At 58.0% G+C, this 115,343-nt stretch carries 85 protein-coding genes and 1 pseudogene (2 of these 86 only partly in view); 37 read left to right on the plus strand and 49 right to left on the minus strand.

The window, feature by feature from the left end; genetic code table 11:
* The 4 genes from IEX75_RS15920 to IEX75_RS15935 form a co-directional block, all read right to left on the minus strand.
* Positions 1 to 263, minus strand: partial view of a GH92 family glycosyl hydrolase gene (locus IEX75_RS15920; protein ID WP_188795368.1) — the beginning only. 2,137 nt of this gene lie to the left of the window's left edge; the window shows 263 of its 2,400 coding nt (coding positions 1-263); its start codon is at positions 261 to 263; its stop codon lies beyond the left edge, outside the window.
* Positions 264 to 559: 296 nt separating this feature from the next.
* Positions 560 to 3,751 (minus strand): TonB-dependent receptor, encoded by a 3,192-nt coding sequence (locus IEX75_RS15925; protein WP_188795370.1) that lies wholly within the window; start codon positions 3,749 to 3,751, stop codon positions 560 to 562.
* Between the two features lie 175 nt (positions 3,752 to 3,926).
* Entirely contained in the window at positions 3,927 to 4,088 is a 162-nt protein-coding gene (locus IEX75_RS15930) for a hypothetical protein (RefSeq protein ID WP_188795372.1), read from the minus strand.
* 762 nt (positions 4,089 to 4,850) lie between these two features.
* Entirely contained in the window at positions 4,851 to 5,582 is a 732-nt protein-coding gene (locus IEX75_RS15935; RefSeq protein WP_188795374.1) for a YdcF family protein, read from the minus strand.
* A gap of 256 nt (positions 5,583 to 5,838) precedes the next feature.
* Here IEX75_RS15935 and IEX75_RS15940 point away from each other — a divergent pair, with 256 nt between their 5' ends.
* From IEX75_RS15940 to IEX75_RS15985, 10 genes are all read left to right on the plus strand, one after another.
* A complete protein-coding gene (locus tag IEX75_RS15940) occupies positions 5,839 to 6,462 on the plus strand; it encodes an XrtA/PEP-CTERM system exopolysaccharide export protein (protein WP_188795376.1) in 624 nt (207 codons plus the stop codon).
* A 56-nt stretch (positions 6,463 to 6,518) separates the two neighbouring features.
* Positions 6,519 to 8,063: an XrtA system polysaccharide chain length determinant gene (locus IEX75_RS15945; protein WP_188795378.1), complete on the plus strand. Its 1,545-nt coding sequence runs from the start codon at positions 6,519 to 6,521 to the stop codon at positions 8,061 to 8,063.
* Positions 8,064 to 8,065: 2 nt separating this feature from the next.
* Positions 8,066 to 8,845 carry a P-loop NTPase family protein gene (locus IEX75_RS15950; protein ID WP_229720878.1) on the plus strand — a complete coding sequence of 260 codons (780 nt, stop codon included), beginning with the start codon at positions 8,066 to 8,068 and terminating at the stop codon, positions 8,843 to 8,845.
* Positions 8,846 to 8,908: 63 nt separating this feature from the next.
* Positions 8,909 to 10,279, plus strand: coding sequence for a porin family protein (locus IEX75_RS15955; RefSeq protein WP_188795380.1), 1,371 nt, complete (start codon positions 8,909 to 8,911; stop codon positions 10,277 to 10,279).
* On the plus strand, positions 10,276 to 11,058 hold the full coding sequence (locus IEX75_RS15960) for an alpha/beta fold hydrolase (RefSeq protein WP_188795382.1): 783 nt from the start codon (positions 10,276 to 10,278) through the stop codon (positions 11,056 to 11,058). Before IEX75_RS15955 ends, IEX75_RS15960 begins: the two co-directional genes overlap by 4 nt.
* On the plus strand, positions 11,058 to 11,879 hold the full coding sequence (locus IEX75_RS15965; RefSeq protein ID WP_188795384.1) for an alpha/beta hydrolase family protein: 822 nt from the start codon (positions 11,058 to 11,060) through the stop codon (positions 11,877 to 11,879). Before IEX75_RS15960 ends, IEX75_RS15965 begins: the two co-directional genes overlap by 1 nt.
* Positions 11,876 to 12,880 carry a UDP-glucose 4-epimerase GalE gene (gene galE / locus IEX75_RS15970; RefSeq protein WP_188795386.1) on the plus strand — a complete coding sequence of 335 codons (1,005 nt, stop codon included), beginning with the start codon at positions 11,876 to 11,878 and terminating at the stop codon, positions 12,878 to 12,880. The genes IEX75_RS15965 and galE overlap by 4 nt, the downstream gene beginning before the upstream one ends.
* Before the next feature lie 105 nt (positions 12,881 to 12,985).
* Positions 12,986 to 14,677, plus strand: a complete 1,692-nt coding sequence (locus tag IEX75_RS15975) for an AGE family epimerase/isomerase (protein WP_188795388.1) — start codon at positions 12,986 to 12,988, stop codon at positions 14,675 to 14,677.
* On the plus strand, positions 14,674 to 16,221 hold the full coding sequence (locus IEX75_RS15980; protein WP_188795390.1) for an oligosaccharide flippase family protein: 1,548 nt from the start codon (positions 14,674 to 14,676) through the stop codon (positions 16,219 to 16,221). The genes IEX75_RS15975 and IEX75_RS15980 overlap by 4 nt, the downstream gene beginning before the upstream one ends.
* Before the next feature lie 26 nt (positions 16,222 to 16,247).
* Complete coding sequence (locus tag IEX75_RS15985; protein WP_188795393.1) at positions 16,248 to 17,213, plus strand: hypothetical protein; 966 nt, start codon at positions 16,248 to 16,250, stop codon at positions 17,211 to 17,213.
* A gap of 472 nt (positions 17,214 to 17,685) precedes the next feature.
* On the opposite strand, the gene IEX75_RS15990 is transcribed toward IEX75_RS15985, so the two are convergent.
* Positions 17,686 to 18,318 carry a hypothetical protein gene (locus IEX75_RS15990; protein WP_188795395.1) on the minus strand — a complete coding sequence of 211 codons (633 nt, stop codon included), beginning with the start codon at positions 18,316 to 18,318 and terminating at the stop codon, positions 17,686 to 17,688.
* A gap of 350 nt (positions 18,319 to 18,668) precedes the next feature.
* Here IEX75_RS15990 and IEX75_RS24220 point away from each other — a divergent pair, with 350 nt between their 5' ends.
* Complete coding sequence (locus IEX75_RS24220; protein ID WP_188795396.1) at positions 18,669 to 18,911, plus strand: DUF4158 domain-containing protein; 243 nt, start codon at positions 18,669 to 18,671, stop codon at positions 18,909 to 18,911.
* On the opposite strand, the gene IEX75_RS16000 is transcribed toward IEX75_RS24220, so the two are convergent.
* From IEX75_RS16000 to IEX75_RS16070, 15 genes are all read right to left on the minus strand, one after another.
* Entirely contained in the window at positions 18,870 to 19,190 is a 321-nt protein-coding gene (locus IEX75_RS16000) for a hypothetical protein (protein WP_188795398.1), read from the minus strand. The two genes, IEX75_RS24220 and IEX75_RS16000, sit on opposite strands and share 42 nt — an antisense overlap.
* Positions 19,187 to 20,023: an RHS repeat-associated core domain-containing protein gene (locus IEX75_RS16005; protein ID WP_188795400.1), complete on the minus strand. Its 837-nt coding sequence runs from the start codon at positions 20,021 to 20,023 to the stop codon at positions 19,187 to 19,189. The genes IEX75_RS16000 and IEX75_RS16005 overlap by 4 nt, the downstream gene beginning before the upstream one ends.
* A gap of 476 nt (positions 20,024 to 20,499) precedes the next feature.
* Positions 20,500 to 21,261, minus strand: a complete 762-nt coding sequence (locus tag IEX75_RS16010) for a glycosyltransferase family 2 protein (RefSeq protein ID WP_188795402.1) — start codon at positions 21,259 to 21,261, stop codon at positions 20,500 to 20,502.
* A 9-nt stretch (positions 21,262 to 21,270) separates the two neighbouring features.
* On the minus strand, positions 21,271 to 22,455 hold the full coding sequence (locus IEX75_RS16015) for a hypothetical protein (protein WP_188795405.1): 1,185 nt from the start codon (positions 22,453 to 22,455) through the stop codon (positions 21,271 to 21,273).
* Positions 22,455 to 23,654, minus strand: a complete 1,200-nt coding sequence (locus IEX75_RS16020) for a glycosyltransferase family 4 protein (RefSeq protein ID WP_188795407.1) — start codon at positions 23,652 to 23,654, stop codon at positions 22,455 to 22,457. Before IEX75_RS16020 ends, IEX75_RS16015 begins: the two co-directional genes overlap by 1 nt.
* On the minus strand, positions 23,651 to 24,292 hold the full coding sequence (locus IEX75_RS16025; protein ID WP_188795409.1) for a polysaccharide deacetylase family protein: 642 nt from the start codon (positions 24,290 to 24,292) through the stop codon (positions 23,651 to 23,653). The genes IEX75_RS16020 and IEX75_RS16025 overlap by 4 nt, the downstream gene beginning before the upstream one ends.
* Positions 24,289 to 25,458, minus strand: coding sequence for a glycosyltransferase (locus IEX75_RS16030; protein ID WP_188795411.1), 1,170 nt, complete (start codon positions 25,456 to 25,458; stop codon positions 24,289 to 24,291). Before IEX75_RS16030 ends, IEX75_RS16025 begins: the two co-directional genes overlap by 4 nt.
* Complete coding sequence (locus tag IEX75_RS16035) at positions 25,455 to 26,612, minus strand: glycosyltransferase (protein ID WP_188795413.1); 1,158 nt, start codon at positions 26,610 to 26,612, stop codon at positions 25,455 to 25,457. The genes IEX75_RS16030 and IEX75_RS16035 overlap by 4 nt, the downstream gene beginning before the upstream one ends.
* Positions 26,609 to 27,967, minus strand: a complete 1,359-nt coding sequence (locus tag IEX75_RS16040) for a phenylacetate--CoA ligase family protein (protein WP_188795415.1) — start codon at positions 27,965 to 27,967, stop codon at positions 26,609 to 26,611. Before IEX75_RS16040 ends, IEX75_RS16035 begins: the two co-directional genes overlap by 4 nt.
* Positions 27,964 to 29,229, minus strand: a complete 1,266-nt coding sequence (locus IEX75_RS16045; protein WP_188795417.1) for an O-antigen ligase family protein — start codon at positions 29,227 to 29,229, stop codon at positions 27,964 to 27,966. Before IEX75_RS16045 ends, IEX75_RS16040 begins: the two co-directional genes overlap by 4 nt.
* The gene (locus IEX75_RS16050; RefSeq protein ID WP_188795419.1) at positions 29,229 to 30,329 is read right to left on the minus strand and encodes a polysaccharide deacetylase family protein; all 1,101 of its coding nucleotides are present in this window, start codon (positions 30,327 to 30,329) and stop codon (positions 29,229 to 29,231) included. The genes IEX75_RS16045 and IEX75_RS16050 overlap by 1 nt, the downstream gene beginning before the upstream one ends.
* Positions 30,330 to 30,503: 174 nt before the next feature.
* Positions 30,504 to 36,938: a non-ribosomal peptide synthetase gene (locus IEX75_RS16055; protein WP_188795421.1), complete on the minus strand. Its 6,435-nt coding sequence runs from the start codon at positions 36,936 to 36,938 to the stop codon at positions 30,504 to 30,506.
* A 10-nt stretch (positions 36,939 to 36,948) separates the two neighbouring features.
* A complete protein-coding gene (locus IEX75_RS16060; RefSeq protein WP_229720879.1) occupies positions 36,949 to 44,259 on the minus strand; it encodes a hybrid non-ribosomal peptide synthetase/type I polyketide synthase in 7,311 nt (2,436 codons plus the stop codon).
* 60 nt (positions 44,260 to 44,319) lie between these two features.
* Positions 44,320 to 45,237 carry a cupin-like domain-containing protein gene (locus IEX75_RS16065; protein ID WP_188795424.1) on the minus strand — a complete coding sequence of 306 codons (918 nt, stop codon included), beginning with the start codon at positions 45,235 to 45,237 and terminating at the stop codon, positions 44,320 to 44,322.
* Between the two features lie 221 nt (positions 45,238 to 45,458).
* The gene (locus IEX75_RS16070) at positions 45,459 to 46,142 is read right to left on the minus strand and encodes a hypothetical protein (RefSeq protein WP_188795427.1); all 684 of its coding nucleotides are present in this window, start codon (positions 46,140 to 46,142) and stop codon (positions 45,459 to 45,461) included.
* Between the two features lie 251 nt (positions 46,143 to 46,393).
* On the opposite strand from IEX75_RS16070, the gene IEX75_RS16075 reads away from it, so the two are divergent.
* Complete coding sequence (locus IEX75_RS16075; RefSeq protein ID WP_188795429.1) at positions 46,394 to 47,077, plus strand: J domain-containing protein; 684 nt, start codon at positions 46,394 to 46,396, stop codon at positions 47,075 to 47,077.
* A 42-nt stretch (positions 47,078 to 47,119) separates the two neighbouring features.
* On the opposite strand, the gene IEX75_RS16080 is transcribed toward IEX75_RS16075, so the two are convergent.
* From IEX75_RS16080 to tviB, 4 genes are all read right to left on the minus strand, one after another.
* Positions 47,120 to 48,520, minus strand: coding sequence for a TIGR03013 family XrtA/PEP-CTERM system glycosyltransferase (locus IEX75_RS16080; protein ID WP_188795431.1), 1,401 nt, complete (start codon positions 48,518 to 48,520; stop codon positions 47,120 to 47,122).
* Between the two features lie 529 nt (positions 48,521 to 49,049).
* The gene (locus tag IEX75_RS16085) at positions 49,050 to 50,729 is read right to left on the minus strand and encodes a GMC oxidoreductase (RefSeq protein ID WP_188795433.1); all 1,680 of its coding nucleotides are present in this window, start codon (positions 50,727 to 50,729) and stop codon (positions 49,050 to 49,052) included.
* 53 nt (positions 50,730 to 50,782) lie between these two features.
* Positions 50,783 to 51,793, minus strand: a complete 1,011-nt coding sequence (locus tag IEX75_RS16090) for an NAD-dependent epimerase (protein WP_188795435.1) — start codon at positions 51,791 to 51,793, stop codon at positions 50,783 to 50,785.
* Between the two features lie 14 nt (positions 51,794 to 51,807).
* Positions 51,808 to 53,085, minus strand: a complete 1,278-nt coding sequence (gene tviB, locus IEX75_RS16095; protein ID WP_188795437.1) for a Vi polysaccharide biosynthesis UDP-N-acetylglucosamine C-6 dehydrogenase TviB — start codon at positions 53,083 to 53,085, stop codon at positions 51,808 to 51,810.
* Between the two features lie 350 nt (positions 53,086 to 53,435).
* Here tviB and IEX75_RS16100 point away from each other — a divergent pair, with 350 nt between their 5' ends.
* From IEX75_RS16100 to IEX75_RS16115, 4 genes are all read left to right on the plus strand, one after another.
* A complete protein-coding gene (locus IEX75_RS16100; RefSeq protein ID WP_188795439.1) occupies positions 53,436 to 54,110 on the plus strand; it encodes a response regulator in 675 nt (224 codons plus the stop codon).
* Entirely contained in the window at positions 54,107 to 55,957 is a 1,851-nt protein-coding gene (locus IEX75_RS16105; RefSeq protein ID WP_229720880.1) for a sensor histidine kinase, read from the plus strand. The genes IEX75_RS16100 and IEX75_RS16105 overlap by 4 nt, the downstream gene beginning before the upstream one ends.
* Before the next feature lie 461 nt (positions 55,958 to 56,418).
* On the plus strand, positions 56,419 to 64,236 hold the full coding sequence (locus IEX75_RS24380; RefSeq protein WP_188795443.1) for an autotransporter-associated beta strand repeat-containing protein: 7,818 nt from the start codon (positions 56,419 to 56,421) through the stop codon (positions 64,234 to 64,236).
* Between the two features lie 118 nt (positions 64,237 to 64,354).
* Positions 64,355 to 65,173 (plus strand): sulfotransferase family protein, encoded by an 819-nt coding sequence (locus IEX75_RS16115; protein WP_188795445.1) that lies wholly within the window; start codon positions 64,355 to 64,357, stop codon positions 65,171 to 65,173.
* Between the two features lie 24 nt (positions 65,174 to 65,197).
* Here the strand turns inward: IEX75_RS16115 and IEX75_RS16120 are convergent, their stop codons facing one another.
* Positions 65,198 to 66,364 carry a glycoside hydrolase family 76 protein gene (locus tag IEX75_RS16120; RefSeq protein ID WP_229720881.1) on the minus strand — a complete coding sequence of 389 codons (1,167 nt, stop codon included), beginning with the start codon at positions 66,362 to 66,364 and terminating at the stop codon, positions 65,198 to 65,200.
* Between the two features lie 433 nt (positions 66,365 to 66,797).
* Here IEX75_RS16120 and IEX75_RS16125 point away from each other — a divergent pair, with 433 nt between their 5' ends.
* Positions 66,798 to 67,157, plus strand: coding sequence for an HVO_A0114 family putative DNA-binding protein (locus IEX75_RS16125; RefSeq protein WP_229720882.1), 360 nt, complete (start codon positions 66,798 to 66,800; stop codon positions 67,155 to 67,157).
* Between the two features lie 89 nt (positions 67,158 to 67,246).
* Here the strand turns inward: IEX75_RS16125 and IEX75_RS16130 are convergent, their stop codons facing one another.
* Positions 67,247 to 67,591 carry a hypothetical protein gene (locus IEX75_RS16130; protein ID WP_188795447.1) on the minus strand — a complete coding sequence of 115 codons (345 nt, stop codon included), beginning with the start codon at positions 67,589 to 67,591 and terminating at the stop codon, positions 67,247 to 67,249.
* A 116-nt stretch (positions 67,592 to 67,707) separates the two neighbouring features.
* Here IEX75_RS16130 and IEX75_RS16135 point away from each other — a divergent pair, with 116 nt between their 5' ends.
* The 12 genes from IEX75_RS16135 to IEX75_RS16190 all read left to right on the plus strand — a co-directional run bounded on the left by IEX75_RS16135 (position 67,708) and on the right by IEX75_RS16190 (position 84,122).
* Entirely contained in the window at positions 67,708 to 68,025 is a 318-nt protein-coding gene (locus IEX75_RS16135) for a helix-turn-helix domain-containing protein (RefSeq protein ID WP_229720883.1), read from the plus strand.
* A 1,226-nt stretch (positions 68,026 to 69,251) separates the two neighbouring features.
* Positions 69,252 to 71,054, plus strand: a complete 1,803-nt coding sequence (locus IEX75_RS16140; RefSeq protein ID WP_188795452.1) for a Mu transposase C-terminal domain-containing protein — start codon at positions 69,252 to 69,254, stop codon at positions 71,052 to 71,054.
* A complete protein-coding gene (locus IEX75_RS16145) occupies positions 71,051 to 71,929 on the plus strand; it encodes a TniB family NTP-binding protein (protein ID WP_188795454.1) in 879 nt (292 codons plus the stop codon). Before IEX75_RS16140 ends, IEX75_RS16145 begins: the two co-directional genes overlap by 4 nt.
* Complete coding sequence (locus IEX75_RS24490; RefSeq protein WP_188795456.1) at positions 71,926 to 72,996, plus strand: TniQ family protein; 1,071 nt, start codon at positions 71,926 to 71,928, stop codon at positions 72,994 to 72,996. The genes IEX75_RS16145 and IEX75_RS24490 overlap by 4 nt, the downstream gene beginning before the upstream one ends.
* A 295-nt stretch (positions 72,997 to 73,291) precedes the next feature.
* The gene (locus tag IEX75_RS16155; RefSeq protein WP_188795458.1) at positions 73,292 to 74,482 is read left to right on the plus strand and encodes an acyltransferase family protein; all 1,191 of its coding nucleotides are present in this window, start codon (positions 73,292 to 73,294) and stop codon (positions 74,480 to 74,482) included.
* Positions 74,483 to 75,453: 971 nt separating this feature from the next.
* The gene (locus IEX75_RS16160; protein WP_188795460.1) at positions 75,454 to 76,206 is read left to right on the plus strand and encodes a hypothetical protein; all 753 of its coding nucleotides are present in this window, start codon (positions 75,454 to 75,456) and stop codon (positions 76,204 to 76,206) included.
* A gap of 11 nt (positions 76,207 to 76,217) precedes the next feature.
* Positions 76,218 to 76,586 (plus strand): hypothetical protein, encoded by a 369-nt coding sequence (locus tag IEX75_RS16165; protein ID WP_188795462.1) that lies wholly within the window; start codon positions 76,218 to 76,220, stop codon positions 76,584 to 76,586.
* 101 nt (positions 76,587 to 76,687) lie between these two features.
* Positions 76,688 to 77,611 carry a hypothetical protein gene (locus IEX75_RS16170; protein ID WP_188795464.1) on the plus strand — a complete coding sequence of 308 codons (924 nt, stop codon included), beginning with the start codon at positions 76,688 to 76,690 and terminating at the stop codon, positions 77,609 to 77,611.
* A gap of 666 nt (positions 77,612 to 78,277) precedes the next feature.
* Positions 78,278 to 79,510, plus strand: coding sequence for a JmjC domain-containing protein (locus tag IEX75_RS16175; protein ID WP_188795465.1), 1,233 nt, complete (start codon positions 78,278 to 78,280; stop codon positions 79,508 to 79,510).
* Positions 79,497 to 80,492 (plus strand): hypothetical protein, encoded by a 996-nt coding sequence (locus IEX75_RS16180; RefSeq protein ID WP_188795467.1) that lies wholly within the window; start codon positions 79,497 to 79,499, stop codon positions 80,490 to 80,492. Before IEX75_RS16175 ends, IEX75_RS16180 begins: the two co-directional genes overlap by 14 nt.
* Positions 80,493 to 80,671: 179 nt before the next feature.
* The gene (locus tag IEX75_RS16185) at positions 80,672 to 82,606 is read left to right on the plus strand and encodes an ABC transporter ATP-binding protein (RefSeq protein ID WP_188795469.1); all 1,935 of its coding nucleotides are present in this window, start codon (positions 80,672 to 80,674) and stop codon (positions 82,604 to 82,606) included.
* Between the two features lie 313 nt (positions 82,607 to 82,919).
* Complete coding sequence (locus IEX75_RS16190) at positions 82,920 to 84,122, plus strand: DUF418 domain-containing protein (RefSeq protein WP_188795471.1); 1,203 nt, start codon at positions 82,920 to 82,922, stop codon at positions 84,120 to 84,122.
* A 290-nt stretch (positions 84,123 to 84,412) separates the two neighbouring features.
* On the opposite strand, the gene IEX75_RS16195 is transcribed toward IEX75_RS16190, so the two are convergent.
* The 4 genes from IEX75_RS16195 to IEX75_RS16210 all read right to left on the minus strand — a co-directional run bounded on the left by IEX75_RS16195 (position 84,413) and on the right by IEX75_RS16210 (position 88,392).
* Entirely contained in the window at positions 84,413 to 84,889 is a 477-nt protein-coding gene (locus tag IEX75_RS16195) for a hypothetical protein (protein WP_188795474.1), read from the minus strand.
* Between the two features lie 389 nt (positions 84,890 to 85,278).
* A complete protein-coding gene (locus tag IEX75_RS16200; protein WP_188795477.1) occupies positions 85,279 to 86,739 on the minus strand; it encodes an amidase family protein in 1,461 nt (486 codons plus the stop codon).
* A 247-nt stretch (positions 86,740 to 86,986) separates the two neighbouring features.
* The gene (locus tag IEX75_RS16205) at positions 86,987 to 87,877 is read right to left on the minus strand and encodes an alpha/beta fold hydrolase (RefSeq protein ID WP_188795479.1); all 891 of its coding nucleotides are present in this window, start codon (positions 87,875 to 87,877) and stop codon (positions 86,987 to 86,989) included.
* A 50-nt stretch (positions 87,878 to 87,927) separates the two neighbouring features.
* The gene (locus IEX75_RS16210; protein ID WP_188795481.1) at positions 87,928 to 88,392 is read right to left on the minus strand and encodes a MarR family winged helix-turn-helix transcriptional regulator; all 465 of its coding nucleotides are present in this window, start codon (positions 88,390 to 88,392) and stop codon (positions 87,928 to 87,930) included.
* A gap of 319 nt (positions 88,393 to 88,711) precedes the next feature.
* Between IEX75_RS16210 and IEX75_RS16215 the strand changes: the two genes are divergently transcribed.
* A complete protein-coding gene (locus IEX75_RS16215) occupies positions 88,712 to 90,379 on the plus strand; it encodes a hypothetical protein (protein ID WP_188795483.1) in 1,668 nt (555 codons plus the stop codon).
* Positions 90,380 to 90,417: 38 nt separating this feature from the next.
* Here IEX75_RS16215 and IEX75_RS16220 read toward each other — a convergent pair whose 3' ends face one another.
* Genes IEX75_RS16220 through IEX75_RS16240 form a run of 5 tightly spaced genes read right to left on the minus strand, consistent with a single transcriptional unit; the run spans position 90,418 to position 94,785 of the window.
* Positions 90,418 to 90,702 (minus strand): hypothetical protein, encoded by a 285-nt coding sequence (locus tag IEX75_RS16220; RefSeq protein ID WP_188795485.1) that lies wholly within the window; start codon positions 90,700 to 90,702, stop codon positions 90,418 to 90,420.
* 1 nt (position 90,703) lies between these two features.
* Positions 90,704 to 92,254, minus strand: a complete 1,551-nt coding sequence (locus IEX75_RS16225; RefSeq protein ID WP_188795488.1) for an SAVED domain-containing protein — start codon at positions 92,252 to 92,254, stop codon at positions 90,704 to 90,706.
* The gene (locus IEX75_RS16230; RefSeq protein ID WP_188795490.1) at positions 92,251 to 93,201 is read right to left on the minus strand and encodes an AAA family ATPase; all 951 of its coding nucleotides are present in this window, start codon (positions 93,199 to 93,201) and stop codon (positions 92,251 to 92,253) included. The genes IEX75_RS16225 and IEX75_RS16230 overlap by 4 nt, the downstream gene beginning before the upstream one ends.
* Positions 93,198 to 93,716, minus strand: a complete 519-nt coding sequence (locus IEX75_RS16235) for an HORMA-1 domain-containing protein (RefSeq protein WP_188795492.1) — start codon at positions 93,714 to 93,716, stop codon at positions 93,198 to 93,200. The genes IEX75_RS16230 and IEX75_RS16235 overlap by 4 nt, the downstream gene beginning before the upstream one ends.
* A 4-nt stretch (positions 93,717 to 93,720) precedes the next feature.
* Positions 93,721 to 94,785 carry a CBASS oligonucleotide cyclase gene (locus tag IEX75_RS16240; RefSeq protein WP_229720884.1) on the minus strand — a complete coding sequence of 355 codons (1,065 nt, stop codon included), beginning with the start codon at positions 94,783 to 94,785 and terminating at the stop codon, positions 93,721 to 93,723.
* Between the two features lie 53 nt (positions 94,786 to 94,838).
* Between IEX75_RS16240 and IEX75_RS16245 the strand changes: the two genes are divergently transcribed.
* Together IEX75_RS16245 and IEX75_RS16250 are read left to right on the plus strand one after the other, a co-directional pair.
* Positions 94,839 to 95,735, plus strand: a complete 897-nt coding sequence (locus tag IEX75_RS16245; RefSeq protein ID WP_188795494.1) for a helix-turn-helix transcriptional regulator — start codon at positions 94,839 to 94,841, stop codon at positions 95,733 to 95,735.
* Between the two features lie 151 nt (positions 95,736 to 95,886).
* Positions 95,887 to 97,728, plus strand: a complete 1,842-nt coding sequence (locus IEX75_RS16250; RefSeq protein WP_188795496.1) for a DUF4209 domain-containing protein — start codon at positions 95,887 to 95,889, stop codon at positions 97,726 to 97,728.
* A 112-nt stretch (positions 97,729 to 97,840) separates the two neighbouring features.
* On the opposite strand, the gene IEX75_RS16255 is transcribed toward IEX75_RS16250, so the two are convergent.
* Positions 97,841 to 98,920: a site-specific integrase gene (locus IEX75_RS16255; RefSeq protein ID WP_188795498.1), complete on the minus strand. Its 1,080-nt coding sequence runs from the start codon at positions 98,918 to 98,920 to the stop codon at positions 97,841 to 97,843.
* Between the two features lie 104 nt (positions 98,921 to 99,024).
* On the opposite strand from IEX75_RS16255, the gene IEX75_RS16260 reads away from it, so the two are divergent.
* Positions 99,025 to 99,900, plus strand: coding sequence for a DNA-binding protein (locus IEX75_RS16260; protein WP_188795500.1), 876 nt, complete (start codon positions 99,025 to 99,027; stop codon positions 99,898 to 99,900).
* 13 nt (positions 99,901 to 99,913) lie between these two features.
* Here IEX75_RS16260 and IEX75_RS16265 read toward each other — a convergent pair whose 3' ends face one another.
* A complete protein-coding gene (locus IEX75_RS16265; RefSeq protein WP_188795502.1) occupies positions 99,914 to 100,135 on the minus strand; it encodes a hypothetical protein in 222 nt (73 codons plus the stop codon).
* Positions 100,136 to 100,311: 176 nt separating this feature from the next.
* Here IEX75_RS16265 and IEX75_RS16270 point away from each other — a divergent pair, with 176 nt between their 5' ends.
* A complete protein-coding gene (locus tag IEX75_RS16270; RefSeq protein ID WP_188795504.1) occupies positions 100,312 to 101,103 on the plus strand; it encodes a hypothetical protein in 792 nt (263 codons plus the stop codon).
* A gap of 303 nt (positions 101,104 to 101,406) precedes the next feature.
* Here the strand turns inward: IEX75_RS16270 and IEX75_RS16275 are convergent, their stop codons facing one another.
* The 3 genes from IEX75_RS16275 to IEX75_RS16285 form a co-directional block, all read right to left on the minus strand.
* Positions 101,407 to 101,850 carry a hypothetical protein gene (locus tag IEX75_RS16275; protein WP_188795506.1) on the minus strand — a complete coding sequence of 148 codons (444 nt, stop codon included), beginning with the start codon at positions 101,848 to 101,850 and terminating at the stop codon, positions 101,407 to 101,409.
* Between the two features lie 2 nt (positions 101,851 to 101,852).
* On the minus strand, positions 101,853 to 102,038 hold the full coding sequence (locus IEX75_RS16280; protein WP_188795508.1) for a hypothetical protein: 186 nt from the start codon (positions 102,036 to 102,038) through the stop codon (positions 101,853 to 101,855).
* 91 nt (positions 102,039 to 102,129) lie between these two features.
* Positions 102,130 to 102,831 carry a hypothetical protein gene (locus tag IEX75_RS16285; RefSeq protein ID WP_188795510.1) on the minus strand — a complete coding sequence of 234 codons (702 nt, stop codon included), beginning with the start codon at positions 102,829 to 102,831 and terminating at the stop codon, positions 102,130 to 102,132.
* A gap of 79 nt (positions 102,832 to 102,910) precedes the next feature.
* Between IEX75_RS16285 and IEX75_RS16290 the strand changes: the two genes are divergently transcribed.
* Together IEX75_RS16290 and IEX75_RS16295 are read left to right on the plus strand one after the other, a co-directional pair.
* Positions 102,911 to 103,645, plus strand: coding sequence for a hypothetical protein (locus tag IEX75_RS16290; RefSeq protein ID WP_188795512.1), 735 nt, complete (start codon positions 102,911 to 102,913; stop codon positions 103,643 to 103,645).
* A gap of 15 nt (positions 103,646 to 103,660) precedes the next feature.
* Complete coding sequence (locus IEX75_RS16295; RefSeq protein WP_188795514.1) at positions 103,661 to 104,191, plus strand: DUF5615 family PIN-like protein; 531 nt, start codon at positions 103,661 to 103,663, stop codon at positions 104,189 to 104,191.
* 171 nt (positions 104,192 to 104,362) lie between these two features.
* On the opposite strand, the gene IEX75_RS16300 is transcribed toward IEX75_RS16295, so the two are convergent.
* Entirely contained in the window at positions 104,363 to 104,800 is a 438-nt protein-coding gene (locus IEX75_RS16300) for a DNA-binding protein (RefSeq protein ID WP_188795516.1), read from the minus strand.
* 241 nt (positions 104,801 to 105,041) lie between these two features.
* Positions 105,042 to 106,094 carry a hypothetical protein gene (locus IEX75_RS16305; RefSeq protein ID WP_188795518.1) on the minus strand — a complete coding sequence of 351 codons (1,053 nt, stop codon included), beginning with the start codon at positions 106,092 to 106,094 and terminating at the stop codon, positions 105,042 to 105,044.
* A gap of 550 nt (positions 106,095 to 106,644) precedes the next feature.
* On the opposite strand from IEX75_RS16305, the gene IEX75_RS16310 reads away from it, so the two are divergent.
* Positions 106,645 to 107,547, plus strand: a complete 903-nt coding sequence (locus IEX75_RS16310) for a hypothetical protein (protein WP_229720885.1) — start codon at positions 106,645 to 106,647, stop codon at positions 107,545 to 107,547.
* Between the two features lie 536 nt (positions 107,548 to 108,083).
* Here IEX75_RS16310 and IEX75_RS16315 read toward each other — a convergent pair.
* From IEX75_RS16315 to IEX75_RS16345, 7 genes and pseudogenes are all read right to left on the minus strand, one after another.
* Positions 108,084 to 108,173, minus strand: a pseudogene (locus IEX75_RS16315) (transposase); the annotation flags it as partial.
* Positions 108,174 to 108,458: 285 nt separating this feature from the next.
* Entirely contained in the window at positions 108,459 to 109,337 is an 879-nt protein-coding gene (locus tag IEX75_RS16320; protein WP_188795520.1) for a hypothetical protein, read from the minus strand.
* A gap of 116 nt (positions 109,338 to 109,453) precedes the next feature.
* Positions 109,454 to 110,398, minus strand: coding sequence for a Dyp-type peroxidase (locus IEX75_RS16325; protein ID WP_188795522.1), 945 nt, complete (start codon positions 110,396 to 110,398; stop codon positions 109,454 to 109,456).
* A 308-nt stretch (positions 110,399 to 110,706) separates the two neighbouring features.
* Positions 110,707 to 112,212 carry a hypothetical protein gene (locus IEX75_RS16330; protein WP_188795524.1) on the minus strand — a complete coding sequence of 502 codons (1,506 nt, stop codon included), beginning with the start codon at positions 112,210 to 112,212 and terminating at the stop codon, positions 110,707 to 110,709.
* A gap of 279 nt (positions 112,213 to 112,491) precedes the next feature.
* The gene (locus IEX75_RS16335; protein ID WP_229720886.1) at positions 112,492 to 113,214 is read right to left on the minus strand and encodes a hypothetical protein; all 723 of its coding nucleotides are present in this window, start codon (positions 113,212 to 113,214) and stop codon (positions 112,492 to 112,494) included.
* Positions 113,215 to 114,154: 940 nt separating this feature from the next.
* Positions 114,155 to 115,054, minus strand: coding sequence for a hypothetical protein (locus IEX75_RS16340; protein WP_188795528.1), 900 nt, complete (start codon positions 115,052 to 115,054; stop codon positions 114,155 to 114,157).
* A 284-nt stretch (positions 115,055 to 115,338) separates the two neighbouring features.
* Positions 115,339 to 115,343, minus strand: partial view of a RidA family protein gene (locus IEX75_RS16345; protein ID WP_188795530.1) — the final stretch only. 397 nt of this gene lie beyond the right edge of the window; the window shows 5 of its 402 coding nt (coding positions 398-402); its start codon lies beyond the right edge, outside the window; the stop codon is at positions 115,339 to 115,341.

The following is a 115,343-nucleotide window of genomic DNA, read 5'->3' on the forward strand; positions in this document are numbered from 1 at the left end:
GCCGGCGAGGTCATGCCTGGATACAGCAGTTCGCCCGGTGGCGGTGCGTTGCCGATCAGCGCTTGCTTATCCAGCGGTGCGGTGCCGACCAGCGGGTTGGCTTCATCGACGGCCGATAACGCGGGTGGCGTTGCGTGGTTGTTCTGGGCGTGGCCAGTGCCGATGCTTCCGAGTGCGGAGATAGCCAGTGTGATGGTTAGAGCAGCACGTCGGTTGTGGATCGATGGGGTGTGACGGTGAAGGCGTGCGAGAGATGTATGCATAGTTTCCTCTGCTGCGGAGATGGCAAGCAGTGATGTTCCGAACTTATGCTGTGCCTATAGGCATGGTCTTGCCTGACGTCATTCCGGCGAAGGCCGGAATCCATCGCCAGTACGAAGCATGGATTCCGGCCTTCGCCGGAATGACGGTGAGGTACTACGAAACTTCCCCGGACAACGGTGGGCCTTCGCCGGGATGACGAACCCGCTCTGCAATGGCATCGACGCGAGCCTAAAGTTCGTAGCGTTGGCCATGCCCCTCCCCTGCAAGCAGGGGAGGGAATAATGCTCGTCATCTTTCAACCGCCATCTCCAAACTTGTACGTGACACCCAGGTAATACTGGCGCCCTGCATATTCGAGCTGGTACAGCCGCTGCGAGGTATCGCTGCCCAGATACTCGCGAGACGTGGAGCGTGTCAGGTTGATGACCGACGCGGTCACCATCAGGTGCTTGGTGAACTCGTAGTCGCCGTTGAGATCGATCTGGTTGTAAGGCTGCATATATTCGGGCAGACCGGAGACCAGCCCTTCCATGGTCCGGCCCGTCCAGTTGCTCGTGGCGCGCAGCAGGAGCCCGTTTTTTTCATAGAACAACGACACGTTCGCCGCGAACTTGGCGCTGCCGATCAGTTCCGATTTTCCGACCTGCGTGTCGCCGAGCGAAACAGCGGTTTCGTTGGTCTTGTTGAGCGTGTAGTTGGCGATGTAGCCGAAGCCCATGTCGAAGGTGTGCTGCGTGTAGAGCTCCACGCCGCGGGAGACGCCCGAGCGGCCGTTGGCATTGGTGCTGTACGACATGAACGGTGTCGGCGTGCCGTTGACGTCCACAGTGGTGTTGTTGATGGTGACCGGCACCACGAAGTTCTTCACCGTCTTTTGGAACAGATCCACGCCGACCACCGACTCCGGTGCGTAATACCACTCGCCGGCCAGATCGAACTGCGTGGCTGTGAAAGGTTTGAGATTGATATTGGCACCGCTGCCATACCAGCCCGGCAACGCCGCACCGAACTGCTTGCGGTCGTTGTAGTAAGCCTGGGTGTCGTCGGTGAGGCTGCCCAATTCGGCCAGGTCGGTGTAGTTGGCGCGCGCCATCGCCTGCGAGCCGGCGACGCGCAGCACGATGTCATGCGGAAGGGTCCAGGCAAAGTTGAAGCTGGGAAGCGCCTTGTTGTACCGCTTGCGCATGGAGGCATTGGTAAAGGACTCCACCACCGCCTGATCCTGCGGGAGATATTCGAAATCGCCCGGCGCGCACGGCCCGCCCGCAATGTTCACGCCGGTGGTCGGGCAGATCAGGATGGCACCCTGCGGCGAGTGGTAATACACCGCATTGTTGGTGGTGATCAGGTCGGCGACGGTGAGGTTTTGCAGCGTGCTGACAAAGCGCAGGCCGACATTGCCGCGTACCGAACCCGTGTCGATGTTCGCCTGGACGTAGGCCGCCGAGATCTGTTCGCTGATGGCGGATCGATCTTCGGGATGAGGGTAGACCACCCGGTCGTAGGTCTGGTTGAGGTAGTTGTAATAGGCCGGGAAATTGATCGCCGGGAAGATGTTGTCGTTGAACGCCAACGTGTGGCCGTTGAGCAGGTAAGGCTCCAGGAAGTTCGCCGGCAAATTGCCGGCATTCGGATCGCAGGTCTGGAACTGCTGCGTGGTGCCGGGGCAGTACCAGCGGATCTCGTAGTTTTCCTGCTCGGCATGGTTGTCGCGGTACTTCAGGCCGAACTGCAGCGATTGCATCCAGCTGGAATCGAAGGCCCACGTAAAGTCGACCTGGGCGAAGTTCTGCGAGTTTTGCGTATCGATGTAATTGGAGCCGGTGGAACCGAGATCCACCTGGCCCTGGCCGGCCAGCATGTTCTGCAGCGTATTGGGCGAAGCGGTGAGGGTCGGCGTGCCGCTCAAGGTCCACTGGCTTAGCTGGCTGCCGTCCACCCACTGCCCATTGACGAAATTGCGCGGCTTGGCCGCCATGCCCAATTCCACCGACGGACCACCCGTGGCCCAGGTGCGGCCGACGTTGAACGTGGCACTGAGGTTGCCTTCGCCTTCCCACTCGCCTTCGAGGTTGACGGATTGCGAGAGCGCCTTTTCGATGGAGTAGTTGCCCGTTATCCACGGTGTCTGCGAAGAGCAGACATCCACGGCCTGGCGTTGCGCGCCGGTGACGGGGTTCGTCAGCGAGTTGCATCCCTGGCCCGGGTTCGGAAGGACGTAGCGGGCACCGGTAACGATCGTGTGCGACGGATCGAACGTCAGTCCATTGGGCGCGAGCAGATTGCCTTGCTGGTCCGCATAACTGCCGGTAGGCAGGCCCCACTCGGGAATTTCCACCGTATTTTCGATCTGGTCCTGCTGCCGTTGGAAGCGGAAATAGTTGCCGGTCAGCAGGAAATTCTGCGTGGGCTTGAACTGCATGGTGGCCTGGTAGCCCTTGGTCTTCAGATCCAGACTGTTTCTGCTGGTGCTGAATTGCTGCGGCATCCAGTAGCCCGAATAGCTGTTGCCAGCCTGGTCGGTCACTCCGCCACCGGGCCACAGGTTGAGGTTGGGTTCCACGGAACTGCCGAACTGCTGGCCATGCACGTTCACCGGCGGCTGCGTGCAGGTGGCAAAGCTGGTGCAGTTGTTGGACCACCAGTGCCAGTTCGATGCATTGGCAAGGTCGTCGACATCTTTGCGCTCCTGATACGAACCGGCGACCAGTACACCGAAGGTTTGAGCCTTGTTTTTCCATGACCACAAGCCTGAAACCTGCGGCGTGACCTTGCTGTTGCTGTCGGAGCCCGCGCCATTCACGGAAATAAAGCCGTCATTGGCAGCCATTTCCAGCGGGCGGCGCGTGTGCAGATCCACCACGCCGCCGATGCCGCCTTCATCCAGCCGCGCTTCCAGACTCTTGTAGAGCTTGATGTTCGAAAACATGTTGGCCGGGAACAACGTGTAGTTGAACGAGCGCGACAGCCCATCGGAGGTATCGGCCGAGGCCACGTAATTGCCGTTCAATTCGGTCAACGTAAGCTCAGGCGCCAGGCCGCGGATGCTGACGGTCTTTCCTTCGCCGGCATCGCGGCTGATCACCACGCCGGGAACATGTGCGAGGGCGTCGGCGATGTTCTTGGCGGGAAACTGCGCGATGTTCTGCGCGTTGATGACTTCGACGACAGCGTTGGAATCGCGCTTCTCCTGCATGTTCTCGTCGATCGACTGGCGAAAGCTCGAGACGACGACTGTCTGCAGGGTCGTGGGGTTGGTGGCTTTGCCGGTTTTTTCCTCATCGGCCTTTTTCTCGGCCTTCTTCACCTTGGCGCTATCGGATGTTTGTGCCGGCGACGGTGCGGGTGTTGCCGTGGACGAAGGTGAAGATGTTTGCGCGGCAAAGGCGACGGCAGGCATTCCCAGGCCGCCTCCCAACGACAAGGTCGCCAAGGCGAGCGCGGCGTACAACGGCTTGCGTGTAAACACGTGTGACAGGTAAGTCATTCCGTAATTCCCCTTTCTGGTTTGCGCGCTTCTGACATCGGCGCGGTCATCCCCCCGTTGGATCACGTGCTGCGGATGCGTGATTTCTGCTGTGGTTGTCTCCCTCCTTCGTGAACTGGATCGATCTAAAAAATTCGACAGCCGACGACTCCCGACTCGTCGGCGGTGGAATGCTTCAAGGCTTCGGATAGGGCGCCGAAAGCGCCGGAGTCTGGTGTCGCCGGAGTGGATCGCCGCCGCAGCGATCACTGCAGACGGCAACAGCCACCACGAAGGCGGGCGCGCATGCGGCGCGCGGGCGTGCCATCACGGAAATGCGGGCGGCTGCTGATTTCATGCGTGGCTTCCAGCTCCCTCGATCTGTCTGGCGGGAAGCAGCCACACTCACGCAGCGCCCCTAACGCGTGCGTTCATAAGCTTCTTTCCACCCTTGTTCAAAACCATTCAGATCATTCGCCGCTGCGACGTGATCTGAATCATCCTATTATTTGGATCGATCTAATTCTTGTGCGGCAAATTAATGCGCTGTGGACGCGAGATGTCACGCTGCGTCGCAAAATGTGACGATCGAGTGAAGAGGTTTTGGGAGTCCGCATCGGCCAGGTGATCAAAATGTGAACGCAGAAATGGCCGTTTTTACGTCCGTTGTCAGATGCAGGGCTGTGCTGATGGCGATGTTGGACGACGTCGTGAGTACGAAACCCAGAGGGAATGGCGATGATCGAGGAGACAACTGAAGCGCTCAAGTCGCGACGGCCAACTTGTACGCGGATGAGACATCAAACATCAGTGATCGATTTGCAAATTCGCTACTCGATATGAGTGGACATGTCATGGAAAGCTGCCAGCCAAGCCGGAAAAACAAAACAAATTCGTGCCGAATCAGCGCCGCCATATAAACAGTGCGCGCGAGCATAAAACGGCGGGACATCCCGGCTACCCCGTCGGCCCAGCAACTTGTTTGATATGAAGTTGTTGCTTGAGCGCTTGATGGACACCAAGAGCTTGAACACTACATGCGTTCAGCACAAATTGCAGTCACTGGTAAATCGCCGGACCCATTCGTAATGGGCACCATAAGAACAATCATTGAGAGGGCTCAGGCCCAACCACGCAACCGGTACCACCAGAGGCCGGCATATTCGCGCAGGCAGTGGCCGCTCAAGTGCAAGGCGGACCGTTTTGGCCACCAGGGATGCGCTTGCCAGGATGGATAAACGGGGTCATAGGACGGTGCGGGGATCACGTCGAGCCCTTGATTGGCGAAGGCCGCCGCGGCGCGTGGCATGTGAAAGCCGGACGTCACCAGCAAGATGCGTGACCGCTTTGCGCGTTTGAGCATCGCGGCCGAGAACACGGCATTCTCATGCGTATTCGTGCTTGCGCACTCGGTTTGCAAGGCGCCGGCTGGCACGCCCTGCCACAGCAGTCTTCGCGCCATCCGCTGGGCTTGATCACTGCCCGAAAGCAGCACCATGTCGGCACGCGCATCGCGGAACAACTGCAAGCCGAAACCGATTCGCGTGGCAAGGCTATAGGCATCGTCCGTATTCGGGCCCAAGCCATATCGCGGCAACGCCCCGCCGCCCAAAATCACGATGGCATCGGCCCTGGCATAGGTGGATGCGTCTCGCTGCGGATAGTGATGTTCCAGCGATTCGCGCAAGCGCGTGGCCATGGCAGGGGTGGCGCACAGCCATAACCAGCATGCGCCCAGCACCAGTGACACCAGGGCGGGGCGATAGCGTCGGCGGCATAAAAAATACAGGCCGATAGCGGCAAGGATGGCTGCCTGGTAGATGGGATAGAACAGGTACTCAAGCAGATCCATCGAATTTCCTGGTCCTCAACCTCTGAGGCGTCCCTGCCGCCGTTCCCACGTCCTGGCAACGTCATAAGCCATGGACCATGCCCGGCCTTATGGCCTGGCATTGCGCTCCCCGGGCGGTCAAAAAACATGCCAATTCGCCAGTTTTGAAAAAATAAAGCCTATTTTTTGTGAAGGTGATGTATTGATTTACCCGTTTGTCAATAGCATATTATGAGACAGGGGTCACACTTTTTAACCACCATCGGCCGAGATCGCCATGAAGAGCCTCAGTCGTTGTTTTGCACTGTGTCTGCCATTGCTGCTAGCCGCCTGTGCAACGACGGGCGGCTCCAGCGCGCCGCCGAAGCTCGATGCCGATGTGCAGGCTGTCACGACGTACCACATCGGTGTGGACGACCAGTTACAAATCACCGTCTGGCATAACCCGGACCTCAGCGTCAGTGTCCCGGTGCGGCCGGACGGCAGGATTACCGTCCCGCTGATTGGCGACGTGGTCGCTGGCGGGAGAACCCCGGACCAGGTATCCGCCGAGATCAAGGACAAGCTGCAGTCTTATATTCGCGATCCGCAGGTGGCGGTCATTCTGATTGCGCTACGCAGCAACGAGTATCTGTCGCGGGTGCGGGTCACCGGCGCGGTACGCAGCCCGATTTCCATTCCTTATCGCCAGGGGATGACCGTGCTTGACGCGGTACTGGCCGCTGGCGGCATTACCGAATTTGCCGCGCCCGACCGCACCGAGCTGTACCGCAAGGGCGATGGCGGGAGCCCGATCTCGTACTCGGTGCATCTGGAAAAAATTCTGCAGAAAGGCGATCTCGCCAACAACTACCCCGTACAACCGGGGGATGTGATTACGGTGCCGCAACGCGCGTTCTGACCGGCGCGCAGTGTCTTGGAACGTTTGCATTTAGGGATGAAAGGGAAGGGGATGTCATGGGGGGAGAACTTGCACCTTTAGGTGGCATGCTACCTGCGCTGATAACCGAAGCGCGGCGTCGGCGCATGGCCTTGGGCATTGCATTTGCCGTGATTGCGATCGCGGCCCTGGTCGTCGGCATGTTCTGGCCGAAAAAATACGAAGCGTCCACCACCATCCTGGCGCAGGAAAGCAACATCATTACGCCGCTGATGGAAGGTGCGGCCTCGGCAACGGCGAACGCCAACCGGGCAGGTATCGCCCAAAACGTGATTTTCAGCCGGAAAGTGCTCGACCAGATTCTGGTGGCCGGTGGCTGGATGGCGACGCGTCCCACGCCGGTCCAGCGGGATCTGATCATCGAGGGCATTCGTGCCCGCACCAAGGTGCAGACCTCGCACGGCAATTTGATCACGATCAGTTATACCGATTCCGAACCACGGCGGGCGTTCGTGGTGACGCGGGAGTTCGCGCGTCTTTTCATCAGTGAAAGCCTTGCCTCGAAACAGCGCGAAAGCCGCGACGCCTATGAGTTCATCAATAGCCAGGTCGAAACCTATCGGGGCAAGCTGACCGACGCCGAAGACAAACTCAAGGCCTATCGCGAATCCAATATAGATGCGCGGCCTGGCAGTGACGTCGACACCAATTCGCGCATCAGCCAGCTGCGTACGCAAATCGAGAATACGCAGTTGGAACTGACCGAAAAGCGCTCGCAGGCGGCTGCGTTGCAAGCACAGCTGTCGGGCGAATCGGAAGTCAATGCGGTGCACACCACGCAAGGCATCTACGACACTCAGCTCGCCGATTTGCAAAGCCAGCTCGACAAGCTGCTGCTCACCTATACCGACCAATATCCGGACGTGATCCGGCTACGGCACCAGATCCAGGATCTGCGGCAGCAGATGGCCCAGTCGGATCAGCGCAAGCAGGCAGCGCAAGCAGCCGGAACACCGATACCGCTGGACAGCACGGTGCAAATGAATCCGCTTTACCAGCAGCTGAAGATCCAGCTTGCCGCGACCGAGGGCGATGCTGCCGCGGCACAGGCACGCATCAGTGCCAGCGAGTCGATGCTGGCCACGGAGCTGGACCGCAGCAAACGCATCTCCAATTCGGAAAATGTCACCGCCGAGCTGACGCGCGACTACGACGTCAATCGCGACGTCTACCAGGACCTGTTGAAGCGTCGCGAGAACGCGCGGGTGTCGATGAACCTCGACGCCGAACAACGCGGCCTGACGTTCATCGTCCAAAACCCGGCGGTGATGCCGCTGGTGCCGTCCGGCCTGCGTTTTGTGCATTTCGGAGCGGCTGGCCTGGCGTTGTCGCTCGCCATCCCGTTCGGATTGTTGTTCGCGCTGGTGCGTCTTGATCCGCGGGTGCGTTCGGCCGACCAGCTGGAACGTGCGCTCGGTTCCAATGTCCTGGCAACGATTCCGTTCTACCCGACCCCGCGTGATCGCCGACGCGAACGGTTGCATAACACGATGCTGGTGTTGATCGCCGTCGGTGTTGCCGCGTTTTACCTGATTCTGTTCTGGATCCGGCACAAGGGTTGAGTATGAGCAAGCATGACGAAAACGTCTTTACCAATCGCCGCGATCTGAAGGCCGATGCCGGTGTGCGCCAGATCGACGAGACCCCCTCGACAGGTCATTCGATTGCGCTGATGACGGAAGTCGGCCGCGCGCTGGCGCCGGCACAGCTGGAACAGCGGCGGTTGATTCATCGCGAAGATTCAGTGCGTCGCCAGTCCGATGCGTTTCGCGAAATTCGCACGCGCCTGCTCGAGCTTTCGGGCGGCCAGAACTTCATCACCTTGGTCGTGTCGGTCAGTCCGGATTCGGGCGGCAGCTTCGTGGCGCGTAACCTGGCGGCGGCCTTTGCGTTCGACGAAGCGAAGACCAGTTTGCTGATCGATTGCAATTTGCGCTATCCGAACCAGCACAAGGCGTTGGGCGTAGAGCCGGAAAAAGGTGGCTTGATCGATTATCTCGAGCATCCTATCCGCGGCCTGAAATCGATTATTTATCAAACCGGCATTCCGCGCCTTCGCCTGGTGCCGGCGGGTACGTCGCGCGAAAACGGTGGCGAATTCTTTTCATCGTTTCGCATGCGCGCGATGCTGGATTCGCTGCGCTGCCGATACACCGATCGCTATCTGTTTCTTGATGGGCCGGCCATCAAAGGCTCGCCGGACGCACGCATTTTGTCGGATCTGGCCGACTTCGTGGTGGTGGTGGTGGGCTATGGGCGTGATACGCCTGCCGCCGTCAACCAGGCTGTCGCCAATTTTGATACCAGCAAGCTGGCAGGAGTGGTTTTCAATCAGTCGGCCTAGGACGAGAGGCGGCTGGGCTGCAACGCATTCAGCGCAACACCTTTAAGGAAAGGGGGAGGGGACATGCCGGCATTCACCACGCTCGCTCGTGCCATGGCGCTCGTGCTGGTCGTTGCGCCGGGCGCGGCATGGGCCTCGCAGTTCGATTACTCGATCTTCGGCAGTGTCGAACATAGCGACAACATCACCTTGAGCGACAGCAATCCGATCAGCCAGAACGTATTCATTCCGGGCTTCAACTTCAACTACCTGCAGCAAGGTTCGACATTTCAGGCCAATGTAAGCGGCACGTTCCAAGACAACGATTATCTCGGGCATCAATTTGCCAACCAGACGCAAACCGAACTGGCCGGCCAGGCCAATTGGACGGTGCTGCCGAAGCGGTTGGATTTCACCGTCGAGGATTACGCCGGTGTCGAGCCGGTCGACTCCTTGGCCAGCAATGCGCCGGACAACCGGCAGCAGACCAACGTGGTGTCGCTGGGGCCGACCTTGCATCTGCAGTTTGGCAACGTCATGCGCGCGCAAGTCGAGCTTCACTATCTCAATAGCTATGCCTCGAAGGTCAAAGACTTCAATTCGAGCCGTGGCATGGCGGCATTCCGGCTGTATCGCGACCTCAACCCGACCGACACGCTTTCGCTGAACCTCGAATCACAGCGGGTGAAATTCAACGACAGCACTGCCACGACCTTGGTCGACGGCGTCGACGACACCATTGCGACACCCAATTACACGCGCGACGAAGCCTACGCCCGATACACCAGCACGCTCGCGCACTTCAGCGCCGACGTGTTGGCAGGCTGGTCGAAGATTGACTTTGATCATGCGCGCGGCGAGTCCAAGCCGCTGGCGAGAATCACCCTGGATTGGCAAATCACCCCGCACCAGACCTTGTCCGTGACCGGTGCCTACGAGTTTTCCGACGCCGCGCAAGACATGTTTTTGCAGCCGGGGCAGAGCGTCGTCAACATCCTGGACGAGAATCCGACCGACTTCCTCTACAACCCCGGTGGCGGCATCAGCACGGGCAATCTGGTGATCGACTCGGAGGTTTACCTCGAAAGAACCCTGCAGGCGACCTACACCTACCACACCGAGCGCTTGCAGCTGTCGATTGCACCGACGTACGACAAGCTTTCGTATCTGAACAGCGCCACCTTCAATCAGTCCACGCGTGGCGGCACGGTCAGTGCCGATTTCCGCCTTCGCCCCAACACGACGATTACCGGATTCGTCAATGCAGAACGGCTGACGTATACGTCGTTGCAGCGGACCGACAAAACCTATCGCTATGGCGTCGATCTCGGGCACCAATGGGCACCGCATTGGACGTGGCACGTTTCCTATATCCGGCAGGTACGCGGCAGCAACGCGGCTGGCCAGAGTTATCACGAGAACGAAGTGTTTTTCAGCGTGGTGTTCAAGCGATGAACACGCGTGCCGACGCCGACATGCCGTTCTATTTCGGGCCGGACCGCACGCTGTTCGGCCTGTTCCATGCGTGCGGCACGCCGGCGCGAAAGGCCGTGCTGCTATGCCCGCCGCTGGGGCAGGACCTGATACGGTGCCATCGCCTGTACCGGCAGCTGGCGCAGGCGCTGGCGGCCGAAGGCGTGGCCGCCTTGCGTTTCGATTACTACGGCACGGGTGACTCGGCCGGCAACAGCGTGGATATGGATTGGCAACGCTGCCTGGCCGATACCGCGGCCGCGGCCAATGAATTGCGGACGCGTAGCGGCATCGATCGCGTGTTCGCGTTTGGTGCGCGCCTGGGTGGGAGCATTGCGTTGGCGTCGGCTGCGCAGGCACGCTTTGCCGGTGTCGTGGCATGGGATCCCGTGCTCGATGGCCGCGCGTATGTGACGCGGCTCGATGCCATGCAGTCGGCGCTGTGCCTCGATGGGCAGCGTTTCATGGTGCCGCGCAACGCGGCCGACGCGGCTGCGCAATGGCTCGGGTTCGCGATCAGCGACAGCTTCCGCCAGCAGGTCATGGATTTGCATGTCGACCGTCCGACGGTGCCGACGCTTCTGCTCGACTCGCTCTCATCCGACGCACCGCAACCCTGGGGAAGTTTTGTGGCCGATGCCGCTGCGGTGAAGTGCGTGCAGCCTGCCACGCCGTGGAATGATCCACGCCGGCTCGAGGTGGCGATTCTCTCGCACCCGCTGATCCAGGCCGTCACTCGACACGTGCAGGAGGCGGCGTGATGCAGGAGCAGGCTTTCCGTTTTGGACGCGCACGGCATCTGGTGGGCATTGCGGGATTGCCGTCGCCTGCCACGCCGGAAACGGTCGGCGTGATCGTGCTCAACGCAGGGCTGGTGCATCGGATCGGGCCGTTCCGGTTGCACGTCGAGATGACCCGGCGATTGAATGCGTACGGTTATCCCACCTTGCGCTTCGATCTCTCCACGATTGGTGATAGCGCCTCCAGCGGCGAGTCGCAGACCCGCAAGCAGCAGATCTGCGCCGACGTAGGCGACGCGATGAATCTGCTCGGCGAGCAGGCGGCATGCAAGCGCTTCGTATTGATCGGCCTGTGTTCCGGTTCGCAAAGTGCGCACATGGTGGCTTGCAGTGATGCCAAGGTGGCCGGCGCGGTTTTCCTCGACGGCTACGCGTACCGCACGCTCGGTTATCACCTGCGCTATTACCTCCCGCGCATGCTGGATGTGAAACGTTGGCTGGGTGTCCTTTCGCGCCGTCACCAAGCGACAGGCAACGGCGAACCCACCTTCACCGTAGCGCCATTGCCGCAAGCCGTGGTGCGCGCCGATTTCGCTGGCATGCTCGATCGCGGCCTCAAGCTGTGCCTGATCTATAGCGGCGGCATCAGCCGCTATTTCAACCATGCGCGCCAGTTCCGCGAATGCTTTGGCCGGGTCGTCAGCCATCCCGGCGTCTTCACCCGTTTCCTGAAAGAAGCCGATCACACCTACATCCTCACCGGCGATCGCAACCGACTGCTGGACAGCGTCGAGCGCTGGCTCTTCGACAATTTTCCCGTCACGACGGGTGGTTCCCCATGAATACAGTCCTGGTTACCGGTGGCGCCGGCTACATCGGCAGTCATGTCGTCCAGCAATTGGTGGCGCGTGGCGAGCGCGTGGTCGTGATCGACAACCTGAGCACTGGCTTTCGCGAAGCCGTGCGCGGTGCCGAACTGGTGATCGGCAATGTCGGTGATCCGGGCTTGGTGAGCCATGTCATGGCGGCGCACCGCTTCGATGCGGTACTGCACTTTGCCGCGCATACCGTCGTGCCCGAATCCGTATGCGACCCGCTCAAGTATTACGGCAACAACACCTGCAATACGCGCAACCTGCTGGCGTGTTGCGCGGATGCGGGTATCGATAAATTCATCTTTTCATCGACGGCGGCGGTCTACGGCATGACGGACAACGGCATCGCCGATGAAGACACGCCGACCCGGCCGATCAACCCGTACGGGACATCCAAGCTGATGTCCGAAACCATGTTGCGCGATCACAGCGCCGCTGGCGCGATGCGGCATGTGATACTTCGCTACTTCAACGTCGCCGGCTGCGACCCGGCGGGCCGCATCGGCCATTCCACGCCCAATGCGACACTGCTGATCAAGGTGTGCTGCGAGCACGCCGTCGGGATTCGCGACAGCCTGTCGATTTTCGGCACCGACTATGACACGCCGGACGGCACCGGTATTCGCGACTACATCCACGTCGACGACCTGGCCGCGGCGCATCTGGGCGCACTCGACCATTTGCGTGGCGGCGGCCCGTCGCTGACGCTGAATTGCGGTTACGGCCATGGCTACAGCGTGCGCGAGGTCATCAACGCCGTCGCCAGGGTAGGGGGCAAGCCGCTCAACGTGATCGAACTGCCGCGCCGCCCGGGCGACATACCCATGCTGATCGCCTGCAGCAACCGGCTTAAACACGTGATGGACTGGCAGCCGCGCTACGACGATCTGGATTTCATCGTCGCTACCGCATTGCGCTGGGAACAGCAGCTTCTGTACCGACGTTCACCGCTTTCATCGGTGGCTTGAATGGATGCCATTTTGCCGATGCGGATGGTGCCCTGGTTCACCACGTCCGGTTTTGCCCGAATTGCGCGGGGAATGATGCTCGCACCGGTTTGCCGCTGTGTTGCCATGGTTCTGGTAGGCGTGGCGGTCATGCTGGCAAGTGGCACATCGGTCTGCGCGCCTGCGCGCCACACCGTAGCGGCTCCGCCCAGTACATCAGCGCGCGAAGCAGTGCCTGCGGACACCACACCCGATCAGCGCATCGTCGTGCATCGTAACGCCGGCAGAGACGTCGACGTGCTGGTGTCCGTCGGCATTCCGTTTTCGCCTGGTGCGTTACGCGATACGCGCCTGTTGCGCATCCTGGATGAAAGCGGTGCGGAAGTACCCGCCGCCGTCCATACGACCTTGCTGTGGTACGCCAAGGACGGCAGCGTGCGCGCGGCTCGTGCTCAATTTCATGTGCATCTTGCCGGCGACACCCAGACGTTCTATTTCTCGATCGGCAAGCCGCGGCAGCGGGATCTGCCTGGATGGCCTTACGCCAATGGGCTGGTTCCCGACGTGCAGGGTTTGAAGGTGGCCGCCGCCTTGGCCACGCTCAGTCCGGTGTGGCTATGCAACTCGCTGGTTGCCGGCCCGCAGTTTCCGGCGCCGCCGAATGAGGCGTATGCCAATTACGTCGCAACGCAGTTTCAATGGGCCAAGCCGTTGCCGGTGAACGACCCGACGGCATGGCTGTTCGACCGGCCTTCCACGCTGTTCAAGGCATACATCCGCACCGGCCGTTTCGATTACCTGCAAGCGGCCGACCTCAGTTATCACTTTTATATGAAGTACATCCGCCGCGATGGCCTGGCCATGAGCCCCTTTTGCGCCGGTGGGTGGACGTACAACGACAAGCCGTGCGACGTGAAATACGTCTATGTCGAGCCGATCTTGCTTGCGCTGGCGCTTACCGGTGATGACAGCGAGCACGATCTGGTTACGATCGACAAGATGATGACGCTGTGGGAGAACGGTGGCTGGGGTAACCGGCCAGGTCCTTATACCAGTCCGTCGCAGCATTTCACCGAGCGCATGACGGGCCTGGGTTTGCTGGAAACCGTCAGCGCCTACGAATTGACGGGCGATCGCCGCTATCTGGAACGCGTCAATGATCGCATCGGATGGCTATACGACCATCAGCGCGACAACCCGGATGGCCTGGGCAACGACGGCTCCTGGCGCAACAGCTGGAGGCTTCACGAAGACGACTCATGGGATCCGTCGAAGGACGTTCGCGGTACCTCGCCATGGATGACGGAAAACATCGTCGATGGCCTATGGCACGCGTGGCTGGTGACCGGCGATCCCCGCATTCCCGCCATGATCACCGCGTTTGGCCGTTACCTGGAGCAATACGGCTGGATCAAGCCGGATCTGCTGCATTATGAACACGACTGGCGCAATCCCTGTTCGGGTCCGGATGGCCAGATTGCGTGGTACTGGTCGTCGTCGCATGCCGACACGAAAGCGCTTTCGCACATCGAGGATTCGGACGGCTGGTATAGCGATGCGCATACGGTCGAGATCGCCTTGCCGGTGGCCGCGGCCTACTACTTCGAGAAGGATCCGCAACAAAGCGCCGCATTGAAGCATCGGCTCGACGCGCTGACGTCTTCCTACAACATCGATTGCGCAAAATCCGCCGATCCCTTGCGGCGATTCAATTGGAACAATCGCGGCAGCGGTGTCGTCGCGTGGTTGATCCGCCAGCCGCCTGGCAGCGGCGCCGCGGCAGCGCCGGCTGCAGCGGCCACAAGGGTGACGCCATGAAGCAACGCCTGGCGGTATTGCGAAGCGTCACCCTGGTATCCGTTTCCACGTATGTCGAGTACGCATTGGGTCTGGTCGTCAGCATCTGGATCGCGCGCACGCTGGGCCCGGCGGATTTCGGCCGCTACGCTTTTACCGTGTGGCTGTGCAGTTGGCTGATGACTTGCAGCAATCATGCGCTGACGACGTCATCGACGAAGTTCATCGCCGAAGCGGATGGGGCAGGCCGGCCCGATCTGGCGTCGCATATCGCCTATCGGTTGAGCCGCTACCAGAACGTGAGTTCGGCTGTCGTCGTGCTGCTGTTTGTTCTTGCGACGCTGATCATCCGCCCGGTCGAATGGCGGCAATCGCTATGGCCGATCAGCGGACTGGTGATCGTCGCCGTGGTTTCCAAAGCGAACTACGCCATGCTCGTAGCGATAGAGAAAGGGCAGGAGCGCTTCGAGCCGGTATCGTTGGCAACGGTGCTTTCCGGTGTCATCAACGTCGGGCTGATCAGCGCGGCGACCATGGTGCACGCCGGCCTGGTGGCCTTCTTTGCGCTGTTCGCGGTGGCGTGCCTGATGTTGAACCTGATCAACCGGCTCGCCTTTCACCGGTATTGCCGTCCGTTTTCCGCCGGGCCGATTCCGGATGACGTCGGCAAACGGCTTTCGCGGCACCTCCGCCTGACCGCTGCACTGGTATTGCTGATTTCGCTGCGGTCGAGCACGATCGAAGTATTCCTGCTCAACACCTACGCGACGTCGACGGCGGTCGGCTTCTTCGCGATCGCCTCAACCCTGACGCGTGGCGCCGTCGAATTGTTGTCGGTAGGCTTGACCACCACGTTGCTGCCTTACATGGCCAAGTCGTTCGGCAAGAACGGCAGCGCGCAGGCTGCGCGCCTGCTTACGGAAGCGGCGCGGTTTTACTGGGCAGCTGGCCTGGTGATCGCGGGTGTCGGCCTGGTCACCACGCCCGAAATCGTCACCTTGATGTATGGCAACCGTTACGTCGGTGCGATTCCGACGATTGAGGCCATGCTCGTGCTCGCCGGACTGCTCTTGGTCAGCAACAGCATCGGCGCCTTCCAGATTGTGGTCGATCGCCAGGACGACCGTGTGCGCATCTCGGTGCTCGCCTTGACCGTCAACGCCGTGTTCGGCGTCGCCTTGGTGCCGTTCTTCGGGCTGGTCGGAGCCATGATCACGTATGCAGGTACCCGCTTCGCGGAGCTGAGCCTGGCCATTTTCTATTTGCGCAAAACCACCCGCGGCAGCTTGCCGCTGATGCCGATGGCGCGGCTGTTTGCCGCCGCGTTGGTGGCGACGGCCATGGCGTGGCTGAGTGTGGCGGTCATTCCCAGCCGCTTTGGCTTCATCGTCGGCGGCCTGGTATTCGTGGGAATTTTCGTGCCGGCAAGTTTTGTGGTGGGTTATTGGAACGAAGAAGACTATCAAGTGATGACGATGATCACCGACCGCCTTGGTCCGCCCGGCCGCACGCTGATGCGCGGTTTGACCAGCCTGCACGGACCGGCGGCCAAGGCATCTTCCTAGTCGATTCCAGACACGGGAGTCCTGTCATGCATTGGAAGGCCAAAGCGACACTGCAGAACGCGGTTTCCCGACTGCCGCCGGAGTCGTCCTACGCCACTTACTATTGGCTCCAACGCCATTTTGGCGGACTGCGCCATATCAATCCGGTGGCGCGGCTGAGGGCAGGGATCGAAACCTGGCGCCAGATCGAAAAACTGGGCCGTGACCCGTTCAATAAAATATTTCTCGAGGTAGGGACGGGGCGTGTTCCCATGACGCCGCTGGCCTATTGGCTGATGGGTGCCAAGCGTGTCATCACCATGGATCTGAACCCTTATCTGAAGGATGAGCTGACCAGAGAGTGCCTGCAGTACATCGATGATCATGCTGACGACGTGCGGGCCTTGTTCGGTCCGCTGCTGGTTCGAAAACGATTCGAAACATTGCTCGATTTGCGGCGCCAGGACGATCTGGATCTGCAAAACCTGCTCGATCTTTGCCATATCGTCTATATGGCGCCCGGCGATGCCGCGCAGACCGGTCTTGACGCCGCCGCGATCGATTTTCATACATCCTTCAACGTCTTCGAGCACATTCCTCGCGACGTGTTGCTTGCCATTCTTGCCGAGGGCAATCGCATCATCAGCAGCACGGGCTTGTTCGTTCATCGCGTGGACTACTCCGATCACTTTTCACACTCGGACGCGCGGATATCGCCCATCAATTTTCTGCAGTATTCCGATGCACAGTGGGATCGCTATGCGGGAAACCGCTACATGTATATGAATCGGTTGCGCCATGATGATTTTCTGGCGTTGTTCGAATCGGCCCGTCATACCGTTCTTGCGGCTGAGCCGACGATTGACGTTTCATCGCTGCAACTGCTGCGTGATCGCCGATTGACCGTGGACGCACGGTTTGGCGACAAGACGGATGAAGTGTTGGCGACGACGGAAGCGTGGATTGTTTGTGCCAGGTCGGAGCGGGTTTTGGCCCCGGTGGCACTGGCTTAAGCCGAGAAGAAGGTGTTTCAGCCGCCGGGAACTCCCGCTCGTCATTGTGAAACAAGAAACCCCGGCATTGCCGGGGTGGCTGGACCAGTTTGACATTTACAGGAGTATTTCTTCGAACAGCTTCCCAAGTAAGGAAGACCTCGGTTTTTTTTGCTCTTGAATGAGTTGAGAAGAAAGCAAGACTGGCCGAGCAGCGGCTCTTGATTTTCGATTGCGAAAAGGCCCCTTTGAGGGGCCCGCAATCGCTTAAAGCCACCGGCTTTGCCGGTGGATACTTACTCCGGCGAACGCCGGACGGAGCGCAAAGCGCGGAGAACGTCCGAAGGACGGCCCCGTAGGGGTGAGCGAAGCGAATCATCCAGTACAAATATACCGTGCGAAGCACTCAACATAAAAAGGTTAAGAGTGCTTCGCACTATGTATTTAAACTGGATTTCGGCCTTACATGAAAATCAACATACATGGGTTTGGATCAATTCAACTTGAGCCCAATCTTACTCACGAGAACCAAGTTATAGGCGCTCAATAGCTTCCCGGCATCATTCCAATTCTGAATTTTTACCGATGTGACAACACCCGCTGGACTTACGTCATATTGATAAGCCTCAATGAGCTTGTTCACGTCAACATGGGGTGAGCAACCTGTGTTGGTGGCCATTGAACACATTGCAGAGCCGCGCCATCCGCCATTCGCAAGTCGCTGAACGGATATTCTTGGCCCTTCTGTATATTCTGCAGAATGGCTCGCGCCCGTTGGGATAACAAATACCAAGTCACCGCCGATAGATCGGCATTTGAATGTGCGGGACGAACAATTTTCAATTGGTCCATCGACCTGCGGCACATCATTGGCGGGGTTTTTTATGGCGTGGAGTGCGGTGCCTATGATGGCGTTATTTTTTTCTATGCCAAGAAAGTAACCTTGTTCCTTATCTACATACCGTATCGGGCAGGTGAGATCACTAATCGAATAGATGTTATTATCGAAGCACGAAGCGCTAGCAACAGCCAGGATCATTGCCATAACAGTCATTGGCTTGGCCCCAAAAAGGGAACTTGTTGCATCGTTATAAGCGTCTTGATGAGCATCTTGATCGGCGCTCATCTGTAACAACCCGCGCCATCCGAGAGCGCTCCGCTCCTCACGACTTCGATGAATCCCTTCGTGTAAAAAATCAACCTCCTGCGTCCTCTCAACATCTCCAACGACCGTGCGCCCAGACTGTAAGCCAAGCTGTTCAACATGGGTCGTATTGCGTTTGTATACATAGCTCCAGACTCAGAGGGCTCGACGCTTATTATGCGCCCTGCCAAGTTCTGGGCAACCGAAGTACCCGAAATAGAAAATGAATAGACCGTGCCCCGACTCTTAAACGATATATCCGCAGTCTTTCCGAAACTGGCCACCGCGTTGACCGCCTTTGTCAGAGCCTTTTCTAATCCTGCATACGTTTTATGATCCTCTGCGCACGTCAGCCTGACCATCGCTTATCCCTGGCAGTATTGCTAAAGAGCTTTCAGCGCCTCGGTTACTTTCCAACCATGGGCGATATTCCACCAGCAATTATCCGGCATGTCCGCCAAGCGTTGCATTTTCGAGTGCAAGTCAAGCCCGCTGAACTGAAGAAAAATACACCGTATCGCTATCGTCTCTTTCTAAGAGTCTGTTCCATTCGTATTCGAGAGAATCAAAACTAGCTTTCTTGCACGGTCCACATCAAGCTCACCATTGATTTCGGGGGAAGATAGTTCGAACAATACGTCTGGTAGGAGCGCATCAGATTCAAGTTCGACATCCTCATTGACGTCGAAAAAATCAGCCCACTCAGCAACGTTTTGGCTGCTTACAGCTTCTGCGATAAATGCTTGAAGAACTTCTATCACCGCCGAACGATTAAGCACGAAATCCTTTCCGGACACCGTGGCTGCAGAAACGAGCGAGCGCAGTGTTTCAATCGAAAATTTCGAAGCAGTCATTGGCTGAGCTTATCCTTTACATGAACGACCTCACCCTTTGGATCATACGTGGTTTTGGTCGCCGACGTAGTCTTACCGGAGCTATCTACGCTCTTTTCGTAAACTGCTTTCGATCCAGGAACCTTTCCTGGAACTTCATTTTTCATGATTATTGTTCCATCTTTGCCATTGGATACCTGAACATTTCTATTGTTCGCTGAAAACTTCTTTTCGAATCTGGCCAGATTCTTCGCCTGTCCGTCAGTTAGCTTTGGCGCTGAGGAAGAAGAGTCCTGCAAAGCCTTGTTGATAGTGATGGCAGTCCTCACCACAGCGACCACCTCGCCTGCACCCGACGCTATCAGCATCGCCGTAACGCCAGGCACCCCAACGTCACGACCAATCTTGTCGGCTTCTGCCGGATTAGCAGCGGCCCACTTTCCATAGGACTGCACCATCTGATCGCAAGTGACGCCATCAGCACAGCGTCCGTCCGGATCGGTGTGATTGATCGGGTTGTTGTTGACGTAGTCGTACCGATTGAAGCTGAACGCATTTCCCGGCACCGTCGCGATCGGATCTACACTCAGGAAATGGCCGGTAACGGGGTCGTAATAGCGATGCTGCATATAGACCAGATTCGTTTCCGGGTCATTGACGTGCCCCGTGTATCCTGGCCCTTTCGGTGGCGTACCCAACGCCGTCGTTCCGTATGGGGTGTAGTCATACGTGGCGGTAATGTTGCCATTGGCATCCGCTTCCGCCAACGGAGTGCCTTGGGGGTCGGTATATACGTAAGTGACTGCGCCACTTTGCTGCGCGTGGAGCACACCGCTCGCTAAAAATGCCAGCATGCACCAAATGCAAAACGCTGCTCGACTGATAACCATCCGTTGTTCCCCTGTCCGTTACCCGCTCCGACGTGGCAGGCGCGTCGTCATGATGAGAACAATAATGAGAGGGCGCGTCAAGCTGCTACAAGCCAGTCCCACATTCAGATTGAGCTTATTCTAGTGAGTGGTGGAACGTGAGGGTATTTGGGCTCGGTCGGAGACTCCAAAAGACACGCAACTCTTTGCGATATAAATGAAGGTTGACATGATTACGGTCCCTGTGCGCCGTATTATTCGCCTGCTCCTTCTAGAGCAGTTTGGCTCAAATGCTTGCGCGCCCCTTGTTGCATCGACCACTCGCGACGTCATTCCACTAAAGGTCGAAATCTATCGCAAGTATGAAGCATGGATTGACCAGCTTCGCTGTTGTAAAGCTCCTCGGCCTTCGCCGGAATGACGACAAGGCAAGATTGAAGGCTGGGGTGAGAATACGCCTGTCATATGCGAACGTTCCTCCGCTTGATCACCGCATGCTGCACATACCGCGCCATGCAGAACGCCGACTGCATCATCCCCAATTTCGCAACGCTGCGATAAATCTCCCATTGCCATGATGCGGCACGCAGTTTATTGGCCGATAGCGATCGTTCGCGTACCAGGTACCAGGCCAACGGTTCGGGCGATTCCACCCGCATGGCTTGGCCGGCGCGCCGGACCTGTTCCAGCCAGAACACATAGTCCTCATGGCCAATGCGCTGAAACGGTACGTCACCAAGCCGCCGTGCATACATGCCGGTCAGGTTGCCGATGAAGTTGCTGGCGAGCATGTCTTGCCAGTTCACCTGTGGCGGTGGCGTCACCTGGTTCAACACGCGGCTGTCTTCGGCGACGCGCCAATACGAGGCGTAGCTGATCAACGCGCCGCTCTTGCGCATGCTGGCCAGTTGGCGCTCGAGTTTGGCTGGATGCCACCAGTCGTCAGCGTCGAGAAACGAAACGTAGTCGCCACGCGCAGCGGCGATGCCGGCGTTGCGGGCAGCGGCGACGCCACCGTTGGAGGGTTGCCGCAGCACGTGCACGCGCGCGTCGGCTGCTGCATACGTGTCGAGCATGTATGGCGACCGGTCGCTTGAACCATCGTCGACGGCGATCAATTCCAGATGGGCGTGACGTTGTGCGAGTACCGAATCGATCGCCCGCTGCAGCCATGCGTCGGCGTTGTAGACCGGCATGATGACGCTGACCAGATCGCTGCTCATGCCGTTACCTCACGCAGTCTGTGCGTGGGCGGCGACCAGCGCGCCGGGTGGCGGCAGCTCGTAGTCGCGGTAGTCGTGCGGATTGCCGGTCATGCCTGCTTCCGCGGCCTTGATGATGTTGTAGACCTCGCGCGCGGTGACGTAATGCAACACGTAACGTTTGCCGTCGTTGTAAGTGTCTTCCAGATAGCGGTGCATGCGCTCGGTGGCGGCGCCGAGCAGCGTATCCATGTCGCGCTCTTGCGTGCCGTGCGTATGTATCTTGACGAACACCCACTCGGGGCGTCCTTCGACATGCACGCCGGTGTTGACCCATGCATCGACCCGTTCCGGCGTCGGTGGGCAGGCGTGGCGAACGTCGGCATTCTCGATGCGCGGCATGATGCCGAAGCGCCGGCTGCGCCAGTTCAATCCCAGCGGTCCTTGCACGATCAGAAGGTCGCCGCTTGGCTTGCCCCCGACGCGGACATGCTCACCCGTGTCGTGCGACTTGGGCCGCGCGGGATCGTCCGTCGCGTAGTAAATCGCGTTGATCATGCGCGTTTGTGTTTCGCTCGGCGCGGAGGGCAGGGTGAAGTCGGCGTAGCAGCCCAGCTCGCGCAGCAGGATCAGCTCGTTGTTGATGCCGCACCAGCGTCCGTCTGCGCGCGAGTTGTCCAGGCACCAGTTGCCGTGGATAAAGCCGAAGCGCAATCGGCCGGTTTTGGGGTCGCGCGGCAGTGCGTTGTGCCGCTCGTGCAACACCTTGTTGAAACGATCGATGGTGGCGCGGAAATTATCGGGCGTGTCATTGTCGTGATGCAGGTGAACCTCGATTTCGCCATAACCGTCCGCGCACAACGACGCCAGCTTTTGCAGATGTTCCTCGAGGTATTCTTCTTCGGGATAGAAGAAAGTGTGCTGCGGCGGCCGTCCATCGGCGTCGCGATGGGTGCTGGCCAGTTTGCGGTAGTCGCGGCACCAGCGATCCACGCGTGCGCGTTGGGTGGCCAGGTCGGCCTTGCCCCAGGCCGGTTCAAAGTGATCAACAAAGCAGAACATCACATGGACCGGCTTGCCGGTCACGCGCGGCCGTCGGCGCCGGATATAGCTTCCCAGCCAGATTTGCATATGGCGCGCGCGTATCGCCAAGGTGATGGCAACTGCCAGCATCAGCAGCAGGGCAAGTGCGGTCAGTAGCGTGATCGTCCACATCAATGGGCTCCTTCAAGCATGCTTTGCCCGCCCATCACGGCGTGGCCGCCGGGCATGAGAGTAAGCAGTTGCTCGGCGTTGTTGCGCCATTGGCGCTCGTGCTGGATATAGCGGCGCGCGGCATCACCCACGCGCCGGTGTTCGTTCGGTTGCGCGGCCAGGTCCAGCACGCGTTGCACGCATGCGGCGATCTCGCCGCGTGGAAACAGCCAGCCGGTAGCGCCATCGCTGATCACCTCGGCGACCGGCGCGTAATCGGGCGCGACCACCGCGACACCCATGCCCATCAGCTCGAACAGTTTCATCGGCGAGCCGTAGTGATTGGAGTTGGGCAGCACGGCGTAATCCATGCAGGCAATCCAGCTGGCGATCTCATCGTGCGCTACCCGGCCGGGCAGCAGCACGCGGTCGGACAATCCGCGTTCGGCGACGAGTGCACGCACGGCGGGCAAGGTCCGCCCGTCACCGACAAACACCAGCGCCAGTTGCGGTGCTTCATCCATGCGTGCGGCGATGGCTTCGACAAACGCATCGACACCATGCCAATGCGCGAACACGCCGATATGGCCGCAGACCATGCGACCGGCCAACCCGCGTTCGGCGCGCAATGCGGCCGCATCGAAACGCGAAGGATCGAAGCGGGACAGATCGACCGCATTGGGCGAGATGACGGACGGCGCAATCCGGCCATAGGCAGTTTGCGCCTGGTCGCGAAAATAGCTCGATATGAACACGAGTCCCGTGCAGTGACGCAGGCACCATCCCTCGATGCGCCGCGCCAGGCCTTTCAAGCGCAACGGCCGCACGCGCTCGACCAAGGCCGAATCGTTGATCTCCAGCACCAACGGAATGCCGCGCCGCCGGGCCAGCCAGACCGTCGCAAACAGGAACAGTGAATAGCGTTCGTAGATCAACTGCGGCTGTTGCTTGCGGATCGCCGCGCCGACGCGAAAAAGAGTGACGACGTTGTAAGCAAGCTCCAGGCATTCGAACAACACGCCCGGCAATCGAGTGATGGCGGCGGCGATCTGGCTGCGTTTCGAAGCACCTTGCGTGGTCGATTCGTGTTCGGGATCGGCACCGGGAAACGAAAGGACCGACACCTCGTGCCCCAAGGCGCGCAAGGCGTGCACGATGCCGCGAATATGCACGCCTTCGACATGGCGCCCGCGAGTGCGATGGTGATACAGAATTTTCATCGCGCCTCCTGCGGCAACGCGTGAAAGGCGTATCCGTCGGACAGCCATTCTGGCAGCATCACGGTGAGCGCGTCGCGGGCGCGGTCGCTGTCGTCGTGCATCAAGACGATATCGCCGGGGGAGGGTGGGTCTGCGCGCAGCCGGTCGACCATGACATGCGCAGGCCGGTCCTGATAATCGAGACTGTCGTAAGACCAGTAGACAAAGCTGCGCCGGTGCATGGCGAAGTAGCACAGCAGATCCGCGCCGATGTAACCGTGCGGTGGCCGCATGCGATGGTGAGGACGCCCGTCGAAGGCGCTCAGCAAGACATCGGTGCTGTTGATTTCGTCGAGCTTCTTGCGGGTCGTCATGCGTTTGAACGACCAATGGCTATAAGAATGATTGCCCACCATGTGCCCTTCGGCGACGATGCGCTCGACCAGCTTGGGGTGGCGCTCGATCTTTTGTCCCACCAGGAAAAAGCTCGCTTTCACGCCATGCCTGGCCAGCAGATCCAGTAGCGGTGGCGTATAGGTTGGATCGGGGCCGTCATCGAAAGTGAGATAGCGGAGATGGTCGTGACGCGAACCCTTGGTCTGCACCAAGGCATCCGGCAGCAGGCCCAGCCACTGGTGTTTTCTTGGTCTCATGTTCATGCGGACGCACCGGCAGCGGCGGATGATTCGACGGCGTCGTGCAGGATGGCGTCCAGCTGGCGGATGTTGTCCTCCCAGCGAAAACGGCGGGCGTGCGCTGCGATGCGCTTGTGGTTCCAGCGCCGCGCGCTGGCTTCGATCAGTGCGGTGGATAGCGCTTGCCGCACACGGGGCGGCACCAGGATGCCGCCGTAGTAGGGCACCACTTCCGGAATACCGCCGACGTGGCTGGCGACTACCGGTGTGCCGCACGCCATCGCTTCGAGCACGACATTCGGCACGCCCTCGTTATGGCTGGGCAGGCACAGCACATCGGCGGAGCGGAACCAGTCGCCCAATTCGTCATGCGCGACCGCGCCGGCCAATTCGACGTGGTCGAGGCAGCCCAGCGCCTGGGCGCGTTCAAGCAGCGCGGCGCGTGCCGCACCCGTGCCGACGTAGATCAAGCGAGCCAGGGGTTGTACGGCGAGCAACGCCGGGAAGGCTTCGAGCAAGTCGAGGCAACCCTTGGACGCTTTCAAATTGCCGACGAACAACAGCAGCGGCGTATAGGTGGAAAGGCCGAGTTTGGCGCGCGATTCGGCACGCGTTTCGGCATGGAAAATGGATGTGTCGACGCCGTTGTAAAGCACATGCACGTGGGCTGGCTGCGTGCCCAATCCGATGGCTTTGGTCGCCAATGCGCGACTGACCGCGACGACGCCCGCCGCACCCTTCAGTGCCGAGCGAATCTGCGGCCGCTGCAACAGATGATTGGCCTGCACATTGAGATCGCTCCCGTGCACTTTGACCACATAGGGAATGCCCAGCCAGCGCGCCAGCCAGCCTACGGCAGCGCCATCGGGATAGGCCCAGCTGACCAGCATGCAGTCGTAGTGGGCGCGCCGTATCTGGCGGCCACGTTGCCACAGCAACGATAAAAGCCAGCAGATCGCATGCAGCGAACGGCCGATGCGGGGAGGAAACACGAAGACGAAGTGATCGGTGTGCAGATGACGGGCGTTCACCTCGCCGCGGCGGTCGCCGAGCCGTTCGCGGAAGTCGATCGCGGTGATGACGTCCACATGATGCAGCTGTCCCAGGCGCTCGAACTGCTGGCGATTGAACGCGCCGCGCAGCGGATCCCAGGGCGTTGGAAACAAATTGGTCAGGATCAATACTTTCATCGGATTTGGCCGTCCCTAAAGCCTTGGTAAAGTTCGCTGCCTTGGTAACCTTCGGTGCCGTCGTAAAGCTGGGCGTAACGCATCGCCATCGTTTCCAGTGATCCGTAACGTTCCACCCATGCGCGAGCCGCCTGGCCCAGTGCCAGGGCACGTTGCGGTTCCCGCAAAAGCGCCAGCATGGCGTCGGCGAGTGCCGCCGGATTTGCCGCCGGCACCAAGCTGCCGGTGATGCCGTCATGCACGATCTCGCCGTTGCCGCCGACGTCGGTGGCGATGATGGGCAGTGCGACGGCGCTCGCTTCCAGCAAGGCCATCGAATAGCCCTCGCTCAGCGACGAAAGCACGAACATATCCAGGCCCTGCAACCATTCGCGCACATCGCTGCGGTCGCCAAGAAAATGCACGCAATCGGCGACACCTTCGTCGCGCGCGCTTTGTTGCAGGGAGGCGCGAAGTTCGCCGTCGCCGATCAAGACCAGGGCGGTATCGGCTTCGTGTTCGTGCACCTGCTTGAAGGCGCGGATGAGGCCAAGCTGGTCCTTGGTCCAGTTCAAGCGGCCGACGGTGCCGATGATCCGGGTCTGCTCAGGCAGATCCAGCAGGCGTACGACCCGGTTACGCGCCGACGACGATGCGGTCTCGAACGCTTCCACACGAATGCCGTTGGGTACCACGCACGCTTTCGAGGACGGGATGATGCCGCGCCTGATCGCGTCGCTGCGCGCCGCTTCGCACACCGTGACCACCGTGTTGGTGCGTGCCAGCGCACGCCGATACAGCCATTCCCGCCGCCGCGCGCGGCGATTCACGCCCATGCCGTGGCGCGTGTTGATCACCTGTCGCATGGGAAGGCCGCAGGTGGCGAGCACGGCCTGGTAATGCGCGACCGCATTGTGGGTATGCAGCACTTCCGTGGCATGCGTGCTCACCATCCGGCGCGCGCGCGCCAGCGCCGTCAGGTCCAGTCCCTGGCGTTTTTCACACACCTTCACCGCAATGCCCAGCTCGTCCAGCTCATGGGCCAGCGAGCCGGACGAATACAGGCACACGACCTGGCAGCGATGCCCTTGCCGGTGCTGGTATTTGACCAGCTCCAGCACCATGCGCTCGAGGCCGCCGCGATCCAGGCTTTCGACGAAGTGGGTGATGTTCACGGCGTCAGCTCCGATACCGTGACACGCCGTTTTCCGCTATGCGTGAGCGGAATATCGTCGACGAAGTGGCAATGCAGCTGCACACTGTCGCCGAGCACCTTGTCGACCTCGCGACGTATGTATGCCAGCGAGGCATCATCGAAACCGGCGCCACGCACGATGGACAGATCGAGGCGATCAAGCCGGCGCTGCACCAATTGGAAACGCTGCAAGCCAGGGACGTCCTTGAGCATGTGCGGAAAGAATTCGCCCGGCAGCACGTGCCCGCTCGGCGTGCGAATCGCATCGAGGACGCGGCCATCGACACGCGTCAGCAACGGCAAGCCACGCCCACAGGCGCAACGCGCGGTGGACGCTGTCGCCATGTCACCGTTGGCGTAGCGCACGAACGGCATGCCGTAGTTGAAAAGGTCGGTGATGACGACATCGCCGGTCTGGCCGTCTTTGGCGGCACCTTGCGGCGTCTGCAACTCCACCACCAGATGATCGCTGTTGACGTGCAGGCCATGGCGCTGCTCGCACTCGGCGGCGATCAACATGAACTCGCGACAGCCATAGGTGTTGAAGGCGGGCGCCATGAAGGCTTGCTGGATCGCATCGCGCTGGAAGACGTGCATCGCCTCGGCACCGCCGATGATGGCGTGCGGCTGCCAGATTTTGCGGCCGCTGGCGATCAGCCATTGGGCGAGCTGCACCAGGGGTCCGACATAGGCGACGATGATGTCCGGGCGATAGCGGTCGATCGCATCGGCGTATTCGGCCATGTTCGCTTCCGTCATCTTGAAGCTGTTGAGGATGCGGCGTGCGAAGACGGCGTTGTAGAAGCGGTCTTTGAGCTGATGCGCACGCGTGGGGTCACCGACCGGTCCACCCCAAAGGAACAGGGTGCGGCGTCCCATGCGCGAACCGGCCCATTCGTAGCCGCGCCACATCACCGCCGTTCGGCGGTCGTTGCTTTCGCGCGTAAAGCCGAAACGCATCGGTTCACCGGTCGAGCCGCCGGTCGCTTTGTATAACAAGCGATCGCGCCAGGAGTCGGCTTTGAGCTCGTCGAAATGTTCGCGGATATCGGCCTTGCTCAGTGTCGGAAGGTTTGCATAGTCGTCGAGATTGCGAATGTCCCTGGGCGCGATGCCCAGTTCGCGCCACCGCCTGCGGTAGTAGGGCACCTCGCGGTAGCAATGTTCGAGCAGTTGCTGCAACCGTTCCCATTGCAAGGCGGCGATCTGTTCTGGCGCCAGCCACTGATCGCGCCGATAGCCGTCGAGATAGGCCAGGGTGCGGCGGCGTCTCAAGCCCGTCTCGTAGGCTGGAAACAGCACGCGCCGAAAGGCTGCTTCATACAGGCTGTTCATGTGGAGACTCGCAGCAGCACGGCAACCAGCACGAAAAACCCGGCGATGCTGCCAGCCGATGCCGAAAACCAGAGCCAACCGTTGCTTGCCAGCTTGAACAGGCGCAGGCCAGGAAAGCGTTGCCGCGCGCTGACGTAGTAGCCCACCACCATGGCAGCTAAGAGATACATCACCACCGTATAGCTTCGGCTGAGGAAAAAAGCCGCCGAAAACAGGCCGCATAGCGATAGCAGCAAGGTCAGCGCCATGCGCTGTTCGCTCTGCCATGCCTTGGCGCGCGCCGGGTCATCGATGTCGTCGGGCTTGTGGCGCAGCACGGTCAGCATCATCCAGAAGCTGTAGCCGACAAAAGCCAGCCACAGCATGTAGCCGACAAAACCCGTCTCGGCCAGCACCAGCACGAAGGAGTTGTGCGCGGTGAGGTCGTTGTACTCGGTGAAATTACCCGCGCCCACACCGAATACCGGGTGGGACAGAAACATGTGCAGGCCTTCGTACCATGCATTCACGCGGCCGGATGCCGATTCTTCATCCGGGTCCAGATCCTCCATGCGGGACGACAGCAGTTTCATGCATGCCAGGCCGACGACGCCCAAGGTGCCGGCAGTGATGAAACCTCGCCGGTACCAGACATACACGCCCGCCACGACCAGCACGGCGAGGAGCGCGCCGCGCGAGTTGGTGAGATACGTGCCATAGAACAGCAGCGCCGCACACGCCAGCCAGAACAGGCGCAGCATCAACCCACGCAGCGTGCTGAGATAAACCGACATGGGAAGCGCGGTGGCGAACAGCAGGCCCAGGTCGTTGGGATCATTGAAAATGCCGATGTATTGGATCCGTCCGTCTTCCGAAATCGGCACTCCCGTCCAGCCCATGCCGGTTCTGGCTTGTTGTATGCCGTGTATGGCCAAAACCACCGAGCAGAGAACGAATACGGCCATCGCGATCTTCACGCGCTGCTGCGTATTGCACGCCGCGGCGAAAACGAAGAAGGCGATGGCGATGGGGCCGAATTTTTCGAATTGGTCCAACGCGCCGCCGAACCAGCCATTGACGACCACGGAGATCATCAGCACCAGCAGAAAGATGGGCAGGATGACGAATTGTGGCGCCGCGAACGTCTTGGCGTTCGAAGCCAGCCAGCACAGAAAGGCCGCGATCAGCACCACCGGCAGAATCGGTATGCCGACAAAGGCCGCCATGTATTCCTGCGGGCGGATGATGGTCAGCACCAGATAGAGAAGGATCAACGGAAACATCAGGCGTGGACCTGCTCGTGCGTCGATTCGTGGTTGGCGGTGGGATAACTGACCAGGCTCGGCAACGTCAGCATGGCGGCGAACCAGCCGGGACCCATCATGCGTTCGACCGGAAGGCGGCGAAGCGCATAGCGGTTGGATGCGGGCCGCGGATTGGTGCCGCAGATGTAGCAGACGGCCAACTGGAAACCGGCATCGCGCGTGGCGTCCATGACCGCCTTGTCGAAGGCCCGATCGCCACCGACCGGATAGGACATCAAGGTGGCGGGAGCGCCAAGCTCGCGATCCAGCGTCGCTTTGGATTGACGCACTTCGTGCTCCATCCGCCCGCGCTGCAGCTTGGCCAGCATGCGGTGATACACGCCATGCGAGCCGATCTCGAAGCCCGCGGCGTGCATGTCGCGGACCTGGTCCCAGGTCATCGGGCGGCAATCTTCGGGCCGCACGTTGCTTGGCATCTGCCACTCGTTCTCCAGGCGCGCAATCATCGCTTCCTGTTCCATGGCATCGATGCTTTTCATGTTCTTCAACACCGTGCCCGCGAGCGAACGCCGCAGATCGCGATCGCCCGGCATGGGTACATCCATGTCTATTTCCGGAAGTACCAGGCGCGGTGCGCGGGTAAGCAGGATCATGTGCACAAGCCAGTCGTACCCGAATGGCTTGCCGGTATCGATGTGGCCGGTCGAGACGAAGAATGTCGCCGGAATATTCAGTTCGCGCAGGATGGGGTAGGCGATGCGGTAATTGTCGTCGTAGCCATCGTCGAAGGTGATCGCCACGGCATCCGGCGGCAGCGTGGCACCCGTGTTCAATGCGGCGGCGATGTCGCTGAGGCGCAGCGGAACGAAGTGTTGCTTCACGTGCAGCATCTGCGCGCGGAAGCGCTCCGGCGTCGTGCTGATCAATTCCAGATCGAAGTCGAACGTGGCCGCATCGGGAAGCGGCATCACCCGGTGATAGGCCAGGATGCGTAGATCTTTTTGCCACCATGAGCGCACGCGCTGCAAGGGATGCAGTGCGCCGGTGCTGTAGCACAGTTCTGCCATCCGCCCACGGATACCGGATGCCCTGCCATGACCTTCTTCCTGAGCCAACATGGATGGAGTCCTCAGTGGTGAGCGCATCGCGCGGATGCGCGCGCGACGACGGTGAAAAAGACGTGCCCGGCGCAGCGGCGGCTGGGCGTGCACGCGATCGATCGCCATGCACGCGACGGCCCGCCGGCCGTGGCCCGGATCCTCGTATCGGTTCCCCCCGGACCGATGCTCATGTCAGCGGCGCCCGAACCAATGACCCAGGCGTGAGCCGAGCGTTGCGCGCGGCGGCTCCTTGGCCACACTTTCGGATAATCCTGCCGCCAGCGTTCCGAGCGTGCCGTTGGCGATGTCCAGCAGGTTCAGCGACATGCCGGTCTGGCGTTGTACGCGCGCGGCCATGTCGACCGCCATCAGCGAGTGACCGCCGATGTCGAAGAAGTTGTCGCTGGTGCGAACGCGTGCGATGCCAAGCAGTTCTTTCCACAGGCTGGCAAGCAGCTGCTCATTGGCGGTCTTTGGTTGCGTGGCGCTGTCCTCGATGCTGTCGTCGCCCGATGACTCGGCCGGCAATGGCAGCGCGGCGGTGTCCACCTCGCCGTTGGCCATCAAGGGCAAGGCATCGAGGAACATCAGGTGCTGCGGTACTTCGTGCGCAGGTAGCGCGGCAGCCAGGTCAGCCACCAGCCGGTTGGCATCAAGCGCATGCCCGGGGGCGGCAACGACATAGGCATCGATGTGCGCGCCGCCAAGCTGATTCATGCGCGCTACGGCGACGGCACGACTGACCCAGGGCTGGCTGAGCAGTTCGGCTTCGGTGGTCGCCAGGTCGGCCTCCCGGCCGTGAATGCGCTCACGGCGGTCGGTGCGGCCCATTTCCTGGATGTTGCCGCTCACCAGCCACCGTCCGCGGCGGTGCGTGCGTTGCAAGCGCATGTCCGCCGACATGATGGACGCCGTCACGGCGCCATGGTCATGCGCTGTAGCACGCATGCCGAATGGTTGGCTGAGCGATACGCCGCCAACGTGGATTTCGCCGATGGCACCGATCGGGCAAGGCTGCTGCTGGCCATCGAGAATCCAGACGGCGGTATTTGCGAGTGGCCGGCCACTGTGCAGACTTTCTGCCGGCCGTTCGATGCGACCGCAGGACATCGCCAGTGCACCATCGGCGGAGCCCGATACATTCCAGATGCCGGCGCAGCATTCGGCCAGTTTTACCGCCAGCTCGGGCGTGGGCCGGCCATCGATGCAAACAGTCTTCATGGCCATGCGGCCCGTCCAGTTCGTAGAAAGCATCGACTGCCACGCGTCGGGGGCGGCGAACATCAGGCTTGCCTGATGGTTCTGCGTCAATTTGATCAGGGCTTCGCCATCGCGTGCCTCGCGTTGGCCGGCAAGAATCAATTCGGCACCAAGCGCCATCGGCAGCAGGTTTTCGATGATGGCGTCGCTCGTCGCGGGTGAGGCTGTCGCAAGGATGCGGTCGTCTGCCGACAAGGCGAGCGAATCCTGCAACCCGTGCAACGCATTGGCGATCGCACGATGCGTAAATCCCGCGCCGCAGGGCCGGCCGTCAGCATCGGGCACGTAGGCGACGATCGCGACATGGTCGCCGACGTCTTGCATCGCCAACGCGCTGCGATCGCTCGCGGCACCGATGATCTCGACCGTGTCCGCGTCGAACCACAAGGCTTGCGCGCGTGGCCATTGCAGTGCGCTCTCCAGCGCGCTGTCGCCGACCAGCAGACTGATGCGCGCATCGGCAATGATCTCCTTCAGGCGTGCGGCCGGATCGGTGGCATCCAGCAGCACGCAGACGCTGCCGGCCTTGAGGATTCCCAGCATGCCGGCCAATCGGTTAATCCCGGGCTCCGCGCAAAGCCCGATGACCGTGCCGGTGCTTGCGCCGCGTGCACGCAGGCAATGGGCGATACGGTTGGCGCGTTGCTCGATATCCAGGTAGCGCGTCCCCCAGCTGCCGAAGGTCAGCGCCGTTTTTTCCGGTGCTCGGTCGGCTTGCCGTTCGAACATGGCCGGCACGCTGTTCGGCAGATTCACGGCTACGGACGTTGCGTTCCAGGCCTGCTCCTGCGCCAGCTCGGCATCGCCGATGGCGGTGAGCGAGCTGATGCGTTGCCGCGGGTCCCCGCTGACGCGCGCCATCATGGCCAGGTAGCGATCACGCAGCAGGCGAGCTGTTTCGGCTTGCAGAATGTCGGCGTTATAGGTGACGCCACCGACCATGCCCTTGTTGCTCTCCAGGAACCACAGGCCCAGGTCTTCCGTGGCGCCGCTCTGGAACAGCAGGATTTGTTCGTGCGCCAGCCCGCCCCAGTCGACGATGCGTTGCCGCGCATCCTGGAACGAAAACAGCGCCTGGTAGAGCACCGCGCCACTGCCGGCGCCAACGCGCAACTCCCGTTGCAGGTATTCCAGCGGTACATCCGGATGGCCGAAGCTTTCGATCGCCGCGCATTTGACGTAACGAACGAAATCGATAAACGAAAGCGCCGTATCAACATGGATGTGTAACGGCAACAGATTATTGAAATAACCCATCACCGATTCGACTTCGGTCTGGTTGCGCGCACGCACCGGCGTGCCGACCACCAGATCGCTCTCGCCGGCCATGCCGCTGAGCAATACGTAATACAGCGCCAGCAAGGTCATGTTGAGCGTGGCATCGGCGGCGCGCGCGACGTCGTGCATCGCATCGGTCGCCTGCTTGGGCACACGGATCCATTCGGTACGGCCGATGCCGGACATGCCCGGCCGCCTCGGCTGATCGGTGGGCAAGGCGCGAATGTCCGCCATCTTCGCCAGGCGCTCGCGCCAGTACGCAAGCTGTGTCTGGAACTGCGGCCCCTCCAGCCATTGCGTATGCCAGACGGCGAAATCGCCGTAGCTGACAGGCAGCGGCGCCAGCGGCGATGGCGCGCCTTCCGTGAACGCCCGATACAACGACGACAGTTCGGCATACAGAATGTCGAACGACCAGCCATCCCAGATGATGTGGTGGGGCATGAAGAAAAATACGTGGTCGTCGTCGCCCAGGCGGAACATGCGAGCACTGAACAGCGGCGCCTGGGTGAGATCGAACGGCGTATCGGTAAGCGCCTGCAGGCGCTTCATCAGCTCGGATTCCCGCTCGCTCTCCGCCACGCCGGAAAGGTCTTCGGCGGGGAACAGCGGCACGTCGAGGTAGGCGGCGACGATCTGCTCGACGCCATGGCCATCGCGGCGGAACGCCGTGCGCAAGATCGGTTGGCGCTGTATCAAAGCTTGCAGCGCAAGCTGGAATGCCGCCTCGTCGAGATGACCGCGCAAGCGATGCGCGGAGGGTGCGTTATACGTCACGCGACCGGGTTGCAGTTCTTCCAGCGACCACAAGCGGCTCTGCATCAGCGACAGCGGTGCGCGGCTTTGATCCGCGCGCTGGGCGATGGGTTGTGCGGCAGGCGTAGCCCCGCTGGCTACCTGTGCCTGGATCGCCGCGGCAAGCGCGGCAATTGTCGGTGCATCGAACAAGGTGCGGAACGACAAGGTGATGCCGAACTCGCGGTTCAAGCGGGCGGTGAGCTGCGCTGCCAGCAAGGAATGGCCGCCGAGGGCGAAGAAGTCGTCGCGTACGTCGAGATCCGGCAGCGACAAAACACTTTCCATGGCCGCCGCCACGCGGCGCTCGTCGTCGTTGCGTGGTGCGATGCGCGCCGTTTCCGACGCGACCGAATGTATTTGCGGCGCGGGCAATGCCTTGCGATCGGTCTTGCCGTTCGGCAGCAGTGGGATCGCACTGAGCGGGATGATGTGCTGCGGCAGCATGTAGTCCGGCAGGCGCTGCTTGAGCCGGTCACGCAGCGTCGTTTCGTCGAAATCCGCGTCTTCGCGCAGCACGACGTAAGCGACGAGCCGGACGTCGCCCGGACGGTCCTCGCGTGCCATCACGACGGCGCGGTCGACCTCGGGTACATCGGCAAGCACGGCTTCGATTTCGCCCAGTTCGATGCGATAGCCACGCACCTTCACCTGGAAGTCCAGCCGTCCCAGATGTTCGAGCATGCCGTTGGACAGCCAGCGGCCACGGTCGCCGGTGCGATACATGCGTGCGTCGTTCCGTCCTGCGAACGGGTCGGGCAGGAAACGTTCGGCATCGAGCTCGGGGCGATTCAAATAGCCCAGCGTGACGCCGGCGCCGCCAATGTAGATTTCACCCGGCACGCCCAGCGGGCAGGGCGCGCGTCGCTCGTCCAGGATGTGCACCTGGGTATTGGCGATCGGACGGCCGATGAAAATGCCGGAGCGCGGATGGTCGACCCGCCAATACGTCGAATAGACCGTGGTTTCGGTGGGGCCGTAGCCGTTCCAGACGTCGCTGCAGCGCTGCAGCAGCGCTTCGGCAAGATCGACCGCCAGCGGCTCGCCGCCGGATACGGCGCGAAAACGTTCGCGCCCTTGCCAGCCTGCCTCGATCAGGATGCGCCAGCCGGAAGGGGTGGCCTGCATCATGGTTGCGCCGCTTTGCTCCACCAGCTTGCGCAGGGCGGCGCCGTCGCGGACGTCGTCACGATCGGCAATGACGACCTCGGCGCCAACGCTCAACGGCAGCATCAATTCCATGAAGGCGATATCGAACGACAGCGTCGTGACGGCAACCAGCCGATCATCTTCAGCGATGCCCGGCACGCCTTGCATGCTGGTGAGGAAATTCGATGTCGTGCGATGCGGGACGCGCACGCCCTTGGGCCGTCCGGTCGAGCCGGACGTGAAAATGACATAGGCCACGGAGTCGGGCGTTGCTTCCGAGCCGTCGCGCGGCAAGCGCGTGGCGAAAGCCAATTCGATCTCATGTGCATCGCGCTTCAGTGACAGCACACGCGAAGCAGGGAATTCAAAAGCGGGTGGCGCGATGTCATCGACGATGAGCATGGCCAGGGCAGCATCTTCGGCCATGAACGCCAGGCGGTCGGCGGGAAACTGCGGATCGAGCGGCACATAGCCGGCACCGGCCTTGAGCACGGCGAGTACGGCCGCCAGCATGTCCACCTTGCGCGCCAGCGCAATGCCGACCAGTTTGCCGCGACCGACGCCGCGATCGCGCAGGACCCGCGCGAGCTGATTGGCGCGGGCGTCCAACTGGGCATAGCTCAGCTGCCTTGCGCCATGCCGTACCGCGGCGTTGTGCGGGACGCGGTCAACCTGTTGCTCAAAATAGTCGTGTGCGAGCCTTTGCTCCGGATACGGCGTGCTGGCCGGCTGCAGCGTCGCGATGCCGCGCTGCGCAGCTTCTGACAGCAGGTCGAGTTCCTGCACGGCTGCCTCGGGTGTTGCGACGGCACGGCGCAGCAGGGTTTCGTATGCATCGAGCCAGCACTGGATCGTTTCGCCACGGAACAGGTCGCTGTTGTATTGGCATTCCAATCGCAGGCCATCGCCGACTTGCACCGCATTGACGAATAGCTCGAAATTTTCGAATGCACGCGCGTTTCCGGAGAATTCGAAACGCAGGCCGGGGAAGGAGACGGTACGTTCGTCCAGTGCCTGATCCAGGTTGAACAGCACGCTGACCAACGGTAGCCGGCCTGGATCGCGCGGCATCGCCAATCGCGCAAGCAAGCTGCCGAGCGTGTATTGCCGATGTTCGAATGCATCGAGCAGATCGCCACGACATTGGTCGAGCACGGTGGCGAACGAAGCTTGCGCGTCGATCGCGGTGCGCAATGGCAGCACGTTGACGCAATGGCCGACCAGATGCTGCCGCCCGTCGATCGCTTGTCCGGCGCTGGGAATGCCGACGACCACATCGTCCTGGACGGTCAACCGATGCAGCAGGGCGCTGAAGGCGGCCAGCAGCGTCGCATAGAAGCTCGCGCCGCGCTTCGCTCCCATGCGCTTGATGTCGGCGATCAGGGCGGCATCCAGCGTGCGGTCTTCGCGTTGCGAGGCAAAGCTGCGATGACGGCGGCGCGCGCTGTCGGTGGGAAGATCCAGTGACGGCAATGCGCCACTGAATCGGCTCAGCCAGTACTGCTCGTCGTCGTGGCCGCCATCGGTGTGTGCGCGTGCCGTTTCGGCGACGGCGTAGTCCGTGAAGGCGTCCGCCGGCGTGGGGCCTTCGCCTTGACCCAGCTGTTGCGCGTACAACGCGGCGAGATCACGCACGATCACGCCGAACGACCAGCCATCGCAGACGATGTGGTGCGCCGTAAAGATGAGCAAGTGTTCGTGTGCGCCAAGCTTAAGCAGATGGGCGCGCACCAGCGGGCCGTGCTCCAGATCGAACGGCGTACCGACGGCCAGGTTGAGCGCGGCGGACATTTTTCCGTTGCGTGCGGTTTCATCCAGCCCGGACAGATCGTTGACGACGCAGTCCAGCGCCAGGTGGGTGGCGATGCAAAGCTCGTTGCCGTCTGCGCTTAAGGTGGCACGCAGTGCTTCATGCCGATCGACCACGCCTTGCAGCGCTGCCTGCAGGGCGGCAACGTCCAGCTCGCCGGATAGCCGTATCGACACCGATTCGTTATAGGCGAGCGAGGCTTCCTGCTCGAGTTTCGCGGCCAGCCATATCTCGCGCTGCGATGCCGTCGCGGGCACGACACGCGCGAGTGCGGCATCGGCAAACGGATCGTAGTCGACCGCCGTGGAGATCATGCTCACATCGCTGGCATTCATGGCATGCTCCTCATGCGCTCAGTTTCATGTACTTGCCCGGTGCGTCGGGATTGGGCACGAACCAGGTCGGTTTGCCTTCCTCGTCTTTGCCGAGGCGTGCGCCGGCAACGGGTGGGTTGGCGGCATCCAGCGGACGCGCTTCGGCCTTTTTGCGGCGGGGCAGGAACTCGGCTTCCTGCAGTTCGAGTACGGAATCCTTGAACGCCCTGGCGATCGCAACGAAATCCTCTTCGCCATGTGCGGTGGTGAAAAAGCAGGGGAAGTTGTCGAGGATATGGATGCCGCGGCTGCGCATCATCGCGAACAGCAAATCCTGCAGCGGATGGTCTTCCAGGAAGTTGGTTTTCCATACGGACGCAAAATGAGTCACCTTGATTGGTGCACCCGCGTCTGCGCAGAACGTGTTCAGCTCATCGGCCAGCGATGTGGTACGCGCGTTGAGACGCTCCTGCAAAGCGGCACCCGATGTCTTGAGGTGATCGAGCACCGCATGGGCGGCGGCGAGCGCAAGCGGATGGCGCACGAAGGTGCCGGCGAAATAGGTGACGCCGACCGTCGGAATCGATGCATCGCCGAATTGCCAGCCGCCGCCGTCGAGCGCATCCATGTATTTGCGCTTGCCCGCGATGACGCCGATCGGGAAGCCGCCGCCGACGACCTTGCCATAGGAGGCCAGGTCGGCATCGATGCCGAGCACCGCCTGCGCGCCACGTGGGTGCGAGCGGAAGCCGGTGACGACTTCGTCGAAGATCAGCAAGGCACCGGCGTCGCTGGTGATGGCGCGCAATTCCTGCAGGAACTCGCGCGGCTGGAAATCGGGGCGACGACTCTGCACCGGCTCGACCAGCACGGCGGCAATCGATGCGGCGCGCTCGCGGATGATCGCGAGCGATTCGGGCGTACCGTAGTCGAGCACCAGTACATGCTCGGCGGTGTTGCGCAGAATGCCTGGAGCAGCTGGTACCGAGCGCAGTTTTTTCGTGCCGCGCACGATCACTTCGTCGAAGATGCCGTGATACGAGCCGGTAAAGATCACCAGCGTGTCGCGGCCGGTGACGGTGCGCGCCACGCGCACGGTTCCCATCACCGCTTCGGATCCGGTGTTGCATAGCGCGGCGCGGTCGAATCCGGTGAGCTCGCAGACCTGTTTGGCGACGACGCCGGCCAGCGGATGTTGCGGGCCAATTTCATAGCCCAGGTCGAGCTGTTTGCGCACGGCATCCAGCACGAAATCCGGCTGCCAGCCGAACAGATTCATGCCGAAGCCATTCAGCGCATCGACGTATTCATGGCCGTCCAGATCCCACACCTTCGAACCTTTGGAGCGTTCGATCACGATCTGGTAGATGATTTCCTTCAGCAACGGCCGGAACCCGTTGACCACGCGCGGATCGGCCAGGTGCGGACGATGTTCCTGCGTGTACGCCTTCGATCGGCGCGTGCGCTCGATGTAGCGGCGCATGAAGGCATCCAGGCGAGCGCGCTGGCGACCGGTCAGCTCGGTGGAGCCAGAATGGATGCGTGCGATCGCGCCGAACGCCTTTTTGACGTCGTAGGTCGTATGCGCGAGCGCGGCCTCTTCGTCCGGCGGCGTATCGGCGGCCTGCACGGCCGGCCGCGCCTCAACCGATGGTGGCGGCGGTGCAACGGCTGTGGCCACCGGTGCCGTTGCCGGCGCCGGGTTGCCCGCATGTGCGAGCAAGGCCAATTGCTGCTGCATGATCAGCATCTGCTGCTGGATCACGTCTTGGATCAATCCACCATTCGCGGGTAGGGACATGACGGATACCTGACTGGTCGTGGCGGCAGGTGCGGCGGGCGTCGTGGCGACGGCTGCGTCGGCCGCGGTGGCGACTGCTTCGGCTTCGGGCGGCAACAGCCGGTCGATATGCTGGGCAAGGCTTCCGAACGAGGAATGCGATTCCATCAATTCGCGGAAGGTGATCTTCAGCGCAAAGGTTTTCTGCAGCTGCAAGGCCACCTGGGTCAGCGACAGGGAATCGAGGCCGAGTTCGACGAAATGCGTGCTCGGGTCCACACCGTCGAATTCGGTGCCGGCAACGTCTTCGAACAGTGCGCTGAGTTGGGCGATCAGGCGCGTCGCGCGTGTGGATGTAGTCGACGGGGCAGGGGCCATGGTGGCCTCCGGAATGAGGTTGAGAGGTGTGGTAGCCGTCGCGGCGAATTCGGATCGCACGGGAAGCGTGATGACGTTCGATACCACTGCTGCGGGCGGTGCATTGGAAGCGCTTGGTGCATCGATCCAATGGCGCTTGCGCTCGAATGGATACGTCGGCAGCCGCACGCGCTGCTTGCGCTGCCGGTGATCCAGTTGGCCGACCGATATGTCGACACCGTATGACCAGCATTGGCCGACCGCATCGAGCCACGCGGCGCGTTCGTTCGACGGGCTGTCCGCCAACGAGGCCAGCACCACTCTGCCGCGGCTTTGCGAATGCTGGCGTGCCAGCAGGCTGAGGGTGGTGCGTGGCCCCACTTCGAGAAACGCGTATTGCGGTTCGGCCAGCAGGCTTTGCAATGCCGTCGAAAAGCGCACGGTGCCGCGCAGATGCCGTGTCCAGTATTCCGCGGATGTCGCTTCGTCGTCGCTCAGCATGCCGCCGGTCAACGTCGACGCAATCGGTATGCGTGGCGCTGCCAGGGCGATCTTCTCGACTTCCTGCCGGAAGGGCGCCAGCGCAGGGTCCATCATGACGGAATGGAACGCGTGCGACGTGTGCAACAGCCGGCAAGCGACACCGGCTTGTTCGAGTTCCGCCTGGAATGCCTGGATAAGCGGTGCTTCGCCCGACACCACGCAGGCATTGGGTGCATTTTCGGCCGCGAGCGATAACGTGGACGGAAGGCGCGCCGTCAGTTGTGCGGCATCCATGCGAACGGACAGCATCGAGCCGGCCGGCAGCGCCTGCATCAGGCGTCCACGCCGGGCGATCAGGCGTGCGCCATCCGCAAGGCTCATCACGCCGGCGATCACTGCCGCGACGAACTCACCCACGCTGTGGCCGATCATGGCCACGGGCGTCACGCCATAATTCATCCACAGGCGCGCAAGCGCATATTCCATTGCAAAGATGGCCGGCTGGGTGAGGCTGGTTGCACGTAGCGCATCGGCATCATCCGCAAACAGCCGCTCGCGCAAGTCGAAGCCGAGCTCATCGCGAAGGATTGCTGCGCATTCGTCGAGCGCTGCGCCGAAGGCGGGTTCGGTTTCATACAGCCTGCGTCCCATGCCGGCGTATTGCGAGCCCTGGCCGGGGAACGTGAAGACGATGCCTGGCGAGGGATTGAGCGCAGTCTTTGTAGACGATGACGTTGCCGGTTCCTGCAACCGTTTCGCGGCATCGTCAACGCTGTCGGCAACGAGGTGGATGCGATGCGCAAAGACCTTTCGCCCCTTGCATAGGGTCAAGGCGATATCGGCGAGTTGAGCGCCCGGTTGCCGTGAGAGGTGTCCGCCCAGCTGCGCTACCGCATGGCCGAGCGCGACATCGCTGCGCGCGGAAAGCAGCAACAGCTGCGGGCCATCGGCCACATCGGAGGGTTCACGTTGCGGCGGCTCCTCAAGCACCACGTGCGCGTTCGTACCGCCGACGCCAAAGGAACTCACGCCCGCGCGCAGCGGGCCGCCGTCAAACGTCCAGGCGCGCAAGCGGTCATTGACGAAAAATGGCGAGTTGGCGAGATCGAGTTTCGGGTTGCTGGCATGAAAGTGCAGCGACGGCGGCAGGCGCCGTTCGGCCAAAGACAGCGCCGTCTTGATCACGCCGGCCGCGCCGGCCGCCATGACGAGATGGCCTACGTTGCTTTTGACCGAACCGATCGCGCAGACGCCACGCTCGTTCGTGCTTTGGCGAAATACCTGGGTCAATCCCTCGATCTCGATGGGATCGCCCAGCGGCGTGGCGGTGCCGTGGGTTTCCACGTAGGAAATCGAATCAGCCTGCACACCGGCGTTATCCAGCGCCATCGTTATCACGGCGGCTTGTCCTGCACTGCTGGGTGCGGTGAAGCTCGCCTTGGTGCCGCCATCGTTGTTCACTGCGGCACCGCGAATCACGGCATAGATCGGATCGCCGTCCTGCAGCGCGTCGGAGAGCCGTTTCAACAACACGACGGCAGCGCCGTCACTGAATACCGTGCCGCGCGCATCGGCATCGAAGCTGCGCGTATGCCCATCGGGCGACAGCATCGAGCCTTCCTGCGAGACGTAGCCGCTGCGCGGCGGGCATGCGATGGACGAGCCGCCGGCAAGCGCCATGTCGCAGTGGCCGGCGCGCAAGGCGTCGAACGCCTGGCAAAGTGCGACCAGCGAGGTCGAGCATGCGGTATTCATGCTGATCGCCGGACCGGTAAGGTTGAGTTTGTGTGCGATGCGTGTGGCGAGATAATCCTTTTCGTTGGCCAGCATCACCTGGAACGCGCCGAGCTTGTCGACCAGGTCCGGCCGCGTGCTGATGTGGCGCTGGAAATAGCTGGCGTTATGCATGCCGCCGAAGACACCCACCGGCACGTCATGCTCGTCCGGCACGTAGCCGCCGCGTTCCAGGCATTCCCAGCACAGCTCGAGGAAGACCCGCTGCTGCGGATCCATCAGCTCTGCTTCGCGCGGTGACATGCCGAAAAAGGCGGCGTCGAAGTTTTCCACGCCGTCGATGACACCGCGTGCGGCGACGTAGGCCGGGTCTCTACGCTGTTCGGCCGGGATGCTCGGATCGAGTTCGTCCGCACCGAAAAAGGTGATCGACTCGCGGCCGGCGCAGAGATTGTCCCAGAACGTCTCGACGTCGTTCGCGCCGGGGAAGCGGCCTGCCATCGCGATGATGGCGACGGGTTCGGCGGTCGTGGGGGAGCGATGATGGGAAAGACGCGAGGCCAGTGCGGCACGTGCGTCGCCATGGTCGATCATCGCAGCGAGTGCGGCGGGCGTGGGCGCGCCGAAGAAGGCGGCGATGGTGGGCACGCTCGATGCCAGTTCGCCATGCATGTGCGTCACCGTGCGCACGGCCAGCAGCGAATTTCCGCCAAGATCGAAGAAGTGATCGTTGCGGCCGACTTGATCCAGGCCGAGCGCGTCGGCGAACAGTTCGCAAATCCGCTGTTCGGTTTTTCCGATCGCGGGCACGTAGACACCGGCCAGCTCGGGACGGCGATTATCCGGCGCGGGCAGGGCGCGGCGATCGAGTTTTCCATTGGCCGTGACGGGCAGCGCATCCATCGCGATGTAGATGGCAGGCACCATGAAGTCCGGCAGCGTGTGCGCCAATTGATCGCGCAACGCACGGGCGCCCAGCGATGCATCATCGGCAACGTAATAGGCTACCAATCGCTTCTGGCCTGGCCGATCTTCGCGGACCAGCACGGCGCATGCGCGCAGGCCAGGGTGGCGTTGCAGGGCCGCCTCGATTTCGCCGATCTCGATCCGGTAGCCGCGAATTTTGATCTGGCCATCGGCCCTGCCGACGAACTCGACCACGCCATCCGGCAACCAGCGCACGAGATCGCCGGTGCGGTACAGGCGCTCACCGTCGGCGCCAAACGGATGCGCAACGAAGCGCTCGGCGGTCAATTCGGCGCGCGCCAGGTAGCCACGCGCCAGGCCGGCGCCGCCGATATACAACTCGCCGATCACGCCGGTGGGCACCGGTTCGCCGTGGCTGTTCAATACATACAGCGTGGTGTCGGCGATCGGGCGGCCGATCGGAATCGAGCGCTCATGCGTGTCGATGTCGCGTGGAATGCGATACGTTGCTGCAAACGTCGTGCATTCGGTCGGGCCGTAGCCGTTGATGATGGTGATGCCGGGCAATGCGGCATAGGCCTTGCGCACGTGCGCGACCGACAGCGCTTCGCCACCGATCAGCAGTTGCTGGAGGCCGCGCAGTTTCTGCGCATTGTCATCGACGATCGCATTGAACAGCGCCGCCGTCAGCCATGCGATGCGCGCGCCGTGGCGCTCGATCGTATCTTCCAGTCCGCAGCCGGTGGGAATGCGTTCGCCATGCACAATGCAGGTGCCGCCATTGAGCAAGGCACCCCATATTTCCAGCGTCGACGCGTCGAAGCCGAGTGGTGCGGCGTGCAAGAGGCGGGGCTGGCTGCCGAGGTCGATATACGTGACGTCGCGCACCAGACGGATGATGGATCGATGCATGATCTCGACGCCTTTCGGCGTGCCGGTGGAACCGGACGTATACATCACGTAGGCGAGGGCGCTTCCATCAACAGAAGGCGGTTGATACGTCGATGCATCGCGTTCCAATGATTCGAGTTGCACAACCGGCAGCTGGATACCTGGCAATGCCGGAACATCGGCACCGGCAATCATCAGCGCGGCGCGCGCATCGTTGATCACAAAGACGAGGCGCTCCGCCGGATAGCTCGGGTCCAGCGGAAGATAGGCTGCGCCGGCTTTGAGAATGCCCAGGATGGCGATCAGCGCTTCCGGTGAACGTTCGAGCATGAGTGCGACCGGTGCGCCGGGTTGGACGCCTGCGGCCATCAGGCCCGCTGCGACGCGATCGGAGCGCACATCGAGCTCGGCGTAGGAAAGCGTGAGATCAGGCGATTCGATGGCCGGCGACGTGGCGTGCTGACGGGCTTGTTGCTTGAACAAGTCATGCACGGTGTCGGCCGCGCGGCGCGATACGGCGGTGGCGTTCCATTCGATCAGCATGCGATGGCGTTCGTCTGGATCGCAGACGTCGAACGACGACAAATCGGTATCGGCGCTCGCACACAACCATGCAAGGGCACGCATGACGCCGGCAAACAGCAAATCGATCGCGGCAATACTGAGCGGCGCGCGGAACGCCACTTCGATCCGTGCCGTGGATGTTTGCACGCTCCAGTAGCTGTCGGTGGTGCCGGCCGAGGCATCGCATGCATGCGCAGCGTCGGGCGAAGGAAGATCGTCGCTGACAACCCACGTGGTACGGCTGCTGTTCGGCGCGGCCTTGCCGAGCGATAAACAGAATGCTTCCAGCCACGCATCGCGCCCACCGGCGCGCGGCACGTCGACCGACCACTGCCTCGAAACGTCCCCATCGGCATGGCTGGCTGCAACGGCCTGCGCGCCGGTGAGCTTCGATTCGACCAGCGTCAAGGCGGCACAAAGCATGGCCGTGACACGCACGCCGTGTCGCTGCGCGGTGTCTTGGAGTGCGGTGACCAGAGATGCATCGGGCGCGCCTTCGCTGCGCGTCCAGCCGGTTGCGCAAACGCCGGTTTGGGCTGGCAGCACGTCGCATAGCATGCTGCCTTCAGCCGTATCGTCCTGGGGCCTGGCTACGCCTATGTTCATGAGGTTTCCGTCCTCCCCGCAGATATGGGCAACACCCTGTTGCGTTACGTGATCATTCGGTCAATCGGCCAATGCATAGGCGCTCGGATGCGCCAGCGATGGGCACGCTGGTAGACGGCTGCCAGTCCCGTGCGTGGCGACCATCACGGACGCGGCGGCATAGGTCAGCGTGTCGACCAAGGGGCGCTTGCCCACCGGCACCGGTTTGATGCCTTTGCGGTAAAGCAGATCGTTCACGACATGGCGCATGGCGTTCCGCCGTGTCGCTGCCGTGCTGTAAGTGAAGCTGATGGTGATGGACGGCTCGTCGCCCGTTTCAACCATGTGCGGACTGGTGATGGGCATGTAGACACCCATGCCAGGGCCGACGGTGTAGACGTGGGCGCGTTCGCGAAAGGCTTCGCTCCACTTCACCAAACCCAGATCATGCCGGGCATGGAAAACGTCGCGTGCGTGCTCGCTGCATACCTGGGTGTCTTCGGCATCCCACACGTAAACTTTCTTGGTGCCGCGAATCTGCAGCAGGATGCCGTGATTGCGGTCGATATGAAACGGCGTGATGGTGTGCGGTGAGGCTACGAAAATCCATCCGGCGCGGTAATGCATGCCCGGGTCCTTGCGCTCGATCAATGGCTGGATCGGATCCATCGCCAGGTCGACCAGGCTGCGGTAGGTCGGGTCGTCCTGCACGTGACGCAGCAGCATCCAAGCCTTGGCGTCGTTGATGCCTTGCAAGGTGTCAGCAGCGGACTTGCGGTTGGGATATAGACGGCCGACGTCATCGAAATTCGCATCCGCACCGGCTTCGTTGTTGAACGTAAACAGCCGCGTGCTGCCCTGGAAACGCTTGCCCAATGCCACCAGCTGGTCGGGCTGCAACAGGGGATGTTCGGACAAGCGGTGGCGCACGGCCTGGATGCGCTGCGGGTCGAAGGTATCCCAATCAAGATCGATCAGTGCCGTCGCGCCGGTGTTCATGATTGAGCCCCCCTTCATACGAAAAAGTTGGTGCAGGGCGTAAATGTTCTTTGCGCCGACGCATCGCACACGCCGTTCATCACGACGTTCTTACTGACCGCAACAGGCATTTGATGCCAAATACTGACGTGGATACGTCAGTCCCCCACTGCTTCCCCGTTTTGTTGCATGTCCATCAACTTGCCGATGCACCTAAGCTTGTACGGTGCATCGCCCCACATTCATTTGGACTGGAACGCCAACAACCACAAAATGGCGCCTTGTGCCGGGGCGCCTGTCCAGCTGACGTTGTAGCTGCCTGCAGCAGCGACCTGTCTGTAGGCCACCGCGCATTGCACACCGCTGTTATCGGGAAGCTTCAGGTAGCTGTCGATAACCGTGAATCCGTTATTGGGTACGGCGGACATGCGCTTGATGCCGCCATCGCCCCACCATATGGCGATCAGCGTTGCCGGACCGCTGGTGGTGACGTTGCCGCTGGTCATGACCGTGCCGGTGGGCGCGTAATTCTGGCTGACGTCGCGCAGGACACCCGCATCCCTGATCTCGATGAACGGCACGGAGATTTCGCCCACCGCATTGCCGTTCTTGATGAAGCTGACGGTGTGGCCGGGGCCGCCTTTGGCCGCGAGCGCCACATAGGCTTTGACGTTGAAGCGATCGCCGTAGCCGTTGCCGAAGGGAACGTCGTTGCCCAGTTGTTTCCAGCGATTGCCGTAGTTGTCGATCGGATCCAACGCGTTGCTCGAATAACCGCCGTTGAAGACGATCAACGAACTGCCACGTTGCTGTGTTGTGATCGGATCGGTAATGACCGGGCTGGTTCCGAGCCCTTCGGATTGGGTTTGCAGCGTATGGGCACCCAGCGAAGAGGTGGGGGCGCCAGGAGTCCCCTGGGCTGGCATGCAACCTGCTACAGCAACCAAAAGCGCGCCGACCGCGGTGTAGCGGCAACAGGCGGCAACGTAGTCGCGACAGCCTTGCACGGGATCCCCTCCCTAGGGATTGGCTTCGATTTTGAGAACTAGGTCACACTAAGTCAAGCTAAAAATGTGCTTGCGTCGGCGTTCCCGCTGCGCGAGGCTAACCGTGTTCCTTCACAGCCGCCGAGGCGGCCAGACGTGCAGAACCGCCACCATGCGACAGGGGAAATGGCATGGCCAACGAGATCGATTTTCTTGAGTTGTATCGGCAGCTCAGGGTGAGCCCCGATTGCAGCCTGGAGGAATTCAAGCGGGCATATCGCCGCTGCGTATCCACCTTGCATCCTGACCGTAAACCTCCGGGGCATGAGGGGTATAAGAACTCACGCAGCGGGCAACGCCTGCAGCAGCTCAATGTTCAATACGAGGCGGCGATGGAATTCCACCGGCTTCATGGGCGTCTGCCCGGAGCGCCACCGCCCTCGGTTGTCACGCCGCAAAGAGTCAACCCACCGCCGCGCCCGCCACCGCCACCACCGGTAATGACGCAGGCATCTTCGGCGGTGCCGCGACGTCCGCACGTAAAGTGGCTGATTCCGATTGCATTGCTTGCCATCTGCATTCTGTTTTGGGGTGCATCCGCGGTGACGCCCCCATCGGATGGCGGCAACGACAACGCCACCCGCGACAACGATGCCACGCTTGCTGAAGCACCGGCTGCGCCGACGCTGACGTTGGGCATGTCGCCGGAAAACGTGCGCACCATCGAAGGCAATCCTGTCGAAATTCGTGATGATCTGTGGGAATACGGACCATCGTGGATACGCTTCGACCACGGTTCGGTGATCGATTGGTATAGCTCGCCCTTGCATTCGCTGAAAACGGCCCAGGCACGGCCGCCCACGGCGCACAACTGATTCGATGCCGTTCGTTACACCGTGTGGAGGCGAGTGCGGCGCTCAGCGTGCGCCGCGACTGAACAGCACGACCTCCACGGTTTCGACAAGGATCATCATGTCGAACAGCAAATTGTGGTTTTTCACGTAAAAAAGGTCGTATTTGAGCTTTTCAGCGGCATCTTCTTCCGATGCACCATACGGATAGCTCAACTGCGCCCAGCCGGCGAGACCAGGCTTCAAGCAGTGGCGCAAGCTGTAGAAAGGAATTTTCGTGGCCAGGTCGGCAACGAATTGCGGCCGTTCGGGGCGTGGACCGACGATGCTCATCTCACTCTTCAGCACGTTCCACAGTTGCGGCAACTCGTCAAATCGCAACTTGCGGCAAATACGGCCGACGCGAGTCACACGATCGTCGTGCTTGCTGGCCCAGCGCGCCACGCCGTCGCGTTCGGCGTCGGTGCGCATGCTGCGGAATTTGAGCAGCCAAAACGTATGGCCGTTTTTACCGACGCGTTCCTGCCGATACAGTATGGGCAGGCCGGGGCCGGATTCGAGCCGAATGGCCAAGGCTACCGCCAGCATCAATGGCCAGCACAGCAGCAGCAGCACCGCCGCGGCCGCTATGTCGAAACAGCGCTTGGTCAGCTGATGCAGCGGCGTCGCGTGAAAACCACCGGAAAAAACCAGCCAGGACGGTTCGAGCCAAGACAATTGCACGCGCCCGGATTCACGTTCAAAGAAGGTGGTGAGGTCGGTGATCATCACACCAGCCTGCCGGCATTGCAGCAAGCCATCCATCGGAAGCCTGCCGCGGCGATCGTCGACACTGACGACGATCTCGTCGATTTGCTCGCGCTTGACCAGGATGGGCAGCGGACCGTCGAACGTCAGCAGCTTTTCCGCGGGAATCGCGATTTCCTCGCCGGCGCAAGGTACATAACCGACGATGGTAAAACCGCGGCGATCCGAACGCCGGCGCATGCGGTTATGAATCTGCGCGGCACGTTGCCCCGTGCCGAGAATCAATACGCGCGGCTTGAGCGATTCAATATCCACCACCCGCATAAAAAGCAGGCGAAACAGCATGACTGCCAGGAAGCCCATCACCAGCGCGATGCTCAGTACACCGCGGCCGACATACGCCTGCGGCACGATGTAATAGCCGATGATCAGCAACAGGCCGCCAATGACGAAGCCGACGGCCTGGCGCGCCACCGCGCCTTGCCACGTCGTGCGCAGATGCGTTCGGTATTCACCGAGCGCCGCCATGCCAAGCATGATGACCAGGCCGAAGATGAGCGATCGCAGCAGCAAATGATGCGAAAAATCGACCAATTCATCGGCATTGCGGAAATAGCGAAGCTGCATCGCCAGATAAAGAGAAGATGCAAGCAGCAGCAATTCGGCCATGCCGAACAGCAATAACCAACGCACTGTCTGACGTCGCAGAAAGCGAAGCATCTGGCCCCTCAACGCTTGTCCCCATGCTTCGAAATTACGCCATTTTTTTATCGGTGTCGATGCCAATATCGCACGCAATCAAGTTGTTACATGCGCGATACATGGGCGGCGTTACATGGCTGATACATCGGTGCGAAATCACTCGAAGAACGCACGCGCCGGTACAGTTATTAACATTGGGCAAGCGCGGGGCTGAGGTATCCCCACGTTTTTCAACCAAAGATTGCCATTCACTCAAATAGATGGCTTGTGGCGATGTGTGCCGCTTTTTTTGCTCGTCATTCCGGCGAAAGCCGGAATCCAGTGTAAATACGTTGTGCGCAGCACTCCTAACCTTTTTATGTTGTGTGCTTTCGCACAGCATATTTGTACTGGATGATTCGCTTCGCTCACCCCTCCGGGGCCGTCCTTCGGACGTTCTCCGCGCTTTGCGCTCCGTCCGGCCTTCGCCGGAATGACGGTGAGGTACTACGAAACTTCCCCGGACAGCAGTGAGCGAACGCCGGGGAATGACAAACAAAGGCGTAACCTACACCGCTTCCGACATCGCAGAATTACGCATCAGCGCGCGCAGCTGATCGGCAAGGCGCAAGGCGAGGGCGACAACCGTAAAGGTCGGAAACGCCCAGCCGCCAGTCGGAAACACCGAGCTCCCTGCAATATGCAGATTGTCGACGCCATGCACGCGGCAGCGGGTATCGACGACACCGCGCTGTGGATCGTCCGACATGCGTGTGGTGCCCAGGTGATGCGCGGTGGTATGGACTTTGGCAGTTGTGTTGTCGTCGTCGTTCAACCATGCGGCAGGCTGATAGGTGCCACCGCATGCCCGGGCAAGCTCGGTGCCGAACAGTGCCGCGGCGGTCCGGTAGGTATGGCGATCGAGCGCGGTAAGCCGCCAGTCGACGCAGACCTTCGGCAAACCCAAGACGTCGCGCTCGCGTGCGAGCGTGATACGGCTGTCGGGATTGGGAGCCTGTTCGAAATACCCGATCAGTTCGACCCGGTTGCTGCGCACGGTCGATTTTTTTTGCAGTTTATGCAGAAGCGCCTTGACGATATCGGCGGAGCCAAGTCCAACGCGTAGCGCCAACATGGCAAGGTTGGTACTACGCTCGTTGATATCATCATCGCTGGAAGGCGCGTTTTTCAGCGCCGCGCAAAGTCGCGCTTCCAGCAGCGCATTTTCGTCTTGCACGGATGGCCGCAGCGCGGCGCGAAAATCGCGCAAGGACCGAATGCCTTGCGGTACGGATCCTTCGACGGCAAACGGATGCACGCGTCCATTCAAAATACCGCGTGCTTCCTGAAACGCATGCGATAAACCGATTTCGGGAAACGCGGCTGAAGGGCCTTTGCCAAGATTCCGATCGTAAGGGCGGGTGACGCGCTCCGGCATATCGGTAATGACCGTGCCAATGCTGCCGCAGGGATGATCCATGAAATAGCGGCCGACGAGATCGTGTTCATTCCCTAGACCATGCGGCAAAACAGATTGGGACAACAGCAGCATGCGTGCATTTTCGATACCGCCGCAGGCAAGCACATAATGTTGCGCGCGCACGACGCCCTTGCGCCCGTTAATGGCGCCGATGTGCGCGTGGCGGACCGAGGTGCCGCTGGCCGACGCATGGAGTTCGAGCAGGTTGGCATGCAGCAGCACGGTGACATTCGCTGCTTTTTCCAGCTGAGTTCGATACGCCTTGCCGAACAGAATCGGGCTGCGCGCAAATACGGGATTCACCAGCTTGTCGGCGTCGAAGGAAATCGGAGCGTGCGCCACCGGCGTCGAAAACGAGCCGTCGGTGAGATGATGCGCCTCGATCTGGCAGTACTCACGGGCGCGTTCGTAATAAGGCGTCAAATCATCGTAGGCGATGGGCCAACCGCTATGCGGCACCCAGTCGCGTTCGACCAAGTCGCGACTACCCAATGGAATGCAGCCGCCGCCCCATAAATTGCAGCTGCCGCCGAATACGCGCATGCGCGACGTGCCGGCATCAAACGGCAGGGTGCCAATGGACATGCCTTCGTACAAAGCCTGGCTTTGCTCTTCACCGGTGGCGCCGCCGCCTTCGATCAGGCATACGGTGATGGGTGTGCCGATGAAGTGCCGCGCGATCGCAATGCCGGCAGCGCCTGCTCCGATGATGCACAAATCGGCGTCCATGTCGGAGACGGCCGAACCAGCCAGATAGTCGATGATCACTTCGCCCCCAGACGCTCACGGTTTCGTGCGCATGCCACAGCGAGCTGCATAAACTACTCGCGGTAGTAGTCCCGATACCAGCTTACGAAGTTGGCGATGCCTGTGGCTACAGAAATTTTTGGTGCATAACCTACGGACTGTATCAGTTCTGTTACATCCGCTTCGGTATCGGGTACGTCACCAGCCTGCAAGGGAAGCATCTCCATCTTCGCCTTGCGGCCCAGGCATTGCTCAAGCACCTCGATGTAGCGAAGCAATTCAACGGGCTGCTCGTTACCGATGTTGTACAGCCGATAGGGCGCTACGCCGCTGCTGCTGGGATCGGGGGCGGCGCCATTCCAGCCGGCATTTTTATCTGGAACGCTATCCAAGGTGCGAATGACACCTTCGACGATATCGTCTATGTAGGTAAAGCTGCGCTTGTGTTTTCCATGGTTGAAAACCTTGATCGGCTCACCGGCAAGCATGGCTTTGGTGAACAGGAACAGCGCCATGTCAGGACGGCCCCACGGTCCGTATACCGTAAAGAACCGCAGACCGGTGCTGGGGATGTTGTACAAGTGTGCATAGCTATGCGCCATCTGCTCGTTGGCTTTTTTGGTGGCCGCGTAGAGCGTGAGCGGATGTTCGGTGGACTGGTGCTCGGAGAAGGGCATCGCGGTGTTGGCGCCGTAGACCGAACTCGTCGAGGCGAACACCAGATGTTCGACCGGGTGATGCCGGCAGCCCTCGAGAATATGCAAAAAGCCAATGACATTGCTGGAAGCGTAAACGTGCGGGTTTTCAGCGGCGTAACGCACGCCCGCTTGCGCGGCGAGGTTGATAACGCGTTGCGGCCTATGCGATGCGAAGGTTTTTTCTACGGCGCCGCGATCGGCAAGATCGGCGTGGATGTGCGTATAGCGCGGATGTTCGACGAATCGCGCCAGGCGCGCCTTTTTCAGGCGGACATCATAATAGTCGTTGAGATTGTCGAAACCGATGACGTCGTCGCCGCGTTCAAGCAACTTGAGTGCAACATGTGAACCGATAAAGCCGGCCGTGCCGGTGACGAGCACTTTCATGGCATGACATCCTGTTAAAGGCGTCCGTCGACTGCTTCGCGCGGGAGTACGTATTTCACGTCATAAATCACGGATGATGGCTTGCCAAAGGCACGTATGCCTTCCGCACCCAAGGCAACAAATTCCCGATGGCCGACGGCGATGATCACCGCATCGTAAGCGCCATCCTGCGGCCGGCCTACAGGCGTAATGGCGTATTCGTGCTCGGCCTCGGCGGCACTGACCCAAGGATCGTGCACATCGACCTGCGCGTTGTAGCCGCAAAGCGCCTTGAGGATATCCACCACACGTGTGTTGCGCAGATCCGGACAGTTTTCCTTGAACGCCAAGCCCAGCACCAGGATGCGTGCGTTCACCGGGTTGATGCCTTTGCGTACCATCAAACGGATCACTTCGCTGGCGACATAGGGACCCATGCTGTCGTTGGTGCGCCGTCCGGCAAGGATGACATCCGGGTGATGCCCGACTTCTTGTGCCTTGTGCGTGAGGTAATACGGATCCACGCTGATGCAATGGCCACCGACGAGGCCTGGACGGAAGGGCAGGAAGTTCCACTTTGTGCCGGCCGCCTGCAATACCTCAAGCGTGTCGATGCCCAGCTTGTTGAACAGGATCGCCAGATCGTTGACCAACGCAATATTGAGGTCACGCTGGGTGTTCTCGATGACCTTGGCCGCCTCGGCCACTTTCAGCGAGCTCACCTTGTGCGTACCGGCGGTGATCACCGAACCATACAGGCTATCGACAAAATCCGCGGTTTCCGGTGTCGAGCCGGACGTGACTTTAAGAATGCTGGTGACGCGATGCTGCTTGTCGCCGGGATTGATGCGCTCAGGACTGTAGCCGGCGAAGAAGTCGCGGTTGTAAACGAGGCCCGATTCCTTTTCGAGAATCGGAATACAAATTTCCTCTGTGCAGCCCGGATACACCGTTGATTCGTAAACCACCACGTCGCCCGCCGAGAGCACCTTGCCCAAGGCTTCGCTCGCCTTGATCAATGGCGTCAGGTCAGGGCGCTTGGCATTGTCGATGGGCGTCGGCACGGTGACGATGTACGTGTTGCGATCAGCCAGATCGGCGATATCCGCGCTAAACCGCAATCGCGTGGCCTCGGCCAGTTCTGCCGGGCTCACTTCCAGCGTGCTGTCGTGACCGGCACGCAGTTCGTCGATACGCGTTTTTTTTATGTCAAAACCGATCGTGTCGTAGTGCTTGCCAAATTCCACGGCCAGCGGAAGGCCCACATAGCCGAGTCCAATGATGGCGAGCTTGGTGTTCTCCAGCTTCCGCATGCGAATCCCCCGATCCTTGCAATTTTTCGTACGACATGGAGCGAGCTGCTGACGCGCAGTTGACACTAGCGGCGGATTGCCCGCAACTGTTTCAAACCTGTACATGCAAAAGGGCACTCATGGGAGCTGCGGGCCAGCTTTGAATTGCCGCGTTCGACGGCCCGATTCCTGTTTGCCGCCATATCTCATCCATGGCTAAGTAATTGATTTAATGATGGTGGCATCGTCGATCGGCCACCATGTCCAGGCCTGCAACTGTGGGGTGATTCCCCCGCGTCAGCATTGGAGGCGGCGGCTGCCTAACGCATAATCCGCCATGGGTGCGAGGTAGCGATCGGGCAGGGTGGTCAATGACATCAATAGAGCTGAGTCCGGCGCTCATCGTCGAAGACGATCCGGCAACTCGGCGGCGCCTGCATACGTTGCTGGTCGGCTTGCTCGGCGCTGATGCCGTTATTGCAATGGCCGATTCCGTGGCATCGGCGATGGCGACGGCAAGGAAGGAGTCGTTCGCCTTGGCATTGATCGACGTGGGTCTGCCCGATGGCAACGGGGTGGATGTTATTGCCTGGTTGCACGTGCATGCTCCCGATACCGTTTCGGTAGTGATTTCCACCTGGGGCCATGAGGACACCGTGCTGGCGGCGCTGCGTAGCGGGGCGACGGGTTATCTGCTGAAAGAAAGCGAAGACATCGAGCTTGGCCTGTCGCTGAAAAGCTTGCGGCGCGGAGGTGCTCCGATCGATCCGGTAATTGCGCGGCGCATTCTTGCGCAGGTGTCAGGGACAGAACCCATGGCCGAGACTGCCACGGTGCCCGCATCACCGACGCCACAGCTTTCCGAACGAGAGTTGGAGATTCTTCATCTGGTCGCGCGCGGCTACAGCAACCCTGAAATCGCGGCCATGACGGGGCTCTCGCGTTTCACCATCGAAGATCACACCAAAAAGATCTATCGCAAACTGGCGGTGAACTCGCGCATGGCGGCGGTATTCGAAGCAAACTCCTTGGGTTTGCTCAAGTGACGTGGCGCATCCTGGTCGGCATCGTCTTGCTTTGGGTTTTGGCAGGATGTGCGTCTCACCGTGCGACTGATCGCGATGCGCTGGTTACCCTGACCCAAGTCGATGCTGTGCGGGGAAGCTGGCAAGCCAATGAAGCACCCGTTGAGGGCTGGATGCCAGTGAGCTTGCTCGATGATTGGAGCAAACGCTGGCCGACTCATGACGGTGTGGTCTGGTATCGCTTGCATATGAACGTGCGCAACGCGAACCAGCCGATTGGCTTGTTGCTCGACTATGTGTGTCTCGCCGATGCCGTATACGTCAACGGCAGCCTGGTGCATCGTGATCCCAGTTTGACCGAGCCGCTTTCGCGCAGTTGGGTAGCGCCGCAGTATTTTTTGCTTGACAAGCCCTTGCTGCAATCCGGCGACAACATCGTGTTGATTCGCGTCTCTGGCCTGGCGGCTTATCAACCAGGCTTGGGTACCGTTCGCTACGGTGATCCACAGGCAGCATATTCGGAATATCGCAAAGCTTGGCTGGTGCGCTACCAGCTTCGCTTTTTCGATTTTGCGATCAGTGCCGTGCTGGGCGGCGTGTTCCTGATGATGTGGCTGTTCCGCCGCAAAGACACCACCTACGGCTGGTATGCGCTCAACGTCCTGATCGGTGCAGTATTCGAGTGGAATTACATTGCATCGGATGTCTGGCCATTCTCCGGTACTGATGGTTTCGAAGCTTTCAATGTGGCTGTTTACGTGGCCTATGTATGCAGCTTCGCGGTGTTTCTGCTGCGTTATTGCGAACGACGCTGGCCGCGTTTGGAGCGCATTTTATTTGTGCTGTCTTTGCTCGCGTTTGCCTGCGCACTGTGCGCACCGGGTTGGGTAGGCCCTTCGCGCGGACCGTGGATCGCTGTTGCATCGCTGATTTATTACATTGCGCTGCCCACGTTCATGATCCACGCATGGCGTAGCCGAAAGACCGATCAGCGTGTATTGGCGTTGTGCCTGATCATTCCCATGGTTGCATCGGTGCATGACATCCTGCTGTTTTACGAGCTGGTGCACGATCGCACTTATCTGCTGGCATTGACGGCACCATTCACCCTTGTCGGCATGGGCTTTGTATTGGCGTATCGATTTTCTGCCGCCATGCGTCGCGTGGATGGCTTCAATACCGAGTTGCAAACCAAGGTCGATGCTGCGACGACTGAACTTTCTACCAGCCTGGAGCGCGAGCATACGCTGGCTTTGGCGACCACCCGCATGAGCGAGCGCCTGAACCTGGTGCGCGATCTGCATGATGGTTTCGGCGGGAGCCTGGTCAGCGCCATCGCGGCGCTGGAACATCCCGCATCAGAGCAGGGTGCCAAGCCCACCATCGAGACGCTGAAAGAGTTGCGTGACGACTTGCGTCTGGTCATCGACACCACGGCGCAGGATCACAGCCGAGACCTCGCAGAATTGTTGGGGCCGTTCCGCTATCGATGGACGCGACGCCTGGATGCGATCGATATCGAAGCACGATGGCAGTTCGAATCGTTGGAGGGTTTGCACTTGAGTGCTGCGCAGCAACTGGACTTGCTGCGCTTTCTGCAAGAAGCGCTTACCAATGTCATGAAGCACAGTGGCGCGACATGCGTGGATGTGACCATGCGCGTCGCCGAAGAAAACTTGCACGTCACGGTACAAGACAACGGCCGTGGCTTCGACCCGGTCATTGCTCGCGCCAATGCTGGTGGCGCCGGTCTCAACAGCTTGAATGCACGTGCGCATCGGCTCAACGGCGCTTGGGTACTTGATGCCGAACCGGGCACAGGGGCCACCTTGAAATTGATCATCCCGCTTATCACGGCAGCAAGCTAAATAGCGAGCCCCCCCGAGCTCGGGGATCGACGCTAGACACGTCAAACGACAAGCTTCGCGACGAACCATGACGTTTTTCGGCGCGCGATAAAGCCCATCGCGACAAAGCTCATGCGGTATGCGCACACCTGATCCGGAAGCGGATCGGGAAGGTGTCGTTTTGACCTCGGTTTCTGGACCGCCAGTTGGCGTGTTGAAGCCCCGGACGAAACGTAAAGCGGGGGCAATGCCGAGGCAGCGTCAGTACCTCATCAGCAGAGTTGCATCGTAGCGAGAAGCAATACGTGATTTCTGTGATCAACATCATTCGATCGATCACGCGAAGCAGAGCGTCATCGCGGCGCATCGTCATGCACAACGTCGATCTGCGCATGCCTGACTAAGAAATTTGCTGCCCACCGAGCGCAACCGCAACACCCACACAAACACACGATTCAAGTTCGTATCACAGGGGATAACTCATGAACCATACCTACCGGCTTGTCTGGAACCGTGCGCTGCGCGTATGGCAGGTGGCCTCCGAGTTGGCGCACGCACCGCAAGGCATGACTGTTCACGCGGATGTTGTGGCAAGTACTGGCCCACGTCGACGCTTGGTGCAGGCGTGTGCAGTGGCGTTGTTCGGCATGTTCGCTGCGATGGCGCCGATGCATGCCATGGCACAAACCGTTGTCGGTGCTACCGGTGGTGCCGGATCGACGGGCACCGCTCGCAATTCGCCTCCGGGCGATTGGGGTATCGGTGGTTCAGGTGGTAGCGCAGCAGCAGAAAACGGGACTTCGCCCGCAGCGGGTGCTGCCGGCGGGGATCAGTACAACAGTGGCAGCCAAGGTACCGTTGGCAGCGGTGGCGGTGGTGGTGGTGGTTCGAACAGTCCTTACCATCTCTCTGCAGGCGGTGCGGGTGGTGCTGCTTACCAAGGTTGGTCAGCCGGTGGTGCGGGCGGTACCGGTGGTGCGGGCGGCGGTGGTGGTGGCGGCGGCGGTGGTGGTTATGCCGGTTGGTATGTCGGCACGGCGTCCTCGCCGACCTCCATCACTAATGCATATGTCGGCGGCGCAGGTGGTGCTGGCGGCAGCGCCAACAGCGGCAACTCGACAGCGTCAGGTGGTAGTGGCGGCACCGGTGGTGATGGACTGGTGGGCAGTGCGTTCAACCTCACCGTGCAATCCGGAGCCAGCGCCACGGGTGGCAACGGTGGCAGCGGCGGTTCGAGCGGCGGCACCGGCGCTACAGGTGGCGTTGGAGGCGTCGGTGGACAAGGTGGCGCTGGCGGCGATGGTGTTGGTGGTTCCGGTTCTACGTTGACCAACCAGGGCAATATCACGGGTGGTAACGGCGGTATGGGTGGTGCGGCAGGAGGCCTGGCAGGCGGAGGTATAGCCGGTAATGGCGGTACGGGCGGCACCGGTGTTTCGGGATCGGCAATGACCGTGGTGAATACCGGCACCATCACCGGCGGCAATGGCGGTAGTGCTGGCAATCCCGGCGCAGGTGCTGCAGGTACACCAGGAGTAGGAGGCGCAGGTGTCGCCGCGTCCGGTAATGCGACCATCATCAACGCCGGCACCATTTCAGGTGGATTCGGAAATAACGGAACCAGTGCGCAAGCTGCTGCCGTGAATTTCACTGGCGGCGGTAACACGTTGGTGCTGGAAGCCGGTTCAACCTTGAACGGCAATGCAGTCAGTGCAGGTGGCGACACGTTGGCACTGGGCGGCAATACCAACAGCAGCTTTAACGTGACCAACGTGGTTTCGACGCTGTCCGGAAGTCTTACTGGCACTCAGTACATCGGGTTCGGCACGTTGCAAGAGTCCGGCTCCGCCACCTGGACGGTGACAGGCACCAACAACAGTGGGGCAGGCTGGTTGCTCAATTCAGGCGTGCTGTCGGTGTCTTCGACCAACGGCGCCGAGCTTGGCCCATCGGTGACGTTCAACGGCGGCACACTCAACTTCGCAAACAGCAGCGCAGCGACGTATGCCGGCAATATCGTGGTCGGCAGCAACGGCGGCACGCTCAATGCCGATGGCGGCGATCCGACGAATTTCGCCAACAATGCCGTCACGCTTACTGGCAACGTTTCCGGCGCCGGAGCGTTGGTACTGAATGCTGATCCCGCAAGCGTGAACGGGACGGTGGTGCTCAATGGCGCAGGTAGCACGCAATCGGTTGGAACCCTCACGGCCGATAACGGCATCGTCGAGATCGGCGATGGAAGCACCTCTGTCAACGTGGCCGTCGGCAACCTCAATGTCAATGGCAGCACCGAACTGAGCGTGTCGCACAACGCGGTGCTGCAGGTTAACGGCGCGATCAATGCGGCGAGCAGTTCCACGTTCATGCTCAACGGTGAACTCGATGTCACCGACAGTACGGCGATCGGAACTCAGTTGGGCGTCAACGGATCGGGCACCGTTTCCGTTGCACAGGGCGCAACACTCAACTTGCAACAAGGGTTCTACGGTGAAGGGCTGCTGACGGTAAGCGGTAACGGCACACTGCTTGATACGGGTATGGCCAGCAACATCATCGGCATGACGATCAACAGCGGCGCGACCTTCCAGATCGGCAACGGCGGCGCTTCCGGTAGCATCGCGGTCGGGCCGTCAAGTTTTACGGACAATGGCACGCTGGTCTGGAACCACAACGATCAAGTTGCACCGTCGTTTTCGATCAGTGGCAGCGGTGGGCTAACCCAGGAAGGTACTGGCACCTTGACCCTGAGCCACACCAACACCTACACCGGTGCCACGGTGGTGAACGGCGGTTCGATTGCGGTGACGAATACGGGCAGCCTTGGTACGGGGGCACTGAACATCGCCAGCGGCGGCGAAGTTGATCTCGCCAACACCTCGCAACAGATTGCATCGCTCAATGGTGCGGGCGTGCTTCAGCTCAATGGCACTGCGCTGGCGATCACGGATAACAGCGCAAGCGTGTTTTCCGGCTCGATCGGCGGCAATGGTTCGTTGAACTACAGCGGCAGCGGATCGCTGACGCTCGATGGCAACAGCAGCGCCTTCACCGGCAGCACGACGGTGGCAAACGGTATGCTGGTTGTCGGCAGCGTGGCTGGCAATGGCGCAACGCTGGGTGGCAACGTGACGGTGGACAGTAGTGCAACGCTGCGCGGTTACGGCACCATCGGCGGTAGCGTCAATGTGTTGAGTGGTGGCTATCTGGCTCCAGGCCATTCCATCGGCACGCTCACCATCAATGGCGATCTCAACCTGGCACAGAGCAGTGCGCTGAATGACGACTTCGGCGCACCGGGTGCAAACTTCCAGACGGCGGGTACCGGCGACAGCGTGCATGTGGGCGGCAATCTTTCGCTCAACGGCGCCACGCTCAACGTCAACGATGTCGGCGGCATGGGTGCAGGTTTGTACAACCTGTTCACCTACGGTGGCACGTTGAGCGAAACGAACGGTGGCCTGACGCTGGGCACCACGCCAGCCGGCCAAATTTTGCAATTGCAAACTTTGACGGCGCAGAAGCAGATCAATCTGATCGATACCACCGGCCTCACGCTCACTTTCTGGAATGCAAACGGACAGGCTTCCAGTACACAGATGGGAGGCGGCAGCGGTGCCTGGTCGGCCACCGCGCCGCAATGGACCGATGCGAGCGGCAGCGTGCCGAATTCAACCATGCAGCCGCAGCCAGGTTTTGCCATCTTCGGCGGCACATCGGGCACCGTGACGGTGGACGATAGTGCCGGTGCGGTGCAAGCGAGCGGCATGCAGTTCGCAACGAGTGGCTACGTGCTCAGTGGCGGCACATTGACGTTGACGGGTACGGCGCCGGTGATTCGCGTTGGCGATGGTTCCAGCGCAAGTGCCGGCATGACCGCCACCATCAACAACGTACTGGCGGGCAATGCTGGATTGACCAAGACCGATGCCGGCACCTTGGTGCTGGGTGGTATCAATACTTATAGCGGCGGCACTGCCATCAACGGCGGCACGCTGGTTGTATCGAGTGATGCCAACCTCGGCAATGTTTCCGGTGGCCTCAGCTTTGACGGCGGCACGCTGGAAAATACCGTGGCTTTCAACACGGGCAGGGCGATCACGCTTGCCGGTAACGGCACCCTGCAAACCAATGCCGATCTTCTGATCTCCGGCGTTGTCGCTGGCAACGGCGGGTTGAACAAGACCGGCACAGGCACTCTGACTCTTGCTGGCGCCAACACTTACGGCGGCGTCACCACGATCAGTGCAGGCACGCTCCAGCTCGGCAATGGTGGCAGTACGGGTTTGGTGGGCGGCACGATTGTCGACAACGCAGCGCTGGTCTTCGATTTAAGTGGCACCAACAGCGCCGACACCATCAGCGGCACCGGTACTCTGACCCAGGCGGGTAACGGCACATTGGTATTGTCGGCCGCCAATACCTACACCGGCGGCACCACGATAAGCGCGGGCACGCTGCAACTCGGGAATGGCGGCAGCACGGGTTCGGTGGTTGGCACGATTGTCGACAACGCGACGCTGGCTTTCGACTTCGGTGGCACCCAAAGCGTCAACAACACCATCACCGGCAATGGCACGGTGGCACAAGCCGGCGCGGGCACCACCATCTACAGCGGTAACGCCCGTGGCATCACCTGGTTGGTGCAGCAAGGAACCTTGCAGCTTGGCGACGGCACGAATGCCTTTAGCCAGACGAGTACCACCAGTGGTCCGTTGGTGACGGTGGTCAACGGCGCAGGATTTATCAACGCGGCGCACGCATCGATCAGTGGCAGTCAGGGCGCCCAAGGCACTAACGGTGCGTATGGCTATGGCGGCAATGGCGGTAACGGTGGTGTGGGTGGTGCCGGTGGTGTGGCGGTCAGCCTCGGCAGCAACAGCAGCAGCACCAACAATGGCCAGTTGCTAGGCGGCGCAGGCGGCAACGGCGGTTACGGCGGCGGCTCCAACAGCGGCTATGGCGGTAACGGTGGCACGGGCGGTGCAGGCGGCATGGCGATTACCGTCGGCAGCAACAGCACGTTCACCAATACCGGCAGTGTTGCGGGCGGAGTAGGCGGTGTCGGTGGATACAGCGCAAGCGGCAGCACCATTACGCAGGGTGGCCTCGGTGGTAACGGCGGCGCGGGTGGTGCCGGCGTTGCTGCGTATGCCGGCGCCGCGGTGAGCAATAGCGGCACGATTTCGGGCGGCACTGGCGGTGCTGGCTATCTCGCGGCAGGCATCAACCATGTCGCGGGTGCCGGTGTCGGTGGTAACGGTGGCGCCGGCGTTTCTGGCGCGGGCTTCGCGCTGATCAATAGCGGTGCGGTTTTCGGCGGTGACGGTGGTGCGGGTGCTGCCAATCCTCTTGTTGGCGAAGGCAATGGCGCGGTTGGTGGCGATGGTGGTGTAGGCGGTGTGGCGGTTCAAGCGGGCGATGGCACGCAAATCACCAACAACCATGGCGCGACCATGACAGGTGGTTCTGGTGGTTCCGGCGGCACAGGAGCATTTGGTCCTGATGCTGGCGGTGGCAACGGCGGCATCGGTGGTGCGGGTGTCGCGGGCTCGAATTTTTCTCTCAGCAATGCCGGTGACATTGTCGGTGGAACTGGCGGTCTGGGAGGAAGTGGTGGCGTCAGCTTCATCACGGCAGGTGCTGCTGGCGGTGATGGTGGCATGGGCGGGGCAGGCGTTGATGGCACCGGTTTCACGCTCGAAAACACCGGCAGCATTACCGGTGGTAACGGGCAGAGCGGTGGTGGAGGTGGTGCCAACCACAGCAGCACGACCGACAGTACGGGTGGCAACGGTGGTTCGGGTGGAGTCGCTGGTGCGGGGGTCAACCTCGGGCAGGGCAGCACACTGGTCAACAGCGGCAGTATCGCGGGTGGTGATGGCGGTGCCGGTGCGCCTGGCGGCGGTTATAGCGGTGGCGCTCCTGTCCAGAATGGTGTGAGCGGCAGCAATGGTGCCGGCGGTGTGGGCGTGGTCGGTCTTGGCAACGATCGCGTGGTGACCAGTGGCAATATCTCAGGCGGCCTGGCTGGCGATGGCAGCACGCTTGCCGATGCCGTGACGTTCTCCGGTGGTGGCAACACGTTGGTGCTTGAGAACGGCTATAGCTTTACCGGCAATGTGATCAGCACCAGCGGCAGCACTGGGAGTGGCGATACATTTGCGTTGGGCGGTAACGCGAATGGCAGCTTCGACCTTTCTTCGCTGGTCTCGACACTTTCGGGCAGCTTGAGCGGCACGCAATTCGTTGGCTTCGCGCAATTCCTGAAGGAAGACGGCGGCACCTGGACGCTTAGCGGCAGCGGCACGCAAAACTGGACGATCAGTGGCGGCACATTGCAAGGTGATGCGACAGCGATTCAAGGCAATGTAAGTTTCGCTCCTGCCGAGGGCAACGTTGCAAGCGTGATCTTCGATCAGGGCAGCGGCAATACCAACAGCTCGGTCAACGCGATTTACGCAAGCGTGATCAGTGGCAACGGCGTGTTGATAAAGACGGGCAACGGCACGCTGACGCTGATCGGAAGCAACAGTTACACCGGTGGCACCACGATCGCTGCTGGTACCTTGCAGGTTGGCAGCGGCGATACCAGTGGTGCCATCACCGGCAATGTTTTGGACAACGGCGCGCTGGTTTTTGACCGCTCGGATAACCTGAGTTTTGCCGGCAGCATTTCCGGCAGCGGTAGCCTGACCAAACTCGGTGCGGGCACGTTGATATTGGACAGTGCCAATACATACTCCGGCATGACGACGGTTGCTGCGGGTACCTTGGAGGTTGGTGATAGCGCGCACGCTACCGCGACCTTGGCCGGCGATGTCACCGTCGATCAAGCGGCGACCTTGCGCGGTCACGGCACGATCGATGGCGATGTCGTGAACAGTGGTGTGGTGTGGCCGGGTGGTTCGGTCGGGGTACTGACCATCCAGGGTAATTACACTCAGCAGGCCAATGGCAGCTTGCAGATTGACGTAACGCCCACCAAGGCATCGGAGTTGCTGGTCAATGGCAATGCAAGCCTGGCTGGCACCTTGAATCTGATCTATGCCCCCGGCACGTACACGCCTTCCACTTTTACCCTGGTACAGGCGAAGGCGGTAAGCGGCAGCTTCACGACCGTCAACGCATCGGGTTCGATACCGACGGCCCTGAATCCAAAAGTGCAAGACACTGCAACACAGGTTGATCTGGTATTGAGCACGGCCACGACGTCCCCCAGTCCAACCCCGACTCCAACGCCCACTCCAGCTCCAGCTCCAACACCCACTCCGACCCCGACGCCAACTCCCGCCCCCACTTCAGGCACGCAGACGGTGAAAGTGGCGCCCAGCGACGGATCGCTCTATGGCAACCTCATGCGCAGCGTGACCATGGCCGGGGAACAAAATCTTCGCGCCGTGCTGGATAACGGTCTGCCTGATATTCAAAACCATTGCAGCGCTGAGAAGTCCACGCGAGGTACGAGTTCATCCGGATGCAGCGGTGGTCTGTGGATGCAATACAGCGGTTCCAGTCTGGCCATCGACGGTACCGACGGACTCCACGCATCCGGTTTCAGCCTTCTTGGTGGTGCGGACCATGCATTCGGTGCGATACGCGCTGGTGTGGAAGCGGGCCTTGATCGCATCAATGCGAACGACCCGCAGCGCGGCAATGGAAGCATTGATGGCGAGCATGCGGGCGTGTATGCATTGGCTGACGTTGGTCCGTTGATACTGTCGGCTACCGCTGATGCAGCCCACCAGCACTACCGTGTTGACCGCTATACAGGCATCGGCCATGCCGTTGCCCATCCTGATGGTGAAACTACGTCGGCTGCGCTGCAGGCTGCGTGGCCCATGCACATTGCACTGTGGCAATGGACGCCGAAAGTCGGCTTGCTTTATCAGCACCAAAGCCTGGATGGCTTTACCGAGACGCAACCCGATAGCAATCCGTTAGCGTCGGCATATGCAGTTGATGGTGCGCACAGCACCTACAACACGATGTTGCCGTATGTCGCCATGACGCTCAGCGGCGTGTTCCATTACCGCGATGTCACCTATGTACCGGCTTTCACGGCGGGATATCGCTATGACACACGTGACGCTACAGCTCCCACGGTAAACGTCGCCGCCGCTGATGGCACCTTGTTTGCTCTGTCTGGCGCAAGGCTGGGAAGAGGGCAGGCAACGGCGGGTGCACGCATCACCGCTGAAGCAGGTGCATCGTGGAATGTCTATGTCGACTACCAGGGCTTGTTCGCAAACCATGCACATGATCAGGCGTTGAGCCTGGGGTTCACGAAGTATTTTTGACCTATGGCATGGCCATGGATGGCCTGCCACCTTGTCTCGTTTGGTCACGGCAGAAGAAAGGCCATCTGCTTCATGCCGGTGTAGCGCCAGTTGAAATCCACAGCAAACCAGGGGCTCCATGTCGCGTGCTATTCATTTCATTTCCGGCCTGCCACGATCGGGGTCGACGCTGCTAGCCGCCTTGTTGCGCCAGAACCCACGCTTTCATGCGGGAATGAGCAGCCCGGTGGCCGGCATGTTCAATAATCTGCTGGGTGAGATGAGCGGGCGCAATGAATTCTCGGTCTTCATCGACGACGCGCAGCGTGAGCGTGTGCTGCGCGGGCTGTTCGACAACTACTACGGGCCGGATATCGATGCGCAAGTCATCTTCGACACCAATCGCATGTGGTGCAGTAAATTACCCGTGCTTCGAACGCTGTTTCCCCATGGCCGAATCATCGCTTGCGTGCGCCACGTATCCTGGGTGATGGACAGCTTCGAGCGACTGACTCGGCGCAATGTTTTCCAGCCGTCCTCGATTTTCAGTTACCGGCCGGGTACAACTGTTTATTCGCGCACCGAAGGGTTGGCGGGCGGCGACGGCCTGGTGGGGCATGCATACAACGCATTGAAAGAAGCCTATTTCGGCGAACACGCGGCACAGCATTTGATGTTGGTGCAATACGAAACGCTGACGAACGATCCGGCGCGCGTGTTGGCTGCCATCTATGCGTTTCTTGACGAGCCCGCGTTTGAGCATGACTTCGAAAACATCAGCTACGACGCCACCGAATTTGACCTGCGTGCAGGCACTCCGGGCCTGCACGCAGTGCGTCCTCGGGTGGAGGCAATCTGCAACGAAACCATCCTGCCACCCGACGTGTTTCGTCGTTACGAAAATGACGCGTTTTGGCGCGACCCGAATATCAATCTGCGTAGGGTGCAAGTGGTTTAGGGATGTTTGGAATGCTTTGCGCGGTTATCGTCCTCTGACGTCTCCGATCAGCACACTGAGCGCGCTGGCCTGAGTGCGCCAGTCGAATACGTTCGGGTGGTCATCGTTGGTGGCTCCGGCCCAACGCGTGCCAAGTCGGCCGACGGCATCGCGATCGTTTTTCCAGATGCTTTGGGCTTGTATATCGAGAAAGGCCGCGTACCGGCGATCGTGGGTGGTATCGACCAAGTCGGTCCAATAGCGCATGAAGATGCCCTTGAATTGCTCACCGTCATCGCTGCAGGTTTTATCCAGCGCGTCACAGGTTTCAGTCAGGACGCCGTCGATCACCAGTGCGTTGGGACCGATCGCAGAATCGGCCAAGCGGCGCACGGCGACCAGGATCTGCGGATCCCTGGTGGCGCGCCACAGTTCCAGGCCAGCGCCGATGGCCAAACCCTGGTTGTAGGTCCAAACAGTCTGGCCGTTGTTGGTGCAGGCATTGGTGAGGCCGTCGTTGACCAAGCCATCGGCATTGATCATGCCGCTGCGCTGGAACCATGCCCAGGCCGTGCGGGATCGAGCCAGCCACTGCTTGTCGTCAGGGATCCGGTTATGCAGTTCGGCGGTGAGCCGGATGAACAGTCCGTTGGTGACGGCGTTCTTGTAGGTACGCGCGGCACTCCACCAGACGCCACCACCACAGGTACTGGTATCCCAGTAACCGTACACGTAGTTGGCAATGATGACCGCCATGGCCAGGTACTTCGGGTTGCGGGTCAGGTCATAGGCTTCTACCCAGGTCAGCCCCCACCATTCGGTGTCGTCGATAGACTGGCTGGTGAAATTGCCCAGCGAAGGCTCACCCTGCAGTACGCCGGCTGGAAACACGCCCTTATTCTTTTTGAAGGTGTTGTCCAATTGGCTGAGATAGCGGCGATCGCCCGTGCGTTGCATGTAATCGCCAATGGTTTGCAAGGCGACTGCCGAATTCCACCAATTGGACGGAAACCAGGCCTTGTTTGGGTCGTAGGAACTCATCAGCACATCCGCAGCCATCCGGGCACGGGCAACGGCGGTCAGATCGCCGGTGTGCGAGTTGGATGGGTACGTTGGTTCGGTTGCCGTCGAAGGTAAGGTAACGGCCATGGCCGTCAAGCCGGCTGCAATCAGCAGCGCCTGAACTCGTGTACGTATTGTCTGGAGACTCATGAAAAATGTTTGGCTGGAAGCTAAGGCGCAATCGGATCTGAGTCGCCAAAGATGACACAGCAAAAGGGTGGGTGGTGCATGTTTAAGCGGTTGGGTGACAAGGTTGGTGTCGTTAGGTAATTAACTATGTCACCCACTAGATTGGGTTTATAAGTCATATGTAAACAAATACTTACATATTTCTTCGTGGCGGCGCCTAGCGTCACGCTGTAAAAAGATGACATGGTTATGTGGAGATTCTGAAATAGGTGACATGGTTAAAGGGTCTGCAGTCGCCGAGATGATGCTCCCATTCAGTTGATGAAGTCGTTTGGGAAAGTCGGCCAGCTTGAACCGGGCTAGCCTAGGTACTGGCAATTTGGAGGGCTCAGCCGTATGCATATCAACAGCTGATATATATTGGAGTGAACTAGATCATTTCAGGGTCGCAGCCATGAGCGCTATGAAGGTCATTAAAATTGGTATTTTGTCTCAAGACAAAATGCGAGAACGCGCACTTATGATTGCTCGCGGTGACTACAAGCCAAAAAAGGGCGAGCCCAAAATCTGGTTCACGTCGATGAAGTCCGTTGCCGAAGTGCTGAGTGATGAGAACCGTGCGCTACTACGCTCCATAGCCCAAACCAAACCAGCGTCGATTACGGAACTTGCCAACGAAACTGGCCGTCACGCCAGCAATCTCTCTCGGACGCTAAACACCATGTCGCGCTATGGCCTTGTCGATTTACTCCCCTCTGGTCGGTCCGTCCGCCCGATCACAAAAGCCGCGGAGTATCACTTGGTTATGGATTAAGCGCCTTCATAGAGTTTTTCATCGATGCGCCATAATCAACGAAGTGAAGTGTTGCTCTAGAACAATTAAGCGTAAGCACTAGAAGTCGCTCAATTTTCGTCCAGATATGCCTGTCGTTTTTGACTGAGAACATTCGAAAATCGCTCAATAAAATCAGCCATCGCTCCTCGAAAACGGAGGGCCTCGGCAGGGAGCGCAATACCCAACTCCCGTGCAACAGCGGTCGCATATGCCATTTGAGAGGAGGTGGGTGGCTGGAGATCGGAGTCGAGGCATTGCGCTAAGCTGTTAGCAAAACAAACAGCAAGGCGTTCTCGAAAGAGATCGATTCTCCCTGATAGATAAGCTCGATCGTACTGAAGAATCCAGGCTTCCCTGATGCAGTCATCGATTGGGATTGTGATTGCATCCTCATCGTTCAGAACGAGTTGCATTCGCCCCCCCCCAAGTACCAATGTCAAGCGGACTTGCGCTTAATGCTACGAAACTCGTAGTATCGGACGCAAGGCAAAATTACGAATCTCGTAGGCACCACCTGCGAGGTTCAATCGTGCCCAAAAGCCTTGATATCCGGCTAGCCTTTCAGAAACGCCTGAAAGACATACGTCAACTACGCCAGCTGTCTCAAAAGGAGCTGGGTATACTTGCGGGGTTAGATCGTTTTGTGGCCAGTGCACGGATAAATAGGTACGAGCAGGGCGTCCATGAGCCGGATCTGGCGACGATCGCGAGGTTAGCCACCGCTTTAGATGTGCCTACCGCATACTTATTTGCCGATGATGAACGTTTAGCTCGGCTAATCTTGGCGTTCAACCAGCTGACGCTCTCCGAGAAAGATCGGGTGCTTAAGAGTATTGAAGCCAAATAAGGCCAACGCGATGCACCTAGCTATCGCCGACTACTTGGCCGCCGCGTCGGACTACGACATTGACTATCGCTAGGGTGACCGTGACATGCGGTAGCGGCCCAAGCGCGTTGGCGATATGGCTCGTCAGGCCAAAACCCATTGATAGCGTGGCTCAGCAGTCGCCAGTCGCCGCCAAAGTCACAAACAATATGTGGCTCAGGAACGGCCTCAAAAATTGGCGTAATCACCGCATCAGCGTTTGATCATCCATTGCATTATTTCCTCCACTAAGCAGAGGGTCAACATGTTGCTGGACGAACGGGGTTGCGTCCACGGGAAGTGGGTTTCGTTCGGCGTAGAACACATGCCTAGCGTCTTGGCTAACTGGCGCAAGACTTACCAGTTCATCACCATCCGAGTCGGCAAACTCCGTGTCGAGGAACAAGATCATGCAAAGGCCCTATGTGAATGCCTTGCTAAAAGGAAATATCACAAAAAATTTTTCCGTCGACAGTCCTATCAATTCGGACTGTTTTTCAGAATCAGTTTGACTCACTCTTGCACTATTTATGAATCACTTTTGAGCTACATCTGCACCATCTTTGACTCATCTTTGCATTCGATCACTATGTAGCTTCTTTCAAAATTGATCGTATGTGATAGCGCAATACAAAGGATACGCACTTGTTGAGTAAAGGTGGGATGTAGTAATCATTAGCGAGTGCAATCGGGACTGGTGCGTAATCATGCAGACCATACCGGACAAGCGAGAACATCTCGCTACGTTCCTGCCTAGGAAGCCAATTCTCAGTGCAGCTGAATTGGCGGTGCTGATGGGATATCCAACGACAGCTGCCCTATCTAAGGCTAGGCAACGAGGTGTCTTACCCGTGGCCATGTTCCAGCTGCCAAAGCGCCGCGGGTGGTTTGCTTCAACTGAATTGGTGCTTGCTTGGCTCGACCGGACACTTGCTGGTTCGTCCCGAACTACGAAGGAGGGCACCTCATGACATAGCCCAATCTGTAACGATGGGCTTTGAAAAAGTGAAAGCCTCGCATGTGGCGTGCGAGGCTTTCAGGTAGCAGCGGTTTGTAATGCTCCGCACCGCTATCTTCAAAGCTCCCAGCGCCCGTGTCAATGCCCTGCGGCTAATTATTGAAGCCGCAGCGGGCTGACACATCTCAAACGCCTGGCCTCGATAGGGGCTTCGCTTGCGCTCCGCGTGACCGCAGGGGTGGGAGGTTTTATGACCAGTAGTTCATTGAAGATCGGAAGTCGTTGGGCTTACGGCGAGCGAGTTGTGGAATTCGACGGACCATTGAACATTCGACAAGTGCAAGTGCGCGATTTAGGGACGGGCGAACTCTTGCCGGTCGCTATGCACGAATTGAAGCCATTACCAACATCGATTCAAAAGAAACGAATCGAACCAACGATGGTTCCCCAACTGGAATGGGATCGTGCACTGTCCTTGGCGAGGGCATTCGAGCCGTACGTGGAGGAGAACTGTTTACCTAGGAAAGTGACTAAGGAGATCGCTGCTCAATGTGGATTGAGTGCGCGACAGGTTCTTCGGTATCGCGCAGCCTACCAACGTGGCGCTACGACTACTACTCTCGTACGCCAGAAAGGTGGTCGCCCCCAGGGATTACGGCTACTTGACTACAGGGTTGAGCAGATCATTCAACACGTGATCACAAAGCACTATGCACTTCGCGAAAAAGTCTCTAAGGAAGAAGTTTGCGAACGAGTAAGGTTGTTGTGCCGTCGATTGAACCTTGCGCTCCCCGATCCGAAGACTGTGGTCAAACGGATCCGCGAACAAAACGATTATGCGTTTGCGTGCAAGCAACTTGGAACTAAGGTCGCCAAACAAAGTTACGAGGCAAGACCAGGCAAGCTCATCGTCGACGCGCCCCTCAAGCTGGTGCAAATTGATCACACTCTCGCGGACATTTTGTTAGTTGATGAGAATGATCCTAATCGAGTCATCGGTCGCCCGTGGCTAACGTTAGCGATCGACGTCTCTACCCGCGTCGTGCTGGGGTACTTTCTAAGTTTTAACGCGCCATCATCCATTTCGGTGGCCATGTGTTTAGCACACTCCATGCAGCCGAAAATGGAAAATTTTCGGGATCCATTGGAATGGATCATGTATGGAAAGCCGCTTCGCATTCTCGTCGATAACGGTAAAGATTTTCGAAGCCTGGCGCTGATTCGTGGATGTGAGCAGCACGGTATTACGCTGGATTGGCGGCCTGTGCGTCGACCGCATTATGGCGCGCACATCGAACGCCTAATGGGCACCTTCATGCAAATGGTACACACGCTGCCAGGCACGACATTCAGTAACCCCCAACAGAGAGGGGACTATCCGAGTGAGAAGCGTGCATGCCTTACCTTGCGAGAGTTCCGGGCATGGTTAGTGGAGAAGATCTGCCGAAGCTATCACGTGCGCAGACATCGCGCCCTAGGAAAACCACCGCTGTTGGCCTGGGAACATGCCTTTCGATGTGAAGATGGATCCTTCGATCCACCGCCAACGCCAATGAATAGAGAAGCACTTTGGCGCGATTTCTTTCCCTTCGAGCGTCGCCGCCTGCAACGCACTGGGGTGCAATTTAAAGGGACTCGTTATTGGCACGAGTCCTTCGTATCACTGATTCACCCGGAGCGTTATGTGATGCTTCACTATGATCCTGATGATTTGTCTCGCATATGGGTTCGTGATGATGACGACGCACTGATCGAGGCTAAGGCTATTGCGGGGCGAGCGAAAGGGGAGGCAACGCGGTATACGCTGAGCAGTGACGAACAAGCGCGTCTCGACCGAATTCAGTTGGAAGGATACGAACGAGCCGACGCCATTCAGCAAACAGCTGAAACACGCCGTCGTCAACGTCGTCGAAATGAAGCAATCGTTGCACCGCCGATCTCCCGGGGTAAGCGTGGCGGGCGGCGGAACGCTACGCGCCACACACAAACCGCTAGCGATACATCATTCATACCTTTGGATCGCCAGTCGATTACGGTGGAGGTGCTTTCGTGAATCCGCTCTATTCCTACCTTTCCAAGACGGCGCTGGCCCAACTAGATCTTCCCCCACAGGAACGTATGCGTTTGATGTTTGTTGACCGCTTTGTTGCCCATGAACGCGTGGCTTACATGATTAAGTACTGCGAGTTCCTAATGCGCAAACCCCCGGGAGTGAGACCCACCGGCTTATTGGTAACCTGTCCCAGTGGTTCAGGTAAAACGACTATGGCTGAGATCCTAACGCGACGATATCCGCCCATGGGTGCGACCCCGCAATCGGCGGCGACCTTCCCAGTGATCTATCTCAGCATGACTGATGCAAGGGAGGCTAAGGAAATCTATACGCGCATGCTAAAAGAATGGAAGGTTCCCTACATAAAGGGGCTTACGCTCGAAGAGCGTCGCGACAAAGTCGTGGAGCTGGCAACGGTAACTAAGCTTCGCCTGATCATCATTGATGAAGTTCAGGATGTCCTTTTGGTTACACCACGGCAGCAAGTCTTGGCACTCCTAGCCATTAAATTCATCATGAACACAGTCAAAGTTCCTGTCTTAGCTTTAGGGACACAGGATGCTCGTGCGTCTCTCGCGGCTGACCAGCACCTCGATTCGCGCTTCGAAAAACAAGAGCTTCCTACATGGATAGCGGACGGCTACTTTCGCAATTTCCTTGAGGCATATCTCGAGCAGTTACCTTTGAAAAAGAGGTCGGATCTGACATCTCAAAGCATGATGGATTTTATCATCAAGGAGACGGGCGGTCTGATGCGCGAAATTATTAAGCGCCTTCAGCGATCAGCTGCATTAGCGATTCAAATAAATGAAGAACGTATCACCAAAGAGATCTTTGTTCGCACCAACTACGTATTTCCAGAGCTGGAGGTATGAGACCTGTCGACCAACAGCTCTCGGTACAATCATTAAAACCTTCGGAGGATGCGGGCTATCGATCTGCATCTTGGATTGATGCCTGCCAGACAAGTCGTGACCTCTGTCGGCCATATCGATGGTGGGTGGAGGCTCTTGGTCCCGACGAAACGTTTCGCTCTCTCATAGAGCGTGCGGATCGCTTTCACGGGGAACCACCTCCGGATACTCCTTATGTGTGGCAAGACTCTTCCTCTTACGGCAACTGCGATGCGCCAAACAGCTATGAGCTCCTTCGACTTGCACGCATGCTAGATGTTTCCGCAGTCGAGTTATTCAAACATCGGCTGGAGGACGGTCCACATTTGCTTTATCCCACGGAGCGAAGAGCGTATTGCCCGCAATGTATCCGGGAAGATCATGCTGAGGGTCGACCACGAGCGTTTCGACGGGAGTGGGCCCGCTTTTTCGTACTGGGCTGCTCAAGCCACCGAACAACATTGCACTGGGCTGAGCCGCGCCTATCCTCCCTCAAGGACATGGACATTGAAGTGCGCTTGCAACCCGAAGAGCCCTGGCAGCAGGAGCTCCTCCAAGTGATAGACCAATTTGCGCTGACCCTCGAGGCGAGTCTGTGGAACAAGGCGCGATGGCCTACGAACTGGTACGGAACGCCGGCCTCCGCACGCGCGTACCTCGCACGTCATTTATGCAATTTGATGGGAGTCCCCGCAACGCTGCCTCTCGTCCACCTGTGGACGCAAAACTTACCCTTTCCTTTTGTGGCGGTACCTAAGCGGCCCATGCCACCACTCTATGGACCGGCATGGGAAAACGCGCGACGAATAGGGCGGCCCGCCTGGCGACGAGCTGCATTATGGTTGACAGCATGGAGAGTGATTCCAGGACTACCGGCACACTGGAAACCGATAACCCTTCCGACGCATCACCTCGACGCGATCGATGAATGGTGGGAGGGTGTTCCAGCAACGCCCCATCGGTTCAAACAGTGGCGCACGTACGATGCATTGCGGCGATCATGTATCCCCATCGTGATAGATCATGCAAAACGGGACTCTATGAAATGAATGTAAGGCCGTTACCACAGACCAAAGAAGGTGACATGGCGATTAGGGCGCGTTATCGCGGGTAGGTTTGCACTTGGCTCCTCAAAGTTTTGGGGTAGGGTAGGCGGCGAATTGGTTGTGACTTGGTGTCTAACAAGAAAGTGTCCGCTTTCGACTCGAAGCGGACAAATCTGTTTAACCCGTTTCGTCCCGCGCGGCCCACCACTCGTCACTGGGCGGGGGCCGTTTGTCACCCGGCCGAAGATCGCGATGGATAGTCGAGCCAAGGTTGGGTGACCATCACGGGAACCCGACCATGAATCGCCGCCACGACATTGACACTTTGCGCGTACTCGCCTTCGGTCTGTTGATCCTCTATCACATCGGCATGCTTTACGTGGCACCTGTCGCCGACTGGGGATTTACCTTCAAGAGCAGCTACCTCGCCGACTGGCTGACTTACCCCATGCTGTTTCTCAACCGTTGGCGGATGGAATTGCTGTTTCTGATCTCTGGCCTGGCGGTGCACTTCCTGCGCGGACATACCTCGCTGGCACGGCTGGCAGGAAAGCGCAGCCTGCGACTGTTACTACCACTGGTATTCGGCATGCTGGTGGTCATCCCGGTGCAGCCTTACGTACAAGGCATGATCGAGCACGCCATCGTGCCGGGCTTCTTTGCTTTTCTGCCGTACTACTGGACGCACGCCTATCACGACTATGGGCTGACATGGGCCCACCTGTGGTACCTGCCATACGTGTGGCTTTACACGATGCTGCTGCTGGCGTTATTGCCTGCGTTGGAATCGGATGCTGGTCAACGGCTGCGGGCGACCATCCAGCGCATGCATGGTACGGCACTTCTACTGGTACCGACGCTGCCGTTGCTGCTCGCAGGGACGCTGCGCCACCACTATCCCGAAACGCACGCACTGTTCGGTGACTGGTGCGCACATGCGCTGTACTTCACGATGTTCTTCTACGGTTATCTGCTGGGTACCGACCGCGGCTTGTGGACCGAACTGGCTCGCCTGCGTCGCGCCTCGCTGGTCACAGCGCTGACCTGCTTCGCGCTGTATCTGTTCCTCGACAAGTTCGCAGGTGGCTTGATCCACCGACCGCTGACGCATGCCACCGTGATCGCAGCAGGTTGGTTGATCGAGGCATTGCGCTACACCTATTGCTGGACCGCCATTGCCGCCATACTCGGTTGGGGCCATGCATATTTGAACCGCCCGTTCGGTTGGCTGCCGTATGCGCGCGAGGCGGTGTACCCATGGTATGTGCTGCATCAGAGTTTGATGTTACTGGTGGCGTACTGGTTGCTGCCGTTACGGCTGGGTCCCCTATTGGAACCTACACTTGTATTGTTCGGCACGGTAAGTGGGTGTGCGCTGTTGCATGAGTTCGTGATTCGTCGCACGAGTTGGCTACGGCCACTGTTCGGACTGGATGTCAAACCACGCTTGCTTACCAACACTTCACGGCTGGCTGATGAGTCGGCTTGAGCGAATGTCCTGCGATACCGCGACGATGCGCCCACGCCAACAGACCGCTGTGGCAAAGGGAGCGTTCCGGATTTAAATCAATATCAACGGTGGCTTTTGGCCGATAGATTGGTCCGCTTGCACGCTGAGGATGTCCGCTTTCGACGCAAAGCGGACATTAGTCACGGTAGAACGAATCTGCGGCGACTGCCGAAGCACTGTGATTAGTGACTGTTATCGTGGGCATCCGCGTTCGGCCTTGGACTCATCCGCAAAACGTTTACTTCTCATAGCTCATCCGATCCTCAAAAGGCACTATCCGGTGTCTACGGAATCGAGGGCGTACCACTGGCGGTACGCCGCAAAGAGATAATTGGTGATGCAAGTGTCAATTTTCATCTGTGTCGCACTATTCCTACTTAAGTTCGATGGCGCAAGAACTTCTCCGCTCTTGCGCTAAGCAACTTCAAAGTTCTGTCTATGAACGGTCCTGGCAAACTCACGTTTATCAGAAGACAACATGCGCAAGAAATATCGCCATGCAAGTTCTTAGCTAAGTTCGGCCTAATAAATGTAATAGAAAGTACTTCATGTCTTCACCACTCATACACGACTCAAACCGTATTTAACTCCACGCTCGATGTTGTTCGGTTGAACAACATTCTAAGGAAGACATTGGAAGTGCGCCGCTGCATCCGGATCGATCTTTTGCTCGGCGACACATGGGTTGGAGGGTCAAAAAAAGGAATTCTTCTTTCTCTGTCCGTGATGATTGCGCCGCACTCTGTGGCGCAGCACATTATTCATCGACATTCTTTCACCATCGCATTCTCGAGGCGGTCGGCCCTGGCACTCGCAAGGGTCGGCGATGATGGCTCATGTACCAACGTGAGCTTTGTGCCTAGTTGTTGCCTACATTGGAGTCGGATGACACTAGGCAAAATGTAGGGAAAGACCTTGTACAACATTGACATTTAGAAGGATGTTTAGCCATGAAACTCGCTGCAATCTCCTCAGCTCTATTTATCCTCACGGCCTCAATCGCATCAGCTCAACAACCCTCCAGTGCGCAGACTCCTGCCCACGGCGTGCCGAACGAAACTGATTCGTCATTTAGCAAAGCTACTCAAATTCACGGTATAGGGATACCGCCAGGCCAACTTGTTGCAAGCCTGCCAGATTTAAAGCAGCAAGCCTCCATTGGTAACGCGCAGGCGGCCGCAAAGCTTGCGGCGGCCCTTTTAATGTGCAACGCCCAGGCCAGCAGATCTACTGCTGACTCGTTCTATCAAGAACACTGCGTGGGACTTACGCCTGAAGATATCAATGAACGCGGCAAGTGGCTGAGCGTAGCCGCCAGTGGTGGAGACGTAGAAGCACAATACGGGTACGCACAAGGTGGACAGAGCGCCATCGTGGGAACGCAACTCGACGGAGGTTCGCCCGTGACACTTTCCGTCTACAAGGAAAATGCAAGGAAGTATCTGTTAGGCCTCGCACAAAAATGCAACATCGACGCAATTTCGTTGATTGCACTTGATGGGCGACGAAATGGGATGTTCTTCGGCAACGAACCGGACACCAGTTACAAATTCCTTTTGGTTTACGAGGCCATTGCCCGTAAGCCGATGGTCGGATCCATCGCCGCTGATCAGAAGCAGCTCGAAGACAAGATCGCCTCCGGCACCGCACTGTCCAGTGCTCGGCAGGAAGCAGACGCGTTCGTCAACGAATACTGCAAATAAGGACATTCCCCATGTTAAAGGTCTATGCGATTTCGGCGATTCTTCTCATCGCCGCGCTACCTCGTGTGTCAAACGCAGCCAGTATTTACGTCGTCCATCAGGATGGCGTCGATCATGCTTTCATTTGCTCAGCTTGTACGCTGGCTGAGCCATTTCCGGACGCAACATCAGCGGGGATCATCAGCAACTGGGAGACCGGGACAGGCGACTTTCTCGGACCGGCCGGCCAGACCGGCATTACCCACACGTTGCAGCCGGGCGACACAGTACAGCTGTGCAATGTCCAAGGATGCGAGACGTATACGGAGTCGTCGGAACATATTCTGACTAATGGCACCAATCATCCCTTCAAGACAAACACGTGTCCCGCCGGTGGCTAGTTCCGATGCCTCGATTAGCGTGCGAACCGAAAAACTGAGACGCGCAGAACAAAATCTATTCGAGATCTATTGTGAACGTCCACAAAAGGAGCAATACAGCCATGTCCAGAAATCAAGCCATAAGCCTATTCCTCGCAATGGCAATGTCTGGTTACGCGCCACTGACCTTAGCCCAGACGCAGCCCATCGCTGGCGCGAAGACAGTAAAAGTTATCAAGGACAACCAAGGTAGAGTAAGCGCACTTTGCAAGTACAACTCAGCGACCAGCGAGAGTCTTAAGTACGACTGCGGCACCTCTCAAAAAGTACCAGTTGGCGTGGTGCAATGGACCTACTCCTATTGCGACGCCGAGGCTTCACAAAGCGGATCTTGTTCAAGCCCGGGGTTGTTGTTGAGTAAGCAGAGATATGACTCAACGTCCGCAATGCCAACCAGATATATCTACTACACCAGCAGTGATACGTCGGGTTGCAACGTACCCAGTGGCTCTTGCCACATGGAGGGACAGTTGTGGAAGGTGGAGAGTGGGAAAAAAGCAGTGATCTACACGCGCTATGACCTCACGTCAGCCACAGGAAATAAGTCGAACGTCACTCAGCTCAGAAATAAAAAGGGCGTGCTGTATGACCTGTCATACAACTCCCATGGCAACATAGAAACATGGACGATGCGCACAAAAAAAGACGGTTCGCCCAGCGCAAACGACGTAACAACGACGTTTAAATATAACAATGCAAACAAGGTTTCGAGTATCACCAACAATGAAGGTCTTGAAATCGATCTCTTCTACGACGGCTCAAACAAACTAACTTCCATTGATGGACTTCCTGGAAATCAAGCGTCGTCGCAAGCGTTGTTGGCATCGCATGGACTGAAGTCACATGACAAGTTTTCTGCCGCAGTAGAGCTAGAGCGATACAGGCTCATCAACCTTTCCCGCATGATGGCGAATTCCTATAAGTACACCGATGCGGTGGCGGGTTTAGAAAAGCTTGAGCTACAGCTATCGAAGAACTTCGAGTGACGCTTCGTGCGGACCAATCTAACTCGCACGCGATTCATGCGAAACCCACTGATCTAACGAGGTCTAACCATGGAAACCACACCCCCGTTAACGCGGCTCATCGTGACAACGCAGAAAGACAGGGAACCGCGATCGGCAAGATCGCCAGCAACGTCAGCAGACCGAACTGAAAGTCTTTACTCTTTGGTCAATTTGGGAGGTATGCCTGCGCTTCAGCTGTCTCCCGCGGAGGCTATTCGACTCTCGCTTGAGAGCCACTATGCTAGCGAACGTGCAATGGACGACCCTGTAAAAGCAGCCGGGCAAGAGATCGATTCTCCATGCAGCAAACTGGAGGATACCGACAACCACGATTCTGCCCACAACGACCTCGACAATGATCCTGAATGCGCTAGGGACGGCAGTTGTAATGCATAGCCGCACCTACTCGTCGTTGTTTTGATCCCTTGGTGCGTATTTCAAATCAAGTGGGTTAGTTACCGTCGACTACCGCTGCGCTAACTCAAAGAGGTGATTACCTCGACAAGATGATCTAGAGCGCGCGAAACAGGCTATAGGCTTGTTTCGCGATGCTCCTATACAGCTACTAGCCAAAATAAAACTTACGTGAAACTACAAGCGGGTAAGCGATCCGTTGAAGGATCAAATGCCAAGGAGCTATAGCACATGAATCTGGAATCTCTATTATTTCCTATTGGCCTCGAGGAATTTAATAGAACGTATTGGTCGAAACAGTTCTTGCGTATCGCACGTGACAACACGAAATATTACAACGACATGTTTTCCGAAGTGGACATGGAAAACACGCTTTACATCGCAAGTCGGTTTCCGGGTGCTGTGCAAGAAATCGCTGAGGACACTGTTATCCGGACGATCCATACACCGGAAGATGCCGTCAATACATTCAACGCGAAAAGATCACTGCGAATCAATGCCATTCAGAGATTTTCTATCACTTTGGAGAAGCTAACCAGAAACCTAGCCAAGGTGATTAGTTCTCCAATAAATATCAATCTCTACATGTCGCCATTCTCTGGGCAAAAGGCCCTTCCGCGACACTACGACTTGCACGACGTCATCGTTCTACAGATATCTGGCAGGAAGAAATGGAAAATCTTTGAGCCACGTGTGGAGCTTCCTCTAGAGACACTCCCACGACTGCAGTACGAAACAAATGATGATGTGCGGCGATTTCGCGTGCAGGAACTTGGAGGAGGCAGGGACTGCGTGGAAATGGCGAGCGAGTTCGTCGTCGAACCTGGCGATCTCCTTTATTTGCCACGCGGCTTTTACCATGAAGCGCTGACTGACAATGACGCGGGTGCTTCTTGCCATTTAACCATCGGAGTAAAACCAACCACATACCTGGATCTATTTGCTCTCGCGCTAGCTGATGCCGCTTACGCGGATCCTCGCCTAAGAGGGCATCTGCCGCTCGGATTAGCGAAAAGCGCACCCTTGCAGTCTGAAGCGATACGCGCATTCAATGAAATTTCCAGAGACTTGCCTACGCACTTCAACTCAAACAAAGCACTGAGTAAATATATCGGCCTTCTACATCGAGCCCACAAAGGTTCTCTGCAAAATCAGCTGTTCTCCCGGCAAGCTACGGCCACAGACATCAACGCACTCACGATTGATTCCAGGCTGGGTGTTCGTGACGGCACACTACTTGGTCTTGACTATAGCTCTTCTCCAGTCCACCTATGCTTTGGAGAGAATAGGTTCGCTATCGAAGACGACTACATCGAGGCCTGTCAATTTCTCTGTGATAACAGTGATTTCAGTTCTTCCATGCTACCCGGACCACTGACTGCGCAACAGAAGCTCACTCTCCTGCGTCAGCTCATGGTCGAAAACATCGTCTTCATGAGGGAGCAATCTCATGCCGCAGCATGAACGAAGGGACGTCCCCAGTCAGCTACACGGGCGCATACCTTCTCGCTTTCTGTTTGACAAGTTTATTGTTCATTGGACAAGGCTCGACGAAAAAGGTTTGGCGGAACCTTTTTTTCATCAGACCATAGAGCGCTTGCGCAGAACCGGTCAACACGATGTGATCGCAACAAGCATAAGTGTCCTGCTGCGCATCAAGGAGGAAATACGACCTAACGGCTTTATCTTTCACATTTCTCGCTGCGGTTCGACTCTCTTAGCCAACGCAATGCGATGCTTCGCGGGGTCAACAGTCGTATCCGAATCAAAGCTCATTTCCAAGGCGCTATTGTTGCAGCATGACTTGATTCGCTTCACTGGCGAGTCTGTGGCCAGAGAAGATTTGCTACGAGGCTTGGTTCGCTCCTACGGTAGACGGCAAACGGAGCAGGACACAAGTTTGATCTTTAAGCTGTCCAGTTGGAACATTACACATATCGATGTCTTTCGACATCTATGGCCCGATGTACCCATTGCCATAGTGATAAGAGACCCTTTAGAGGTCGCTGTATCGCTAATGAAGGGGCCGCCAGGGTGGCTTGCCGAGAGTAGATTTGACGAATTGGTAAGGTCCGACATCAGAAGCCACGTCGAACTCCAACATTCACAGACTATGGAGTCTCGGTGCGCCCGTATTCTTGGTGAATATCTGAACGCCGCGCTGCTTGTAGCCCATGATCCTCTGTGCTGCTTGGTCGACTATAAAGATATTTCACTCAATAAAGCATTGGAGATTGCGAAGTTCTTTAATATCGCTACGCGAAATGATGTGGATATGAGCGCATTGGAAGCTACGTTATCGAAATACTCAAAGGACCCCAATGCCGCTCGCCTTTACTCAGATGACACCCTTCTTAAGCAGGGAAGTGCGTCCAATCAATTGCGTGAAGAGATAAATGTCAGGGCGCGCCCCTTCTATGAAAGGCTTTTGGGTCAATTGCATTGACTTGACGATGCATAACGATTAGCAGCCTGATCTGAAGGTTGGAAGATCCCGCGGTAGGACGCTCAACCTGCGTATTGATCGGTGACCAGTTTGTTCGGAGTGGCATTGCGTGCGCACACCCTTGGTTTTAATCCAGCGACAACAAGCAACATATGCGCACAACGCATCGACGTTAGACCATGGAAATCTGCGCAAGCAATCATCAGCACAGCCATAAGTTGAAGGCCATGATCACTGATTTTCAGCCACCGCACGGCTCAAGCGATGCCGACAACCGCAGAAAAGATCGCTTGCGTAAGCTTGGGGCACTGAGTAACGCACCTCGATTCTTTAAGGACATATGGCGCATCAATCGAAGTATGTTTGTGGCAACCATCTTTCTTCGAGTGGTTAGATCAGCGCTTCCTGTACTCCTGCTCTTAGTAACAAAAAGAGTAATCGATGTGGTAGCGCATCAGGCGCCACTTGCGAGATCTTTGCGTTGCTTCCACGGCGTCTCACTTCAGGTCTGCGACGCGTTCATACCCTGGACTCAATTGATTTGGGTTTTCGTCATTGCTGTCACGTCCCTTACCTTTGGCAAGATATCGTCCTTGTTGGAAAGCATATTAGGCGGTTCGTATCAGCACACAGCAAGTGTTGCTTTGATGCGACACGCCTCGACACTGGATCTATCTAGCTTTGAGAACCCCAAGGTTCAGGACCAACTTGACAGGGCTCGAAAACAAATCGCCGCACGTACGCCATTGCTTGCGCAATCTCTATCTCAAATTCAGAGCTCGCTAACGCTATTTGCGTATGCGACCGGAGTCGCGTTGTATGCGCCAAAACTTATCGTAATCATTGTTTTAGGTTGGATTCCCGCGGCGCTGTGCGGCATGCACTTCAATACGGTTAGCTATATTGAAGAAAAGAACAAGCTGCCGCAGCGGCGCTACCTGGACTATTTAAGGAACTTGGTGGCCAGTTCAGCTCCCGCGAAAGAAATCAAAGGCTATCGCCTTGCCGACTACTTTATTGAGCAGTACGCGAGCCTATCGAACGCATTGCACAAGCAAGAGACCCATTTTGTCTTACGACGTACACTGGTTACTTCATTGCTAAGTTGCCTAGGTGCGATTGCACAGCTTTGTGCCTACCTATACTTAATTGTTGCAGTCATGGGCGGTGGGCTCTCTATCGGGGGATTTGCCTTTCTCGTGATGAGCCTGCTTCGCATAACGAACCTAATGCAATCATCGACAACCGGCCTGACTCAATTGGCAAGCCAAGCCCTGTATCTTGATGATCTGTACGATTTTCTAAGCGAGAAATCGCGGATGACAGAGGCGCTATCACCTCGCCCGTTCCCCCAGCGAATGCAAAGCGGTGTTGAGTTTAGGAACGTATCGTTTGAATACACGGGTGCTCACACTCATGCGATAAATGACATTAGCTTTACCCTAAGACCGGGCGAGGTCATCGCGTTCGTGGGTGAGAACGGAGCTGGTAAGTCAACCATCGTGAAACTCTTATCTCGAATGTATGACGCCACATCAGGAAGCATTCTTATCGATGGTGCCGATATTTCAGACTATTCGACCGATGATATTCGCAGCAACATCGTTACCACGCATCAGGACTTTATAAGGTATCAACTCAGAGCTATAGATAACGTTCGTTTTGGTGACATTCTCGATGGGGCGAATGAAGAAAGAATCCACAGATCTATTGATTACGCATCCGCTGCTGCACTAATCGCCAAGCTGAAGGGTGGTCTTCGCCAAATTGTGGGACATCTTTTCGAAGGAGGTGTCGGCCTATCTGGCGGCGAATGGCAAAAATTAGCCATTGCGCGGTCTTATATGGGTCGGGCGCAGATCTATATCTTCGATGAGCCAACGGCTTCGTTGGATGCGAAGTCAGAACAGGCTACCTTTAGTAGAATTAAAGAGCTCGCACGAGGTGCGTCTGCGGTCATAATTTCGCATCGATTCTCAACAGTGAGAATGGCTGATCGCATTTACGTAATGGACGGCGGGAAAATCATACAAGCCGGTACGCACGAACAGTTGATGGCTACTCCGGGTTCATATAGCGACCTGTTTACCTTACAAGCAGCCGGTTACAGGTAGCCTTGATGCAAACGTTCCCCCGAAGCTTTTCCATAGGGCAGGCGCGGTTTCCATGGGACACAGTTTGGTCTAAGTTCGACCCCATAGAATTTTTTGGCCAGTTCCAATATTCGGTACGCGGCCTAACAATTCGTCCATACGGACGTCTCTGACGCACCTAACTCAGGTGTTGAATGTCCGCAGCCAAAAGCGGGCCTGGAGCAGGGCGATTAGAAGGGGTTATCGAGGATAGGGTGAGTGTCCGCTTTCGACCCGAAGCAGACATAAGCTGCAGTTCAATGGTCATGAAACTGACGATGGTGAAAGGACGATCATGCCCTTACAGGTAAGTCAGATCGCAGCCCCACAAGAACCATTCGATCGAATAAGTGCCATTGATATTTTGCGTGGCATCGCCTTGTTCGGCGTGCTGATGGTCAATCTCGTCACGGAGTTCCGCGTCGACGTCTTTCAACAATTTCTACCCACGACAAGTCCGGCGTCTGAAATGGATCATTACGTCGAAACGGGAGTCGGCGTCTTTCTGGAATTGAAAGCCTTTGCCTTGTTCTCGTTCCTGTTCGGCGTTGGTTTGGCCATCCAATTTGAACGTCTTGCTAAAACTCAACGGCGGTTAGTCTTGTTGGTTCGGCGACTCGTCGTGCTCTTGGGGTTTGGCCTCATCCACTTCTACTTGATTTGGAACGGGGACATTCTGACCGAATATGCGCTGATCGGTTTGATTGCACTCCCCATGCTTTACCTCTCCAACGTGTGGTTAGCGACGATTGCGTTGCTCCTCTTGGCCTTTTACATGGGTCTGCCGCATTCCTTGTCGCCTGACTTCTTTTGGCCTTCAACCGAGTGGCTTCAACAGCATGTGGAAGAGGCAAACCGCGTGTACGCGTCGGGCAGCTATGCAGAGATTCTAAAATTCAGTTGGCAGGAAATTCCTCATATTGTTCCACTCCATCTCGCGATAGCGTCCCGAACGTTGGCACTTTTCTTGTTGGGAGCTGTGGCGTGGCGAACGGGGTTGCTCCGTCAGCCGAAGCGCCATCAAGCGTTGCTTGTGGGTTTGATGGTGTTTGGCCTTTTGGTGGGCAGTGCGTTGAACTTGCTTGAAGCGGTAGGGCCTCATTCAACGTGGATCGGCGTGGCGCGCACACTTGATGGCTTGGCGCCACTGAGCCCGGTGATCCTGGCCATGGGTTACATGAGTGCAGTGATCGTCCTGGTTTCGTTCACGCCGGCCCGCGGTGTCCTCTCCGTTTTCGGTCCTCTCGGGCGCATGGCCTTTACCAACTACCTCATGCAGTCGCTAATCTTCTGCGGAATCTTTTATGGCTACGGGCTGGGTTATTTCGGAAAGTTAGGCGCCACCAGTACATTGATCCTTGGCGTAGCGGTTTATGCGATACAGATCGTGATCAGCATTCGATGGTTAGAACGTTACCGATTCGGGCCCGTAGAATGGCTATGGCGCACCTTGATGTACGGCACTCGCCAGCCCTTCGCGCAATTTAGAACTATTTGAACCTGCTTTCGATCCAAAGTAGACGTTAGGGCAAATCGATTAGAGAGAGTTATCGAGGCTAGGACGGAGATGCTTTTGGCACGGGGAGAAGTGCCGGCGGCGTACTGCCAACCAGACTGCATTCAAAAGCCAAAATACCTTCTCAATAGTGGTCGAAAGCTTGCTACGCGCCCGCAGCTCTATTGATTGCTCCTGCGTCATCTTTATTGGCAACTCATTGGCGGTGGAAAAGTTTGGCCAATGAAGCCAAACAACTTGCCGGCACGAGGCCGTCCACAGTGTTCGTCAAACTAATCGGACTGTCTCTTTATTACCAACACAGATTTTGACCGATAGAAAACCATATTTATCCTGATGTGATCAAATTCATCAAAGACTTGGTACTTGAACACATCCTGATGCTCACCATGGACTTGAGAGCTTCTCATATCCTCATCCATCAATTTGCAAATATTTTCGAAAGTTTTATGTATCTCCGGAGGCGCGTCGTTAACGATTCCAAGGAAGATCGGATGGACGACAATAGTTCCCGTAAGCTTCCTCAATCCACGGTGATGGTGATAGTAGATTCCTCGCGCCACCTTACCTAACGCTTCATCGAGAATATCTTCATCAACAGGCGCGGTCTTGCCTATGGTTAGGCCCTCTTGGGTTCGTTCCATACCAAAACGATGAAGGGACGTTTCCGGATTCTTTGCATGCCTAATGACAGATCTGATAGTTCCTCCCCTAACATCTTTTGGTACACCCTCGGCGACGGAGGTCAAGATGAACTTCAAGTACTCATCAGCACTAGATTTCGCCTGATTGTGCGTAGTGCACGAAGGAACAATGATCGGTCGAAGAGTGGCGAACGTGCCCGATTGGAATAGCGCCTTGGGAGGGACATGGTCGCCTTGACCAATGGCCCTTTCATCGCAGCAGTAACAGGATGTGCTCACCAAATACTCCCCATTTATAATTGGCGAATTCAATCATGGCTTTCATGTTTGAGAAAACTTAGTTTACCTGTATGTCCGTTCTTGGCCGAAAGCAGAGGCCAGGGCAGGGTGATTAGTCTGTGTTATCGGTGGTAGGGCGGTTGTCCGTTTTCGACCCAAAGCGGACACCTCGGTCCTTCCAGCCGGAAAGGGTCAGACAATTAGATGACCGTGGCTTAGAGATTCAAGACGGCCTCTACTCGGCGAGCCAAGCTCAGCATGGCGCGGTCGCTTTGTAAGGGGCCATCGAGCTCCAGGCCGATAGGAAGACCATTTCCTGACAAACCTATCGGCAGGTTGATGCCCGGTAAACCGACGCTGCTTGCTGACACCGTGTTGATCGCCAGCGAGAGATCGGTGACTTCCTTGCCTCCAATGACAAACTTTTTCTGCTGATCGATCAGCGGTGCCGTGCATGGCGTGGCTGGCTGGAGAATGGCCATAGCTCCTTGCGCGGCAAATACTTTGTCCAGTCGGCGCTGAATTTCCGGGCGAGTGATAGACAGCGCTGTTTGATAGGTTTCGCGGGATATCGCGCCACCGCCTCCAGGCAACACCATGTATCCCCAGATCTCTTGCAACTCCGGACTTAGAGCCTGATGGATCTCATCAAACGTCGCTGGTATCTGATGACTACGGAGAAACTCTGTCAGTGCGCCCATGGTTTCGTGAAAGAAAATGGGCCACGTTGCGGAATGGACGAGGGAGCCATAGTCGTCACCAAGATCTACCTCGATAACTTCAGCGCCTGCGTCTCGAAGCTGGCGTAACGACTCACGGAAGCGCGCTTCAACCTCGGCATCGACCAGGTCGAGGGAATGGCGAGGTGCATAGGCCAGTCGGGTGCCTCTCAGGTCATGCACTAGCTTGAATGATTCTTCGGAGCCGTCGCCTGTTACGACTTGGTCTACAAGCTGGATATCTTCAACGCTGCGTGCGAATACGCCGGTCGTGTCGAGAGTATGGGAAACGGGCGCCACCCCGTTGCGAGGCCAGCGACCTGTCGTCGGTTTGAAGCCTACCACCCCGACAAGAGATGCGGGCACGCGGATTGAGCCCACGGTGTCACCGCCCAAAGAAGCGGGGACAATGTTTGCGCCCACGGACGCCGCTGATCCGCTTGAAGATCCACCTGGCACGCGATCATGCGCGTGTGGATTCTCCACTTGACCGAAGCTTCCGTTGGCGCCCGTTAGCCCGAAGGACATCTCAACCAAGTTGTTCTTCCCAAACACCAATGCCCCCGCGTCCTTGATCGCGCGAACGGCATCCGCATCCTCCTTTGGCACGAAGTGACGAAGGGCACTAACCCCGAAACTTGTTGCCAAGCCCTTCGTCAGGTAACTGTCCTTCACTCCGATCGGAACACCCAAGAGGGGGGATGTCACGCCGGCAGCGCGCGCTTTGTCTGCGTCCCTAGCAGCAGCGAGCACTTTGGCTTCATCAATGCTGATGAAAGCATTGAGATCGGCATGCTCACGTGCGCGTTGCAGTAGCGCCAACGTGTAGCTCTCGGAGGTAACTTCGCCGCGCCTGATGGCGGACGCTGCCTCCACGAGTCCTAGCGTGCTTAAGTCTGTCGCGCCTGTTGGCGCAGAACGGCTGGATACATCGGTGCCGGCGATTTTCTCGTTCATAAGTCCTCTCCAGAACATAAAGGATGTGCCCTTGTAGGGCCCGCTCAGGGCGGTATCGCACGGCCATTACGATCACTATCTAGGGCGACGCGATGGGCCGTTCGTCAGAAGCGGCCCCGTATGCCATGCAACAACTGCCAATCGGCCGACCAGTCCACGAAAGGGTTTGGAAGCCTCATGTTGTGGTACGGAACGGGTCAACTTTGGCGGACCTGTTTCGGCCTTGCGCTGTCGACAGCAATAGTCGTCAGAGAAACGATTCGCGGATCTCGGCGATCACCAACTTCGGATCCTGGCTGTGGGCGTAATGGCCGATCCCGGTCAGTTCTTTGAATTCGACGCCGAGCCGCTCGGCCAGTTCTTCGCCCATTGCCTTCACGATGTAAGGGTCGAGCTCGCCCCATACCACCTTCACGTTGGCCTTCATTTCTCCCAGCCGTTGCTCGAAATAGTTTTCGTCGCGCGTGAAGTGCAAGTAATAGTGATAGAAGGCGTCCATTGTCGTCATGCCGCTGTGGTTCCAGCTCCGGGCCATGTCGTCTTTGAACTCGCGAGCCACGTCGAATTGCGCTTCCGGTGGTAGTCCAGCTCCAAAGCCCTTGCCTTCGACGACACCCTCCCATGCGGCGTTTCGAGCGTCGCGGATCTGATCGGCCATCGGCTTCATCTTCAGATCGCGCAGCATGGGGTGCATAAGATCGGGTCGGTCGAACGGCGCGAAATCGCCGACGATGATTCGGCGCGCGACGTCGGGTTCATCTAGCGCGAGGAGGAGCGTTGGCAGCGCGCTGATGTCGGTGGCGTAGATGGTGAGGGTCGAGCGATCTATTCCAGCTGCGGCGATATATTGCCCAAGGAGCTTTGCGTACGTGCGCGGCGCATAGTCGAAGTTTTCGACGGCAGGCCGTGACGAGAGCCCATAACCCGGCCAGTCGAACGTGTGAACGTCATAGTCGTCAGCGAGGGCGCGCGCGACCTCGGGCCACGCATAAATTGTTTCGGGGAACCCATGCAGCAGAATCACCGTGCCCTTGGGCTGTTCCGCATGGACCACCATGCGGCGGACCGAGATGCCGCTGTCGAGTTCGATCATGTCGATTTCGGTCTTCGGCTTCGTTTGGATGTTCGTGTCAGTCATCTGTATTCTCCGGAGTTTAATTTGATTGTATATACAACATAAAAAGCAACTTATTCAGCGAGATCGTCTAGCGGCAGACTGTCCGCCACGCCGATCAGGGCATCCGCACCTTCTTTGCCGAGTACCTTTCGTGCTTCTGCCTGTGCCGCGCGCCATCTTGGCGCCGCCGCAGCCAGCAGTTCACGACCGGCCTTCGATAGGATGATCGGTCGACTGCGGCCTTCTGCCGCGAGCTCCTTGACCCATCCTTCCTTGAGCAAAAGCGCGAGGTTACGCGTCAAGGTCGATCGATCCTGATAATTGGCTCGCCCAATCTCGGCGCGGCTCGCGCCGTCCAGCTTCGCAATTGTCGCCAGCAGCGAAACCTGAGCCGACCCGACCCCCAGGGGCCGCATCTCTTGATCGTAAATATTGGTGACGACGCGCGAGATCCGGCGTGTACGCGTTAGCAAGCATTCGCGAACCACTTCGTCCACGAAGGCTGCATTGGCGGATGTGATTTCAGCGTTCTTCATGAGCTCAGTATGGTGTATATGCAACATCATGTCAAGGGGCGACCGACACCGCCACGGCGAATGTCCGTTTTCGACCCAAAGCAGACGTTATGGCACACCGACTAGCCTGTGTTATCGCGGGTAAGCCAGGATGAAACTTGTCGATAGAGGTCAAAACACATCCTTTTTTGCCACTTTTATTTGCGCGCAGACAGCCCACAACTTCACTGCTCCGTAAGGAAATGCGCCCTCATTAGCTGTAACTCTATTGAGAGTGGCCCTGGCACGTTCATTGCTCCGCCCTTGAAAGGCTTACTTTGAAATCATCAAGTAGGGCATTATGAGCAACGGTCAACAAGTCGCTGAATCTCGAAATAGAGCAGAACGTGGGGGTTTCGCGCCACGCGACACGCGCCAAATCCAATTGACGCCCAATCGATATCATCGGCTGCTGCAAGTCATCGGTCGGCTACAGCCAGGCGCAGGTGGGGATGCTTTACAAAGCGCGCAGGCGGTTGCGATTGACTGGTTGCGCAATCGCAAGCAATGGAATATTTCCGACGCGCAGGCGAGCGGTGGTGTTCCGCTTGAAGTAGAGATCGAAGAAAGCACCCGCTCGTTGCTCATCGAGTCCGCGCCTGGTCTTTGGGCAATCCGACTCAATGATCCGTGTGGCCAAATTCCAGGGCGCCAGTGGCGCGTGGAATTGGTTCTTGTCGACATGAACGATGGCAACGGGCCGGCGTTTGGGTGTTCCCTCAGCGTGCTGGTGCCTTCCGGCATCGATGAAGTGCTCGTTACGCCCGGCATTCCTGCGGTAGTAGGAATGTTGGCCAAGTCCCATGGGCTGTCCGATGGCGGGTTCAAACTCGACGGCACAGTTTGGGAAGTGGATCGTCCCGCGGACGTCGATCGATTAATCGCCTTTATCGAAACGCCCGCGCGAATGGTTCCTGTCGTTGCGGTTAGCGTGCCCCGGAACGATGGGAGTTTTGTGGAGCCTGCAGAGATTGCGCGTGCACTGGCAGGACTTGCTCTGGTGGTCACGTTATCCGCAGACGCAGCGCAGGAAGTGACTGCGCGTTACGGGCGCGCTCTGGGTGTATTTGGCAACGCAGTGCGGATGTATCGCGTCGGTTTTGACCCAGATGTCGATGCGTGGCATCGCCACCCCCTATACGTCGCAAGCAGTTGGGAGCGGCGCATCAGAGCGGTGACTAAAATTCTGCAGTTCGACGCAATGGCAGACAGCGTCAGTGTTCGCGATGAAAATCGAGACATCCCCAGTTTCAGTGTCATTCGCCGAATTGCCTCCGAGCAACGAATCCAAGCGGCGCTAAAGAACCGTCAGACGGATGCCGAGGCATTCGAAGAGCTGGCAGCTGCTGTTTCGAGATTTCAAGCGCAAGCCGACGAGTGGCAGCGCATGGCACTCGATGAAGAGGAGAGCGCCAAACAAGCCGTTCAAGCGCAGCGTGAAACGAAGATTCGTCTCTACCAGCTGGGGGCCCGCATTGAAGCCTTAGAAGCTCAGCTGCGTGAATGTGGTGGAAACAGTCGCGAGGCCAATCCAACTTCGTTCGAGGATTTACGCGAATGGGCCGCGCGCCAACTGTCCGGCCGTTTAGTGATCACCCCCAAGGCGGAACGGGCAGCGTTACACAGTCCGCACGAAGATGTGAGCCACGTTTACGACTGTCTATATTTTCTCGGCACGACCTACCGAGACCTCAAGCGGGGTGTCGGCGACAAAGCACTTTACGATCAGGAAATGGCGCAATTAGGGATCCGAATTTCCAAGACCGGAAAGGCGGTCGACACCGCCCGTTTTGAAGACGAATACAGCGTTGTGTGGGAGGGCTATCGTTACAAGCTGGACATGCACTTGGCCGGATCAGATAGCTTCGACCCACGTTACACGCTACGCATTTATTACGCCTGGGACGCCGAGCAGCAGCTGATCGTCGTTGGGCATCTTCCCACGCATCTCACCAACGCTCTGAGTTGAAAGACGATCTCAGACACCCGTGCCGCAGCATGTCGAACTCAGATCGTCAGTTCTTTGTTGAGGTTCGCCAAAATTAGGTTCCAAATTCCAGGGCTCTGGAAGAAGCCATGCCACGGCCTCGGCGCAATGAAGCTCACCTGATTACCCGATCGCCAAATGGCGACGACGGTGCCAGCGAGTTGAGCTACTCGGGTTTGCGCCTGGAAGGCATCGATGAAGGCGTGTTGATCCGCCGAGCTTTGTGAGCCGAAGGACGAGTCAAGCGGGACCACGATCATGTCCTGACCTTGTTCGCGCAGGTGAGCAAATTTGTAGCTGGACATACTAATGACCTCGTTGGACTGCGATGGATTCTTTCTGGACGGAAATAGGGAGGGACAACGACGGTTCATACGATCCGCTGCGCTCACCTTCCAGGTCGTATTCGTAGAGCGTCACCCGACCCAGATGAGCGCGGCGTTGCCCGACGAAAAACGTCACCGCATTGGGCGCGGCGGCAAACAGATGGATATGCGCGCCGGGTTGGCGCAATGTTCTGATGTGAGCCGCCATGGCTTCGACGAGCTGGTTGGCGTGCCGCCCGCATCGAACTGCAAGTCGTCCGGCGCCGTCAGCCGGGGAGTAGACGAGCACCTTGCCGACCTCCGGCAAATGTTCGCGCGCAAAACGCTCGACTTCTGGAGCGTTGGCATGCGTGAGCCCCAACGCCACCGCCAAATCAGGTTTGTCCGGGTGTATCTCAATCACTTCGGGCCAAAGCGTAGGCCAAGATGGATCGGGTTCCTGATCGGAGACATGCCACACCTCGCGCTCGACCGTGCGTTGTTCCAATTCAATCGCGCGGCCCGCTTTAATGTCCAAGATCGATCCGGCCGCGAACGCCAACGTTGCATGCGCGTCGAGCACAAGTCGCAAGGATGGCGCGTCCTGTGCCGCCTGGACCAAGAATTTCTCTAAGGCAGGATAGAGGCGGTCATTCCACGCAGCGGGCTCACGGATGAAGCGCTCTTGAAACTCGGGAAGTAGGTTGAGCACCTTGGCGCAACGATCTTCCAGTCGATCGGTCCGATGTTCAAACGATTTGACACCAAAAGCGATCGGACGTGGTGCGGGTGCAGCGAGCAGACCTTCTTGCCGGCAAGCCTCTTGAAGTTCGGCTGCGTTGAAGATCCGTCGGCCTTGACCCATCCACTGAAAAACCACGTCTTCGTAGCGAAAGTCGCTTTGATGTGACGGAATCTGGCAGAGGCCTGCCACCGCCAACTTGTCATTCAACCACTCGCGTGTCGCGTGGAACGGCAGGGGGAATGGTGTGAAGCTCAGCGTGCGCGCCAACACGAAGAGTTCGTCTAGCTCGATGCCCAGGTGATCGAGCCACGTTTGGCGAACCTGCCCCATAGCGCTGCGCACAGTCTTGCCTTCGCGCAGGCGATCCAGTTGGATGGCACCCGTATTTGCTCGGACCAACCTTGCAAGCGGATCGTTGCGCGAAGGCTGCCAGTTGCTGACAAGCGTGAGTCGAAGTCCATCGCCGTTTGGCGCATGCGTTCGTTGCGCTGACAACGCTCGCTGCAGCAGCGAGTGCGTCGTCGCGCCGATAAACTCGGGAGCAATCAAATCGGCGTAGCCGTATTCCCCCGCCGAGACATGCCATTTGCATTGAAAATGTTCGCGCGACAGGGGACGGCCGTAGGCATCTTTTGGAGCGCGGTCCTGATCGTATTCGACCCACAGATCGTCAAACGCCTTGGGCCCCGATTCAAAACCGACACGAATGACCGGGCTAACCGGGTTGAGCAGGTTGGCCGCGTAAAGCCAAAACTGCATCGCCTGAAAGGCATGCCCGTCGCGGACGACTTTGACCGCATCGGTCACGACGCAGCTCCCGGAACGGAACCGTCCTGAAACCGAGGCGTCGGCGCCATCGTTCGTGCAATTTCTAACGCGCGCGTTGCCGTCACCTGACGGTGGGGGAATGCATCCAGCACAATCGCCGGTATCAGTCGCTGCGTGAGGTCAGAGAAAGTAAATCCGATCTGCTCGGGGCGATCGTGCCCGGTGACTTGGACGAGACGTTTGACATCGGTGGAGGAGAAGCCGAGGTTACCCAACCGATCGGTGAGCACATGCTCGCGTTGTGCATCGTTGGGGCGCTCGAATGCGAGAATATCGGCCGCACGACGGCGCACAGCGGGATCCAGTGCACTCAAGCGATTGGTGCACATGATGACCGCAATCGGCAGTTGCGCATTCGCAATACGGTCAACGCCACGAATAAACGCATTGACGCCGGCTCGATCTTCGTGATGCATTTGTGCTATTTCACGCGATTGCGCCAAGGCATCGGCTTCGTCGACGAGGAAAATGACACCGCCGGATGCACCTTTCGCCGAGCGATAACGACGCGCTTCTTCGATGGCTTGATCAAATGCCGTCGTGATCAGTTGGGTCATCTCACCCACGCGTCCTTGGCCACGCGACGACAGGCTCAGCGGCAGCAGTGTGATAGCCTTCCCATGCTGACGAGCAATGGCGTCGCCAGTCGTTTCAGCCAGTTCCGTTTTGCCCGAGCCGACATCGCCGGCCAGGATCACCAGCGGTGGTCGACGCAAGATCGTGGTTCGAAGTTCTTGCGCACCAGGATGGTAAGTCTCAAACCAAGCGTTCAGCGCGGCGGGGTGAACCAGCATGGTGAGAATTTTGGACAGCCGGTCTTTGTGCTGATCCAAACCGACCAATTGCTGGTAACGCTGTTTCGCAAGGATGTGCGGAAACTCAACGCGTTGATCAAAGAGGTCATTGGGGGCGACGGCAGCGTTCATTCAAAACTCCGAACAGAAGAGCGGGAGAGGCTTTTGCCTCCGGCGGAATACGTGCGATCAGGATCCAAGTAGCCGTTGATCGTCGGCTGCGGTCCGTCTGTGCGATTGAACGGAAGACTGATGTCGAATGCGGCACGTTCGCTGGGAGACAGGTCGAGCCATGACCGGCTGTGTTCCAAAAAGCTACGAAAAGTCGCTCCGCTGATATCCGCGTTGGGGCGAATGCCACCAGGGTCATCGTTGGTTGTCAGCAAGGAGGCGAGGTCGTTGGCGGTGTAATGAAGTGACGGCTCAATCCACTCTCTATCGCGCTGAAAACCATAGGACACCTTCTTCAGGTAGCCGTTCTTGATCAACAGCGTTGCTTCTTCTTCGTAAGCTTGAATGTGTTCATCGGACGGATATCCGTAGAAACGCTGCATGCGCTTCAAGTCCGTCGCGATTTTGGACGCGATCTGCCGCGCGTGGGTAATCGTGAACGCAGCGGTTTCGGTCAGCGTGTAACTGGAAGTCATAGCGTTACCCCGGAAAAGTCGAACCGAAAACTTTCTGCCAGTAGCGGATGGTTTCCGACTTGGTCAGGGCGTGGAGGGCGGAATCGATGGCATCGCCTGCGTCCATCGCGGCTCGCACGATGGCGTCTGCATCCGACTTGGCGTAGAGGCGAGCGACGTTGTTGTTAGCGTTGACCGGATCGATGATTTGAACCGGCGAAGACGATGCCGGCACGTCGGACGATGCGTAGTAGTCGGAGAAGACGATTCGCTCGCGAAGTCCGGTGCGCACGATATAGGTGAAGAAGCTTTGCAGCGCTTCCGTGTAGTCGGCGAAGTTCAAACCTTCGTCGCAAAGCTTTGCGAAGATCAACTCGATCATGAAGGATTTGAATCGGGGTATCTCGCCGCTTTGCTTTTGGCGTTGCGCCCAATGCTTCGCCAGACGAACGACCTGGGCGAAGTCTGCCGAGGTGTCACGACGCTTCTTGGCGAACTCCAGATGGCGCGGAATGCACGTTTCCAGGAACGAGCCATCGTCTTGGCTAATCAGATTGCCATACCAATCCGGATCACCGTTGTAGAGGATCGGCACGACGTCGACGTCCAGGCCAGTGCTGCGAAAGGAGACAGTGACCGAATAGGTCTGCGGCCGCACCTGATCGGCGGTGAAGTTCGGGAACGCCTTGCGCAGGCGTTCCGCCAGGTAATCGAGGAGGCGGCGGGTATCTTGCGGCGCATCGGCGCCGCTGATGTAGCACGCGACATCAATGTCGTTGAGCGAGGCGAGGGCAGTGCGCTTAGCCAAGCTGCCGGACAGGAGCATTTTGCGCAGTGTGAATTCCGGATGCTCGCTGAGATAGGCTGACAGCCGATCCCGCAGTCGGCTCGCCTGGGCACGAAGTTCCAGCGCCTTGTCATAAGGAAGGTTGACCCGGGCTTCGGCGAACGCCTCGATGTCCTTTTGATTGATGTGTTCGCGTCCCACTGCAGCCTCGGTTTGGCTATAGGTGCACCACGGCACCGGCAGAATGAAAAATATTCGAATACTTATCATTCTGTCAACAGGCGCAAATATTTTTTTGGCCAACCAAGTAACTATTCGAGATGCTATTGTAGGGCACCATCTGAACTGGAGTCGCCGTGGAATCGACCGGCCCGGAGTCCACTCATCGGTGGGGACAATCCCGCCGCCTGACTTTCATCGACGTGCGCCTTCAATACGACGGCCGCATCAACCGTAGCGATCTCATTGATTTCTTTGCCATTTCCGTGCCGCAGGCCACTGCGGACCTCAAGCGGTATCAGGAGCTTGCCCCTGGAAATATCGCTTACGATCCCCGAATACGGGTCTATGTCGCCCTCGACACCTTTGAGCCGGTTTTTGCCCATCGGACGGCGGCGCTCTATCTAGGCGACCTGGCTCGCCTAGCACGCAAGATGATCAGCCGCTCCGAGAGCTTTGTGGGATTTATTCCGCCCACGGGGGTGGTCGCCACCCCAGCACGGGCCATCACCCCTTCAGAAGTGGCCACGCTGGTGCAAGCCATTCGCGAAAAGGTCACCTTGAAGGTCGTGTATCAGTCCATGGATTCTCCGGAACCCTCAACATTGACCATTAGCCCTCATGCCGTGGGGTTCGACGGACTTCGTTGGCACACCCGTGCGTGGTGCCACACGCGCAACATTTTTCGCGACTTTGCAATTGGCCGTCTAAAAGTTTTGGAGGCGGTTCCGGATACCGATGCCCCAGCGCCTGAGTCAGATGAGGGCTGGTTCACGCATGTGTCGGTGATTTTGATTCCTCATCCTGATCTTTCGCCATCGCAACGTGAAACCGTTATGCGTGACTATGAAATGGAGAACGGACGCGCAGTACTTGACTGCCAGAAGGCCATGTTGTTCTACACCTTGCGTCATTTGAACTTGGAGAGTGGAGAGCTCAAGGATGCCGCGCGTCAGCATGTGGTCGTTGAGAACCGACACGACGTTGATCGATGGGTGAGGGAAGATCGAGCTGGAATCCCGATATCAGCCTAGCAACAAGCGCTGCATACGATAAGGATTTGTAGACCTCGCGCGCCGCTGGTTGCTTAAAGGGACTCGGGACCGTATTCCGTCGAACCGCGGCGGCGACCGTCTTTAAGCCTGGCGCGTTCGCGAGGTGACTTCTCAACGCGAAGGAGCAGCAATGACGTTGGCCGTGCCCACGACGATCCAGTCGATACTCGACGCTGCAAACGATCCGACCCAAAGGCTGGATGAACAGTCACTACTGAGCGCGCTCTCGCCTTTCGTCAATACACGGGCCACTCTGAGCGAATTGGAGCAAAAAGGGGCCGCCGCTGAAATTGTCGCGTGGCATTTGGTGCGCACGGAAGGCGAGCGCAGGGAACCATGGGGTCTTTATTGGAGGTCGTTTTACTCAGACGACAAGTTGCCGCCGAGACACATTCCAGACCTAGCCGAGGTCGACGATGACATTGTTGGGCATTGGATCGAGCGTCTCGGCACTGTCAAACATCCGCTGATAGCGGCGCGATACGCGGATTTGGCTTGGACGATCGGCAAATATTTAAAACAGTCCGCTGACAAGCGGCCAGAGTGTTTGGCGCCAGCGCTCTCTATCCCCGTGTCCATCGACGTCGCTTACGCAGCGATCGACAACTATATTGAAACGATAGAACGGGGCGTTGCCAAAGACGATTACCACCTGTGGTTTCTGATGGCACGCGCCATTGAACTGGCCGTACTGATTCAGAATCAAGTCAAAATCGAAGCGGTTAAGTCGGCCCTGTTTCGTTTGCATCGGCGTTTTGCGGCGCAAGAGGGGTTTCATTATTGGTGGAAATTAGACGAGCTCATTTCCCCGTTCGAGCGCAAATTAAATCTCGCGCCGACGGAGACTGCGGAGCTTAAAGCGTGGTTACGAAAAGTCGTTGACGCGAGTAGCGATGAAACAACAACGGCAACGTTTGACCCTGATCGTGCGACGTTTGCTGCCGATCGCCTCATTGCCAGGCTGGACAGCAACGATGCGGAGATACCGAAGATCGTGTTGCAGTCCGGCCGCGCGAAAGAACACCTTGCACAACAGTCCACAGCGATGCTGGCGCAATCGTTCTTGGCCGACGTGGTCGCGCGCTACCGAAAACATCACTTGATGGCAGACGTCGCCCAGGTTGAGCAAGTCATTCGATCCCGAGCCGCGGAAGCCAATGCGCAGCTAAAAACCACTGGCGCCCCGATCGATATTCCGGAAGAGCATTTGAACCAATGGGTCGAGCGGCTCATGAGTGGCTCGCTCACCGACGCGTTGTATCGCATAGGTATGGCATGTTTGGTGAGAGAGGGAGAGGTAAAGAAAAATCTGCAAAGAATGGCGAAAGAGGCGCCACTGATCTCGCGGATTGCTATTCAGGTGACCAATGAAGAGGGATTTGCCGAATCGACCATCGGCTCCGTCGAGGATGACTTGAATGGTCGGGCGATTCGGATGGCGGCCGATCAATTCAACATCGACGCGTTTTTTCTTCATGTGGCCTATACCCGCGTCACAGAGAAGTATGGTCTTGAGACTGAGGCATTGGTCGACCACATTCAGTCCGCTCCGTTCTTTTCGCCGGAACGGGCTTGGATGCTGCGCGAAGGCTTAGCAGCGTGGTCAGCCGGGGATAGCGTCAAGGCGATACACGTGCTCGTTCCACAAGTGGAAGCTGCTTGCCGCGAACTTCTCGTCTTGTCCGGTGTGTCGGTACGGGTTCCCAACTCTTGGGCGGGAGGCACCAAGGTGAAAGGAATGGGTGAAGTCTTGTGCGATGGCGTCTTCCAACGCGGGGAGCTGAAAGACGTCGGCTTTCATCTTCGCGCGCTTTACACGGATCCACGTGGGCTCAACCTCCGAAACAAGCTTGCACACGGACTGGTCCACGAAGGATTTCTGGATTTAGGCGTTGCCCACCTTGTCGTGCATTCACTGCTGCTCTTGGCTACGTTCCGCGTTGTGCCGCACCCGTCGGTGCCAACGCCGTGAGCGAGCATGGGAATGCGCCCGAGGCAAACGACTGGGGATATCTGACGAATCAAAATTGGCCGGCTTGATGCGTATGGGCGAGCTCGGCAATGGACGTCATATCGAAGTTCGTCTATTTCAGCAAACGCGCTGCAGGGTTGTCTTCCGCTCGCCCCGACTGGAAGTATCCGATAACACTCGCCACGGAACGATGTTCGGTCATGGCCATCACGGCCGGCAACGGCACGCCTTGCTTGCCAGCTTCGGTGACGAAGCCCGACCGCAGACTGTGTGCGCCAAAATCCCCCTTCAAGCCCGCCAGAGCGGCCCGTCGCTTGACGATCGTAGCCACCGAACCGGGCAACAGGGCAGGGCCAACCCTGTCTTTCCAGATCCGCCGGAATATCGCCCCCTCATGGATCTTGGCCGCCTCGATCCAGGCTGACAGCGCCTGAGCACCGCGCCCCAGGATGGGCTTGTCCGGCGTCGAATCCGCTTTCACTCCGGCCTGCTGCGTTTTCGAATACTCCAACCGATAGATGTAGCCATCATCACCCGCCTTGCGCAGATCGCGCATGTCGGCTGCAGCGATCTCACTGCGCCGACGTCCGCCGCTTGCAAAGCCAAAACAGAGTAGGGCGCGATCGCGCAACCCTTCCAGCGAACCGTCGCAAGTCGCCAGCATGGCTTCCAGCTCTTGGCGCGTGACCGCGGTCTTCTTGGTCGGCCGTTCGCCCCGTTTGACGGACGAACGCCGAGCGCGACTCAGCAGCGTACGAACGCTAGGCAGCTCACAGGGGTTCGTAAGCCGCTTGAGCTTGTGTGCGGTGGACAGCACCGCTACGCGCTGGGTCACGGTCGAGAGTTTCAGCGATCCAAGCTTGGCTTTGAGGCCCGCGGCCACTAACGACTGATCAACGGTGGCCGGCAATTCGCTGATCAGGCCGACCTTGTTTTTACGCTGGATGTGATCAACCAGAAACTGGATCACCACGGCCTCGTTTACCGGCAACGTCAGCTCGATGCCGAAGCGGGCCTGGTGCCAGCCGGCCCAGTAGCGTAGCGCGGCGGCGTAGCTGCGCGTGGTATTGGCCGCGGCCGCCTCGGCCAGCAATTCGCGCACGGCGTCGGCCGATTGCTGGGCCAGCTGTTCTGGCAACACCAGACCGGAGGGGGATGCGGCGATACTCGGAAGAGTGTTATTTTTCTTCATAATATGTAATGTATATTACGAAATAGGGCACATACTGGTGATAATCATCACTTATCGCGAGTACGTCAAGGCCAGAGCAGGGCGCCGATCGAGGAGACATCTAAATGCCTAAAGGCATCACCCAAGAACAGGTCAACGCCGCCGCCGACGCGCTCGTTGCCGCCGGCGACAAACCGACTGTGGAAAAAATTCGTCAGGCGCTCGGCACTGGCTCGCCGAATACGGTGATGCGGATGCTGGATACGTGGCGCAGCTCGTTAGCTCAGCGGCTTCAAGAAGTCATTAAACTTCCCGGTGTGCCGCCCGAAGCAGGGCAGGCGTTTGCCGAGGTGTGGCGACTAGCCGTAGCACAGGCGGAGACCCTCGCTCGCACAGCTTTAGTGGAAGACCAAAATGCACTCTTTGCCGCGCAAACGTCCCTAGCCCAAGAACAAAAGTTGTGGGAAATCGCGCTCAATGAAGCGCAAACCAATGCGGCTGAAAGCACAGCCAAGCTGACTCAAGCTGATGTGCAATTGTGCGAACGTCAGACCCTCGTGGAACAGCTGGAAGCGCAGCGACTGGATCTGATGCACCAACGTGATCGATTGCAAGTGCAGCTCGAACAGCAGCGAGTTGAGCTAGATGAGTTACGCACCGAATATAGCATCGTGCAGGAGCATGTGCGCACTGTTGAGGATCGCTCTCATCAGCAGGTCGATCGAGCCCGTCTGGAGATTAAATCAGTGCAGCAACGCTTGGAGCGTGAACAGCGTGAACACAGCAAGCTCGTCGCGCAACTGACGGCGCAGCAGGAAGAATTGCGTGTCACCGTACGTGTTGCTGAACAGGCAGCGGCCCATCAGGCAGGACGAGTTGCTGCGTTTGAAGCGACTCTAAGTCAATGGCGCAGCGCGTCGCCTTCTAAGCGAGCAGTCAAAAAATCTTTGCCTGGTGCAAAAGAAAGGCCAAAAAATCGTACGAGAAAGCACACGCGGTAGATCTGCTGGACGATCATGGCTCTGGGAAGAGGCCATCTTCCTCGGGTGTTTCGTCGGGCAGCTCAGCCTGGATAGCCATCCAGTGATCGCTCTCAAGCTTGCGAAGTCTTGCTTTGCCTGCATCAGTCAACTGGACAGGGTTATCCGTAGCAAGGCCTTGGTGAATGAGATCAAGTAAAAGAGGATGTCGAACTCCGCCAGCAGTGGCGCGAAGAGCATCAAGCGTCTCGGACATGTAAAGAGCCTGCGGGGTGGTTGTAGTACCTCGTTATCGGCATAAAGATGGTCTCATTGAGCCCGATATAACTCATTGCATTAAAGATGTAACTTCGGCTGCCGAAATATTGATTGGAAAGTTCTCGGTTTTGCTCAATTTCAGTCGCATCACCGCAAGCCGGTCAAGGAGAATTCTTGAGCGATCAAGATGATGGCCCCGGGGCTGACAAAAAACTGCCGGAAGGATTGCAATATCTATCGAAAGTGTGGGAGCCAGTATGGTTTCTGCGCATCGCCTGCGTTCTGCTGTTCGCTGATATAGCTTTAGCGAACCTAACCGGTGGCGGGCTACTGCGATGGGAATTTGATCTTCCTGCTTTGATGAACCACGCAGGCTATTTAGCGGCGAGCCTATTGATCTTTTGCTTAATCATGTCGCTGGGTTTGCCATGCCTCGCTTTGTGTATTCAGTGGATGCTGACATGGCTGCCAATATCTTTAAGTAAACCTAGCCTCACCACCGATGAGGCGAGAAGCCTTGGTCTAGTTACACTCACCGAACTGCGCGATCATGCTTATGCAGAGCAAAACCAATTCGTACTTAATATCGTCAAATTGTACGAGGCGCGGTTTAAGGCTGAACTTGCCGGTGATAGAGAGCTCGCATCATTGCTGTTCGGGTTTACTGCGTTAGCGCTGGCCGACCTATGCTGGGACGTGGGTGGGACCGCCAAAACTCTGTTGGCCACAATCTGGCCATCTGGGCAGCTAGGTATGGCCATCTTCGCCGGTTCACTCTTAGTTATTGGAATTCTCTTGAGGGAATGCTGGTTTCCCCCCAGCCGTAATTGGGTACGGTTTCCATTGCTGGCAAGAGCTCTTGCGGACAAAGAGGCAGCAAGGAGACGGGAGGTTTACGGCGAAACAGATGTTCCTGCGTACCGTCGACAGCTGAGCACTCAATTTCGAGATCGCTCTAATTCATGAAGCCAGGCCTTGCAGTGTCCGTGCCGATAGCCAGGCAATCGCAAGCCTCAGAGTTCTTCATCACGCCATCCTGCCAAAAGGTGACACGGTTAGGCGGAGTGACATGGTTAAGTGGGTAAGTGACACGGTTAACTGGATGACGACAGTTGGATGGGCGCCGATAAGCCGGCTGTATGGTCCATTCGTTATTTTACATAATATACATTATGCGCAATTTCATTATTCTAGCCACAGCTTGTGTCAGTTTCCAAACCCGGTTGCACTGGCCCACAACCCGATTGCATTGATGCCCTAGTGCCGGTTTCAGAATTGAACCGCACCGCAGTCAAAATTTGGCTGCACTAGCTTTGAAGCCGACGAACGCATTACGTAAAAGCCGCCGCCGTCGCTAGGCAGCCCTTCTTTGCGGAAATAGGCATCCAAGCGAGGGTTGAGGACGGCTTCGTAATACGTAGCATCCCACGGGTTGACGGTTTCGACGATCCGGCGGAAGTTCCGAAACCATCCGCGCCCGCGCTCCTTTTCTAGGATAGAGATCGACGCAATATCGAGTGTCTCCACCCATCGACCATCAAGCTTTCGGTGCGATCGTCGGACATACACTTTGAAGCCACGTCGGTGCAGATGAAGATTGTGGCGAACCAGATTGTTATCCGCAGCTTCCATCCATACGACAACCTGTGCTTCGAGAGATGGCAGCCTCAAAATCGCTGCTTCACGATCGAGTTTCGAAAGTTCTGGTTTCATGACTAAAGGTTGTTACTGTGCGGGATTCTTTTGCATATCACCGTCAGATTAATATCCGCACCATTTGCTTTTTGAACGGCCCGATCGATCTCTCGTGCAGCGACGACGCCATAGTCACGGCCATCGTCACCCACGACATGATAGCGATCATCATTGAGCTGTGTTGCAGTGACATGAATTGTGGTCATCGAGATATCCGTAAAGATCTTTGTAAGTTAGTAGACCTTATCGACTCCAGTCATCCCTGCCTCCCCTAGTTCCCTGCCCTCCACTATAAGCTCAGTCCGGCAATGGGGTGCTCGGGTCGATCGCGAGCTTCATGGCCGGGAACGCCGCCACAAGCATCTTTGCGAAGTCCACACTCGTATTCATTTGCTTTGCTCCACACAGGAGCGCGTATTGACTAAAAGCAAGCATCGCTAGCGCCAACATCATCATGATGATAGCGCCAGTCGATAGCACCCAAGGATTAAAGGCGAGAGCATCGTTCAAATAGCGACGCACAACCAGTTGCCCGCCGTGCACTGCGCCGTGCAAGTCTCGCTTCTCCAGCACCAAGGCTGCGCCAAACAACTTCCCCAACATGTCATCCGGCTTGCCAATTTGGCGAACGATCTCCTCACCGACTCGCTCGGCGAGGTGGTCAAAAGTTATGGATATCTTGTCGTCCTCTAGGAACGCACGAACCTGTTCGTCCGTGGTCAGATGTGGAGACCCGAAATAGATCGCCCGCATGTAGCGCTCGAGCTGAGGGCGGAACAGCGCCTCAGCGGCGCTTCCATACTGAATCGGATCGACCATAAGCAGGCGTGTTGCAGCTGCCGCGGCGTCGATTGATGCCTTGAGCAAAGGAAGCGCGACGCATTGGCGCGACGTGCTCTTTTCGAAGACGAATTGAGCCAGCTGCCCGGTCAACTGCTCAATGAGTTGGTTGGCTGTGGTCGCGTGCGAAATCGTCGCAGCCGTCTCGGTCTCCCACATGACTCCCTACCCTCTAGTTATTCCTTTTCACCATTATAAGGATCACCGCTACAATGACACCACATAGGATGGAGAACCCATGCGAAACATAGTGTTGGCCGCGGCAATCACATGTGCCATAAGCGGTTGTAGCTCCTCAGATGACGCCCCCCAAGCACAGCCCACTTACTCCGGAGCGCCGACGGTCAAAGCGCTCCCGTTCTCAGTAGAGACTGCCTATGAGAGCGGGCTTTACCAGGGCAACTTAAAGGTCGCCAATATCGGTGTGGGTGTTAATGGAGGTTCCACGAAAGAATGGACAGCTACAGCAATCGCCATCGCACAGAAGATCGGCGGCGATGGCATCGACTCCGTGGAAGTATCTGTGCGTCGAAATGACATTCACGAAAAGCAGGGCGTTCGGTTCCGCGAGGTTGCGCACGCCTACTACAGCCCAAACACGCAGCGCGACATCTGGTCTCGCGGGAAGCCTTGGCAGATTCTCCAGGCCGAACCAAGCGCGCTCTCCACGCAACAGGACGTCGACCTCTATGAGGAATACGACGCACTCGAAAACAGCTACGAGAAGAAAGGCATGGATCCTGATGCCGCCGACAACAAGGCCGGGGCGGTGCTGGAGAAGAAATATCACCTGCCGGCAAACTGGTCGTTACCATCAGGCAATGACATGAATCCAGAAGTTCCTCGCGACTCGATGAACGTCGATGACTCAGCCGCAGCATCAAACATCGCAGCGCTCAATACCTGCCTGAGAGCAGACTCGGGTCCAAACCTGGTGCATTGCGATAGCGGCTCCACTGACACTACGCAGTAATCCAGGAGTCTGCTTGTGTGGAAGGACCTGGTAGCAATCGCCCTCGAAGATCCGTGTTCCCCCAAGGAAGCGGCAGAGGTTTTGGACAACTTGGCAAAGAAGGCGAAGGCTCGGTTTTACGCTGACGAGAACTTCCCGCTGCTTGCTGCGCAGGTGTTGCGAAAGATGGGGGGCAAGGTTAAGACTGCTGCCGAGGCCAACATGCTTGGATTTCCAGATGAGGCGCACGCCGCTTACGCACTGAAGCGCAAGTTGATCCTAGTAACTTGCGATCGCGATTTTCTTAATCAAGCCAAGTTTCCCCTGATCAAATGTCCCGCCATCTTCGTGTTCAACTTCGGTGGCGGTTCGGAGCACGAGATCAGGCTGGCGTTTCGCTGCCTCGATGCGGTATTGAAAATGCCCCAATTCTTCGACAAATGGTGGCAGATTGACGCCTCTATAAATGAGTGGACCGAACTTACACGTCACTTAGACGGCACCGTCTCGCGAGGTCGATTCCGCGTTCACGGTGGACGGATAGAGCAGTGGCTGCCAGAAGACTAGTCCCGCATGCCGATCAGCCTGTATGGAGATTCGCTCCGGAACGGGCGACGACGAAGCATCAATTGGATTGCGTTGCAGCCGCATCACACTGATGCACGACTTAACGTGGGTTCTTATCACACCGCTTGGCACGCAATACTTCATCCAGCCGACTGAGTACCTCAGGGACACTTATGTATTTTCCGGTTGGCGCTCTCGGAGTTGGACATCGGCTTGTGCCAGTTTGCTTGTATGTTCGGCGACGTTGGCCTGGGCTTCGGCCAGGGCGATCTCCCACAGCTTACGTTCCTGGGTTAGCGACGTTTGTTCGGCAAAGAGGGCGTTCTGGTCTTCGATAAAGGCCTCGCGGGCGAGGGTCTCCGCGTGCGTGACGGCGAGGCACCACACTTCCGCAAACGCCTGCCCTACTTTGGACGGCACATCCGGCAGCTTGATCACCTCCTGCAGCCGTTGCGCCAAAGATCCGCGCCATGTGTCCAGCATGCGTATCACCGTATTCGGAGAGCCGGTCCCGAGCGCCTGATCAACGTCAAAACCCGGCATCTCTTCTTGCAGATACATGCCAAAGCGATGAGAAATAGATCGCTCATTTGCATCAACTTCCAGCAATTACCCATCTCTCTGATACAGCTTAACTAGTGCGTTTAATGCCGGCGTGCCAAGAGGCGTGGCAAGCAGGTCGTTGCGAACGTGTTCGGGAAGGGTCATGGGCTACTTGAGGTTACGAATCACGTACATTATGAAAAAAACAGTCTCGGGGTGATGCACCATTTTCGACTACGCTTTTTTAGAGTGAAAGCTCTAACGCTGAAGTTAAGCGGCGGCGAAGCCGTCCGCCTTGAACGAGATGTTAGACCCAATGTGCGAGGTCTGGGAGTACATGCTCATCAATTGGCCCGTTGATTACGAAGGCAGCTAAACCAAGCTTTGTTGAAGCCGCTTGAGAAGAAACGGCTCGATGATTACCGTCAAGCAAGAGAATGGAGTCGCCGTTTAGCCTGTATGCAGGAACCACAGAAATTGATTCGGAATGTGGGGCGTCGCCAACTTTATGGTGCTCGCGAAGCGCGCTGTTTAAAGCAACTGAGGCCACGGATTGGGGCATTGCATTGGGCGAATTGTACGCACAGGCCGAACCGTCAGGTTGTGCATACCAAGGGGTGTAGACGAGGCTAGATTGTTCAGGGATCGAAAAGTAACGCAGCTCGATTGACCAGTCCGATGAGATGAATTTTGACCAGTCCAGCATGACGCGTATTTTGCTTTGAAAGTGGCGCTGAAAATCTTGGGGCTTCATGATTGCTCCTTCCTCACTTTGGCGTTTGGGAAGCCACACCAAGTACACAAATGTGCCCAACATGAGCAGGGCCGTAAGTATCGCTGCAGTCAACGTGCCCGTTTTACTTGCGACCAAGGTAAGTGTCTTACCCTGCGATGTATCTGAGGGCTGAACGAGTTGATCTAACGCGAGCCCACGCACCCTATTGCGCATGAGGTCTCTCATTGCAAGATATGCGTGGAGCTGAAACATCTCCTGTGCACCAGGGTACTTAAGTTCCCTTGTGCGCGTTTTGAACTGGCTATCCGCTTGAGTGCAATACCACTTATGTAGCGTTGTAATTTCGCTGTGTGACTCGATGCAAGCTGAAATTGCATCTATTGCAGCTTCGTAAGCGAGCTTGTCGCTAAGCAAACGTTCCGTTTTTACGTAAGTTTGCGTAGCTTCGCTTGATTGTTGTAGCAGATGATTGAGATAAAGCGCTTGCCCCGCTAGAACAATCACTCCTACAAGAGACAAGAGCAAAAGCACCCTTGCCGTAGAACGAGATGCCCACCTGCGTGCTCCGCGCGCAACATCGAGAGCTACTTTGGTGTTTTCCGCTGCGTCCTTGAGTGTTGCCACGTGTCCATCCCCTTTGCACATAACTACTGAATATACCGACTCCGCCGTCCGGTTATACATGTTGCGACACGCGGCATGGATCGCAACGCCCCCTTATTTCAGGGTAACTTCACCCAGCTAGGCCCGGTTACACACGCGAGCATAGCCGGACGTGGCGGGTATGTTAATTCCGCTACTTTGGTGCTTTTCTAGCCACCAGGAGTGACCGTCATGGGGTGAACTGCCCAACCCCTCAGCCCCACGCCTCATGGACTAAGTGTCTGCGCTCTACCGCCCGCGTTGTCAATCATCTGACGGTCGATCACAACGTCGCCGCTTCCACGCAATCGAAGGTGCCAACGTCCGCTTCGGGTTGAAGGCAGACATTAGTTTGCCTACGCGTTGCCAGGAAGAGGAAGTAGGGGTTAAGGGGTATTGCGCCGCCCACCAACACTGCTCCGGTGGGATCCGCATTCCCTTGATTTCATTGGCTCAAAAATACCGTTTTTTTTTGCTTCCCTATAGCCATACGGCCTAAGCTAGCGCTGATCGTGATCCACGGGCTTCCCAAATGAGTCTGATCCAGAAATACGCACCAACCATGCAGCTAGTCGTGGCCATGATGAGGTCCGATGGCTGCATCGATCCTCTCGCCGTCCAGCCCTTGGATCAGTGGCATCGTGGGCCGCGCCATATTGAGCTGATCCGCCATAGTTATGGCGCGACTATGCTCGATGTACTGACCCGTGAACTGGGCTTGGTGTCCCTCGACGAGGACGGTTTACTACGCTCGAGCATTATCATCGTGACATCCGAGGAGGCCGTAAAAGGCGCCGTGATGAGGCTTCTCGGAAAAATTGCGGAGGCCATTGTCGTGCGTCGGTGCAATGAGGACGTCGCCCTCAATCGTCGCTGGGGCCAAATCGGGCGCCGGGGACGATTTGTTCACAACGCTCTCGATGATTTCATCGCCATAGGTACAGGTCTGGAAACGACACGTCAGCGGTTTCCCCAGAAATACAGCCCCACCGATTCACATCGCGATGTCATATGGGTACACAGGGACGACACGGTGCGGGAGCTCCAAATGCTCGCTCACGGGAGGCCTGCCGGCATTTCGGCCGGTATACAACTGAAAGTCAGCACGGATGGCTATCGGTATGTCTATCGACAGGACATTGCTCGCGCGAAATATGAAGTTCCATTGGTCTATTTCGACCTGAGGAACGACTATAACGATTTGACCAATGCAATTTACGCGGAAGATCGCGAGGTGGTCATCGGTGTGGATATCGTCCGCGGCGCCGATGTTGATCCGGCGCTTCACGACGAGTTGCTTTCCTACTATCACCTCGCCGAGGCGTTGGTGCGGGGTCAGATTACTCCGGATGATCTGGTGAGCACCCCCCTCCTGGCCGATGCGGCTAAGAAAGACGTGCTCGAAAGTCGCAATGTGACGGTGGCCTCGATCTAAGTAATTCGCTCAAATCATCTGAACTAACCGAACCGGGGGAGACCATCGTCTCCCCCGGTTTTTCAGTTACGTCAAATGGTGACCGCTGGTATACAGGAGGATCAATACGGCATACACGATCCACACGACCCACTCCATGGGAATTTTCCAGCGCAGGTCCAAGCGACCTGAAACATAGCTACCCTTCGCTTTGGGCGGTGCAAACAAAAGAACAGAACTACTCATGAGTTAGTACCTCAAGCAATAGGTTCCCGTAGCGCGATGCCGCAGAGCAAGCACTAGGCCACGGCCACGATAAAGCGGCGCGCGAAATTGAAATGTCGAGATATTTACCGGCGGTCCGTGCCGCGGTTTGTCTAGCCGACGTGCTGCCTAGTTACTGCTCTTATGTCGGGCTGACCGAGAACTTGAGATGAGGTGTTGCCTGATTCTTAAGCCGTCGTGCTGCTCATCGGTGCGTACCTGCTATTTCCTGAGTTTTTGGAGCTTGCCTTTTTGGGCTACCCGAAAGTCAGGAAGCCATTGCTGAACATAGAATGCTTGCGACACAGCTCCTTGACCGGCACGCCGGCGTCCGCTTCTCGCAGGAAGCCGATGATCTGTTCTTCAGTAAATCGCTTCTTCACGTCCAATCTCCTTCCGTTGGGGGATTGGACTCCAAATCGCTGTGCTACTCAAAACCGGGGGGACGTCGTGCCGGCGAGCCGAATGGGGTTGACAGCGTGCGCAGCACAGCTGACTGGTGACCCGACAGCTAACATGGTTCCATGATTGCCTGCGGGTCTTACCCTTGATAGCAATCCCTAATCGCTGTAGGCAAGTTTATCGAAAATCGGAACTCATACAACGCGTGCCTTTCGATCGTCCCTGCCCTCCGGTTGTAGGGTTCTCCTTCACTGATAAAACTCCAACTAGCGCGGCCTGAAACGCTTCACGCCTTCGTCGTCGGTGAATCGGCGCACTCCGGCTGCATGAGCGATGCCATCCATAAGTCGCTGTTCCTGCTCCTCGCTACTTACGAGCGGCCTCAGCTCCATTGTGTAAAGTGCGGTAGCGAGCGCTGCACGAACGAAGGGTACTTCAGGCGTTGTGGCCACTTCGTTGCTCGCCCAGGCAGAATAAACGATGTCCTCTTCCCACTTGCGCCCGGTGTCAAAGAAGCTGGCCACTAGGAGCGGGTGACCCGGCCGACCCATCGCCATCAGAACGTATGGAAAAATGCCCTCATGAGTCTCGTGCTCGAAATCGAGTAGGGTTACACCAAAAATGTGCAAGATCATTAAGCGGTCAACGCCGCTAGGGAGCTTGGTCAGGCTGCCTTTTCGAGAGAAGGAGCCATCCATCCATTTCGCGTAGGCGTCCTGAAATTCGTTGCTCACTATTCCTTCCAGGCGAACATCAAACTGGACGGGAGCTCGGGGGTGTTGCGCGTTTTCCGCTAGCCGTCGATGATTCCACAGCATGCCACTGGATAATTTCAGGAGCCAAAGGTAAAGCTCATCATCTGAAACATCTGCTTGATTTTCCTTAATTCGCTGCTCCAGAGCCCCGAAAGTTTGGTTCGCTACAGCATCTGCTGGGGCGGTGAACTCAAGAATTCGCGCAAGCGCCTCCGGTTGCCCCAATTGAACACCACCATCTTGGAGGGCGTGATCCTTCACGAGCCAGCGCGGAATGACGTGCTCACCCCTTTTTGTTCCAGGAACGTCTACTCCTGTAAATAGGCAGCGGCGCCGAACATCATCCGTATGGATGTATTGGCTTACGTTTAACTCATCGCTTTCGCTCATTATTCCACCTCAAGAAATGTCTTCATGATGCGGGTTGCGGCTGAGCGCTTTAGTTGCGGCTACCCGCGATAACACAGGCTAATCGCCGTGGTGTCTAAGTGAATATATGTGATACCCTAGAAACCTTTGCTCAATTCAAACACGTTGTCCAGAAAGGTTACGGTGGGGACGAAGAACAGCGTGCCGGTAACCGCCCTGCTTACGTCGAGCAATCGGTCGTAATTCCCGGGTGGCTGACCCACGAACATGTTTTCAAGCATGCGCTCGATGCGCCTTGGTGATCGCGCATATCCGATGAAATACGTGCCAAACTCCCCCTTGCCAAACTCGCCAAATGGCATGTTATCGCGCACGATTTGAAGTTGTTTGCCGTCTTCAACAATGTTGGTCAACACGTTGTGCGCATAGGCTGGCTTAGCCTTATCTGCAAACTCGATGTTCGAGAGTTTCTTGCGTCCAATCACGCCTTCCTGATATTCCACGGGCAATGCGTTCCATGCGCGCAGGTCATGCAGATACTTCTGGGTGATCACATAGCTTGCGCCTGCAAACGCCGGGTCTTCGTCACCAATGATCACCGCGTCGGTGGCATCCTGGTCGACAGGATTTTCCGTGCCATCGACAAAACCCAATAGGTCGCGCTCGTCGAAATACTTAAACCCATGCACTTCATCGACGATCGTCACGACATCGCGGATTCGATCCAGAATTGCCGCGGCCATTTCAAAGCACAGATCCATCTGCGTGGCTCGGATGTGGAACAGCAGGTCACCCGGTGTGGCAACCGCATGATGGACTCCACGAATCTCCCGAAACGGATGCAATTCGACAGGTCGCTGCTGTCCAAAAAGGCGATCCCACGCATCCGAGCCAAACCCCATGACGCATGACAAGCGGCCGTTAACGTTGCGAAAGCCCACGCCTCGTGACAGCGAAGAAAGGTCCGCGCAAAGCCCTCGCACTGTCGAATCATGTTCGGCACCGGGCTTCAAGGTCATCACAAGGAAAATAGCAGCCTTGGTAAGTTTTGCGGTCACAGGTTGAGATTTGACAGGAGACACGATCGACCATCCTATTTTTCGTAGTTGAAGGAGACGGGCCGTACACAGGTTCGGTCATGATTTAACTCGCTTCAGTATGGCGTCAGCGACCTTTGTGAAGTCCGGCAATGCTTCACTTGTCTTGTATCAAGTGCGGAAGCGGGCAAGCTGCATTACCAGCATGAAGCAGTTCGCAGCACGCCGTTCGTCCACGTACCCGGTGGTGCGGACACCTTATGGACAAGTGCGCACAACATGCAGCACAGGCTGACGTAAAAGTAAGGCAGACCAGCTTCGCTATCGCTGGACCTGCGCATAGAGGTGCTGACCTAAACGAAGCCTAGGATCCCTAATACGGCACCCACAGCAGTCGCGATTGAAGGCGCCATGCCAGCAACGGCTTTCGCAGCTTCGATTAGCCCGTCCTTGCTGATTTGCAACTTCACTTTGTCAGGTGCAGGCGCGGTGGCTTCGTCGACGACTTCCTTGGTCAACGCCGCGACCCTGCCCCGCTCAGCCGCCGGCAATGCGTCCGCTAATTTGCCGCTTGCTGCCAATAATTGCTCCAGTGCGGCCTTCAAGTCCGGCGACGAGATATTGTTTACGACGTTTTGTGAGCCGTTGATCGTGGCGTTGTAGTTAACGTTGCCATATACGTTTCCGCCGATGTTCATTTGAGAGTTCATGACGCCTCCGTTGCCGATATTGATGTCCGCCTTCGCGATATAGAAATTCGGTGTTAGGTTGCTTACGCCTATGGCCCGCATGGTTTCTAGCGTGCGCGTGAGGGTCTGCTTGCGATCATCTAGCAGCTCTCGCACGGCGGCGGCTTCATCGCCGGTGAGTTTGTCGTAGGCAACCAGCGCGTTCCGCAGGACTTGTTGATCGTTGCCGAGCCATTGGGCGCGATTCATCACGTTGTACGCGTGCGCGAGATAGCGTTCGAAGGCAGCATTTACGCTCTGCAGTGAATCGGTCTTGCGCAGAACCAATTTGAGTACTTCCAGCTCCGCGTGCAAGCACAACAGGTTCGTGCGCAATTGGTTGCGCGTGTCGCGTCCACGCGCAGCGCCTGATTCGAGCCAGAGCAACAGGCATTCGTCGGGCTTGTGTCGGCGCAGCAGATCCACGTGCAACTGGAGCGGCGCGCCCTTGATCGTTCCCGTTTCATCGAGCGGCTGGGTGATGTTCAGATACTCCGACGGATCAGTGTCGGCGAACTTGTAACGTCCATCCGTTTCGATGTACAGCAAGGGCTTACCCGACAGGAGGATACCTGCACTAGCGGGCGGTTGGCGTCGCGAGGTAGTCGCATTTGCGACACGTTGGACAACAGCCTTGCGTTGCTTCAAAAACGGTGCCGGCGGAGACGCAGATGCATCAGCTGTCGACGGAGGCAACTGCACCTGAAGATCCAGTACATCGTCCACCAGCGCACGGAACATGGTCTGCGTTTGCGGAAATGTCAGGCTGAGTTGCACGCCCAGTTGCACATGCCAAAGCGCCCCACCATCGCTGTAAATGCGGCGGAAGACGCGTTCGATGCCGAACGGTTTCTCTGACGCGGCCGTCGTACGCGGAAAGTGGACGCCCGGTTCGCCCGTGGCGAAGGTGGCCTTGAAGACCGAGCGCGCTTCGACGAACCATGCAGCGCTTGCCCATTGGTCCACACGTCCTGCACCTTGGTTGCGTCGGCGGCGTACGCCACCGAGACCCCGCAGAAAACCGCAGCGCTGCGGATCGGGTGGGAGTCGCCATCCCGGTCCAACGACGCCTGCAGTCGCGGTCTGAAACGACCGCAAGTCAGCAATCGGCACTTGCAACACGAGCAGCATGCCGGCGCCTCGCCGTGTAAAACGCCCCCGTCTGAACGAGCAGGCACGGGGGCCTATTGGGTTGCTTTCCGTGCGACAGCCGCGCCTGGAAGCAAGGCGAGTCTCCGCAAGTACCCAGTTGCTGTCAAGTTCGAGGCGACAACTCGATGGCGCGCCTTAATCGTTAGGCCAGCAAAAGCCCTTCCCTACCCTCGATAACACGGGCTAATCGCCCTGCCCTGACACTGGCTACAGGTCGGGAGCGGGAGCCTCACTCTTGCATTCCGAGCTTCCGGGTTATCAATGCAAATCGGTGCTTGCCGGCGCCTCCGCCGCAGCACGCTTGGGAGTATCGGTTGGACACCAGCTCTTGAGGCGCTTGCCAGCCCGATAGAGATCGATGCACTCGCGCATTTGAGCCTGGAAAATAATTTCAGGCGTATTGACCGGACAGCCTTGCGACAGGCCCTTGCCTTGGCCGTACTCATCGATGCAGGTCAGAAGTGATACCGGCTTGGCTGGCGTGCCGCCTCCAGCCAACGCCGGTGGTGGCAGATTGAGCCGCTCGTCGGTGTCCTTCGGGTCAGGTGGGATCGGCGGCGCGCCACACAGCAGGTTAGTAGCGGTGCTGCGCTTTTCCGGGTCGCACATGGTCTTAGCTATTTCCTTGATCACATTGTCGATATGCCGGCCTACCGCGCCACCAAGGGTTTCGTTCGGCGGCGGGAAATACTTGTTGAAGCGCGTCGGCTGGTAATGCGTGAAGTCGGTATGCTCCATGATCTGGCGGTCGTCCTTGGGCTTGCTCGTCTTTACCTCGGATGGTGTATTGGCCGAGTACTGGATATGTTCGGGCGGCAGGCGGATCGAGCCGTCGGCGGAAAATATCTGGCTGGCATCCGGTTGGTTGCCAGGCGGGGCTGGTGTTGGCGCGGGCGTTGTAGCCGAGACGTTGGTCAACGTTTTATGCGGCTTTTCAGTTGGCTTGGGTTTCACTGGCGGCGCCGATGCTAGCGACACCATGACGGGTACCGTGGGCGATGGCAACTGTTTTGCTGGTGTTGCTACGTCGATCAAACGCACCCTTAGCGGCTGCTCGCTATCCCCAGAGGGCGGTCGCATCGCGTTCCAGAGCATCAGGGCGAAAAGCGCGTGTAGAGCCAGCACTACGGCAAGCACCAGCACCCGCCCCCGCGGACTCAAGGACTGCGTGGGCCTGGGGGGCTGATTTTTATACGTATCAATCTTGCAACGCGCGGCGTCCTGCGCATGTACTTGATCGCGATCCTGTCCGGGCGCTTCGATAACCCCGCCTCATTCAAGCTAATTGCTCATACAACACTAACGCTAATTTCCACGCGTGTATTGCAGCCAGCCCTGTAGACCTGCCGTGTTGACCAAGGTTCCTCGAATAAACGGTTGTAACGAAGTTTAATGTGCAACGCATTCGGCCATTCGTTTTAATTTGCGATCAGGAATCATAGGCCGCGAGAGCAAATCCCCCAGCCTTCATACTTGGCAGATTCAAGTGTCCCGATCACTCGTAAACGAGTGTGCCCATAAATGTGTGGAGCGATAACCTCAGCTTGCTCCCTTTAGTCGGGCAATGGCAGCTGGAGACGAAAGCAGGAGCCCACCCTACCCTCGATAACCTGCTCTAATCACGATAAGGGATAGTTATCAGGCGTTTTCAACGCGTCGCTCTTTCATCAAGGAACGCGCGCATGAACTTTGAATCACAGCAGGATAAGCGTATCCGCCAGTTGCAGAGCGACTTCTCGGTGGCATCGCTGTCGGCGACTTACGCAAAGAAGCGGAAGCGTTGAGTCAGGGACGCCATAGCTTCACCTGCGGCTTCGAACACGAACGCTTACTGGCTCCGGAAACGCACGATTCCCACGCCGCCAGATAAGGCGGCGTGGGCTGATTACAAAATGCGGCCTGAGGCCTAGCACTCGTGTCGCTATGGCGTCCGCACGAATCCGTTCACGACGCCCGCGGAGTTAACATAGAGACCCACGATGACACCGCCAGGGTTGATCCCTGTTGCCTCAGTGAAGCTCGCTCCCGGGTAGTCGAACGACGTGTAAGCGCCATTAAACAGAAAACCGTGACTGACGCCCGAAGCATCGGTGTAAACCCCCACCACGTCACCCGGAGCGTTGGCACCGCCAGCAAACGTAAACGCGGCGCCTGGATAGTTGATGGTGGCATACGATCCGTGGAACAGCAGGTACCCTTGGCACTGTGTGGAACATGTCGTTCCACTTAGGCGTGTGTAAGCACCAACGACTGCGCCAGATGGGATCACCACGCTGGCGGTACTACTGGCCGCACCGGGTGGGTCGAAGGTCGCCGAGAAGACGCCCTTTTTGGACAACAGAAAACTGTGAGTAACGTTGGCATTGCCTGTGACGCCGCAGGCAGCGTCAGAACAGGTGGCGCCTGACAATTCACCTGAAGGGTTAATGCTACTGAGCTCTGTGCCAGCCGCACCTGGGTAGTCAACCGTTGTGTAAGACCCATCGCGTAAAATGAAACCGTGGCTGACGCCACCCACGTCGACGTAGGCGCCCACAATATCTCCCTGCGGATCGATAAAGTTGGCAGTCGTAAACGTGGAGCCCGGGGGGTCGAACGGCGTAAATTCCCCTCCCGTTAGCGTAAAACCGTGCAAGGCTCCGCCTGCCGTGAGGGTGTAACCGCCGACGCTCGTACCCTGGGGATTGGGGCCGCCAACAAGTTCAGTGAGTACGGCGCCAGGATAATGGACCGACGTATAGGTCTGCGCCCACGCGAACGACGGCACTGCAACGGCCGCACCGATCGTACACATTGCGATGAACCGAGATACCTTAATCATAAGATTTTCTCCTGATTCTCATGTGAAGTTGCGGGCCAAAGGACTGATATGGAGCCTAGGACGCCATCCACGTATGCCAAGGGAGAATGCGCCTTGAACGATTCCTTACTAACGCATAGGCGTAGCGGTCCCTTATGAGTAAAAAGGAACGGATGGCTCCCCAATTTAACAAATCTGTTGTTATCGAAATGCAGCCGAGTCAGTTGCAAGGTCGCACAGAATGGGAGGCCATCAGGCCTCCCATTTTTTTAACTAACATTGCAGTTGCTGCAGCTGGGTTGTTCTCAAG

Origin of the sequence: Dyella nitratireducens (assembly GCF_014642835.1) — a bacterium.
Classification (GTDB): domain Bacteria; phylum Pseudomonadota; class Gammaproteobacteria; order Xanthomonadales; family Rhodanobacteraceae; genus Dyella_B; species Dyella_B nitratireducens.

Excerpts from the sequence above, each read along its gene's own strand:
- IEX75_RS15925 (WP_188795370.1), bottom strand. The coding sequence starts at position 3,751 with ATGACTTACCTGTCACACGTGTTTACACGCAAGCCGTTGTACGCCGCG.
- IEX75_RS15930 (WP_188795372.1), bottom strand. The coding sequence starts at position 4,088 with ATGAAATCAGCAGCCGCCCGCATTTCCGTGATGGCACGCCCGCGCGCC.
- IEX75_RS15935 (WP_188795374.1), bottom strand. The coding sequence starts at position 5,582 with ATGGATCTGCTTGAGTACCTGTTCTATCCCATCTACCAGGCAGCCATC.
- IEX75_RS15940 (WP_188795376.1), top strand. The coding sequence starts at position 5,839 with ATGAAGAGCCTCAGTCGTTGTTTTGCACTGTGTCTGCCATTGCTGCTA.
- IEX75_RS15945 (WP_188795378.1), top strand. The coding sequence starts at position 6,519 with ATGGGGGGAGAACTTGCACCTTTAGGTGGCATGCTACCTGCGCTGATA.
- IEX75_RS15950 (WP_229720878.1), top strand. The coding sequence starts at position 8,066 with ATGAGCAAGCATGACGAAAACGTCTTTACCAATCGCCGCGATCTGAAG.
- IEX75_RS15955 (WP_188795380.1), top strand. The coding sequence starts at position 8,909 with ATGCCGGCATTCACCACGCTCGCTCGTGCCATGGCGCTCGTGCTGGTC.
- IEX75_RS15960 (WP_188795382.1), top strand. The coding sequence starts at position 10,276 with ATGAACACGCGTGCCGACGCCGACATGCCGTTCTATTTCGGGCCGGAC.
- IEX75_RS15965 (WP_188795384.1), top strand. The coding sequence starts at position 11,058 with ATGCAGGAGCAGGCTTTCCGTTTTGGACGCGCACGGCATCTGGTGGGC.
- galE (WP_188795386.1), top strand. The coding sequence starts at position 11,876 with ATGAATACAGTCCTGGTTACCGGTGGCGCCGGCTACATCGGCAGTCAT.
- IEX75_RS15975 (WP_188795388.1), top strand. The coding sequence starts at position 12,986 with ATGGTTCTGGTAGGCGTGGCGGTCATGCTGGCAAGTGGCACATCGGTC.
- IEX75_RS15980 (WP_188795390.1), top strand. The coding sequence starts at position 14,674 with ATGAAGCAACGCCTGGCGGTATTGCGAAGCGTCACCCTGGTATCCGTT.
- IEX75_RS15985 (WP_188795393.1), top strand. The coding sequence starts at position 16,248 with ATGCATTGGAAGGCCAAAGCGACACTGCAGAACGCGGTTTCCCGACTG.
- IEX75_RS15990 (WP_188795395.1), bottom strand. The coding sequence starts at position 18,318 with ATGAGCGCCGATCAAGATGCTCATCAAGACGCTTATAACGATGCAACA.
- IEX75_RS24220 (WP_188795396.1), top strand. The coding sequence starts at position 18,669 with ATGATCCTCTGCGCACGTCAGCCTGACCATCGCTTATCCCTGGCAGTA.
- IEX75_RS16000 (WP_188795398.1), bottom strand. The coding sequence starts at position 19,190 with ATGACTGCTTCGAAATTTTCGATTGAAACACTGCGCTCGCTCGTTTCT.
- IEX75_RS16005 (WP_188795400.1), bottom strand. The coding sequence starts at position 20,023 with ATGCTGGCATTTTTAGCGAGCGGTGTGCTCCACGCGCAGCAAAGTGGC.
- IEX75_RS16010 (WP_188795402.1), bottom strand. The coding sequence starts at position 21,261 with ATGAGCAGCGATCTGGTCAGCGTCATCATGCCGGTCTACAACGCCGAC.
- IEX75_RS16015 (WP_188795405.1), bottom strand. The coding sequence starts at position 22,455 with ATGTGGACGATCACGCTACTGACCGCACTTGCCCTGCTGCTGATGCTG.
- IEX75_RS16020 (WP_188795407.1), bottom strand. The coding sequence starts at position 23,654 with ATGAAAATTCTGTATCACCATCGCACTCGCGGGCGCCATGTCGAAGGC.
- IEX75_RS16025 (WP_188795409.1), bottom strand. The coding sequence starts at position 24,292 with ATGAACATGAGACCAAGAAAACACCAGTGGCTGGGCCTGCTGCCGGAT.
- IEX75_RS16030 (WP_188795411.1), bottom strand. The coding sequence starts at position 25,458 with ATGAAAGTATTGATCCTGACCAATTTGTTTCCAACGCCCTGGGATCCG.
- IEX75_RS16040 (WP_188795415.1), bottom strand. The coding sequence starts at position 27,967 with ATGAACAGCCTGTATGAAGCAGCCTTTCGGCGCGTGCTGTTTCCAGCC.
- IEX75_RS16045 (WP_188795417.1), bottom strand. The coding sequence starts at position 29,229 with ATGTTTCCGTTGATCCTTCTCTATCTGGTGCTGACCATCATCCGCCCG.
- IEX75_RS16050 (WP_188795419.1), bottom strand. The coding sequence starts at position 30,329 with ATGTTGGCTCAGGAAGAAGGTCATGGCAGGGCATCCGGTATCCGTGGG.
- IEX75_RS16055 (WP_188795421.1), bottom strand. The coding sequence starts at position 36,938 with ATGAATGCCAGCGATGTGAGCATGATCTCCACGGCGGTCGACTACGAT.
- IEX75_RS16060 (WP_229720879.1), bottom strand. The coding sequence starts at position 44,259 with ATGAACATAGGCGTAGCCAGGCCCCAGGACGATACGGCTGAAGGCAGC.
- IEX75_RS16065 (WP_188795424.1), bottom strand. The coding sequence starts at position 45,237 with ATGAACACCGGCGCGACGGCACTGATCGATCTTGATTGGGATACCTTC.
- IEX75_RS16070 (WP_188795427.1), bottom strand. The coding sequence starts at position 46,142 with ATGCCAGCCCAGGGGACTCCTGGCGCCCCCACCTCTTCGCTGGGTGCC.
- IEX75_RS16075 (WP_188795429.1), top strand. The coding sequence starts at position 46,394 with ATGGCCAACGAGATCGATTTTCTTGAGTTGTATCGGCAGCTCAGGGTG.
- IEX75_RS16080 (WP_188795431.1), bottom strand. The coding sequence starts at position 48,520 with ATGCTTCGCTTTCTGCGACGTCAGACAGTGCGTTGGTTATTGCTGTTC.
- IEX75_RS16090 (WP_188795435.1), bottom strand. The coding sequence starts at position 51,793 with ATGAAAGTGCTCGTCACCGGCACGGCCGGCTTTATCGGTTCACATGTT.
- tviB (WP_188795437.1), bottom strand. The coding sequence starts at position 53,085 with ATGCGGAAGCTGGAGAACACCAAGCTCGCCATCATTGGACTCGGCTAT.
- IEX75_RS16100 (WP_188795439.1), top strand. The coding sequence starts at position 53,436 with ATGACATCAATAGAGCTGAGTCCGGCGCTCATCGTCGAAGACGATCCG.
- IEX75_RS24380 (WP_188795443.1), top strand. The coding sequence starts at position 56,419 with ATGAACCATACCTACCGGCTTGTCTGGAACCGTGCGCTGCGCGTATGG.
- IEX75_RS16115 (WP_188795445.1), top strand. The coding sequence starts at position 64,355 with ATGTCGCGTGCTATTCATTTCATTTCCGGCCTGCCACGATCGGGGTCG.
- IEX75_RS16120 (WP_229720881.1), bottom strand. The coding sequence starts at position 66,364 with ATGAGTCTCCAGACAATACGTACACGAGTTCAGGCGCTGCTGATTGCA.
- IEX75_RS16125 (WP_229720882.1), top strand. The coding sequence starts at position 66,798 with ATGAGCGCTATGAAGGTCATTAAAATTGGTATTTTGTCTCAAGACAAA.
- IEX75_RS16130 (WP_188795447.1), bottom strand. The coding sequence starts at position 67,591 with ATGCAACTCGTTCTGAACGATGAGGATGCAATCACAATCCCAATCGAT.
- IEX75_RS16140 (WP_188795452.1), top strand. The coding sequence starts at position 69,252 with ATGACCAGTAGTTCATTGAAGATCGGAAGTCGTTGGGCTTACGGCGAG.
- IEX75_RS24490 (WP_188795456.1), top strand. The coding sequence starts at position 71,926 with ATGAGACCTGTCGACCAACAGCTCTCGGTACAATCATTAAAACCTTCG.
- IEX75_RS16155 (WP_188795458.1), top strand. The coding sequence starts at position 73,292 with ATGAATCGCCGCCACGACATTGACACTTTGCGCGTACTCGCCTTCGGT.
- IEX75_RS16160 (WP_188795460.1), top strand. The coding sequence starts at position 75,454 with ATGAAACTCGCTGCAATCTCCTCAGCTCTATTTATCCTCACGGCCTCA.
- IEX75_RS16165 (WP_188795462.1), top strand. The coding sequence starts at position 76,218 with ATGTTAAAGGTCTATGCGATTTCGGCGATTCTTCTCATCGCCGCGCTA.
- IEX75_RS16170 (WP_188795464.1), top strand. The coding sequence starts at position 76,688 with ATGTCCAGAAATCAAGCCATAAGCCTATTCCTCGCAATGGCAATGTCT.
- IEX75_RS16175 (WP_188795465.1), top strand. The coding sequence starts at position 78,278 with ATGAATCTGGAATCTCTATTATTTCCTATTGGCCTCGAGGAATTTAAT.
- IEX75_RS16180 (WP_188795467.1), top strand. The coding sequence starts at position 79,497 with ATGCCGCAGCATGAACGAAGGGACGTCCCCAGTCAGCTACACGGGCGC.
- IEX75_RS16185 (WP_188795469.1), top strand. The coding sequence starts at position 80,672 with ATGGAAATCTGCGCAAGCAATCATCAGCACAGCCATAAGTTGAAGGCC.
- IEX75_RS16190 (WP_188795471.1), top strand. The coding sequence starts at position 82,920 with ATGCCCTTACAGGTAAGTCAGATCGCAGCCCCACAAGAACCATTCGAT.
- IEX75_RS16200 (WP_188795477.1), bottom strand. The coding sequence starts at position 86,739 with ATGAACGAGAAAATCGCCGGCACCGATGTATCCAGCCGTTCTGCGCCA.
- IEX75_RS16205 (WP_188795479.1), bottom strand. The coding sequence starts at position 87,877 with ATGACTGACACGAACATCCAAACGAAGCCGAAGACCGAAATCGACATG.
- IEX75_RS16210 (WP_188795481.1), bottom strand. The coding sequence starts at position 88,392 with ATGAAGAACGCTGAAATCACATCCGCCAATGCAGCCTTCGTGGACGAA.
- IEX75_RS16215 (WP_188795483.1), top strand. The coding sequence starts at position 88,712 with ATGAGCAACGGTCAACAAGTCGCTGAATCTCGAAATAGAGCAGAACGT.
- IEX75_RS16220 (WP_188795485.1), bottom strand. The coding sequence starts at position 90,702 with ATGTCCAGCTACAAATTTGCTCACCTGCGCGAACAAGGTCAGGACATG.
- IEX75_RS16230 (WP_188795490.1), bottom strand. The coding sequence starts at position 93,201 with ATGAACGCTGCCGTCGCCCCCAATGACCTCTTTGATCAACGCGTTGAG.
- IEX75_RS16235 (WP_188795492.1), bottom strand. The coding sequence starts at position 93,716 with ATGACTTCCAGTTACACGCTGACCGAAACCGCTGCGTTCACGATTACC.
- IEX75_RS16250 (WP_188795496.1), top strand. The coding sequence starts at position 95,887 with ATGACGTTGGCCGTGCCCACGACGATCCAGTCGATACTCGACGCTGCA.
- IEX75_RS16255 (WP_188795498.1), bottom strand. The coding sequence starts at position 98,920 with ATGAAGAAAAATAACACTCTTCCGAGTATCGCCGCATCCCCCTCCGGT.
- IEX75_RS16260 (WP_188795500.1), top strand. The coding sequence starts at position 99,025 with ATGCCTAAAGGCATCACCCAAGAACAGGTCAACGCCGCCGCCGACGCG.
- IEX75_RS16265 (WP_188795502.1), bottom strand. The coding sequence starts at position 100,135 with ATGTCCGAGACGCTTGATGCTCTTCGCGCCACTGCTGGCGGAGTTCGA.
- IEX75_RS16275 (WP_188795506.1), bottom strand. The coding sequence starts at position 101,850 with ATGAAACCAGAACTTTCGAAACTCGATCGTGAAGCAGCGATTTTGAGG.
- IEX75_RS16280 (WP_188795508.1), bottom strand. The coding sequence starts at position 102,038 with ATGACCACAATTCATGTCACTGCAACACAGCTCAATGATGATCGCTAT.
- IEX75_RS16285 (WP_188795510.1), bottom strand. The coding sequence starts at position 102,831 with ATGTGGGAGACCGAGACGGCTGCGACGATTTCGCACGCGACCACAGCC.
- IEX75_RS16290 (WP_188795512.1), top strand. The coding sequence starts at position 102,911 with ATGCGAAACATAGTGTTGGCCGCGGCAATCACATGTGCCATAAGCGGT.
- IEX75_RS16310 (WP_229720885.1), top strand. The coding sequence starts at position 106,645 with ATGAGTCTGATCCAGAAATACGCACCAACCATGCAGCTAGTCGTGGCC.
- IEX75_RS16320 (WP_188795520.1), bottom strand. The coding sequence starts at position 109,337 with ATGAGCGAAAGCGATGAGTTAAACGTAAGCCAATACATCCATACGGAT.
- IEX75_RS16330 (WP_188795524.1), bottom strand. The coding sequence starts at position 112,212 with ATGCTGCTCGTGTTGCAAGTGCCGATTGCTGACTTGCGGTCGTTTCAG.
- IEX75_RS16335 (WP_229720886.1), bottom strand. The coding sequence starts at position 113,214 with ATGGTGTCGCTAGCATCGGCGCCGCCAGTGAAACCCAAGCCAACTGAA.
- IEX75_RS16340 (WP_188795528.1), bottom strand. The coding sequence starts at position 115,054 with ATGATTAAGGTATCTCGGTTCATCGCAATGTGTACGATCGGTGCGGCC.